This window comes from Candidatus Skiveiella danica, assembly GCF_022705245.1.
Classification (GTDB): domain Bacteria; phylum Pseudomonadota; class Gammaproteobacteria; order Burkholderiales; family Burkholderiaceae_C; genus Skiveiella; species Skiveiella danica.
In genome coordinates this window covers 1-80,812 of sequence record NZ_JAKJEW010000009.1, presented here as the reverse complement: position 1 = coordinate 80,812, position 80,812 = coordinate 1, and the positions used below count along the sequence as shown (strand labels likewise).

The window sequence follows — 80,812 nt, the reverse complement described above, 5'->3', positions numbered from 1 at the left end:
CGACATTCCGTATCGTGGATGACTGCATTTTCAGGATGCCAGTAATCGCGTTCAGAGAGCGTGGATTCTATCCAAAAAAGTAACGGGCATAGAAAATGAGTTAGTAACCACAAACTTTCCCGTCACGGTTCGCGCCAGGGAAATCTGAGTTCGTGCGCGAAGAAACTAGGGAACGCGCTCTCAAGAAATCCCGGTTCCCGTGCCCGGTATGTGGTTTTCCGGGCGACAAGAACAGTGTTTCAAGCCTTCAACGGACCGGGCGAATCAGCGCGTACTGCGCCCATTCCCCGCGCCTGAAAAGGATGCTGACCGGCTTGCCCTTTTCGAGGCGAGCCACGACCGCATCAAAATCCTTCACCGAAAGGACTTCCTGATTGGCGACCTGGGTGATCACATCGCCTTCGCGAAGACCCGCGCGCGCAGCACCTTCGGTGGCCGCATCCACCTTGACCCCGCCCCTGATCTTCAGCTCCTTCTTCTGCGCCTCAGCGAGTTCGCTCACGCTCAGGCCCAGCAACTGGACCGACGCACTTGGCTTGGCCTTGTCCTCGCGGTCCGTCGGCTTGCGGGCAACGGCTTTTTCGGGCTCGGGCTCGCCGATGACGACGCTCAACTCCTTGTTCGCGCCGCGGCGAAACACGGTGAAGGTGGTCCGGGTGCCCGGCTTGATGCTGCCCACAAAACGCGGCAGGTCAGACGCTTTCTCGATGGTCTTGCCGTCAAACCGGGTGATGATGTCGCCCGCCTCCACGCCGGCCTTCTCGGCCGGTGAACCGCTCTCCACCCCGCGCACCAGTGCGCCAAGAGGTTTGCCCAGTCCCAGCGACTCGGCCACCTCCTTGGTCACCTGATCGATCTGCACCCCGATCCGCCCCCGAGTCACGCGGCCGCTGGCGCGCAGCTGGTCACTGACCCGAACGGCTTCGTCCATGGGAATCGCAAACGAGATGCCCATGTAGCCGCCCGAGCGCGAATAGATCTGGCTGTTGACACCCACCACCTCACCGCGCATGTTGATCAGTGGCCCGCCCGAATTGCCCGGATTGATCGCCACATCGGTCTGGATGAAAGGCAGGTAGTCACCGGTATCGCGCTGCTTCGCACTGACGATGCCCGCGGTGACCGAGTTCTCGAGGCCGAACGGCGACCCGATGGCCATCACCCACTCGCCCACCTTCAGGCGGCTGACGTCGCCCACTTTCACTGCGGGCAAGCCGCTGGCTTCGATCTTGACCACGGCCACATCGGTTCGCTTGTCGGCACCGATCAGCCTGGCCTTGAATTCGCGCTTGTCGGTCAGGGTCACGATGACTTCATCGGCCCCGTCCACAACATGCGCATTCGTCATGATGAACCCGTCACCGGTCAGAATGAAACCCGAACCGACGCCACGCGGCTGCTCATCCTCCTGCGGCCGATTCGGGCGCGGCCCCTGGCGCGGCATGTTGGGCATGGGCACGCCGAAAAAGCGCCGGAAAAACTCCTGCATGTCTTCGTCGCCCGGGCTGCCCGCATTTCCGTTGCCGCGGCTTTTCTCCAGGGTTCGGATATTGACCACCGACGGCCCGACCTGCTCCACCAGATCGGTGAAGTCAGGCAGCCCTCGCACGGCACCTGGCCCCTGCGCCAGAGCCGGCGCCCCGGGAACCAGCGCCGCCATCGCCCCAACAAAAAAGGCCCCGGCCAATACATGCAGGCGCAAACGCCTCAGTTCCAATTGCAACATCGTCTACCTTTCAACTATCAAATGACGGCATGCCGTCGCTACCGAGCTGTGTCGCGGGCAATCAGTGTCCGCAGATGGGGGCTCATTTGCGCCGCTCAAGGCCTTGAGCAAATGCCTGCAGGGTCTGCGCCGGCACTTCGCCCACCACCGTCAGCCACCAATCGCCCTCGCTTCGGTCCGCCAGATGCTTCGTCAATGACTGGGTGGCGCCCAGGGCGCTTATCCCTTCGCGGCGATGGCGTTGCGGATCAAACCCTTCGACGAACAATGAGACCGAAGCCAGTCCGTCGGAGAACACCCATTGCAGCATCCCGGGCCCCGCCTGCCCCGGCGAGATCTGGCGCTTCAGACACGTCGTCGGCAGAAATCCCGGCACCGCGTTGCGGATGGACCACCCTTCGGCGCCTGCGGTGGTCGTGACCACCTCGGCCTTCTCGACCCGGTACCCGCTGGTGCCGGCCATCATCCGTGCCAGCTGATCCATCTTGACCGGTGCATTAAGCTGAAGTTCAGAGAAGGCCGACTGCTCCAGAACCCGCCCCGCGCCGTCGATCGTCTGCAACTTGACGACCAGCCCCGTCTTTTTCTCGCTCCAGACCCGATAGCCGTAGCGCAAGGCGTCCCTGGGCACCAGTTGCACCACATCGGCATCGTGCCCGGCAACCCGCTCGCTACCGGCCGCTTGCAAGGTGTAAAACTCGGCAATGACCTTGTCGCCCACGATCTGCCGGTTCGGAAACAAGCCTGGCGCTTCGCGTTTTTCGGCCACCACGGTTTTCTCGTCCGCGCGAAAAGTAAGGACTTCGTCATTGCGCCGAAACGTCGATCTCGGCGCGCCCGTCAATGCCTCGATACGCTCCATCTGCTGAGAGCCATCGCACACATGCCAGATGCGCGCGCTGGATAGGGCACCCGCCGAAGAGGACACCACGTAAGTACCGGCATACGCGCGCCGGCGCGGCGCTTCCTGCATGCGCTTCAGCCAGGCGCCCATGTCCTTGTCGACAGGCAAAGCTGGCGCATGCGCGGCCACTCGGGCCGGCTCTGAGCCCGCGGTTTGGGCCAGCACCGCGCTTGCGCCGGCGGCCGTGCACAGGACCAACAATAGATGGATCGAATGTCGAACGTGCATAACCCGCGTCGCGCGCATCACTGCCCTGAACCGCGCGAGAGCGGCATGTCAAATGTGGCGTTGCGCAGAAAACCCGAAGAATTCTGAAGCGCCGACGGGCCGCCAAACTGCCGATGGGCGGCCATGAGGGCGTCCAGATGCGGATCGCGCAGCATGACCGCCACACCGGAGCCGCTCGCGGACGCGACGGTCGCAGGGGACGAAACCGTGCCTTGCGCCAGCTGAGTCTCGCGCGCATGGCCCCCCAGGCCACTCCAGCCCAGCGCCGCGGCCGCCACCACAGTCGCCAATCCAGCCAGCATTTTCCAGCGATAAGCCCCGTCATTCGCCGCATGACGGAAATCATTGCTTTCCTGGCTCTTCCCCAGCGCGGACGGGCCGTTTTCAGCTATTCTTTCGGGAGCATCCAACGCGGGCACGGACATCCGTGGCGCGACGGTCTCGGCCTCGATTCGGGTCCTCAGGCGTGCAAGGAATGCCCGGTCATGCATGCAGGCCCCCGCCTCACCCGATCGCAAGACATCCCCGATCAGGTGATACATCTGCCAACTGTCCCGGGCCTCTTCGTCACCACCGACTTTCCCGACGACCGCGGCAAAGCGCTCGCCCTCCAGTTGCCCGTCGGCCAGCGCGGATATCTGCTCCCGAAGCATGAGTCGTTCCTCAGTCATCATTTCGTCAATCGCCTGTCCTCTGAACCATCGTCCTTCACCACCGTTTGCCACTCTGGTGTTCCAGCATGGGCCGAACCCGGGCCGAAATCGCCTCGCGCGCCCGGAAAATCCGCGAACGGACCGTGCCAATCGGGCAAGCCATGACTTCGGCGATCTCCTCATAGCTCAACCCGTCGATCTCGCGCAAGGTCACCGCCTGCCGTAGATCGTCCGGTAAAGCCTCCATGGCTGCATTCACCGCCTGAGCGATCTCGCGGGCCGCCAATTCCGTTTCTGGTGTCTCTTCGGTTGTTTGTTCGTTTTCGCGACGGTAAGTTTCATCTTCGTCGTCGCCGGAGGACGAAGCCCCGCCGGAGGCCGTCGGATGGCGCTTCAGGTCCATCAAGGCCTTCTTTGCCGTGTTCACCGCAATGCGGTACAGCCACGTGTAGAACTGGGCATCTCCCCTGAACTGATGCAAGGCGCGCCAGGCGCGAATGAAGGTTTCCTGGGCGATGTCCTCGACCAGGTCCACGTCGCGCACCATGCGGGCGATCAGTCGTTCGATGCGCCGCTGGTACTTGATGACCAGCAGCTCAAAAGCGCGTTGATCACCTGCGACCGCACGTTCCACCAGCATCAGGTCGCTGTTCGCGGGGGCCGGTTCCGTGTCGGGAAGCCCGGCTTCACTCATGGATGAGTTCAGAGGGTTGAGGATCCGGCACCACCGGGCGCGCGTACAAAGCGCGACGCAGGTCGGCCCAGTGCAGGCGGTCCGTGGCCGCCTCAAGCCAGAGCCAGTCACCGGCGTGATCTGCGCCCTGCAGTTGCACCAGCATCCAGCGTTGGCAATCCAGCCGCACGATAGGCGCTCCATCCAACTCCTGCGCGTTCGGGCTGCGCCAAACGCGACCGTCCCAGCTCAACGCACCCATGGGCATGCGGATCCAGAATTGCGCGCCCCCGGCGGCGCCAAGTAGAAGCACCGCTGCAGCAAGGCCCCAACGCCAACCGGGTTGCGGCCAAGCCCAGGCCAGCGCCAGAAAGCCAGCCAGCCAGACGAGAAGCAGCAGCCGCGCCAAAAAGTGCGAACGCCCCACCGGAAAACGAACCGATGGGGCGCCTGGCATGGGTTGATGCACCGGGAACGGAGGCGCAGCCAGGGTGTTGATCTGGCGGCCGCCGTCAGACGCGCTTGAACACCAGCGAACCGTTGGTCCCGCCGAAGCCGAAGTTGTTCTTCAGCGCGTAGTCCATCTTCACGTCCCTTGCCACATTGGCGCAGTAATCCAGGTCGCAGTCCGGATCCTGGTTGAAGATGTTGGTCGTCGGCGGGCTCACCTGATGGTACAAGGCCAGCACCGTGACCATGCTTTCGAAGCCGCCCGCCCCACCCAGCAGATGACCGGTCATGGACTTGGTCGAATTGACCACGAGCTTCCTGGCGTGATCACCCAGCGCCGCCTTGATGGCATTGGTTTCGTTCACATCGCCCAGGGGCGTGGAAGTGCCGTGCGCGTTCAGGTAATCGATCTGTTCCGGGTTGACGCCTGCATTCGCCATGGCATTGATCATGGCGCGACGGGGGCCGTCCATGTTCGGCGCCGTGATGTGGCCCGCATCGGCACTCATCCCGAAGCCAGCCAGTTCGGCATAGATCCGCGCGCCACGCGCCATGGCATGCTCGTAGGATTCAAGCACCATCACACCCGCGCCTTCGCCCAGCACGAAACCGTCCCGATCCTTGTCCCAGGGACGGGATGCCGTGTGGGGATCATCGTTGCGGGTGGACAGTGCACGCATCGCAGCAAATCCGCCGACACCCAGCGGCGACACCGTGGCTTCGGAGCCGCCGGCGATCACGACGTCGGCATCACCGTATTCAATCATCCGACCGGCCTGTCCGATGCAATGCAAGCCCGTGGTGCACGCCGTGACGATGGCCAGATTCGGGCCCTTGAAGCCAAAGCGCATGGACACATGACCGGAGATCATGTTGATGATGGACGCCGGAACGAAAAACGGCGTGATCCTGCGCGGACCACGGTTCATCAGTTCGGCGTGGGTCTCCTCGATCAGGGGCAGGCCGCCGATCCCGGCGCCGATGACGCAACCGATGCGCGTCGCCTGCTCCTCACCCAGCGCATCGCCCGTGGTCAACCCGGCGTCCGCCACGGCCTGCGCCGCAGCGGCGATACCGTAATGGACGAACGCGTCCATCGTCCGCGCTTCCTTCGCCGACATGTAGTCTTCCACGTTGAAGCCCTTGACTTCGCCCGCGATCCGGCAGGAAAAGTTCGTGGCGTCGAACCGGGTGATCATGTCGATGCCGGACTTCCCGGCAAGCAGGTTGGCCCAAGCGTCTGCAACCGTGTTGCCCACGGGGCTGACGCATCCCAATCCCGTGACTACAACGCGGCGACGGGTCATCTCCAATCAGGCCTTCTTGGAGACGGCGTAATCGATCGCCGACTGAACGGTCGTGATCTTCTCTGCGTCCTCATCGGGAATCTCGATGCCGAATTCATCTTCCAGCGCCATCACCAGTTCCACGGTGTCGAGCGAGTCTGCGCCCAGATCGGCCACAAAGGCTTTTTCATTGGTGACTTGTGACTCTTCCACGCCGAGTTGCTCGGCAATGATTTTCTTGACACGTGCTTCGATATCGCTCATATGTCCCTCTGAGGGTTGTGAAAAAAACGGATTTTACCTGTCCTTCGGGCCAGGGCGGCACATGCACTTCGCAGGACTTACGGAAATGACGAGTGCCGCCTGCGGTGCGCAGGCGTCAGGCCATGAACATGCCGCCATTGACGTGCAACTCCTGGCCGGTCACATAGGCAGCCTGCGGACTGGCCAGATAGGCCACGGCGTGTGCAATGTCAGCTGGTTTGCCGAGGTGCCCCAGCGGAATCTGGCCCAACAAGGCCTTCTGCTGCTCTTCGGGCAAGGCAGCGGTCATGTCGGTTTCGATGAATCCCGGGGCCACGCAGTTGACCGTGATGTTGCGACTGCCGAGTTCACGGGCCAGTGCGCGCGTCATCCCGGCCACGCCTGCCTTGGCCGCTGCATAGTTGGCCTGCCCTGGGTTGCCGGATGCCCCCACCACGCTGGTGATGCTGATGATGCGACCGTAGCGCTGCTTCATCATGGGGCGAATCACGGCCCGGCTCATGCGGAAAACGGCTTTCAGATTGGTATCGAGAACCGCATCCCAATCTTCGTCCTTCAGGCGCATCGCGAGCATGTCGCGGGTGATGCCCGCGTTGTTCACCAGCACCTGAAGGCTCCCATGCTCTTTCACAATGGCATCAATCAGCGCTTCGGCGGCGGCAGCGTCGTTGACGTTCAGGGTGGCGCCGCGGCAGCCCGGGAAGGCCGAGAGGGCCGCAGTGATCCGCGCGGCGCCTTCGTCGGAGGTCGCCGTGCCGACGACCTTCAGTCCACGGGTGGCGAGTTCCAGGGCAATGGCGGCGCCAATGCCACGGGTGGCGCCGGTGACCAGGGCGACCTGCCCCTCAAACTTGGTTTCACTCATGACAGCAGACCTTTCACTTCATTCAGTGTGGCGGGATCGAAGAGCGCGGCGCCGGTCATCTCGGCATCGATCCGCTTGACCATGCCCGCGAGCACCTTGCCGGGTCCACATTCGATCACCGTGGTGACGCCCTGCGACTTGATGGCACGAATACATTCCACCCACCGCACGGGGCCGAAGGCCTGCCGGTACAGGGCATCGCGAATGCCATCGGCCGTGTGCTCCACCTTCACGTCGATGTTGTTGATGACGGGAATGACGGGCGTCAGCAGTTCAATGCCGGCGAGTTTCTCGCGCAGTTTCTCCGCCGCCGGCTTCATCAGGCTGGAGTGAAACGGGGCCGAAACCGCCAGCGGCAAGGCCCGCTTGGCGCCGCGCGCCTTCAAGACTTCACAGGCCTTGTCCACCGCCGCCTTGCTGCCAGCAATCACGGTCTGCGCACTGTCGTTGAAATTGGCGGCCTCAACCACTTCGGCACTGCCGGCGCCAAAACTGGCCTGCGCCTCGGCGCAACCCGCGATCACGCCAGCCGCATCCAGGCCCAGGATGGCCGCCATCGCGCCGGCACCGACCGGAACGGCTTCCTGCATCGCCGCAGCCCGAAAGCGGACCAGGGGCGCCGCCTGTGCCAACGTCAACACGCCTGAGGCCACCAGCGCGGCGTACTCACCCAGGGAGTGCCCCGCCACCACGGCCGGTTCAGCCCCCCCCTCGGCACGCCAGACGCGGTAGGCGGCAACACCCGCCACCAGCATGACGGGCTGGGTGTTGGTGGTCAGCGCCAGCGCCTCGCGCGGCCCCTCGTGGATCAGGCGGCCGATGTCCTCGCCCAAGGCGTCAGATGCCTCCCGAAGCGTCTCCAGAACGGCCGGATGATCGCCCCAGGGGTCGAGCATGCCCACCGACTGCGAACCCTGCCCGGGAAAGACAAAAGCAAAAGACTTCATGGCGAAATTCGATAATTTGATTGAAATGCGGTCGCCTCCAGCGTCCTATAGCCGATTGCAGCTACAAATCCAGAAGCACGGCACCCCAGGTGAAGCCGCCGCCAACGCCTTCGAGCATGACCGTATCGCCCGCCTTCACCCGGCCGGCGCGCACCGCGCTGTCCAGCGCCAACGGTATCGAAGCCGCAGAGGTGTTGCCGTGTTCGTCGACGGTGACCACAACCTTGTTCATGGGCAGCTTCAGCTTCTTTGCCGTGCCCTGCATGATGCGGATATTGGCCTGATGCGGCACCAGCCAGTCGATGTCATCCTCGGAACGCCCGGCCTTTTCCAGAACGGCCCGCGCGGCGCTTTCCAGCACCCCCACAGCGAGCTTGAACACCGCCTGCCCGTCCATCTGGAGCAAAGGGTTGCCGAGCACCTGCCCACCGGACACATGACCCGGAACGCACAGAATGCCGGAATGCTTGCCGTCGGCATGGAGATCGCTCGCCAGAATGCCGGGGCTGCTGGAAGCCTGCAGCACCACGGCACCGGCGCCATCACCAAACAGCACACAGGTGGTGCGATCGTTGAAGTCAAGCAGCCGGCTGAACACCTCTGCGCCAATGACCAGGGCCTTGCTGGCTGTACCGGTGCGGATCATGGCGTCGGCCACGACCAGCGCATAGACAAAACCACTGCACACCGCCTGGACGTCGAACGCCGGGCAACCGGCAACCCCGAGTTTGTGCTGCAGGATCGTCGCGGTGGAGGGGAACACCATGTCCGGCGTCGATGTAGCGACAATGATGAGGTCGATCTCGTCAGGTCTCACACCGGCAGCCGACAAGGCGTTGCGCGCCGCCTCCACCCCAAGGTCGCTGGCGTAGACCCCCTGCTCGGCAAAATGCCGCGCCCGGATCCCGGTGCGCTCCCGGATCCAGTGGTCCGAAGACTCGATTCCCTGCTGGGCCAGTCTCGCCACCAGTTCAGCATTCGTCACCCGGCGCGGGGGCAGATAACTCCCTGTGCCGGTGATGCGGGAAAAGCGTTTCATTTATTGCACTGAAGCGACCGCTGCCGCCTCCGGGACCCTCCCGGCGGCAAGTACCGGAGCGGCGTGGGCAATCCGTGCCTGAACACGCTCCAACAGCTGGTTCCGGGCCGCATCATACGCCCGGCTCAGAGCATTGGCGAACGCCAGCTCATCGGCAGACCCATGACTCTTGAACACGAGGCCACGCAGGCCCAGCAAAGCAGCGCCGTTGTATCTGCGATGATCAACACGACTTTTAAACGCAATTAGAACCGGATAGGCAACAATTGCCGCCAATTTGGTAAATATGTTGCGAGAAAATTCGGCCTTGAGGAATCCGCCAATCATCGTCGCGAGACCTTCGGTGGTCTTGAGCAGCACGTTCCCGACGAAACCGTCACACACCACGATGTCGGTCGTACCCTTGAAAATATCGTTGCCCTCGATATTTCCGTAGAAATTCAAATCACCGTTGTTGGCCGCTGATCGAAGCAGTTCGCCCGATCTTTTGATGACTTCGCTGCCTTTTATGGCCTCTTCGCCAATATTCAGCAGGCCGACCGAGGGATTGTTGTCATCGTTGAGCACCGACACCAGGGCCGAGCCCATGACCGCAAACTGCAATAGATGTTCCGCCGTGCAGTCCACGTTGGCCCCCAGATCCAGCACCGTGGTGGCACCCCCCTTTGCATTGGGTATCTGGGTTGCGATGGCTGGGCGATCAATGCCGTCGAGAGTCTTCAACAAGTAACGGGCGACTGCCATTAGCGCACCGGTATTGCCGGCAGAGACCGCCGCCTGCGCGGCACCGTCCTTGACCTGCTGGATGGCCACGCGCATTGAAGAATCCTTCTTGCGGCGCAGTGCCACTTCGATCGGATCCTCCATGCCGACGACTTCGCTGGCCGCCACGACCCGACAACGGGCATGGCTCAGACTGGCCAGCGCGTCGGGCAGGCCCACCAATAGCAAGGCGGCGTCCGGATGCTCATCCAGAAAGCGCCGACAGGCGGGCAGCGTGACCGACGGGCCATGGTCTCCACCCATACAGTCAACAGCCAGTGTGATCATGACCAGAGCAGGCGCCAAAGCGCCCGAAGAGAAAAAACGAGTTGCATAAATGACAAAGGCCCGATGCTACTGTGACGTAGCGCCGGGCCCGCTTGGTCCAGACGGATCAGGCTTCGGATTTGTTCTTCAGCACCTGACGGCCACGGTAAAAACCGTTGGGGCTGACATGGTGACGCAGGTGCGTTTCGCCGGTAGTGGGCTCCACGGCGATGCCGGGCACCGTCAAGGCGTTGTGCGAGCGGTGCATCCCGCGCTTGGAGGGAGACTTTTTGTTCTGTTGGACGGCCATGATGGCTCCTTGATAGCAAGTGACGCCGCGCGGTTGGGGCTGGCGCAGCCTCTGGTTGAAATGGTAATGGGCAATCAAAAGCGAGGGATTTCCCGCGCGAAGCCGCTGATTATAGCCCAACTGAAAAAACTATCCCGACTTGTCCACCCGAAGGCTGGCCAACTTGGCGAAAGGGCTGGGCTTGGCCTCTGGCGCCTCAAAGTCCGGGTCCGCCACAGCCAGCTTGACATCGACCGGACAACGCTCGTGGAGCGGCACCATGGGCAGGGACATCAGCAACTCGTCTTCGACCAGTTCGTGCAGATCGAAGGTGCCACTGAGCACCAGCACATCTTCCTCCGATGCCTCATCCAGCACAGCGGCTGTCGCCTCATCGGGCGCGAAGCGAAACCAGCGGTCGGACACAACCTGCGTATCCACGGGAGCCATGCATCGCTGGCAGACCAGCGGCAGCCGGGTCTGCGCCAGGACGTGGAGCCAGACCTCGTCCGGCCCTCCATCGACCGGGCGCATCTCGCCGTGGGCACTCCACGTGACCGTGAGGGCCTCCAAAGGGCCTTGCGCCTCCTGCTTCAACCGCTTGAAGGCCGAAAGTGGCTCCTGCCCCGTCAACACACCGTCTGTCCTGGCAAAAACCAGAACATCGAGATGACGGGCCGAAAATTCCTTTTTCATAGGCCCAGTGTAAGAGAATCGGCTCATGATTGCCGTTGCCCCACCTGCTGAACGCCCTGGTCGCACATTGGTGCTGGGCTCCACCTCACGCTACCGCCGCGAACTGCTGGAGCGCCTGCACATCCCGTTTGACGTCGAATCACCCGAAGTCGACGAAACCCCCCACAGCGGCGAGTCGCCCCGTGCGCTGGCCCTGCGTCTGGCGTTGGCCAAGGCCCGCGCGGTTGCACAGCGACATCCGCAGGCCGTGGTCATTGGCTCCGACCAGGTCGCAGACCTTCACGGCGACCCCCTGGGCAAACCCGGCACGCATGAACGCGCCGTCGAGCAGTTGCGCCGTATGCGGGGCCAGACCGTTGTTTTTCAGACCGCCATCGCCGTCGTCTGTGCGGCCACTGGCTTTGAACAGGTCGACCTGGCTGCCGTCAGCGTCCAGTTCCGCAGCTTGGACGACGGGCTGGACGACAACGAGATTGAACACTACTTGCGCACCGAACAACCCTATGACTGTGCCGGTGCAGCCAAAAGCGAAGGCCTGGGCATTGCATTGCTGCGGCAGATCGACAACGATGATCCGACCGCGCTGGTCGGCCTGCCCCTGATCCGCACCTGCCGCATGATCCGGGCCGCTGGCGTGAGACTGCTATGACTGCGCCTGGCATCGCACCCGCCGGAAGGTCGCAACCCGGACGGCTCTACCTGGTGCCGGCGCCGCTGGACTTCGGCTGCACGCCCCAGGTGCCTCTAAGCGATGTCATGCCCCAAGCCACCATCGTCACGGCCGCTCGACTGACGCACTGGATCTGCGAGAACGCCAAGTCGGCACGCGCTTACCTGAAACGCATCGACGCCCTGACACCGCTGGCGCTGCCCCTGCAGGCCCAGCAGATCTCGGAGTTGCCCCGAGAGGTGCACAAGAAGGGGGACCATGCCGGCTCTGGCGGCGTCGGGTTTGACGCAAGACCGCTGCTCACCCCCGCCTTGAACGGGCATGACATCGGTTTGATGAGCGAGGCCGGCATGCCCGCGGTGGCCGATCCGGGCAGTTCCGTGGTCCGTGCAGCCCATGACCTTGGACTGGAAGTGATCGCGCTCATCGGACCCGTTTCGCTGTTGCTGGCGCTGGCCGCAAGCGGCCTCAACGGCCAGAGCTTTGCCTTCGTCGGCTACCTGCCGCAGGATGCCACAGAGCGGGCGAAGCGCATGCGGGAACTGGAGTCCATCGCGCTGCGGACGGGGCAGACCCAGTTGTTCATCGAGACGCCATATCGCAATGAAGCCGTGCTGCAGGCCCTGTTGCAGCACCTTCAGCCCAGCACGCGCCTGTCGGTCAGCAGTGGGCTCACGTTGCCGCACGCGCAGACTCGCAGCCGACTGGTCAAGGTATGGCGCCAGCAAGCAGATGGGCCTGACAACAGCACTCCGGCAGTGTTCGCGATCGGGCGTTAGAAGAAAAGGGCGCGCGAACGCGCCCGGCCGCCATCAGCGAAGCGGTGGTGCGCTGCGAAGCGCCTGTACTGCGCCTGCACCGACGGCCGCACCAAAGCGCTTGGCCAGCCGCTCCGCGACGTTTTCGCGGCGCGTGTAGTCAATGATGTCCTCGGCTTTGACGACCTCACGGGCGACCTGATCCAGGGTTCCGAAACCATCGGCCAGACCCATTTCCACGGCCTGTTGCCCCGTCCAGAACAGGCCGCTGAACATTTCCGGCGTCTCTTTCAGGCGCGTGCCGCGTCCCTTCTTGACCACTGCGATGAACTGCTGGTGGATCTGGTTCAACATGGTCTGTGCGTAGGCGCGCTGGGCCTCACTCTGGGGACTGAACGGATCGAGAAAGCCCTTGTTGGAGCCCGCAGTCATCAGACGCCGCTCCACACCGATCTTCTCCATGAGACCGGTGAAGCCAAAACCATCCATCAACACGCCAATGCTGCCGACAATGCTGGCCTTGTCCACGTAAATCCGGTCGGCCGCCGCGGCAATGTAATAGGCGGCCGAGGCGCAGGTATCCTCCACCACCACGTAAACCGGCTTCTTGTGCAGCGCCCTGAGGCGCACGATCTCGTCATTGATGATCCCGGCCTGCACCGGGCTTCCTCCAGGAGAGTTGATCAGCAACACCAGCGCCTGCGAGCCCTTGTCCTCCAGTGCGCCCCGCATCGCCAGAACCACTGTTTCGGCACTGGATTCACGCCCGGCGTCGATTTCGCCCCGGATTTCGACAACCGCCGTATGGGGCGCGCTCGGGTCGCTGCTTGGCGCACTGCGGCTGAAGATGGTCCAGCCGAGAACGACGAAAGCCAGCAACCAGGCCAGCCGGACGAAATTGCGCCAGCGCCGCGCGGAGCGCTGTTCCTCCAGCGAGGCAAACGCCAGCCGCTCCAGCGTCGCACGTTCCCAGCCGGGCGTTCCGAACGGGGCACCAGTCGCTTCCTTTTCAATAGCAGGCTTTGACCTTTCGACGCTGGGTTCTGGTCTTTTTTCTTCCGAAGACGGGATTTCAGGCAGATTCGGGTCGGTCATGATGGGAAATCAAGGGGTTGCGTGTTGCGATCAGTATGCCAGTGGACCACGCCATCCTTCTCCGACAGGGCTATGCGGATCAGGCCGCCGTTGCAGGGTCCGCCGGCGCAGGCCCCGGTGTCGGGCCGATAGAGCGCGCCGTGCGTGGCACAGATCAGCCACTGGCCCGTGGTGTCAAAAAAACGGTTGGGCCGGAAGTCCATTTCCATTGCCACATGGCTGCAGCGGTTGAGGTAAGCCTGCACCTGGCCCTGGAACCGGACGGCAAAAGCCCGGCAGGTTCGCCCGTCGTAGACGACGTCGAACGCGACGGCCTCACCGCCATCCACCAGATCGCCGCTGTTGCACAACTCAATCATGACATTCCCCTGGACGCTCAGCCGTTGGCCAGCAGTCAGTCATGCAGTTCGCGCACCGTGTGTCCCACGAAGCGCGGCTTCAGCGCATGAAACCCGTCCGGCTCGTGCGCACCATAGCTGACGCCCACACTGGCACACCCGGCGTTCAGCGCCATCTGCAGGTCGTGCGTGGTGTCGCCGATCATCAGGGTCCGCTCGGGTGGCACGTCAAACTCGCGCATCAGTTCCTGCAACATCAGCGGATCCGGCTTGCCGGCGGTCTCATCGGCCGTGCGCGAACCGTCAAAGGTGCCGCGCAGTTCAGCGGCCCGCAGCGCCTCGTTGAGGCCGCCTCGGCTCTTGCCCGTCGCCACGGCAAGCAGATGGTTGCGCCGGCGCAGATCGTCCAGCAAAGGCAGCACCCCATCAAAAAGGCTGATGTCGTTCTGATGCAGCCCATAGTGGTGGCGGTAGCGGGCACCCAGTTCCGGATATCTTTCCTTCGGCACATCGGGTGCGGCATGGGCCAGGGCCTGCATCAGTCCCATGCCGATCACAAACGACGCATCGCGGTCGCTGGGCGGCGAACCCCCGACGTCCTGGACGGCGCGCTGGATGCTGCGGGTGATGAGGGCGGTGGAGTCGAACAGGGTGCCATCCCAGTCGAAGGCAATCAGGTCAAACTGTCGGGGGCGGACGGACATGGTGGAGAAAGGATTCGAGCTCGGGTGGCAGGGGCGCCAGCAACTCCAGACGCTCGCCAGTCGATGGGTGATTGAACTGTAACCGCCAGGCGTGCAGGAACATGCGGCGCAACCCCTGCTTCTGCAGGGCCTTGTTGCGTTCGAAATCGCCGTACTTGTCGTCCCCGGCAATGGGGTGACCCTGCGACGCTAGGTGAACCCGGATCTGGTGGGTGCGGCCCGTCTTGATGGTGACCTCCAGCAAGGTGAAACCCGTCAGACGCTGGCGCACCTGGACCAGCGTCACCGACTTCATGCCATCCGGATCGTCCTTGCCCACCACCTTCACCCGACGCTCACCGTCGGCGAGCAGGTACTTGTGCAGAGGGGCGTCGATCACTTTGCGGCTGGCGGGCCAATCACCGACGACCAGCGCCAGATAGGTTTTCCCGGTTTCGCGCTCACGGAACTGGTCCTGCAGATGCTTCAGTGCGCTGCGCTTGCGCGCCACCAGCAGGATGCCGCTGGTTTCCCGGTCCAGCCGGTGCACCAGTTCAAGAAAGCGTGCCTGGGGTCGGGCCTGTCGCAACTGCTCGATGACCCCGAAGCTCACACCCGAGCCCCCGTGGACCGCCACGCCGGCCGGCTTGTCGATCGCGAGCAGGGATTCGTCTTCCATCAGCAGCGGAAACTCGCGGCCCGGCGCCGGCATCTCCACCTTCTGAGCCGCCTTCTCCGACGTCCGCACCGGCGGCACGCGCACCACATCGCCCGCCACCACACGGGTGTCCGCGCCCGCGCGCCCTTTGTTCACGCGCACTTCACCGCTGCGGATGATCCGGTAAACGTGGGTTTTGGGCACCCCCTTCAGGTGCCGGATCAGAAAATTGTCCAGCCGCTGTCCCGCGGACTCCTCATCGACCACGACGCTGCGAACTTGGGGTTGACCCTGAGCGCTTGCGGGGGCGAGGTTGCCCCCTATAATCTTGTTCACTAGCGTCTAGCTGTAAGTGGTTGATTTGAATGGAAGTTGCTTTCCGATTGGGGAGTTTAGTCCAGCCTTCACACCCAGCGGCGCTGGAAGGTCGATGCCACTTGCGCGCATTGCCTGCAGACTGGAGGCCCCCGCCGACAGTGGCACGCACGCTCGCAAGCCGATCCGACGCCATGAAACCCCGATACGGAATACAGGTTCGGGAGCGCCCTGCTCTCGAACGGATTGAAGCGAGATCTTTGTGTTGATATTGTCAATTCTTACCTTCTGGCGATGGCTGACAGCCTCGCCTGCGGGCGTGAATTCGACCCCACCAGGCGTCCGTTGGACGACTGCCGCTGTCTCCCTGACAGCGGATCAACACCCACCTCCTCTCGCCCTCTTCCACGCGCCCACGCCCCGGCTGCTGAGATAAGTCTCGACCCAGCCACAGGCTCCTCCGGCAATTCCTTTCGTTTCAGAGCGTCAGTTCAGGCATCGTTGGCCCCACGAGGGCAGGTACTATGTTTTGAAAAAAAGGTTCCGCTATGAAACGGATGCTGATCAACGCGACGCAGGCTGAGGAGCGCCGGCTCGCGATCGTGGACGGGCAGAAGCTGCTCGACTACGAAATTGAGATCGAGGGGCGCGAACAGCGCAAAGGCAACATCTACAAGGCGGTGGTGACCCGGGTCGAACCCAGCCTGGAAGCCTGCTTCGTCGACTACGGCGAAGACCGCCACGGCTTCCTGCCGTTCAAGGAAATTTCCCGCCAGTATTTCGCGCAGGGCGTGTCGGTGAGCCAGGCCCGCATCCAGGACGTGATCCGCGAAGGTGACGAACTGCTGGTGCAGGTGGAAAAGGAAGAACGCGGCAACAAGGGCGCCGCGCTGACCACCTTCATCTCGCTGGCCGGACGCTATGTGGTGCTGATGCCGAACAACCCGCGCGGCGGCGGTGTGAGCCGGCGCATCGAGGGTGACGACCGGGCCGAGCTCAAGGAGGCCATGGACCAGCTCGAATACCCGAACGGCATGTCCATCATCGCGCGCACCGCCGGCATCGGCCGCTCGGCGCCGGAACTGCAGTGGGACCTGAACTACCTGCTCAAACTGTGGACGGCCATCGACGGCGCCGCCAAGGGCGCCAAGGGCGCCTTCCTGATCTACCAGGAATCGAGCCTGGTGATCCGCGCCATCCGCGACTACTTCAACAGCGACATCGGCGACATCCTCATCGACACCGACGACATCTACGAGCAGGCGCAGCAGTTCATGAGCCACGTCATGCCCGAGCATGCCGCCCGGGTCAAGCGCTACCGCGACGACGCGCCCCTGTTCAGCCGCTTCCAGATCGAGCACCAGATCGAGTCAGCCTACGCCCGCACGGTGCAGTTGCCCTCCGGGGGCGCCATCGTGATCGACCATACCGAAGCGCTGGTTTCCGTGGACGTCAACTCCGCCCGCGCCATCAAAGGCGGCGACATCGAGGAAACCGCCACCCGCACCAACCTGGAAGCCGCCGACGAAGTGGCCCGCCAGATGCGCCTGCGCGACCTCGGCGGCCTCATCGTCATCGATTTCATCGACATGGAAGAGTCCAAGAACCGCCGCGAGGTGGAAAGCCGCCTGCGCGACGCGCTGCGCCAGGACCGGGCGCGCGTCCAGTTCGGCTCCATCAGCAAGTTCGGCCTGATGGAGATGAGCCGCCAGCGGCTGAAGCCGGCCCTGAGCGAAGGCTCCTCCATCCCCTGCCCGCGCTGCGGCGGCTCGGGCCATATCCGCGACACCGAAAGCTCGGCCCTGCAGATCCTGCGCATCATCCAGGAAGAGTCCATGAAGGACAACACCGCCTCGGTGATGTGCCAGGTGCCGGTGGACGTGGCCTCGTTCCTGTTGAACGAGAAGCGCCCGGAAATTGCCAAGATCGAGCTGAAGCAGCGCATCAACGTGCTGATGGTGCCCAACAAGACGCTGGAAACCCCCAACTACCGTCTCGAGCGACTGAAGCACGACGATCCGCGGCTGGACAACATCGAGGCCAGCTACAAGATGGCCGACGAGGTCGAAGACCCCACCGCCGTGACCCGTCGCTCCCAGGAACCCACCAACAAGCAGACGCCGGTCATCAAGGGTGTTCTGCCGGATGCGCCCGCGCCGGTCGCGCAGCCGCGTCCGGAAGCCGTGAAAGCAGCCCCGGCGGCCCCCGCGCCGACAGCGCCCCCTGCACCGGCACCCGCCGCCAAGGGCTTCATGGGCTGGATCAAGAGTCTGTTCGGCGCAGCGCCGCAGCCGCAACCGGTCCCGGCTGTTGCGCCGGCATCGGCTGCACCGGCCGCGCGCAAAGAAGAGAAACGCGAAGGACGCGGCGGCCGCGACAGCGAACGCCGTGACGGCCGTCGTGGTGAGGGACGTGGCGACGGCCGACGCAGTGACGAGCGCCGTGGCGGCCGTGACGGCCGGCGCGACAGCCGCAGCGAAGGCCGTGGCGAGCCGCGCCCGGAAACCCGCGAGGGCGAGCAGCGCCCGCCGCGCAGCGAGCGTGGCGAGCGCAACGGTGCCCGCGATCGCCGTGAAGGGTCGTCCGCAATGGCGGCCAACGGAGTACCTGCCGATGCAGGCGTGGCCGTGACCCTGGACAACGGCGAACCCCGTCAGGAACGCGCCGGACGGGGTGAACGCGGTGAAGGCCGTCGTGAACGCGGCGAACGAGGTGAAGGCCGCCGGGAGCGCGGCGAACGCCCTGAAGGCCGCAGTGGCGGCGGTGCGCGAGCCGAAGACGGTTCCGACCGCCAGACTGCCGCGGCGAATGCCGACACGCCCGACCTGGTCGCTGCAGCCGCTCTGGATGCCGGCGCCACCGATGGAGCAGGCCAGAACGCACGCCCCGAGGGTGAGGAACGGCGCGAACGCCGCTCGCGCGACCGTTACGGCCGCGACCGCCGGGAACGCAACGGCGAGCGAGCCGGCGATCGTGAACGGGCCCCTAGAGAAGAAGCGACCGAGCAGGATTCCGCCATGGACACCGGCGAGGCACGCGAACCCGTCGCGCGCTCCTATTTCGACCGCCCGACCTCGTCGGCCACGGCCGAGGCATCGGCCATGCTAGAAACCAGCGCCAACGTCGCGCCGCACCACGCACCGGTTGCGGCGCCTGCCGAAACGCCCAGGCCGACGCCTCCAGTGCCCGCCATCGCCGCAGCCAGCGTGCCGTCCATGCCCGCCGTGACCCTCTTCACCCTGCCAATGGATGAGTTGAGCCAGATCGCCGAGCGGTCGGGCCTGCAATGGGTGAACTCCGATGCGGACAAGGTTGCCGCTGTGCAGGCGGCAATCGCCGCCGAACCGGCGCCGATCCATGTGCCGCGGGAACGCCCGCCCTTGGTCATTTCCGACGAAGGTCCGCTGGTCCTGGTTGAAACCCGCAAGGATCTGCGCAACCTGAACCTGCCCTTCTAGAAAGGCGTGGCGGCCGATTCGACCGCCCCACGAAAGTGCATCTAGCCGGATGGGCAGCCATCCGGCTTTTTTATTTCAGGACGAGCGCTGCAGCCTTCCACGCCTGTGCGGCTCCGTCGGCGTCGCCGCGCTGTTCGGCCAGCTCAGCCAGCGCACGCCAGGCACGCGCTCGCAGTTCCGGATCCTGCAAGCCTGCTGCCGCCTGGGCCAACAACTGCTGAGCTTTGCCCCACAGCTGGCGATTCATGCAGGCCTTGCCTGCCAGGTATTGCAAGCCCGTGTCGCGGGGATGGCGCTGCTGCGCGAGTTCGATGCGCGCCAGCCAGCCCCGCTCGGCGCTGGTGTCAGCCGCCAGCCCATCTTCAAGCGTCCGCACCAGACGGACCCGTTGGACATCGTTCAACGCGCCGGGCTGCTCCATCGCGGCCTCCCAGACCGGAAGCAGCCAGGCGCAGGCCAATGCTCCGTCACCATTGACCTCCAGCAAACGCCGGGCGGCCTGGATGGCGATATCGGGCATCAAACGCTCGGACGCGTCCAGGCCGTTCCAGACGCGCTGCAACTGGGCCAGATCGTGCGCGCCCTGGATCAGGTCGCCCATCAACCCCCGGACCAGGCTCTGCGCGGCCTCAGGAGAAAATGCCCGATGCTTGGCCAAGAGGCGTGCGGTCTCCAGCGCAATCGACGTCTGCCGGGCCAGGCGCGCGGCCTTCAGGCGGATGCGCAGGGCCACGGTGCGGCGCTGCGCACCGCCCGGCAGCGCTTCGAGCCAGCCCAGCGAAGCCTGCACATCACGCTCGTCGAGTGCCCAGCGCGCAGCACGCAACTGGGCGCCTTCCCGGATTTCCTGCAGGGCCGCGCCGGATCGGCCCTGGGTCAGCTCCAGCGCCCGCTGCAGGTGCCCATCACGGCTGGCCCGGTCCTGCAGCGCCTGCGCGCTTTCGGCGGCCACGAGATGGGCGATCGTGCGCAACTGCGCCGCATGGGACAAGCGCTCGCCGGCCGTGTCCAGCGCCTTCTCGCGCGCCAATGCAGCCATCGCCGCTTTTCGCGCCCGGATGAAGCGCCCCGACAGAAGATGCCCCAGCGCGTCCAGCAACGCGGTGTGGGCGGCACGCTCCTTCTGCTGCGCGCGCCATCGGCGCGCCTGGACTGGCATTTCGAACAGCGCCGACAAGGCGCGCAGCGCCAGATGCAGCACAACAAAAGCCGCCACCAGGGCCATCAGCACCAGATTGAGCGACAGGTCGATCCGATGGGGCGGCCAGAACAGCGTCAGCGTGCTCTGGTTATTGCCGGCAAACAGGGCTGTCGCCACCGCCACGGCAAACAGGGCCAGGAGCCAGAGGGCCGCGCGCATTCAGAGCCCGCCCGCAACGCTGGAATGGAGGAATCCTGCCGCCAGCATGCTCATCTCCCCGCCGCCGCCGTGGCGAGCGCAGCAAGCGTGTCGTCAAGCCGGGGCAGATCAGTGGCGCGCATCTGGCCCTGCACCTGCAACAGCAGGCTGGCGGCGGTCTGGGTCTTGCGCGAGGCGGGATCAAAGTACTTGCTCAAGGCAGTCGACGCCGCTACGAGATCGGCCCGGGCCGACTCCAGTTGGCGTGCCAGCAAGGCGAGCTTCGCGTTCAGCAGTTTGAGCTTGAGGTTCTCGCGCAGCAAGAAGGACTGCTCGGGCGAGAGCAGGGCCGCCTCGGGCTGCTCGATGCGACTGACGCGCACGAGACCCCGAATCTCCTGACCAATCACGGCCAGGCCGCGCTGCCACCAGGCCTGTGGCTCGGCGCGGACGTCGACTGCCGCGCGCCCACCTGCAGGCAAGGCACCGACCGCATTGGCCACCGGCAGATCGTCCACCAGGCGCACCAGTTCATCGAGCTTGACCAGCAGGGCCGGCAGGTCAGCCAGTGTGGCGGACTTGATGCGGTCGATATCACGGCCGATGGCGCGTTGCAGTGGCGTCAGGCGGGGCTGGCCGGCGCGGCGGATGCGTTGGTCGGCACTGCGCAGCGCCGCCAGCAGCGGATCCACACTGCCCGTCAGTTGGGCCTGCTGCTGGGCCAGGCGCAATGCGGACTCGATGTCGACCACCAGGTTTTCGTCCCGCGAGCGCGACAGGCTTTGCATCAGTTCTTCAAGCTGGGTGCGCTGCAGGGACACTTCACTGAGTCTGGCTTCAGTCAGCGCCTGGCGGGCCGCCGTTTCGCGGGTCTGCTCCATGGCCTGGCGCGCCATGGCCCGCGCCTCGACCGAAGCCGCACCGGCGTCAGCGCTCTGGCGTGCCAGTTGCTCCTGCATCCCGGAGACCTTCTGCCAGATGAAGCCGCTGGCTGCCAGTGCCACTGTCGCGACGGCGCCAATCGCCCATACCATGCCGCGCGCGAGGCCTGTTGGGCCAGCCACGGGCGGCGCCAGCGCCGAACCCGCTTCACCGCCGACGGGCTCGACAGCAGGTTCTGGGATGGACGCCGGATTCATCCGGACGATTTTATCGACGACATCACGGCCTCCAGGGTCGGGCGTGACTCGCAAACAACACCAAAGCCGGCCCGCCGCGCGCTGGCTGCGATGCGTGGATGCGTCGCCACTGCCCGCGCTGCGCTCCAGTCCCGTTCCCGCAAGCGATCCAACAGGTTGGCGATGGCCTCGGAACTGCTGAACAGCCAGACCGTGCCATCGTTGACGGCTGCACCCGCCCGTGCAAGCTGCGCGTCGCTCCAGACCGGAACACCGCGCTGGTAGGCCAGCACCCGGTCAACCTGCACACCCGCACGCTGCAGTTGCTCGCCCAGCCAGTCCCGCCCGGCTTCCATTCCCTGCGCGTCGGCGCCTCGCACGATCAGCACGCGCTGGCCGGGCCGGACCTGGGCGCCGACGCGCAACCACAGCGCTTCCGAATCGAACTGGGGCGCATCCGCGCCCGGCATCTCGATCTGCTGAGGCGCAAGCCCGGCCAGAAGCAAGGCACGGCCGGTTCCAGGGCCCGTCGCCCATGCTACCGTATTGATAGCATTTTGGGACCATTGAACGCTGGGAAGATGTGGTTTTTGCTCAAAGAACTGCTCGACCGCGTGCGCGCTGACGAACATGACCGCCGCGTAGCTCCCAAGAAGCGCCCAGGCCTGCCGCACCGGCTGTGAATCCACGGGCGGGATGATTTCGATCAGCGGCAAGGCCTCGGCCTCGATGCCACCGGCGCACAGTTGATCGGCCCAGCGTCGCGCTTCGGGTTCGGGCCGCGTGACCAGGGCCCGCGGCGGCACCGGCGAGCCCGCTGAGCTTGCGCGTCCAGACGTCATGGCAGATCAGGACCGCGGACGGGCATGCGGGTGGATGCGTCGTCTGGCACCCGCTCAACGCGCGCCACTGGCACGCAGTCGCCCCGCGACCTGGTCGCCCAGGGCAGCGGCGCCGATCAGGTCCAGCGTCGGCGTGGAGCCCTCGGCCGTCACCAGCGTGGTGCTGCCTTCGGGGTCACCCCACGCCGCCTTCAGGTGGATGCCCTTTTCATCCAGCACGGCGTAGGCTGCCAGCGGCATCGAGCAGCTACCGCCCATCGCCCGACTGACGGCCCGCTCAGCCGCCACGGCGCGCCAGGTCTCGAAATGCGCCAGGGGCGCAAGCGCCGCCGCGAGGTCGGCCCGGTCGGAGCGGATTTCGATGCCCAGTGCCCCCTGCCCGGCCGCGGGCAACATTTCTTCGGGCGCAAAGATATGGCGGATGCGCGCCTCCAGACCCAGCCGCTTCAGGCCCGCCGCCGCCAGCACGATCCCTGCATACTGCCCCTCGTCCAGCTTTCGCAGCCGGGTGTCCAGGTTGCCTCGCAGCGGTTCGATCCGCAGGTCGGGCCGCAAGGCCCGCAACAGAACGGTGCGCCGCAGGCTGGATGTGCCCACCACCGCGCCCGGTGGCAGTTCGCCCAGCGTGGCATGGTGCGGCGAGACCCAGGCGTCGCGCGGGTCCTCGCGCTGCATCACGCAACCCAGCGCAAAGCCGTCCGGCAGTTCCATCGGCACATCCTTGAGCGAGTGCACGGCGATGTCGGCGCGCCCCTCTTCCAGCGCCACCTCAAGCTCCTTGACAAAAAGACCCTTGCCACCGACCTTGCTGAGCGAGCGGTCCAGGATCTGGTCGCCCAGCGTGGTCATGCCCAGCAGGGTGACGCGGTGGCCACGCGCCTGCAGCAGCGCCTTCACGTGTTCGGCCTGCCACAAGGCCAGGCGGCTTTCCCGAGTGGCGATGGTGATGGGAATGGGAGAGGTACTCAAGGTCGTGGCCCAGTGGTGGTCGCGGGTGAACGGCGATGCTAGCATGGCTCTTGCTTGCATCCAGCCGCGACCGCCCCGTTCCACCGAAGGTATCCACCCATGAAACCAGCCGCCACCGCCAGCAGCCCCGTGCACCCGGATTCCGCTGGCACGCCCCCGCGCCGGCCCGGCGCCCGTCCCCGCGAGAACGAGCGCCCGCTGGTGGACGACATCCGCCTGCTCGGGCGCATCCTGGGGGACGTGATCCGGGAACAGGAGGGCGCCGCCGCCTTTGAATTGATCGAGCAGATCCGCAAGCTGTCAGTGGCCTTTCGCCGCGACGCCGACCATGAGGCTGACCGCGCCCTCAAGAAGCTGCTCAAGGGCTTGTCAGGCGATCAGGCGGTGAGCGTGATCCGCGCCTTCACCTACTTCAGCCACCTGGCCAACCTGGCCGAGGACCGGCATCACATCCGACGCCGGGCCATCCACGAGCGTGCCGGCAACACGCAAGAAGGCAGCATCGAAGTTGCGCTGCAGCGCCTGCGCTGGGCCGGCATCACGCCGCGGACCGTGGCCGCCACGCTGGCGCACAGCTTTGTCTCGCCCGTGCTCACAGCGCACCCCACAGAGGTGCAGCGCAAGAGCATCCTGGACGCCGAACGCAACATCGCCAACCTGCTGACCGAGCGCGACGAAATCCGCGCCCGCGCCGCCGCGGCGGCCATCAGCGCGGCCAAGGACGCACTCACCCCGCGCGAGCTCGCCGCCAACGAGGCGCAGCTGCGTGCCCGCGTCATGCAGCTGTGGCAGACGCGCCTGCTGCGCTTCACCAAGCTCACCGTCGCCGACGAGATCGAGAACGCCCTGAGCTACTACGAATCCACCTTCCTGCGCGAAATTCCCAAGCTTTACGCCGAACTGGAACACGAACTGTCGGGCCACCGGGTGGCCAGTTTCCTGCGCATGGGTCAGTGGATCGGTGGCGACCGCGACGGCAACCCCAACGTCACCGCCGACACGCTGGCCTATGCGCTGCGCCGCCAGGCCGATGTGGCGCTGCGGCATTACCTGACCGAGGTGCATTACCTGGGCGGCGAGTTGTCGCTGTCGGTGATGCTGATCGACGTCTCGGCCGACATGCAGGCGCTGGCCGAGCGGTCACCCGACACCAATGCCCACCGCCAGGACGAGCCCTACCGGCGCGCGCTGACCGGCATCTACGCGCGCCTAGCCGCCACATTGAAGGCACTGACCGGCGGGGACGCGGCGCGCCACGCCGTCGCACCCCAGAATCCCTACCCCAGCCCGGAAGCCTTCCTGGCCGATCTGCAGGTGATTGAAGCCTCGCTGCAGACCCACCACGGCGCAGCCCTGGCCACCCAGCGCCTGCACCCGCTGATCCGCGCGGTGGAAGTGTTCGGTTTTCACCTGGCGACAGTCGATCTGCGCCAGAGTTCCGACAAGCACGAAGCGGTCGTGGCTGAACTGCTCGCCACGGCCCGCATCGAGCCCGCCTATGCCCGTCTGGACGAAGACGCCAAGCGCAATGTGCTGATGCGTCTGCTTGACGATGCGCGACCGTTACGTGTGATGGGCGCGACCTACGGCGACCTGACCCGCGACGAACTCGCGATCTTCGAGACGGCCAAGGTCATGCTGGAGCGCTACGGCCGACAGGCCATCCGCCACTACATCATCAGCCACACCGAGTCGGTGAGCGACCTGCTCGAGGTGCTGCTGCTGCAGAAGGAAGTGGGCCTGATGAAGGGCACGCTGGGCGAAGAACGCGGCGCCGACCAGGGTGCCATCTGCGACCTCATCGTCGTGCCGCTGTTTGAAACCATCGAAGACCTGCGCAACGCGGCGCACATCATGCGCGCCTTTTACGCACTGCCCGGCGTCGCGCGGCTGGTGCAGCGTTCGGGTGCCGAGCAGGACATCATGCTGGGCTACTCGGACAGCAACAAGGACGGCGGCATCTTCACCAGCAACTGGGAGTTGTACCGCGCCGAGATCGCACTCGTGGAACTGTTCGACGAACTGGCCGCGCGCCACCGCATCCAGCTGCGCATGTTCCACGGCCGGGGCGGCACCGTCGGGCGTGGCGGGGGCCCCAGCTACCAGGCCATTCTGGCCCAACCGCCGGGCACGGTGCGCGGGCAGATCCGCCTCACCGAGCAGGGCGAGGTGATCGGCTCCAAGTACGCCAATCCGGAAATCGGCCGGCGCAACCTGGAGACCCTCGTCGCCGCCACACTGGAAGCCACCCTGCTGCAACCCACCAAGCCCGCGCCGCCTGCCTTCCTGGACGCGGCCATGACGCTGTCTGCGGCCAGCATGGCGGCCTACCGGGCGCTCGTCTACGAAACGCCGGGCTTCACCGACTATTTCTTCGGCGCCACGCCGATCCGCGAGATCGCCGAGCTGAACATCGGCTCGCGCCCGGCATCGCGCAAAGCATCGCAGCGCATCGAGGACCTGCGCGCGATCCCCTGGGGCTTCAGCTGGGGCCAGTGTCGGCTGACGCTGCCGGGCTGGTATGGCTTCGGCTCGGCGGTGGAAGCCTTTCTGAAGCAGCCCACACCGGCAGCGCGAAAGGAAGCGCTGGCCCTGCTGCAGAAGATGTACCGACAGTGGCCGTTTTTCCGTGCCCTGCTGTCCAACATGGACATGGTGCTGGCCAAGAGCGACCTGGCGCTGGCTTCGCGCTACAGCGAACTGGTCACCGATACGCGCCTGCGCAAGCGGGTATTTGCCGCTATCGAGGCCGAGTGGCACCGCACCGCAGAGGCCCTGGGCCAGATCACCGGTGAAAAGCACCGCCTGGCCAGCAACGCGGCGCTGGCGCGCTCCATGCGCCACCGCTTCCCCTACATCGACCCGCTGCACCATCTGCAGGTGGAGCTGGTGCGGCGCTACCGGGAAGGCAAGGCCGACGAGCGCGTGCGTCGCGGCATCCACATTTCCATCAACGGCATCGCCGCCGGCTTGCGCAACACAGGCTGAGGGGTCGCGCCGCGCGGTATGCTCGGCACCCATGAGCACCGTTCAGAAAATCCATACCGCCGTTTTCCCTGTTGCCGGCCTCGGCACCCGGTTTCTGCCTGCCACCAAGGCCGCTCCCAAGGAGATGCTGCCGGTGGTGGACAAGCCGCTGATCCAGTACGCGGTCGAGGAAGCCTACGCCGCTGGCGTGCGCCACATGGTCTTTGTCACCGGGCGCAGCAAACGCGCGATCGAAGACCACTTCGACACCGCCTACGAACTGGAAAATGAGCTGTCCACCGCGCACAAGGACGAACTGCTGGCGCTGGTGCGCTCGGTGCAGCCGGCCGACATGGTCTGCAGCTACGTGCGCCAGGCCCGATCGCTGGGCCTGGGCCACGCGGTGCTGTGCGCCGAGCGCCTGGTGGGCAACGAGCCCTTTGCCGTGCTGCTGGCCGACGACCTGATGACCGGCCCGCCGGGCGGCAGCGGCGTCCTGAGCCAGATGGTGGCGGCGTTCGAAAAGATGGGGCGTTCCATGCTGGCCGTCCAGGAAGTCCCCGCCGACCAGGTGCGCCGCTACGGCATCGTGGCGGGCGAGCCGGCCGGGCGCAACCTGATCCGGCTGGAAAAGATCGTCGAGAAGCCGGCGCCGGAGGAGGCCCCCTCCCGCATGGGCGTCGCCGGCCGCTACATCCTGACGCCTCGCATCTTCCAGGAAATCCGCAACCAGCCGACCGGTGTGGGTGGCGAGATCCAGTTGACCGACGCCATCAGCCGCCTGCTGGCCCATGAGGCCGTCTATGCGTTCCAGTACGAAGGCAAGCGCTACGATTGCGGCAGCAAGGAAGGATTTCTTGAAGCGACCGTGGAGCTGGCCTTGCAACACCCGCAAGTGGGCGCCCATTTCCGCGACTACCTGCGCTCGCTGACGCTCTGAATCAACGAGTCAGGCCGTGCTCCGCCCGGACGCGCGCCGGCCTGCCTTGCGCCTCAGCGCCGGCGCAGCACGTGGATGAACTCGCTGCCGACCTCCTGCTGCTCGACCAGTTCGTTGCCGGTCTGCCGCGCAAAGGCCTTGAAATCGCGCATCGAACCGCCATCGGTCGCTACGATTTTCAGCAGCTGGCCGCTTTCCATTTCGGACAATGCCTTCTTGGCCTTCAGAATGGGCAGCGGGCAGTTCAGGCCTCGGGTGTCGATTTCCTTGTCGATGTGCATGGGGTCTCCTGTGTGGCGCGCATTCTAGACATTCAGGCCTTGAACGGATCGATGAATCGCGGCTCATGGCCGCGCGCACGAAGCCAGTCGGCCAGCGCATAGCCGGTGCCGGCGGGCCAGCACCGCACCGCGTCCGGCGCGTAGAGCCGGTACTCCGCCAATTCCGGCGACAGCCGCACTTCACCGGTGGCGACCGCGTGGTAGGCGATGATGACCTGGTTCATGCGCTGGAAGTCGTAGACGCCGATCAGGTTGAGCGCGTTCGTCGTGAGATGGGTTTCCTCATGAATCTCCCGCGTGATGCCCTCTTGTGGCGTCTCGCCCGCCTCCATGAAGCCCGTGATCAGCGCAAACATGCGTCCCGGCCAGGCGGCATTGCGTGCCAGCAGGATCTGTCCGTCGTATTCGATCACCGCCGCCAGCACGGGCGTCGGATTGTTCCAGTGCGTGAAATCGCAGGCCGGGCAACGCAGCCGGGCTTTCTCGCCGCCGTCCTCCATCTGCGCCACCACCGACAAGGGCGTGGCGCAGCGCGGGCAGAAGCGGTACTCGTGCGTCATGAAAGCAGCCAGATACTACTGATGTGATAGCAGCCAGTGACCCATTGGCGCTGGGAAGGCATGGTTTTTTATCATGTTTTCCGGCTTTCAGGCCGGAAACACGCCGGTGGACAGGTAGCGGTCGCCCCGGTCGCAGACGACAAACGCAATGGTGGCGTTCTCGACCTGCGCAGCGATGGACTGCGCGACCCAGCAGGCCCCTGCGGCCGAAATGCCGGCAAAGATGCCTTCCTCGCGCGCCAGGCGCCGGCACATGTCCTCGGCATCCTCCTGGCTCACAAGCACCAGTTCGTCCACGGCGCTCGGGTCGTAGATCTTGGGCAGGTATTCCTGCGGCCACTTGCGGATGCCGGGGATGCGCGAGCCCTCGCTGGGCTGCGCGCCAATGACGCGGATCGCCGGGTTCTTCTCCTTCAGGAATCGCGAAACTCCCGTGATGGTGCCCGTGGTGCCCATGGCAGAGACGAAGTGCGTGATGCGCCCGCCGGTCTGCTCCCACAATTCAGGGCCGGTGGTCTCGTAGTGGATGCGCGGGTTGTCGGCGTTGGCGAACTGGTCCAGTACCCGGCCCTTGCCCGTCTTCTGCATGGTCTCGGCCAGATCACGCGCGAGCTCCATGCCCCCGCTTTTGGGAGTCAGGATCAATTCGGCACCAAAGGCCTTCATCGTCTGCGCCCGTTCGATCGACAAATCCTCCGGCATGATCAGCACCATGCGGTAGCCCTTGATGGCGGCCGCCATCGCCAGCGCAATGCCGGTGTTGCCGGAGGTCGCTTCAATCAGGGTGTCGCCCGGCTGGATTTCGCCGCGCTCCTCGGCGCGCCGGATCATCGACAGCGCCGGCCGATCTTTAACCGAGCCCGCAGGGTTGTTGCCTTCCAGTTTGCCCAGGACCACGTTGCCACGCGCCAGGTTCGTCGCCGCGCCAATACGTTGCAGCGCCACCAGGGGCGTCCTGCCAATCGCATCCTCGATCGTCGGATAGTTCATCCTTCGCACTGTGCCATAATTTCGCTCGACCTTCCCGAGGCCCGGGTGGTGAAATTGGTAGACGCGCCGGACTCAAAATCCGGTTCCGAAAGGAGTGTCGGTTCGATTCCGACCCCGGGCACCATCTATAAAGCCGACACGTTCCATAAACGTCCGGCTTTTTTCTTTTCCCCTATGAAAACATGATTCCTGTCGTGCGAGAGCGTCCGGCAGAGTGTGACACATTCCGGGGGCACTCGGGGGCATCTTTGGGGGCAGGATTTTGAAAATTGGGGGCATCCGCTGTTTTCTGCCCCCGCCAGGCGGGGCATCTTTTGGGGCATGGCCTTTCACCCCAGGCAGCGGGCGTTCGGCCCCGTACACCCCCTCCGAAACCCGGGCACATGAAAAATGTTGAACCGGTCGGTTTCCGCGATTGGCGTCTAGCCTTTTCCACCCCGAGCAGGCCCGCCCCTCTCTTAACCCCCTTGCGACTTGCAGCGAAACCGCCCTTTCCAAAGTTGCGATTCAGCAACACCTACCCATTACAACCCCCCTAGGTAGTGCCAGAAACTAGCCCGAAAGCGTCGGCCAATTCACCCTCGCGGCTTGACCCCAGGGAGTACCTTCGGCAACCCGGCGGGCCATTGGTCAACGGTTCGGGCGACGGGCAGTAGATCGCCAGGCGCCGGGCGCCAGCGGGTCGGCTTCCGGCTCCCGCTTCAATTTGTAGGGAACACCGGGAACAAATCGAAAAAGCGACGTAACCCCTTGTCACCATTGAGGAAAGTTGTTCCCTACAGGACCGGGAACAAACGCGGATCGGACGGGAACACCGGGAACAAAATAGTCCGCCGCAGTCCACCGAGGAACAAGGCGCCCGACACTAGGACGCACAGCACCCGAATCCCCTTGCTTGGTGCGCCGGGTGTTGATATCCACGGCGCGGAAGGAACTCGCCGCCAGCCGCCTACAGGCGGCCCGTTGGCCCTACGGCGGCTTGATGGTCGGGCGGTCGTTGGTGGACAACTCCGGGGACACCGAATCACGCCCCTGCGGCATTACGGCGCCAAGTCATGGCGCAGTCGGGGCGGGGCACGGCTGGTGCCTGGTCACACCACGGTCAAGGTCGGGCACGGCTGGTGCCTGCTCAGGCCACGGTCAAGGTCGGGCACGGCTGGTGCCTGCTCAGGCCACAGTCGGGGCGGGCACGGCTGGTGCCTGGTCACACCACGGTCAAGGTCGGGCACGGCTGGTGCCTGCTCAGGCCACAGTCGGGGCGGGGCACGGCCGCAAAGAACAAAGCCCGGACACTGCCGGGCCGTTCCGCCTTTGCTTCACCACGCCCAAATACAGCAAGGGCTTCCCCGGTTTAATGGCTGCCCCGTGGCCAGGCAGGTCGCGGCCTTGCGGCCGGTCGTAACCCATCGGGTCTAGCTGAAGGAATCCGCCTACCGAATGACGGGCGCCCGCCACCCCAGGTTGACCGGGCGTGCAACCCCCGCATGCCACAGGCGCAGCGCCTCGAATGCGCTGGCCTGAAACACCAAGCCCGCTTCTACGGTGACGCCGTTCGCCTCAAACGTCGAGGTCGCACGCAATGTGACTGTGCCGGGTTGCCCGTGCCGTGGTCGTGCTGTCGCTATGGTTGGGTTCGTCATGATTCTTTCCTCACGCGGGCCGCCACTCGCCGCGCTCGATCAGGCAATGTGCGATCTGCGTCACCCGCTGCCAATGCCCGGCCAGGACGTGCAGCGCAACCAATTGCGCGTAGGCGTGGGCTCCGCTCGAATGGCAGCCGAACACAGGCGACAAAAATGCTTCCGCCCTTTGGTGGTCATCGGTTGAGGGTCGAAAGATTGGCCCCACCCACTCAACGCCAGCATGTAGCAGCTCTGCCATGACGCCAGCGTGAAACACCGCTGCGCCTGCGGCCGTCAGTTCGCCCGTTGGGTCAGGCACCGCAGGCGCTTCGGTCGGCATGGCGGGCAAGTGGGTAAACCCCCCGGAAGGTGTCGCCGTCGCTGACGCCGCCCCGATGCCCAGCCACTGCAACAGGCAAACATGCCCCGCCTCGTGGTGCGCCACACGGCCCAGGTCAGGGCCGTGCGCCAGGTGGTGCCCCTGCCAGCCCCAGGCGCGTTTCAGCACGGCGGGGCGCGGGTAGTCAAAAGGGTTGACCGATTCACAGCGACTGGAGTGGGTCGCGTCCGCCATCGGTCGTGTCTGTTCGGTCAGCCGCCCGTCAGACGCGGTGCCCGCTTGGGCTTTGAAATCCATGTTCAAGCGCCGCCGCGAACGATGCCGCTGCGCCGCAGCAGGCACGCGCCAAGATCGGCCGTCACCTTGACGCATGCGCCGTCGACGTGCAAGGGGCGTTTGGCCTGCTCAACGCGAACCGGGTTCTTGGCGCCTGCCAGGCGCAACACGCCCACCACAGGGCAAACCATCGGATCGGCCAGCACATACCATCGGCCGGTCGGCAGATTCGCCAGCGACAAAACCTTGATGTCAAGGCCCGCATTGGTCACTTCGTTCTGCGCAGGCAGCTCCAGTTCAGGCGCGACGACAAGGAATTTCGCCTTCAGGTCGGCACGCTGCCCGGCCTGCGTCAACTGGGTGCGAAGCAAGGTTGTCGCCGAAATAAGCGCCGCCCAGCCGAAGGCTTCAGCCACCACGTTCGAGTAGGCTGCGTCAAAGGTGACAGCCCCATCATCAAGCACCGGATTCGCTTCGAGTGCATCGGCCATCAAGCGGGCTTCGATGCGCCCGGCACTGGCTCCCAGCTCGGCAAAGACGCGGCCAATTGCCCCCTGGTTGTCGTTGATGATGTCCTCGCGGGCAATCGTGATCGCACGGGCGAAGGTGGTCAGCGTCACATCCTGAGCGCCAGCCGCCATCATTACCAAGCCTTGTTTGATTTCGGCATTCTCAGCCAGCGGCTCAAGTGCAGGCGCAGAATCCAGCGCGGGAATCTGACTTGGGTAGAAGTTCGGCGCATCAAAAAGCGATGCGATGGCAAGGTGTTCGGACTGCCCTCGATAGGACTGGATCGTGACCGACGACACGCCATCAGCAAACAGGCGGGCGAACTCAGGGGAGCCCATGCCCGATGCGGCTATCGACATTTCAGTGTCATACGGTTGCGGCTTGCGCAGGCTTCGGCCGCAGGCGTAGGCGATTTTTCGCAGTGTCAATTCACTGGCCAGCGGGTGCGGCCGGTTGACGCTGGCGCCGGTGCCCATTGCAATCGCATCGGGGGCCGCGCTCATGACTTCGCGGGAATTGAATTCGGTGTAGTTCATGGTGAATGCCTTTCAAGAAGAGGGGTTAAATGGTCGGCCTTTGCCACTGAAATTTCGCGTTCAAAACGTCAGCAGGTCGTACAACCTTCGTTGCGTTCTCGGGATGCGCTCGCCGCTCAAAAAGGCGCGGTGAAGGGCCATGTCACACGGCCCAAGATCGCACGGCATACCGGCCCGCAGGCGCGGCCACACGCGACCGTCGAATCGCTTGATCGCGGACTCCAGGCGTTCGGCCACGGTCCACGGTCCGGGATCGTCAGCGGCCAACACACGGGCGCATTCCAGGAGCGCCGCGTCACGGGCCTTGCGCCTTGCCACCCGGTCGAGGCGTTGCACGTCGGCCCGGTCAATGGCCTGGTAAAGGACGCTCAAGGCGTCCGCTTGCGTCACCGGCTCGCCGCACGCCAGGCGCAATAGCAGCTCAATGCCGCTGGTCATACGTCAAGCCCAAAGATGGCGGGCGGGATGCGGTAGCAACGCACCAGCCCCAAGCCCGGCAGGCGTTCCGTGACGTTGAATCGGCCGGGCTCTTTCGTGACCAGACACTTATGCTCCAGAAGCACGCGGCACACGGCGGCCGGGTCGAAGCCCTGACAGACTTCGGCCTTGAATGTCTCGGCCAGGATGAAGTATTCAAAGCTCACGCCTTCACCCAGCGCAGCGGGCATGCGGTCGCCGTACTCTGTGCCGTGTTGGCTGTTCGTCTTGATCGGATCGCCGTCTGCATTCAGCATGCGCCGCACCCCGGCCCGCATCAGGGTTTTCGGGGCGTGGTCATCTGCGGATCGGTGCCACATGCTGAAGCGGCCGTCGCCGTGGGTTTCAAGGAAGCGCCGCACCTGTCGCAGCATGGCTGTCACCTCGCTACTGCCGGACCCGCCCCGCGATTGAATCCACGCCTCGAAACAAGCACGGGCGGCCCGCGTGGCTTCACCCGCTGGCCATCCGGTCAAGCCCGCTTCGGTGGCCAGCTCGCCCGCCACCGCCGCCAATGCGAAGCGCCGCCCGCCGCGTTGGACTTGCCCGGCCGCACTCTCGGGCACGATTTGCGCCTCTACCGTGTTCATGCGCTCGCGCAGCGTCGCCGCCAGTCCTTCGGTGTGGCTCACCAGATATTCAAGCCAGCCCCTGCCCGCTGTGCCGTAGCACCGCGCCGCGTGTTGCTTCACCCAGCCGGACAGCTCATGCCCGCCCTCAAACTCATGATTGGTTTCGGCCGCAGAGCCCGGCAACACTTCGGCCGGGATCGGGATCAGCCGGACTTCCTGCCCGCCCTTCATGACCTTGCCCGCCGTGCGCATGTGTTGCTCTAGCGAAACCTCGCCGCTACTGAGAAACAGCGTTCGCCAGGTCGGTTTCTGCCGCAGTCCGCCGCCTGCCTTTGCTCGGGATTTGCCCGCACCATCGGCCAGCATGTAACTAACAAGCCCCGCCTCTACCGCGTCAATCTGTCCCATTTCATCAAGGATCAGCGTCGCGTCATTGTGTTGCTCTCCCAAGAACTCAAATCCGTTTGACGTGCCGCGCCATTTTTGAATGTAGCTCTCGGGGTCGTTTTCTGTGCCCTTGCCCCACACGGACGCGGCAATCAAAAAGCTGGTGGTCTTGCCGATGCTGGTCGGGCCGGTCAACTGAAATCCGCCGCCCGTGGTGCCCGCTGCCCAGGCCAGCAACGGCCCGGCAAAGGCGGTCGCCGTGGCAAAGCAAAACCGGCTATTTCCGATGCACAGACGGGCCAGGTCTTGCCGCCACCTTTCCAGCGTGCCGCGTTGACTGAAGCGGGCTTCAATGCCTGCCTCGCTGTGAAAAATCACACGCTCGCCGCTCGGGTTCGTGCCTAGCGTTTCCTCGGGCAACACGTAGCAGCGGCCATGCCAGCCGACACGGGGCACATGCCGCACCAGCTCGGCAGGGGCGCGGCTTTGCAGGTATTCGGTCAACCATCCCCGCCGCTTCGCATCGGTCGGGGTCATGAATCCTTGACTCAGCAGCGCGGATCGAAACGCGGCCCCATCGCCCGCCAGCATGGAAAGCGGCATCAACCAGCGCCGCCCGGCCCGGTAAGGTGTATCAAACTCCAACAGCAACGCCGCCTGGTTATCGCTGCCATCGCGGGCCAGGCCCGTGACGCGCAGCGGCCCGCACACCTTGCGCGGCATCCCGCCATCATCGCCGGGCGGGGTGAACCATACGCCTTCATCGTCAACGTGGAAACGGTCAAAGGCCCGACCGGTGTCGTGCCCATCGTCGCCGCCTTGGGGCGCATGGCGCGGGCCGTGGCTATGGTTGCCCTGCCGGTCGGCTTGCGCCGCGTGGGCGGCCGATGCGCTGGCCTGGTGCGCCTCGATTGCGCCCTCGATACAGGCCCGCACCGCGTCAAGCCCTGCGGCCTGGTGCAGATCGTTGAAATCAGATCCATTTTCAGGAAGGGGCTCGGGGAACACGGCCAGGCCATGCACCGCACGCGCCGCCGCTTCGGCCTTCAGGCGGCCGGGGTTCGATCCGGTGCGGGCTTCGGTGGCGCGGTCATCATCGCCAGCAATCACGATCAGGACGCCCGGGTATTTCTTGCGCAAGGCTCTCGCCACGTGCGGCAAGTTTCCTGCGTCAAAGGCCACCGCCACCGGCAGGCCAGCGCCTTGAAACACGCTGGCGCCCGTGCCGAATCCCTCGCACACGGCCAGCGCGGGCGCGTCCTTGGGTTTGCCGATCCAATGCCAAAGCCCGGTTTTGCGTCCGCCACTGACGCCGGGCGGGCCATAGAACTTGTCTGTTCCCGTGGCTGGCTTTTCGGGTGCGATGCGCTGCACATTCCACAGCTTTTCCGATGCGTCGCGCATGGGAACCAGCGTCCAGGCGTCAGGGGTAAAGCGCACCCCGTGGGCTCCAACGCCCTTGCGGGCTGGATACCCGACAGGCGGGCTCTCTGGATCGGGGTCGCTGCACTGCTCCCACAGGGCCGCCGCTTCAGCCGCTGCGCGGGCGTGGGCGGCTTCGGTGCGGGCTTGTTCACGCCGTTGGCTTTCGGCTCGGTCGCGTTCGCGTTGCGCCAGGGCTTCGGGGCTGGGTGCGGCCGGCTCCTGGTCGGGTTTGGGCAGGGTGAAGCCGTGTTCTTTGGCCAGGTGCAACAGCGTGCCAATGCTCACGGCGCCGGTGCCCTTCACGCTGCGCCAGGTTGCCGCCGTGGCTTTGGGGTCGAAAGTGTCCGCCGTGGCGCTCCAGTCTGTGAACAGGTCGCGCCCCGTGCTGTCGGGATATTCGGACTTGATCGCCATTGCCACCCGTGCCCAGGTTTCGCGGCCACAGGTCGCCGATATGTGCGCCAGGGCTGCGCGGATCAGCTCGGGCGTGATGTTTGTTTTCATGGGACTTGGAATAGATCGCGCTGCGAAGACACAGCCGCCAGCGCGTAATAGGTGACGTGCCGAAACTTGCCCCGTGAATCAGGTTCAAGTACCTTGGACTTTTCAATGGGTTCGCCCTTGCGAATCAGTTCGCTCATCCGTGTCGTGACGCTGCGAACATCGCAATGCCGCTCCAGGTCGGCGCAGCTCGTGCGGCCGTGCTGTCGCAGGTAGGCCAACAGGATGTCGTGCTGATTCACTGCGCCGCCCCGGCCGCGTCGGCATGTGGCACGTCGGCGGTCTTGCGTTTGCGGCTCACCGCGTATGCACTCATGACGACATGCGCCGTGATATCGAGTCCGCAACGTGGCGAACCATCAGCGGCAACCCAGGCGGTCATCTTGGCTTCGCCGGCCAGCGACAGGGCGTCGCCATCCTCAAGCCGCTTCAAGGCCTCAATCGCCCCACGGTTGAAAGCAATGCAGGACAGCACGCGGCTTTCACCATCTTTGTCGGCTGCCAGGATTTTGAAAGTGGCGTAGGGCTTGCCGTTGACCGACTCCCGCATGGTTGGGGCACCGCGAAGCCGGCCGGCCGTCAGGACGTCGATCATTCATGCCCCCTCGCCGTGGTACGTGAGGCAATCCATTCATCGACGTCCTGCTCTTTCCAGGCGACAGCGCGGGCGCTCAAACGCACCGGGGCTGGAAAAGTCCGGTTCTTGACGCCAGCGTAAATGCTCGATTTGCCAAGGCCGGTTCGATCCTCCACCAGCGGCAAGCGGATCAGTTTTCCGGGGCGGGCGGGGGTGACGGTCGGTTGGCCGTCATTGCCCTGCGCGGCTGCGCCGTGCGCAGTTTCGGGACGTTCGTTAAGACTCATTTGGCACCTCATAAAGTTACTAAGGTGCCGATGATTTCCGGCTTCCGTCCTACGCTGGGAGGGAGATATTCAGGGGGGGTTATGCACTTTCAGGGACTGAAGCCCTTTTGCAACAGCGTCACGAACGGCCCTTCGCTGCGCCTCTGGAATCTGCGCCCAAACACTTTGCAAACGCTCCCGTGAATCGAAGCCGGGGATGGCTTGGCGCGTCGATCTCGGTATCGTTGCCTTTTGAACTTTGCGGGACAACCTGCGCAGCTCGTCGCGGGGGTCGCCCTTCACACCTATCTCTGCCGCGATCATTCGCAAGCCTTCTACAAGGCGGGATCGCTCGCTTGTTCTTAGAGGCAAACCAAAATGCAGGAACAAGGGCGAAAGCATTTCAACCAGCTCCAGAAGGCCGCAGGCCGTTCGCTTTCCACGCTGCGCCTTAACGCCGCTCCTTTTCAGCTCCCGCGAAAGCGCCTTGCGCATTGCAGCCTGCTCGGGAAAATTGCCGAAATCTCCAAGGCGCGTCGCAACTTCAATTACTTGAACAGCCTCCCTGCTTTTCAGCAACTCAAATAGTTCGCTGCGTAAGCCATTCGAAAATCGAGGGACATGGCACTCGTCCGCAATCCGCCCGATCTTGTCAAGGCGCCGCCTGAACCACGCAACCATTTCGGGGCTTTCTGGTTCAATCACCGCCACCCTCGTCATTCAGATCAGGCCCCGCTCTGCCATGCTCAACGCCGCGCCGCGTGCCACGATCACGTGATCCAGCATCCGCACTTCCACCAATTCAAGCGCGGCCTTCATGGTTTGCGTCAGTGCCTCGTCGTTCCGGCTTGGTTGCACGTTGCCGCTCGGGTGGTTGTGGGCAAGCACAACACCGGACGCACGATGCGCCAGCGCAGCCATCACGATTTCACGCGGATGCACAGTGACACTTTTCACACTGCCGGTGAAGTGGGTTTCGTAGGCGATTGCCCGGTTTTGGGAGTCGAGATACAGGGCGCCGAAAGTCTCGAACCGCTCCCCGGCCATGCGCAATTGCAGGTAGCCTTTCACCAAGTCGGGTGAACCAAAAACCTCGCGCTCTCGCAACTCCCGCCAAAGGATGGCCAGGGCACGTTCAATGGTCGCCCGCTCTTTGGCTTTCAGCCCACTGTAAAACGACAGTGCGCCGTTGGGCGTACCGTAGGCTGGCGCCGGTTCACGCGCCTTGACGCCGCGCCCGGCTGCCGGTCGCCTTGCCTTTGTTGTAGATTTCAAGGTAGCCATGATTTCGGCCCTCCTGTGGCCGTGATTGTGGTCAGGCGGGGCCGGTGTTCTCAGCATCGGCCCCGCCGCCTTTGTGCCCGGCTCAGTCCGCCGCCGGGCGTGGCGGTTTCACTCAAATTGCGGGCATCCGGCCAATTTCGCGGCCCGGTGAAGGGCTCCAAGGGAAGCCCTCTTTGCGCTCGTTTCCACAATCGTGCAAAGCTGGCCGGCACAGTCCACGGCGGGCCAGTGCGGGGCGGTCGGGGCGGGAATAGTCGGGGATTGAATGACTGAATGAATTTTCATCATATAAAAGTGTTCCCTATTTGTTCCCGGTCTGTTCCCTGTTTGTTCCCTGTGCCCTATCGTCCGCAAACCCGCATGGTTGCTGGGTTTCGCCAGTTTGTTCCCGGTGTTACCGGTGTTTTCCAGCGATAGCAGGCGGGGGAAGCGTTGACTTGCCATTTCACGCGGCCCGCTGGGGCATCTTCACCACGTTGCCCGCCTTGCGGCCGTCCAGGTAGTCCGCCCACCACTGCATCAGCTTTTCGCGGTCCTGCATGTAGGTTGATCGGTGATAGGCGGCCCGGATTTCGTTTTGTTCCTTGTGGGCGAGCTGGCGCTCGATCACGTCAGGATTCCAGCCGCATTCATTGGCCACCGTGGAAAACAGCGCACGGAAGCCGTGGGCGGTCGCCTCGTTTTTGTAGCCCATGCGTGCAAGGGCTGAATTGAAGGTGTTTTCGCTCAGGGGCTTGCTGGGATAGACAGGACTGGGGAAAACCAGCTCACGGCCGCCGCTCAGGGTCTGCATGGTGCGCAGCACTTCCACGGCTTGCCGGGACAGGGGCACCCGATGTTCAACCCGCATCTTCATGCGCTCGGGCGGGATCTTCCACAGCGCCGCGTCCAGGTCGAATTCCGCCCACCGTGCGCCACGTGTTTCGCCCGGCCTGGTGGCGCTCAGGATCAGCAGCCGCAGGGCTTGCGCCGTGGTGAAGTCGCCTTCGTAGGCGGCCAGCTTGCCCAGGAACTCGGGAAGGTCACGATCCGCCAGCGCGGCCCGGTGTTGCACTTCGCGGGGCTTGAGGATTTCAGACGGCACCAGATCAAGCATGGGGTTCGATTCGATCCGCTCATGGGTGACAGCCCAGCGGTAAACCGCCTTCACCCGTTGCAGCACCCGGCCCGCCTGGTCGGCTGCGCCCCGGGCCTCTACCTTTTTCACAGCCGCCATGATTTCGCCGGGCTTGATGCTGGCCAGGGGCCGGGCTCCCAGCGTCTTGAACAGGTCCGCTTCAAGGGATGCCCGGATGCGTTCAAGGGTCACAGGCTCCCAGCGGGCCGCCTGGTGCGCCAGCCAATCGCGGGCGACAGCCTCCAGGGTGTTGACGGCTTCATGGGCGGCCTTGGCCTTTTCGGCTTTGCGCAACAGGCCCGGATCGTCGCCTGCCTCCAGCACCTTGCGGGCGTCGGCGGCCCGTTCGCGGGCAGTCTTTAGGCTCACGGCCGGATAGACGCCAAAGGCCAGGCGCTTTTCCTTGCCGCCGTGGCGGTATTTCATCCGCCAGTAACGGCCACCGGTCGGGGTCAGTTCCAGGTAAAGCCCGCCGCCGTCAAAGTGTTTGCCGGGTTCGGTCAGGTTGCGCAGGGTGGCATCGGTCAGTTTCATGGGGGTATCCTTTGGCCTTTGGGGGCACATTTGGGGGCATTTTCGGCCCTCCCCACGACAACATCAAGGATTCATGCGGGTTTCAAGGGTGAGTGTGGGTGTGACCCCGGGCACCATCGGATGGGGTCATCTCGACCTGAACCCGCACGCCACCCAGGCCCTGCGGGTTTTTTGTTGTGCGTGCGGCAACGTTGTGCGAGGGACCGTCACGCACGATCGGCTCAGTCGTCGAGACTCTCGCTCCGGAGCATGGAAGCCTGCCGCATCAACACCGTGACCAGCACCGCCGCAACTGCCGAGCCTGTCATCCAGGGGGAAGCCGCAATCACCTGGGCCACGCCGGCCACGGCCTCGACACTGACCTGTTGCACGTGATCGACCAGAGCCCCCAGATCGCTGGCCCGCACGTTCTGCACATCGTCGAACTGCACCTGCACATCCTGCCAATGGCTGCGCAGCCGGATCTTGGCAAATATCCCGCCGGCGACCGCAGCCAGTGACAGCAGGCCGAGCGGACGCACCAGCCGCTCCAGCAGATGCCGGCGCCCCGCCGGCGACGCCGATTGAAAGGCGACCACCACCAGCTGCGAGAGCATGCGCTGGCGTACGACCGGGGAAGCCCTTTCAAAGGCCTGGAGCACTCTTTGCGCCAAGGGACCGGCCGGCCGCCCGGGCTGGACTAAAACGGTGTCGGGGGATGCGGCTGAAAAATCGTCCGGATGGGTCATGTCGCTCCTTCCACGGGGTCTGGCCGCCAGGGTGCCCAGCAGGCCTTCGGTGAGGGGTTGCACGCCGCAGTGCCGCGGCGGCCCTGGCAACCGGATGGTGTCCGGCCTGACAGGGAACGCGAAGCCTAATCCCATTGTGCAAAGGTCCGGTTGATTTTCTGTGACAGGATGTCAACAGGGGTCAAGGCGAGCCTTTTCAGGCACCGCCTCTGCCGGCCAGGTACGCCGCTCGGCAAGGCTCGAAGCCTTAATACCCGGATGAAATTGATGGGTTATTAATACCCGGGCATAATTCGCCCTACTCATTTTTATCCGGGTATTTTTTATGCGCACACCAGACACCCTCTGCGCCGCCTTCCAGGGTGGCCGCTGCCTCGCGAAGGGGCCCTTGGCCGAGGTAGCCCTGGCGGCCAAGGCCGCATTGGACGCCTCGGCACACGACCCGTCCGCCCCGTCGGTGCTGGTGTTCGACCACGCCACCGCCGAGGTCATCGAAATGGACTGGCGCGGCACGCCCGAGGAATTACTGGCGCGTCTGCTGGCGCAGGCCCAAGGCACGCCCACAGCCAATCCTGACCTTGCAGTGCATGATGATCGGAGCGAAGCCGACACCTCAGCCCTGCCCGAGCCGGCGCGGGGCCCGGGCCGACCCAAACTCGGGGTGGTGGCGCGCGAGGTCACGCTGCTGCCGCGCCACTGGGAATGGCTGGCCAGCCAACCGGGTGGCGCCTCGGTGGCGCTGCGCAAGCTGGTGGAGGTGGCGCGGCGCTCCTCCGAGGTCAAGGACCGGGTGCGCCAGGCCGGTGCCGTGGCCTACCGGTTCATGTCGACCATGGCCGGCCACGAGCCGGGTTTCGAGGAAGCCAGCCGCGCGCTCTTCGCCGGCGACCAGGCCGGGTTCGAGGCGCTCATTGCCGCCTGGCCCGTGGATGTGCAGAACCACCTGAAGGCGCTCGCCACCGACGCCTTCTGGGCATGAAAGACCCCGCATGACCGCCTCCACCTCGACCGGCGCCCACCCGCCCGCGGCGCCCAAACCCCTGTGGAGGAGCTACCTGGCCTTCCTCGGGCCGATGATTTTCAGCAACTTCCTGCAATCCGTCTCCGGCACCGTCAACAACATCTATCTGGGGCAGATGCTCGGTGTGAAGGCCATGGCAGCGGTGTCGGCCTTCTTCCCGGTGCTGTTTTTCCTGATCGCCTTCATGATCGGTCTCGGTTCCGGGGCGTCGGTCCTGATCGGGCAGGCTTGGGGAGCGCGAGAGCTGGATCGGGTCAAGGCCATTGCCGGCACGACGCTCATGACCGGCCTGATCGCCGGTCTGGTCGTGGCCGTTTTCGGCGGCAGCTTTGCCGACATGATGCTGGTGGCACTGGGCACGCCGGCCGACATCCTGCCCGGCGCCACCGCCTATGCCCGCATCATGCTGATCGCAGCACCCGGCGTGTTCACCTTTCTGCTCGTGACCTCCATGTTGCGCGGCGTGGGCGACACCCGCACCCCCCTGCTGACCTTGCTGATCTCCACCGCCGTCGGCCTCCTGCTCACACCGGCGCTGATCCGCGGCTGGCTCGGGCTGCCGATGATGGGCGTGACCAGCGGTGCCTGGGCGGCCGTGGCGTCGTACCTGATCGCGCTGGCCTGGACCGCACGCCAACTGCTGCGCCAGGGTCACGCGCTGGCCCCCGACGCGGGCTTCCGCCGCCACCTGCGCATCGACCGGGCGCTACTGGCCAAGGTGTTGCGCATCGGCCTGCCCACCGGGCTGTCGATGATGACGATCGCGATCGCGGAGATCTCGGTGCTGTTCCTGGTCAACCGCTTTGGCTCCCAGGCCACGGCCGCCTATGGCGCTGTGAACCAGATCGTGTCCTATGTGCAATTTCCGGCGATCTCGATTGCCATCACCGCCTCCATCCTGGGCGCGCATGCCATCGGCGCAGGCCGCACCCACACCCTGGGCGCGATTGCCCGCACCGGGCTGCTGCTGAACCTGGTGCTGACCGGCTCCTTCGTGATCGCCGGGTACCTGTTCTCGCGATCCGTGATCGGTCTGTTCATCACCGACCCAGCAGTGGTGGACTTGGCCCAGACGCTGCTCCACATCATGTTGTGGAGCAGCGTGATCATGGGCATGTCCATGGTGCTGTCGGGCCTGATGCGCGCCAGCGGCACGGTGCTGGTGCCCACGGCCCTGTCGATGCTGGCCATCGGTGGCATCCAGGTGCCGGTGGCCTGGGTGCTCAGCGGCATCTACGGCCTGAACGGCATCTGGGCCGCCTACCCGGTGGCCTTCCTGTGCATGCTGGCCATGCAGACGGCGTACTACCGGTTGGTCTGGCGCAAGCGCCCGATCCGCCGGCTGTGAGCGGGCTCAGCCCAGGTCGCTGACGGCGTCTGGCGGCATCCAGCGGTTCAGGTGCAGCACGTTGGCGCCCAGATGCGTCTTGGTGCGCGCCAGCTCGTGGCGCGCCACGGTGCGCAGGTGAACCTCGTCGGGGCCGTCGAGAAAACGCAGCGCACGACCCCAACTCCACAGCGCAGCCAACGGGGTGTCGGGCGTCAGGCCGATGGCGCCGAAGATCTGCATGGCACGGTCCAGCACGCGCGTCTGCAGCTGCGCGGCCACCAGCTTGATGGCCGACACATCCACGCGCGCGGCGGCGTTGCCCTGCTGGTCCATCAGCCAGGCCGCACGCAGCACCAGCAGGCGCGCCTGGTCGATCTCCACCCGGCTGTGGCCGATCCAGTCCTGCACGTTGGCGAAGTCCGACAAGTGCCGCCCGAAGGCCATGCGCTCCAGCGCGCGTTCGCACATGAGTTCCAGCGCCAGCTCGCACTGGCCGATGGTACGCATGCAGTGGTGCACCCGACCCGGCCCCAGGCGCGCCTGCGCCAGCGCAAAGCCGCCACCCTCTGTGCCCAGAAGGTGGGCCGCCGGCACACGCACGTTTTTGAACACCATTTCGCAATGGCCGTCGATGGCCAGGTGCGCCATCACCGGCATGTTGCGCACGATCTCGACGCCCGGCGCATCCATGGGCACCAGGATCATGCTGTGGCGCTGGTGCGCCGGCGCATCGGGGGCGTCGTTCGACACGCCCATCACAATGGCCAGCCGGCAGGCCGGGTGCAGCGCGCCGGTGATGAACCACTTGCGACCGTTGATGACATAGTCATCGCCGTCGCGCTGGATGCGGGTGCAGATATTGGTGGCGTCGGACGAGGCCACGTCGGGCTCCGACATCGCAAAGCACGAGCGGATCGCGCCTTCGAGCAGCGGCGCCATCCACTGGCGCGCCTGCTCGGGTGTGGCGGCCAGGTGCAGCAGTTCAATGTTGCCGGTGTCGGGCGCGCTGCAGTTGAACACCTCGGACGCCCAGGGCACGCGGCCCATGATCTCTGCGAGCGGCGCGTATTCCATGTTGCTCAGGCGCATGCCGGGCTCGTCGTCGCGCAGGTCGGGTAGGAACAGGTTCCACAGGCCGGCGGCGCGCGCCTGCGCCTTCAGCGGCTCGACCACGTCGCTGGGGTAGTAACCGGCGTCGGCATAACGTTGCCAGTCGCGGTTGGACGGCAGCACCAGGTCGTCCATGAAGCGCTGCACCTGTGCCTGCAGGTCCTGGACGCGGGGAGAAAAGGCAAAGTCCATGGTCGGGCTCCGTGGGGCCCTCACGGCGCGCCGGCCCTTGCTGGCGCGTCACGGGGTTCATGAGCTGGACTGTAAGCCCGCCTCACCCGAAACGGCTTCCGCGCCAGTAACCTGCAGGACAGACCCGCTCGCGACAGGCGCCAGCACGACCCACAACGCGCTTCGACAGCGTTTCACCGGAAAATATTGAAGAAAACCCGACTTTCCCAGCGCTGTATGGTCTTTATCAGCTATCCTTTTTGAACCAATCCATCGAACACCTGCGGGTATTGAAGGCGCAGCCGCAGTTCCCGCTTCAGGCGGGTGTTGTCCATCCGCCGTGACTCGCTCATGAAGCTCAGGAGCATCAGCGGCAGCGTGGCCTGTGCCGTATACCTGGGCACGCGCGGCGGGCGCGGCAGGCCGTAAAGGTCGGCGGCCTGATCGAAGTAGTCGCCCATCTTGAGTGCCGAGTCGTCGTTGACATTGACCACGCGTTGCGGCTTGCCGCGCCACAGGGCGGCGATGCAGGCCCGCGCCAGGTCGTCGGCGTGAATGTGGTTGGTATAGACGTCGTCGGCTTCGTCCAGCACCGGCGTGCCCTTGAGCAGACGACCGCGCGGCGTGCCGCCGTCGCGATCGGGCGCGTAGATGCCGGGAATGCGCAGGATGCTGGCGCGAACACCGGCGGCGCGACCCAGGTGCCGCACCAGCCGCTCGGCATCGACGCGGCGCTGCGCGCGCGGGGTGCGCGGCGCCAGCGTCCGGCTTTCCACCACCCAGTTCCCGCCACAGTCACCATACACCCCACTGGTGGAGCCGTAGACAAGCGAGCGCGGCGGTGTGCGCTGGCGCAGGACGCGCAGCAGGGTGCGTGTGCGCGGATCGATCCACCACCGCGTGTGGCCCTCCCCCGGCGGGGGCGCGAGGTGCACGACGCGGGTGGCCAGCGCGGCCAGCCGGCGCAGGCTCGCGGGGTCGTCCAGGTTGCCGGCCAGTGGCAGGATGCCCTGCGCCCGCAATGCCGGCAACCGCGCCGGGGTCGAGGTCAGCGCCAGCAGCCGCACGCGCGGCCCGAGGTCGCGCGCCACACGCGTACCGACGTCGCCGCAGCCCACGATAAGCACGCGCTCACGGCGAAAACGGAATGGCAGGGCGCCGAGGGAAGCTTGGTTTGAGGGCAAAACAGGGATTAAGGATCAAGGGATGATCCCCACAGGATACCGAAACCATGACCTGCACCCTCCGGTCACGGATCAATGGGCGCAGCTCCACGCCCGCCAGCTCATCAGGTTCATCGCAGCGGCAGGCTCACCCGCTCTCAGAATGGCTGCAACCAGGTCCGGGCCCACTGCGTCGCGGCCTCCAGGTTCTCCAAAGCCGAAGCGCTGGGGGGTTCACCCAGCTCAAAGCGCTCACCGCGGATGGCCAGCAGCGTGCAAGGCGGGGGCGCCACACCCTGCAAATCGACAAAGACCTGCATCAAGGCCTGGGGTGACAGGGCGTGCGTGGTGAAACTGGCGTCCTGCGCGGCCATCAAGGGCGTCACTTCAAATGGCCCGGTGCAACTCAGACTGGCATCCACGAAGAGAATCCGCGTGCGGCCGACCAGATCCAGCGCGTGCTCGACCTGCAACTGGTAGTCATCCAGAAACTCGACACCGGCACTGGCCGTCCATTCTGCTCGCAGCTGTTCGACACACAGCGGACCCAGCGCATCGTCCCCCCGGCTCAGATTGCCCCATCCGAACACCAGCAGAGGAAGCACTGGCTCCGGGGTCATGCCCCCGATCCGCCGGCGCCACTGACGTCATGCACGAATTCGCCCTGGGACCTGAACACGCGGTCGATCAGCGTTCCATCGGGCCCCACCAGAGCGATGTCCAGCGGCATTTGCCCGAGCGCATGGGTGGCACACGAAAGGCAGGGGTCATAGGCACGGATGGCCACTTCGATGTGGTTGAGCAGGCCTTCGGTCAACTCGTGTCCATCCAGATAGTCGCGCGCCACGGCGCGCACCGCTTCGTTCATGGCCTGGTTGTTGTGGGTGGTGGAGACGATCAGGTTGCACCGGGTGACCAGATCGTCGTCGCCCACATCGTAGTCGTGGATGAGGGTACCGCGGGGCGCCTCGATGACGCCCACGCCGCTGCGCTGGCGCGCGCCGGTGCTGACGAGGTCGCCCGACAGCAGGACGGGGTCGTCCAGCAACTCGGCAATGACCTCCACCGCGTGCAGCATCTCGATCATGCGCGCCCAGTGGTAGGCCAGCGAGGCATGCACCAGTTCGCCCCGGCCCCAGGCCACAAAGGCCTGGCGCTCGGATTCGGCGCGCGGTGTGGGAATGAAGTCGCAGTTTTGCACCCGCGCCAAGGGGCCCACCCGGTACCAGCCCTGCTCGCGCCCCAGGCTGCGCAGGTGGGGGAACTTCATGTAGCTCCAGGAGCGCACTTCTTCCTCGATCCGCTCCAGATAGCGCTGGTCGCTCACCCCATCGAACAGGATCTTTCCGTCGGCATCGCGCGCGCGCAGCACGCCCTCGTAAAAATCCATGGCGCCATCGGGGCGCACCAGGGAGAGCAGGTTGGAGCGAAAGCTGCCGAACCGGTTGTACAGCGCTGGATTCTGCGCATGGAGCTGTTTGGCCATGTCGACCGCATCCTGCGCCCAGGCCAGCATGTGGGGCAACTCGCGCTTCAGGCTGTCCCGCTCCTCGGCCGTCACCAGCTTGTTCACGCCGCCGGGCACCGCACCCGTGCCATGCACCCGCTTGCCCGCAGTGATGCGAATGACTTCCTGGCCGAACTTGCGCAGGAAGATACCCTTCCTGGCAATCTCGGGGTGGGCTTGCGCCACCCCCACGATGTTGCGTCTGGCCACCTCCGAGTCAAAGCCGAACAGCAGGTCCGGCGAGGACAGGTGGAAAAAGTGCAGCGCATGCGATTGCAGCATTTGCCCGTAGTGCATCAAGCGGCGCACGGCCAGCGCGCTGGCGGGTACCGGGATGGCGCCGATCACGCGGTCAAAAGCCTTGGACGCCGCCAGGTGGTGTGAAACCGGGCAGATGCCGCACAGCCGCTGCACCATGACCGGCACCTCCCAGTAGGGGCGCCCCTCAATGAACTTCTCGAACCCCCGGAACTCGACGATGTGCAGGCGCGCCTGCTGCACATGGTTGTGCTCATCCAGAAGCAGGGTGACCTTGCCATGGCCCTCCACGCGGGAAACCGGGTCGATCGCGACCCGCCGCAAGTTCTCGGGATGGGGTGCCGTTTCAAGTGCAAAACTCATCAGCAATCCTCCTCGCTAGTCATAGTGCATCAGTCCGTGTCCCAGATGGGGCGTGCGGCCGGCGATCAGGTCGTTGAAGAAGGCCCAGATCGCGTCCGCCGAGGGCGGGCAACCGGGCAGGAAGTAATCCACGTGCACCACCTCATGGATCGGATGCACCTGGTTCAGGGGCAGGGGCAGCTCCGGATCGTTGGGAATCTGGCTGTTGGCACTGATGCCGGTCTGGGTGCAATAGACATCCCGCAGAATCTTGCCGACATCGAGCTGGTTGCGCTGCGCCGGCAAGCCCCCGTTGATGGCGCAGGCGCCCACGGCCACGAGGGTCTTGCATTGGGCCCTGAACTCGCGCAGCACATGCACGTTCTCCGCATTGCACAGCCCCCCTTCGATGAGTCCGATATCGCAGCGGCCGAGGGTCTTGATGTCGGTCAGCGGGGAGCGGTCAAACTCCACGACTTCCAGAAGCTGCAGCAAGCGCTCGTCGATGTCCAGAAAAGACATGTGGCAGCCAAAGCAGCCCGCCAGCGAGACGGTGGCCATCTTGTACTTGCGCGGGGCGTGCAGCAGCGGCGCGCCTTCAGGTTCCCTCGTCATGTTGCATCCTTTTCAACCTGCTGGGAAACCGGGCTGATGTCAAAGCGGCGCTGCCCGATGGGTGTCGCAAAGCCCCTGCGTTTGGGCAAGAGGGCACCCACCGGGCAGATATGGGCCGCGCAGTCGTCGACTTGCAAGGCGCTGTCGCCCAGCAGCCCGCTGGGGCTGTTGACGATCAGGCGGGTCGCGATGCCGTGGCCGTCAATGGCAAACACGTTCTTGCCATCCACCATGGCGCTGGCGCGCACGCACAGGCCGCACAGGATGCAACGGTTCAGGTCCAGCAGCACATCGGCATGGCTGGCATCCACTGGTCGGTTGGGGTAGAGCTCCTCGAAATGGGGCCCGGTCATGCCCACCTCGTACGCCGTGGCCTGCAGAAGGCAATCCCCGCTTTTTTCGCACGAGGGACAGAAATGGTTGCCTTCGACGAACAGCATCTGCAACAGGGTCTTGCGCTGGGCGTTGAGTTCATCGGTATTGCTTTGCACTTCCTGACCGGCGCCGGCCATCACGGTGCACGCGGCGCCCGTGCGGCCATTGACCTTGACCGTGCACACGCGGCAGGAGCCATGGGGGCCGTATTCAGGCTTCCAGCACAGATGGGGAATGTAGTGGCCCGCCCGCGTGGCCGCCCGCAGGATGGTGTCGCCGGGCGCGAACTCCACGTCCCGCCCATCGAGCTCGAAGGTGCCCGGACTGAGGGCGTCAATGCGCTGATCGGTCATTCCTTGTTCTCCAGGTGGGCGGCGCTGTCGTCGCGGGCGGTAGCGAGCCGCGCCTGGGACAACTCGGCGTCCAAGTCAAATCCGGGCACGAAATGCAGCGACTGCAGATGGCGCTCATAGGCCGGTCGGAATCTGGCAATGGTGTCCCGCAGCGGGTTGCAGGCGGCGGCGCCGAGGCCGCAATGGGTGGTGCCGTGCATCAGCTTGTCCAGCTCGAACAGCACCTGCACGTCCGCAGCGGAACCGTCGCCGCGCTGGAGCTTTTCCATGCGGCGCACCACCAGTTTTGTGCCGACCCGGCACGGCGTGCAGAAGCCGCAGCTCTCGTGGGCAAAGAAGTGCGCGAAGTTGCGGGCCACGGAGAACATGTCGCGCGAGCGGTTGAACACCATGAAGGCTCCAGCGGTGGGCACATCTTCAAAGCCAATGCGGCGATTGAATTCGAATGCCGACAGGCACACCCCGGAGGGCCCTCCGACCTGCACCGCCTGCGTGTCGCGGGCGCCGCAGTCCTCCAGAATGCGGCCGATGCGGGTGCCAAACGGGTATTCATAGATGCCTGGGCGCTCACAGTCTCCGGAGACCGAGTGGATCTTGGTTCCCGTCGACTGAGGAGTCCCGATGCGCGACCACCATTCGCCGCCGTGCAGCGCAATATGGGTGACGGCGCTGAAGGTCTCGACGTTGTTGACGGTGGTGGGCTGCCCCAGATAGCCGCTTTCCACCGGAAACGGGGGGCGGATGCGCGGCGTGCCACGCTTGCCCTCAAGCGACTCGATCAGCGCGGACTCTTCGCCGCACACGTAGGCGCCCGCGCCGATGTGGATCCCGATGTCGAAATCAAAACCCACCCGACCCTGGATCGCCTCGCCCAGCAGGCGCTGCTCACGCCGCCGCTGCAACACCGCTTGCAGGCGCTCCAGCAGGTAGCGGTACTCGCCGCGCAGGTAGATCAGCCCGCGCCGCGCCCCCACGACCCAGGCGCCGATGGTCATGCCCTCGATCACGCCATCGGCATAACTCGTCAGCAACACCCGGTCCTTGAACGTGCCCGGCTCGCCCTCGTCGGCGTTGCAGACCACATAGCGGGTCTGGCCCGGGGCGTTGCGGCAGAGCTGCCACTTGGTCGCCGTGGCATAGCCGGCGCCGCCGCGCCCGCGCAGTTTGGAGCGCTTGAGATCGTCGAGCGTGCCCTGTGGCCCACGGGCGATGGCCGCAGCCAGTGCCTCTCCGGGTGCAGGCTGGGTGCCCAGCTTGACATCGGTCAGTCGGATCTGGTCGTCCACACGCGACCATTCGGGCGGCCACTGCGCTGGCGGAACCTGCGCCTCGATCAGCGCCGCAATATGTTCGATGCGCCCCGGATTCAATCGGGTCACGATCTGGTGGTGGTTGACCAGCAGCGCCGGCCCCTGATCGCACAAACCGGTGCAGGAGGCCAGCTCGATGCTGATCCGCCCATCCGCTCGAACCTGCCCGCGCGTGACGCCCAGACGCTCGCACAGATCGCGCATCAGGGCCTCATTGCCCAGCATGCGGTCGGTGATGTTGTTGCTGAACAGGACCCGATAGGTGCCGACGGGTCGGGTGTGGAGGAACCGGTAGAAACCGGCGACACCCTGCACATGGGCCAGCGCAAGGCCTAGCGCGCCGGCAATCTCGACCAGGTATTCCCTCGGCAGCCACCCCTGCAGCGTCTGCGCCTCCCGCAAAATCTGCACCAGGGCATGGGGCGATGCCTGATGGCGGGCGATCAGGCTCTGCAAAGATTCAGAAGACATGGTGTCCATCCGAGTGGGCGTGGAGTCCATGCTAACAAAACCCGGCGCGTACACCCCGCGGCAGCGGCCCATGCAGCGTGCCGGGTCGGTGAAACCTTGTTTGAGGGCAAAATCAGGAACTCTGGATCGGGTGACGATCCCCACAGGACAGCGAATCAATGACCTTCACCATCACCGTGCGGCCCAGCGGACGCAGTTTCACCACCGAACCCGAAGAATCCATCCTCACCGCGGGCATCCGTTCCGGGATAGGCCTGCCTTACGGCTGCAAGGACGGCGCCTGTGGTTCCTGCAAGTGCAAGAAGATCGAGGGCACCGTGGTGCATGGACCGCATCAGGCCAAGGCCCTGTCGGCTGACGAGGAAGCCGCCGGCTACGTGCTGACCTGCTGCGGCGTGCCGCACAGTGATGTGGTGCTTGAGTCGCGTCAGGTGACCGATGCCGGCGCTTTCCCAATCCGCAAGATGCCGGTGCGCGTGGCCAGGCTCGAGCGGCTGTCGCACGACGTCATGGGTATCACGCTGCAGTTGCCGGCCAACGACGTGATCCAGTTCCACGCCGGCCAGTACGTCGAGTTCATCCTGCGCGACGGCGCGCGCCGCTCCTACAGCATGGCCAACGCGCCGCACACCCTGATGCGCACCGTCCCCGGCGGCACGACGAGCGCGCCGATGATGGAACTGCACATCCGTCACATGCCCGGCGGCCTCTTCACCGACCAGGTGTTCAGCACGATGAAGGAGCGCGACATCCTGCGCATCGAAGGCCCCTACGGCAGCTTCTTCCTGCGCGAGGACTCCGCCAAGCCGGTCATCCTGCTGGCCTCCGGCACAGGCTTTGCGCCGATCAAGGCCGTGATCGAGCACATGCAGTTCATGGGCATCACCCGCCCCGCCACGCTGTACTGGGGCGGCCGGCGTCCGGAAGATCTCTACCTCGATGCCTGGGTCAAGGCGCAGGTCACCGCCATGCCCAACCTGCGCTACGTGCCGGTGGTGTCCGACGCCCTGCCCGAAGACGCCTGGAGCGGACGCACTGGCTTCGTGCACCGAGCGGTGCTGCAGGATTTTCCCGACCTCAGCGGCCACCAGGTCTACGCCTGCGGCGCACCGATAGTGGTTGACTCCGCCCGCAAGGACTACACGTCACTGGGCGGCCTGCCGGAAGACGACTTTTTTGCAGACTCCTTCACCAGCGAAGCGGACAAACACCCATGAAACGCAGAACCCTCCTCCTCACCACGCTGGCCGTCACGGCCGCCCTCAACGCCCCCGCCGCGCTCGCGCAGGGCAAGCCCATCCGCATCATCGTGCCCTATGCGCCCGGAGGACCCATCGACGTCACCGCGCGCCAGCTGGCCGAACGGGTGAAGGATTCGCTGGGCGTCGTGATCATCGAGAACCGCCCCGGCGGCGGCGGCAACATCGGCGCCGACGCGGTGGCCAAAGCCGCGCCGGACGGACTGACCATCGGCATTGCCGCCGTGGCCACGCACGCCATCAACCCCTGGCTGTTCAGCAAGATGCCCTACAACGCGGCCACCGACTTCGCGCCGATCACCCAGATGCTGCGCGTGCCCAACGTCCTCGTGATGAACGCCGACACGGCCGCCCGACTGAAGATCAACACGCTGGCCGACCTCATCGCCTATGCCAAGGCGAATCCGGCCAAGCTCAACTACGGCAGCGGCGGCAAAGGCAGCGCCGGCCACCTGGCGGGCGAGATGTTCAAGCGCGACGCCGGGATCTTCGCGGTGCACATCCCCTACAACGGCGGCAACCCGGCGCAGCTGGCGCTGCTGTCGGGCCAGGTCGATTTCAACTTCGACAACCTGGCCACCGCCGCGCCCAACATCAAGAGCGGCAAGCTCAAGGCGCTGGCCGTGACCACGGCCAAACGCAGCCCCGCTTTGCCCGAAGTGCCACCGGTGGCCGACACGCTCAAGGGCTTCGAGATCGACACCTGGTGGGGGCTGGTGGCGCCGGCCGGCACGCCGAAGGACGTAATCGCCCGGTACAACCAGGCCTTCGTGGCCGCGCTGAACTCGCCCGAGACCAGAACCCGCTACGCCGCGCTGATGGCCGAGCCCGCACCCGACACGCCCGAGGCCTTTGGCGCTTTCATGAAGCGCGAGTTGGCCAAGTACGAGCGCGTGGTGAAGGCCTCCGGAGCCAAGGTGGACTGAATTTCAGACTCTTCCGGCACTTCCCCAGCGTCGGATGGTCGTATTCAGCTACAAAAAATACAGTAACTTCGCCTTTGTGCGCCGGCCAGGCGCGCCGCACGGGGTTCAGCTGCCCTCAAGCCGCGCCAATGGCCTCGCGCACGGCCGGCAGTTGGCGGCGCGAGACGGCCAGCAGCTCGTCCAGCCCCTGCAGTCGCAGCGCCCAGCCATCGCCTTCTTCCGGGTCGTGGTGCTTCTCCAGCGCGCGCACCGCATGCCGCGCGACCAGCGCGTTGCGATGCACGCGCAGGAAACGCGACCCGAAGCGATCCTCCAGCTCGTTGAGGGATCCATCCAGGATGTAGCTGCGCGCCGCGGTGCGTACCGTCAGGTACTTCAGTTCGGCCTTGACGTACAACACCTCGACCAGCGGCACGCGCTCGGTGCGCCCGCGCTCCTGGATGACCAGCGCCTCATCCGGTGCCTCAGGCGCCGGCCGCAGGGGCAGCAGGCGCTGCACCTTCTGCAAGGCGGCCTGCAGCCGATCCAGCCGCACCGGCTTGGTCAGGTAATCCACCGCCTCCACCTCGAAGGCCTGCAGCGCGTGCTGCGCATGCGCCGTCACGAACACCACCCGCGGCGCGTCGGGCAGGCTGCGCAGCACCTGCGCCAGCTTCAGGCCGTCGGCACCAGGCATGTGGATGTCGAGCAGGGCCAGGTCGAAGCGCTCGCGGCCCAGCCACTGCAGCGCGTCGGTGGCGTTGGCGGCCTCGCCAACCACCTCGGCGGCCGGCGCGGTGCACTCGCCCAGCAGCCGGCGCAGGCGCGACCGGGCCAGCGCCTCGTCGTCCACGATCAGCACCCGCAAGCTCATGGCGCCCCCCCCTCGTGCGGCAGCGGCACCTCGATCCGCACCTGGTACAGGCCATCGACCAGCGCGGTGCGGAAGGTGCCCTGCAGGTCGTGCAGCAGGCCCAGGCGCTCGCGCACATTGGCCAGCGCCAGCCCGTGCCCGCGCGGCCCCTGGCCGGCAGGCACCGTGTTGGTTACCTTGATCACCGCCATCGTGCCTCGGCGCTCGGTGGAAATCCGGATCTCCGCGCCAGTGTCACTGGGCTCCACGCCGTGCTTGACGGCGTTTTCCACCAGCGGCTGCAGCAGCAGCGGCGGCAAGGTGGCGCTGCCCGCCGCGTCGTCGAGCTGCCACTGCACGCGCAGGCGCTCGCCGAAGCGCGCCTGCTCGATCTGCAGATAGTGCCGCGCCAGCGCGATCTCCTGCGTCAGCGTGGCCGATGCGCCCTGCTCCGCCAGCGCATGGCGAAACAGCTCGGCCAGATCTTCCAGAATGGACTCGGCGCGTTCGGGCTCTTCGCGCACCAGCGCAATCGCGGTGTTCAGCGTATTGAACAGGAAATGCGGCCGGATGCGCGATTGCAGCTCGGTCAGGCGCGCCATGGTGGCAGCCGGGGTGCGCCCCTTCACGCGCCAGACCAGCGCCGCCACCAGCATCCCGGCCAGCAGTGCACCGGCGCTGGCGCTGGCCAGCCAGGGCGCTGGATCGGCGAAACCGGCCAGGGCCAGCAGGCCGCAGCCATACAGGCCGGCCAGCGCGCCCAGCCCCACGCCAGCGGCGACCTGCACCCCCAGGCGCTGGCGCGCCAGCGGCTTCTTGAGGCTGCACCCTGCAATCAGCCAGGCCAGCGTGGCCGGCAGCGCGCCGCCGGTCACGATCGAAGTCCGGGCCAGCCAGTCGAGCAGACTGGCGGTGCCGAACATCGCGCCCACGGCCACCACCGCCACCACAAACAGCACCGCGCGCAGAATCACGCCGACATGGCAGGCGTCGAACACCAGCGCGTGCTCGCCCCGCCCCGACGCGGGCTGCGGGGGCAGATCCTGGAAGGTCGATAAAATTTGCGAGTCGTTCATCCGGTAACGGGGCTGATGCCGCATTATTGGTGATCCCCCGCCGCAACCCAAATGCCGACCCCGTCCAGGGGCTCCCGCCCCCACCGCCATGACCCAAAACCAATTCGACAAGAAATCTGAAGCCTGGTCCGCCCTGTTCTCCGAGCCCATGAGCGAACTGGTCAAGCGCTACACCGCCAGCGTGTTCTTCGACAAGCGCCTGTGGCTGGCCGACATCACCGGCAGCCTGGCGCACGCGGAGATGCTGGCCGCGCAGGGCATCATCGGCGCGCAGGACTACGCCGATATCCAGCGCGGCATGGCGCAGATCCGCGCGGAGATCGAGTCCGGCGCCTTCGAATGGAAGCTGGACCTGGAAGACGTGCACCTGAACATCGAGGCCCGCCTGACGCAGCTCGTGGGTGACGCCGGCAAGCGCCTGCACACCGGGCGCAGCCGCAACGACCAGGTAGCCACCGACGTGCGCCTGTGGCTGGTCGCGGAGATCGACCTCATCAACGGCCTGCTGACCGACCTGCAACGCGCGCTGGTGGACGTGGCCGCGCAGAACGTGGACGTCATCCTGCCCGGCTTCACCCACCTGCAGGTGGCCCAGCCGGTGAGCTTTGCCCACCACCTGCTGGCCTATGTGGAGATGTTCAGCCGCGATGCCGAGCGCATGGCGGATGTGCGCCGGCGCGCCAACCGCCTGCCGTTGGGCTCTGCAGCGCTGGCCGGCACCACCTATCCGCTGGACCGCGAGCGCGTGGCCCGCACCCTGGGCATGGTCGACGCGCAGGGCCATCCGCAGGTCTGCCAGAACAGCCTGGACGGCGTGAGCGACCGCGACTTCGCGATCGAGTTCACCGCCGCCGCAAGCCTGTGCATGGTGCACATCAGCCGTTTCAGCGAGGAGCTGATCCTGTGGATGAGCCAGAACTTCGGCTTCATCAAAATCGCCGACCGGTTCACCACCGGCTCGTCGATCATGCCGCAGAAGAAAAACCCCGACGTGCCCGAACTCGCGCGCGGCAAGACCGGCCGCGTGGTCGGCCACCTGATGGGCCTGATCACCCTCATGAAGGGCCAGCCGCTGGCCTACAACAAGGACAACCAGGAAGACAAGGAGCCGCTGTTCGACACCGTGGACACGCTCAAGGACACGCTGCGCATCTTTGTCGAGATGGTCGGCGGCCAGCTGAACCCCGCCACGGGCCGGAAGGAAGGCGGCATCACCGTCAACCCCGTCGCCATGGAAGACGCCGCCAAGAAGGGCTACGCCACGGCCACCGACCTGGCGGACTACCTGGTGAAAAAAGGCCTGCCCTTCCGCGACGCGCACGAAACGGTGGCCCATGCGGTGAAGGCCGCGCAGAGCCACGCCTGCGACCTGTCGGAGCTGCCGCTGGCCGTGCTGCAGGGCTTCAATGCGTCGATCGAGAAAGACGTGTACGACTGCCTGAGCCTGCGCGGCAGCCTCAACGCCCGCAACACGCTGGGCGGCACCGCGCCCGCGCAGGTGCAGGCCCAGATCGAACGGCACCGGGCGCGGCTGGGCTGATCAGGGCTACCTGGACACCGACGACGCTGTCACGCACGCCATGGGCCAACCCGACTCGCGCCCCCTCGACATTCGCGTCGACCGCACATTCACCGACCCACGGGTCATCGACCTGCTGCGCGAGCATCTGGCCGGCATGCATGCCCATTCACCGGCCGAGAGCGTGCATGCGCTCGACCTGGACGGCCTGCGCCGGCCCGAGATCACCTTCCTGACTGCCTGGCGGGATGATCAGCTGCTCGCCTGCGGTGCGATCAATGAGCTGCTGGCCAGCAGCCCTGGCCAGGCCGGGCATGGCGAAATCAAGTCCATGCGCACCACGGCGCGCCATCTGCGCCAGGGTGCGGCCCGCGCCCTGCTCACCGAATTGCTGGCGCTCGCGCGCCAACGCGGCTATGCACGGGTCAGCCTGGAAACGGGCAGTGCGCCGGCTTTCGAGCCGGCGCTGGCGATGTACCGCCAGTTCGGTTTCGTGGACTGCGGGCCCTTTGCGGACTACCGAGCAGACCCGTTCAGCCGGTTCATGACCCTGGCGCTCGTTGGCACCTGAGCGGTTTTTGTGGAGGGCCGCCGTCGCTCAGGCTTTGTCCGCGGGTTGCCCTTCCATGAACAGCTCCGCCACCAGCACCCGCAGCCACTGGTTCGCCGCATCCCCGTGAAAGCGCTCGTGCCAGCACTGGCGCACCACGAAGGCCGGCACCTCGATCGGTGAGGGCAACTGGCCCAGGGAGTGGTTCACGGCCAGCGTCAGGGCGGCGCTGCGAGGCACCAGCGCGATCAGGTCGGTTCCGGTGACGATGGCCGGCAACACCAGAAAATTCTGCACCCGCAGCACGATGCGCGAGGCCAGGCCACGGTCCACCAGCGCCTGCTCCACGGCGCTGTGCCCGGTGCCGTGAGGCACCACCACCGCGTGGTGAGCGACGGCAAATCGCTCGGCATTCATGGCACCGCCCAGCAGCGGGTGGTCGGGTCGCGTGATGGCCACGTAATGCTCGCGAAACAGCCGCTGCTGGTAGAAGCCGGGCGCCATGTCGGGCAGGTTGCCGATGGCCAGGTCCACCTCGCCGCGCTCCAGGGCGGCCTGGGGGTTCAGGTCGGGCATGGGCAAGGTGGTCAGCGTTACACCCGGCGCCGCATCGCGCAGGCGCGCCAGCAGCCGGGGCAGGAAGAAGGCTTCGCCCAGGTCGGTGAGGAACAGGGTGAAGTGCCGCCGGTCGTGCGCCGGGTCGAACTGCGAGCGCGCCTGCAGCGTGCCGCGCAACATGGCCAGGGCCTCGCGCAGCGGCGCGGCCAGGCGCTCGGCATGCGGCGTGGGCTCCATGCCGCGGCCGGTGCGCACGAACAGCGCATCGCCGGTCAGGCGGCGCAGCCGACCCAGCGCGTTGCTCACCGTGGGCTGGGCCAGGCCCAGGCGCTGGGCGGCGCGCGAGATCTGGCGCTCGGCATACACCGCCTCGAACACCAGCAGCAGGCTCAGATCGGCGCCGGAGGGTGCCGCATCATTCTTCAAAGGAATAAAAGTATTTGTCGCCATTCGTTGCAAGGATTGTTTGGCGATCCTACAGTCCAACCCCATAAACACAAGAGGAGACATGACGATGCTGGACGGATTCACGCCCTGGCCGCCGGAGTTGGCGCAACGCTTCCGCGCCGGCGGCTACTGGGAAGGCCTGACGCTCTGGGGCATGGTGGCGCGCACCGTGGCCCGCCTGCCCGACAAGGTGGCGCTGGTGGCCGGCGAACGCCGCGAAACCTACGGCGATCTGGACCGAACCAGCGCCCGCCTGGGCGCCGCGCTGCTGCGCCAGGGCATCCGCCCGCTGGACCGCGTGGTGCTGCAGCTGCCCAACGTCCCGGAGTTCGTACACTGGTACCTGGCGCTGGTGCGCATCGGCGCGATTCCGGTGCTGGCACTGCGCGCGCACCGCCACACCGAGGTGCGGCACTTCATCCGTGCCTCGGGCGCGGTGGCCTATGTGGTGCCCGATGTGGCGCACCATTTCGATTACCGGCCCATGGCCACGCAGATGCAGGGCGAATTCGCCGGCCTGCGGGTGTTTGTGGTGGGCGAAGCCGGCGCCGGGCAGACGTCGCACGCCGCGCTGCTGCAGGGCCTGACGGACGACGAGGGGACTGCAGAAATCCGCGCCGCCGAGGCGGCCGTGGACCCCGCCGACGTGGCCACCATGCTGCTGTCGGGCGGCACCACCTCGCTGTCCAAGCTGATCCCGCGCACCCATGAGGACTACGTGCTCAACGCCCGCCTGTGCGGCCGGGCCGGTGGCTTTGACGAGCAGACGGTGTTCATGGCCATCCTGCCGCTGGGGCACAACTACAACCTGGCCTCGCCGGGCATCCTGGGCGCCTTCTACACCGGCGGCACCGTGGTGTTGGCGCCGGGCACGGACACGGCCGAGATCTTCCGCCTGGTCGAACAGGAGCGCGTGACCGTGATTGCGGCCGTGGTGCCGCTGATCAGTGCCTGGCTGGCCTCGGACGAGCCGAAGCGCTTCGACCATTCGTCACTCAAGGTGGTGCAGAACGGCGGCGCGCGCCTGGCCCCCGAGCTGCGCCAGCGCCTGATCAGCGAGCTGGCCTGCACGCCGCAGGAAATCTACGGCACCGCCGAGGGCCTGATCAACATGACCCGGCTGGACGACCCGTTGGAGCTGATCCTGCACAGCTCGGGCCGGCCGGTGTGCGAGGACGACGAGATCGCGGTGGTGGACGACGACGGCCGGGAAGTGCCCGATGGCGAGGCCGGCGAGCTCATCACGCGCGGGCCCTACACCATCCGCGGCTACTACCGGGCGCCGGAGAAGAACAGCGAGGCTTTCACTTCGGATGGCTTCTACCGCATGGGCGACATCGTGCGCAAATGGGGTCGCAACATCCAGGCCGAGGGCCGGCGCAAGGACCTGATCAACCGCGGCGGCGAGAAGATCAGCTGCGAAGAGGTCGAGAACTTCATCCACCGCCACCCGGCGGTCAAGTCCGCCTGCCTGGTGGCCATGCCCGACCCGGTGTTCGGCGAGAAGGCCTGCGCCTTCGTCATCCTGCGCGAGGGTGAAAGCCTCACGTTCGAAGCGCTCATTGCCTTCCTGCGCAGTTTGCAGATCGCCAGCTACAAGCTGCCCGAGCGGCTGGAGGTGGTGTCGCAGTTCCCGCTCAGCCCCGTGGGCAAGATCCTCAAGCGCGAACTGCGCGACACCATTGCCGCCCGGCTCGATGCCGAAGCCGGCGTGTGAAGTGAAACAACCCCCTGAGGCGCTTCGCGCCTTCCCCCTTCTCTCGCCTCGCTGCGCGATGCGGGAAGGGGGACGCCGCCAGCGCGGCGGGGCGGCCCTTGCGCGGCGGCCCTGGCCGGGGTCGCGCAATGTTCTTGCGCCTCGGGTACCGCGAAGGCGGAATGAAAGACAGATCAATATGTTTCCAGGAGACACCCCATGAAAATCGCGATCATCGGCGCCGGCCCGGCCGGCCTGACCTTTGCTGCGCTGATGAAGCGTCAGGATCCGCGCCACGAGATCACCCTGTACGAGCGCGGCCCGCGCCACGCCACCTGGGGCTTCGGCGTGGTGTTTTCCGACCGCGCGCTGGAGTTCCTGCGCGCCGACGACGAGGAGCTCTACCAGACCGTCACGCCGCACATGGAGACCTGGCCGCACCTGACCATCCAGGTCAACGACACGCGCATCCCCATCACCGGCAACGGTTTTTCCGCCACCGGCCGGCTGGAGCTGCTGACCCTGCTCTACGCCTATGTGGAGCGCCTGGGCGTGCGCATCGAGTTCGAGCACGACATCGCATCCCTGGACGAGGTGCAGGACGCCGACCTGATCGTCGGCGCCAACGGGGCGTTCTCCTGGGTGCGCACGGAAAACGAAGACCAGTTCGGCACCACCACCGACTGGCGGCCGAACCGCTTTATCTGGTACGGCACCAGCCAGGTGTTCGACAGCCTGTCACTGACGTTCCGCGACACACCGCAGGGCGTGTTCTGCGCCCACCACTACCGCTACAGCCCCACCATGAGCACCTTCCTGGTGGAGGTGGAAGACGCCACCTGGCAGCGCGCCGGCTTCGAGACGATGAGCCCTGAGGACACCATCCGCCACTGCGAGCAGGTGTTCGCCCAGGACCTGGGCGGCCACCCCATCCTGTCGAACAATTCCTACTGGCGCCAGTTCCCCGCGATCTGGAATCAACGCTGGAGCGTCGGCAAGGTCGTGCTGATGGGTGATGCGCTGCGCACCGCGCATTTCTCCATCGGCTCTGGCACCCGCCTGGCCATGGAAGACGCGGTGGCGCTGGCCAAGGCCTTCCGTGAACACGGCAGCGACGTGCCGGCGGCGCTGGCCGCCTACCAGGCGCTGCGCCTGCCGCCGATGAAGAAGATCTGGGACGCCGCCAACGTCAGCCTGCGCTGGTACGAGCACATGGACGAGCGCATGAAAGCGCTCACGCCCGTGGAATTTGCCTACGACTACATGACCCGAACCGGCCGCGTCAGCCACGCGGAGATGAAGCGGCGCGACCCGGGCCTGGCCGAAGCCTATGAGCAGCTGCATCCCGAGGTGCTGACGGGTTGAAGGGCATTGCCGGGCGTACATCGCGCTGAAGGGGCCGAAAAGGTGCCCACAACCGCCTTCAAGCGCCAATTCTTCAATGTTTTCGGCCTCCCCCCATCGCCGGCCGGCCACAAGGCGCTCCTGATTCAGGAGTGATTTTTCGACCACCGGCAGCACCAGGTTGGCCGGCTCGCGCTATCCTGCGGCCGATTGCCCCCCAAGCTTCTGATCATGACGCCCAACAGTCTCCTGCGCCGGCTCGCTCCCCTGGCCCTGGCCGCACTGCTGGCTGCGTGCGGCACACGCCCCGTTGCACCGCCCACGCCAGCACCGGTCGTCTCGCGGGTCAGCGAGGAACAGGCGCAGCACGTCACCATCACCGCGCTAGGGCTGGTGGGCACACCCTACCGGTATGGCGGCAACACGCCGCAGGGTGGCTTCGACTGCAGCGGGCTGATCGCCTGGGTGTACCGCACCGAGGCCGGCCTGCAGGCACCGCGCACCGTGGCCGCACTGCAAGGCTGGGGGCAGCCCCTGCCAGCCGACCAACTGCGCTCGGGTGACCTGGTGCTGTTCGGCAACGGCGGGCCGCCCACGCACGCGGGCATCTATGTGGGCGAAGGCCGCTTCGTCCATGCCCCCTCCACCGGCGGCCAGGTGCGCATGGACCGGCTTGACGCCAGACACTGGGCCCGCCAGAAACTGAGCTACCGGCGGCCCTGAGGCCCTGCGCAGGGCCCGAATTAGGTCCACAGCCCTAATATTTGCTGCAGTGCAACATTTCTTGAGCACATCCTCGGGTTTTCCCTTATCATTCGTCTCATGTTGCACTGCAGCATAAATAGCGGGACGCAGCTTTATCTGAGCAGGCACCCGATCCGCCCCATCACTTAAGGAACTTGAAATGAAAAACACCGCTGAACAATTCGCCGCCACCAACAAAGCCAACCTGCAAGCCCTGCAAGGTTTCACCGCCCAGGCCTTTTCCGGCCTCGAGAAGCTGGTCGAGCTGAACCTCGCCGCCTCGAAGGCTGTGATGGAAGAGTCCTTCGGCCACGCCCAGGCTGTCTTGGCCGCCAAGGACGCCAAGGAGCTGCTGGCCCTGCAAACCGGCCTGGTCAAGCCCATGGCTGACAAGTCCACCGCCTACGCCCAGCACGTTCAGGCCATCATGACCGGCAGCACCGCCGACTTCACCAAGGCCATGGAAGCCAAGGCAGCGGAAGCCCAGAAAGCCTTCACCGGCGCGCTGGACAACCTGACCAAGAACGCGCCTGCCGGCAGCGAGAGCGCCGTGGCCGCCTTCAAGAACGCGCTGACCGCCAGCCAGACCGCTCTGGAAACGGCCCAGGTGCAAGCCAAGAAGGCCATGGAAACCGCGCAGACGAGCTTCAATGCCGCCGCCACCCAAGCCGCCGACGCCATCAAGAAGGCGACGACGGTCTGAAGACGGTCAGGCGGCCTTCGGGCCGACTGAAAGGAAACGGCACCCTTGGGTGCCGTTTTTTTTGACCACGCACCGCCCGCATTTGCTACCCTCGGCGAAACAACGACTCCCGGGGGACGCATGAATTTGCGCAGCATCCTTTCTGCCGCCGGCGTGCTCGGCGCGGCATTCGGCGCGCAGGCGCTCTCCATCACCAGCCTGACGCCTCAGGGCGAGGTGGCGCAGGTGCGCCAGGTGGTGGCGAAGTTCGATGCTTCGGCGGTCAACTTCGGAGATCCGAAGGCCCCCGCACCCTTCAGCCTGAGCTGCAGCGATGCCCAGGCCACCGCCGGCAATGGCCGCTGGATCAGCGACCGGGAGTGGGCCTTCCAGTTCGCCCAGGACCTGCCGCCCGGCGTGCGCTGCACGCTGCAGCCGCGCGCCGACTTCAAGTCGCCCAAGGGCGAGCCCCTGAGTGCCGCGGCCACCTACACATTCAATACCGGCGGGCCCTTTGTGCAACACATCCGTCCGGGCACCTATCAGCGCATCGAGGAGGAGCAGCACTTCCTGCTGCAACTCAACGGGGCGGCCACGCCGCAGAGCGTGATGGCCAACGTCTGGTGCGCGCTGGACGGCCTGGGCGAGCGCGTGCCGGTGCGCCTCATCGACGGCGCGGCGCGCACCGCGTTGCTGGCGTCTCAGGGGCTGGAGAAGGCGGCGGCCAAAGACTCGTTGCGTTACGTTGCACTCGCATGCGCCCGGCGCTTCACGCCCGCCTCGAAGGTGCAACTGGTCTTTGGAAAGGGCGTGGCGACGCCCGGCGGCGTGCCCAATTCGGTGGAAAAGCGCTTTACCTTCACGGTGCGCGAGCCGTTTTCGGTGAGTTTCAACTGCGAGCGCGAGAACGCGCAGGCCGCCTGCCTGCCGATCCGTCCGATGCGTCTGGCCTTCAACGCCCCGGTGGCGCGCAAGCTGGCCGAGGCGATTCGCCTGAAGTCGGCCAGTGAGAGCTTCAAGCCGACCTTCGACCGCGACGATGCCGAGGGCGACGCATTGGTCAGCGGGGTGAGCTTCAAAGGGGTGCTACCGGAGAAGTCCGCCTTCACCGTCGAACTGCCGCCCGGCTTCCAGGACGCCAGCGGGCGCGCTGCGGCCAACGCAGCCAGCTTCCCGCTGAAGGTGGCGACCGGCGTGATGCCGCCGCTGGCCAAGTTCGCTGCCGCACCTTTTGGCATCGTGGAACGCTTTGCCGAGCCGGACGCCAAAGGCGACACCCCGGCGCTGCTGCCGGTGACGCTGCGCAACGTCGAGCCGGCGCTGAAGATCAGCGGTTTGACGCCCGGCGGCAAGGTCAGCGACCTGCAGCCGAAGACCGACGCCGACATCATGGCCTGGTTCCGCAAGGTGCAGCGCTACAACGACTTCACGGTGCCGCGCAGCCAGGCCGCCGCCGACGTCAAGGGCCCGCTGCCGCGCGCGCTGGACCCGAACGAAAGCGACCAGGTGCAGTCGCGCATGGTGTCGCTGCTGGCCGGCCAGGCCGGCGTGAAGACGCTGGACCTGCCGAAGCCGGCGGGCAGCGACCCTCGCCCGCTTGAGGTGATTGGCATTCCGCTGGCCGCAGGCTTTCACGTGGTCGAGATCGCTTCGCCGATGCTGGGTGCCGCGCTGCTCGACGAGCGCCACGGCAGCCCGCGCACGATGGTCGTGCGCACCTCGGCGCTGGTCACCAACCTGGGCGTGCATTTCAAGCTGGGCCGCGAAAACGCGATGGCCTGGGTGACGACGCTGGACAAGGGCCAGCCGGTGGCGGGCGCTACGGTGCGGGTGTCGGACTGCAACGGCAAGCTGCTGGCCAGCGCCACGACCAGCGCGCAGGGCATCGCCGAATTCAAGGGTCTGTCGCCCCAACCGCCCGCGTGCGCAGGTTCGGACGAGCAGACCAACGCCTATTTCGTCAGCGCCAGGGCCAGCGTGAGCGCACCGGGCAGCGCAGCGCGCGTGGACGACCTGGCCTTCACCTGGAGCCACTGGCAGCGCGGCATCGAGCCCTGGCGCTTCAACGTGCCCACCAGCCAGGACCCCGCGCCCGACCAGCGCGCCCACACCGTGATGGACCGTACGCTGCTGCGCGCCGGCGAGACGGTGTCGATGAAGCACCTGCTGCGACTGGAGACCTCGCGCGGCTTTGGCATCCCCGAGCGCCCTGAGGCCTGGCCGGCCACGCTGGTCATCACCCACCAGGGCAGCGGCCAGCAAACCACGCAGCCCCTGAGTTGGCGCAAGACCGCCACCGGGGGTTTGAGCGCGGCCAGCAGCTTTCAGGTGCCGCCAGCGGCGCGCCTGGGCGTGTACGACGTGGAACTGCGCGCCGCGGGCGATCAGGGCCGCAGCTTTTCCAGTGGCCAGTTCCGCGTCGAGGAATTCCGCCTGCCGGTGTTCGAGGGCCGTGTCACGCCCAGCGGCAAGGCCGCGCTGGTGAACGTGAAAACCGTACCGGCGGACGTGCAGGTGAACTACGTAGCCGGCGGGCCGGCCGCCAACCTGCCGGTGCGGGTGTCGGCGCTGGTGCGCGGCAAGGCGCTGAGCTTCCCGGACTTCGAGGCCTTCAGCTTCCAGCCGCCGCGCGGCAACCGGGAGACCGGCAGCGAAGGCGAGGAAGAAGCCAGCGCGATGCAGGACACCCGCGTGATCGCCGACAAGCTGCCCCTCACGCTGGACCGCAACGGCGCCGGCAAGCTCACCATCGAGCCCGTGCCGCCCGCGACCCAGCCGCGCGAGCTGTTGCTGGAGGCCACCTACGCCGACCCGAATGGCGAGGTGCAGACGCTGCGCAGCACCTCCACCCTGTGGCCGGCTGGCGTGATCGCCGGCATCAAGACCGAGGGCTGGGTGTCCAGCGGGCAGCAGATCCGCTTCCAGGCGCTGGCGCTGGACCTGACCGGCAAGCCGCAGGCTGGTGTGGCGCTCGATGTGAAGGCCGTGGCGCGCATCACCACCACCAGTCGCAAGCGTCTCGTCGGCGGCTTCTACACCTACGACAACAAGACCGACACCAAAGACCTGGGCAGCGTCTGCAGCGGAAAGAGCGACGACCGCGGCCTGCTGCTGTGCGACACCAGGCTCGGCGAGCCGGGCGAGGTGGAACTGGTCGTGACCGCGAAAGACGCCCAGGGCAACAGCATCCAGGCGGCCAGCTCGGTCTACATCACGCGCCAGGGCGAACTGTGGTTCGGTGGCGAAAACCACGACCGCATGGACCTGCTGCCCGAGAAGAAGAGCTACCAGCCCGGCGAGACCGCCAAGTTCCAGGTGCGCATGCCGTTCCGCTTTGCGACCGCGCTGGTGGCGGTAGAGCGCGAAGGCATCCTCTCGACCCAGGTGGTGCAACTCAACGGCCAGGACCCGACGGTCCAGCTCAAGGTGCAGGAAGGCTGGGGCCCGAACGTCTTTGTCAGCGTGCTGGCCCTGCGCGGGCGGCTGCGCGAGGTGCCGTGGTACAGCTTCTTCACCTGGGGCTTCAAGGCGCCGCGTGAATGGTGGACCGCCTTCTGGTACGAGGGGCGGGAGTATGTGGCCCCCACCGCGCTGGTGGACCTGAGCAAGCCCGCCTTCCGACTCGGCCTGGCGGAAATCCGAGTGGGCACCCAGGCACACCAGATCAACGTGAGCGTCGCCGCCGACAAGCCAACCTACCCCGTGCGCGGCACGGCCAAAGTCACCATCACCGGGAAGTTGCCCAACGGACAGCCCGCAGCCGGCGCCGAGGTGGCGGTGGCCGCGGTGGACCAGGCGCTGCTGGAGCTGATGCCCAACACCAGCTGGAACCTGCTCGACGCCATGCTGCAGCGCCGCAGCTGGGGCGTGGAGACCTCCACCGCCCAGATGGAAATCATCGGCCGGCGGCACTACGGCCGCAAGGCCGTTCCAGCAGGCGGCGGTGGCGGCAAGAGCGGCGCGCGCGAGCTGCTCGACACCCTGCTGTTGTGGAACCCGGCCGTGGTGCTGGACGTCAACGGCCAGGCCGTGGTGAACGTGCCACTCAATGACGCGCTGACCACCTTCCGCATCGTCGCCGTCGCCGACGCCGCCGCCGGCCTGTTCGGCACCGGGCAGACCACGATCCAGACCACGCAGGACCTGCAGCTCATCAGCGGGCTGCCGCCGCTGGTGCGCGAGGGCGACGCCTTCCGAGCCCAGTTCACGCTGCGCAACACCACCAAACAGGCGATGAAGGTGGTGGTGACGCCGCGTGCCACGCTGCTGGAACTGCCCATTCAGAACGTCGAGATTCCCGCCGGTGAAGCCCGCGAAGTTGCCTGGAACGTCACCGCGCCCGCACAACTGGCCTTCACGCGGGCTGAGGCCCTGCTGTGGGAGGTCGAGGCGAAAGACAGCGTGAGCGGCGCACGCGACGCACTCAAGGCGCACCAGCGGCTGATCCCCGCCGTGCCGCTGACCGTGCAGCAGGCCACACTGGTGCAGATCGACGGCCCGTTCAGCCTGCCCGTGGCGCCGCCGGCCGATGGTCTGGCCACGAACGGCACCATCCGGGGCGGCCTCAAGCTCGCCCTGCAACCCAAACTGGCCGAGGGCCTGCCCGGCGTGCGCGACTGGTTTGCCCGCTACCCCTTCGCCTGCCTGGAGCAGAAGACCAGCAAGTCCATCGGGCTGCGCGACGGCAAGCTGTGGCAGGGCGTGCTCGCGCAGATTCCGACCTACCTCGATGCCGACGGCCTGGCCAGCTACTTCCCGCCGCGCGAGGGCGAGGGCGCGCGCGGCAGCGACATCCTCACGGCCTACCTGCTGGCCGCCACGCATGAAGCCGCCAGCCTGAACCCGGCCTTCGCCCTGAGCGACGAGGTGCGCGCCCCGATGGAGCGCGGCCTGACCGCGTTTGTCGAAGGCCGCATCCAGCGCAACTTCTGGTCGCCGCAGAAAGACCTCGACGTGCGCAAGCTCGCCGCCATCGAGGCGCTGTCGCGCTACGGCAAGGCGCAGGGGCGGCTGCTGGGCAGCCTCACCCTCGCGCCCAACCAGTGGCCCACCAGCGCGGTGATCGACTGGATCAACATCCTCAAGCGCGTGAGCGACGTGCCGCAGCGCGAGCAGCGGCTGGCAGAGGCCACGCAGATCCTGAAGTCGCGCCTGAGCTGGCAGGGCACCAAAGTGACCTTCAGCACCGAGCAGAGCGACCACTGGTGGTGGCTGATGACCAACGGCGACGTCAACACCGCCCGCCTGATGCTCGCCGTGATGGACGACCCGGCCTGGAAGGACGACATGGGCCGCCTGGCCAACGGTTTCATCGCGCGCCAGCAGCGCGGCGCCTGGCACACCACCACGGCCAACCTCTGGGGCGGCCTCGCACTGGAGAAGTTCTCCGCCAAATTTGAGGCCACCCCGGTGGCGGGCGTCACCCGCGCTACCCTGGCCGCGGCCACCGCCAGTGTCGATTGGGCGAAGGTGGAGCGGATCAAGACCACCGATGCCAGCGGCGCTCCGAACCAGACCACGGCGTTCGGCGCGCCCGCCTCACCCGGCACCCTGCGCGGCAACACGATGTGGCTGCCCTGGGGCAAGACGCCACCTGAGACCCTCAGTGTCACGCACCAGGGCACCGGCAAGCCCTGGCTCACGCTGCAGTCGCTGGCCGCCGTCGAGCTGAAGGCGCCCTTCAACGCCGGCTACCAGATCACCCGCAGCGTCACGCCCGTCGAGCAGGCCGTGCCCGGCAAGCTCACGCGCGGCGACGTGCTGCGCGTGACGCTGGAGGTCAACGCCAGCGCCGACATGACCTGGGTCGTCATCACCGACCCGGTGCCCGGCGGCGCCACCATCCTGGGCAGCGGCCTGGGCCGCGACTCGCAGATCGCCACCCAGGGCGAAAAGCGCGAAGGCTGGGCCTGGCCCGCCTTCGAAGAGCGCAGCTTCGAGGCCTTCCGCAGCTACTACGAAGTCCTGCCCAAAGGCGTGGTGAAGATGCAGTACACCGTGCGCCTGAACAACGTCGGCGACTTCGCCCTGCCGCCGACGCGCGTGGAGGCGATGTACGCCCCCGAGATGTTCGGCGAGGCGCCGAATGCGCGGGTGAAGGTCGAGGCGGCGAAGTGACCCAGCCTGCCCGGCACACGTTGGTTGCTCTGCTCTTGATAGCAGGCTATGACCATTCTGCGCTGGGAATGCCCACTTTTGACGAGGTAAAGGCCGATTTCCGGCCCTCGGACACGCTGATTCTCGACCGCCACGGCGAGGTGGTGCAGCGCGTGCGCACCGACCCCCATGTGCGCCGGGGCCCCTGGGTGGCGCTGGCGGAAGTGTCGCCGGCCCTGCGCACGGCGCTGGTGCTCAGCGAGGACCAGCGGTTTTACGAGCACAGCGGGGTGGACTGGCGGGCGGTGTCCAGTGCGGCCTGGGGCAACCTGTGGAACACGCGCACGCGCGGCGCCTCCACCCTGACGATGCAGCTGGCCGGGCTGCTCGATGCGCCCGACGCCGCCTTCAGCCTGCGCGCCGGGCCCGGCGGTCGCAGCGTGGCGCAGAAGCTCGGCCAGGCCGTCACAGCGACCCAGCTGGAGACCCGCTGGCGCAAGGACCAGATCCTGGAAAGCTACCTGAACCTGGTGCCGTTTCGCGGCGAGATCGTCGGCATCGACGCGCTCAGCCGCACGCTCTTTGGCAAGGCCGCGCACGGGCTGGACGAGCGCGAGGCGGCCGTGGCGGCGGCCCTGGTGCGCGCGCCCAACGCGGCACCCGCCCGCGTGGCGCAGCGGGCCTGTGGCGTGCTGCAGGCGATGAATCCCGCACCCGCCACGCCGCCCGCGAACACAACCAAAAAGGCGGCCCCGCCGGTGTCGGCCCCGCCCGCGCGCCCGCCCGCCGCCGATTGCGACGGGCTGGACCTGTTCGTCACCGGCGCGCTGCAGCGGCGCGCCTGGCCGGCCAGCGAAGGCATCGCGCCGCATCTGGCGCGCCGCCTGCTGGCCACCGGCGGGCCCGCGCCGCCCACGCGCGTGAACGCCACCGTGAACGCCACCGTGGACGCCACCCTGCAGCGTTTCGCCCTGCAGATCCTGCAGCGCCACCTGCGCGAACTGCGCGGGCGCAACGTGGAAGACGGCGCCGTCGTGGTGCTGGACAACGCCAGCGGCGAGGTGCTGGCCTGGGTGGGCTCCTCCGGCGAGCTGTCCGATGCGGCCGAGGTGGACGGCGTGCTGGCGCCGCGCCAGCCGGGCTCCACGCTCAAGCCATTTCTCTACGCGCAGGCCATCGCCGAGCTGCGCCTGACTGCCGCCTCGCTGCTGGACGACGCGCCCACGCAGATCCCCACCGCCGGTGGCCTGTACATCCCGCAGAACTACGACCGCCAGTTCAAGGGCTGGGTGTCGGTGCGCACCGCGCTGGGCGCCTCGCTCAACGTACCGGCGGTGCGCACGCTGGTGATGGTCTCGCCCGAGGCCTTCGCGCGCCAGCTGCGCGCCGTGGGCCTGCCCCTGCGCGAGACCGGCGAATACTACGGCTACAGCCTGGCCTTGGGCAGCGCCGAGCTGCCGCTGCTGGCGCTGACCAACGCCTACCGCACGCTGGCCAACGGCGGGCGCTTCAGCGAGGTGGCCATCCGCCCGCCGCCCAGCCCTGCCAAAGGCCCGGCTGCCGCGCCCGCCAGGCCGGCGCTGGACCCGCGCGCGGCCTTCATCGTCGGCGACATCCTGTCGGACCCCAACGCGCGCGCGCGCACCTTCGGCACCGACAGCGTGCTCGCCACGCGCTTCTGGACAGCGGTGAAAACCGGCACCAGCAAGGACATGCGCGACAACTGGGCGCTGGGTTGGTCGCAGCGCTACACCGTGGGCGTGTGGGTGGGCAACGCCAGCGGCGCGGCCATGCATGATGTCAGCGGCACCAGCGGCGCCGCGCCGATCTGGGCCGCGGTGATGCAGCAGCTGCACGCCCGCACGCCCAGCCGCGCGCCGCTGCCGCCACCCGGCCTCACCACGCAGCGCGTGCGCTTCGGCGCGCAGCTCGAAGCCGCGCGCAGCGAGTGGTTCCTGCCGGGCACGGCACAGGAAAGCTTCGCTATCAACTCCATAGCTGACAATGACCCATCGACGCTGGGAAGAGGCCAAAAAAGCTTGAAAACTGTGAAAACCGGTCCTGCGCAGGCCACCCGGATCACCGCACCGGCCGATGGCACCATCCTGGCGCTGGACCCGGACATTCCCCCGACCCGTCAGCGCGTGCGCTTCACGGCCGATGCCCCGGGCGCGCGCTGGCTGATGGACGGCCAACCGCTGGGCTCGGGCGCCACGGTGCCCTGGATGCCCTGGCCGGGACGCCACCGCGTGACGCTGGTCAATGCCGCCGGCCAGCAGCTGGACGAGATCCGGCTGGAGGTGCGTGGCGCGGGCGTGCGCGCCGTCGCCTACAAATAATTTCAAACCGCCGCCGCGCGCTTTCATGCCGCTTGCAGCGGCGTGCCGCTACCATGCGGTCAGCGCCTAAGACGCCAAGAAACCATCCGCAGGAGACCCCTCATGACCGTCATCACCAACATCGAAGACCTGCGCGTGCTCGCGCACAAGCGCGTGCCGCGCATGTTCTACGACTATGTCGACACCGGCTCCTGGACCGAGGGCACGTACCGGGCGAACGAAGACGACTTCCAGAAGATCAAGTTCCGACAGCGAGTGGCCATCAACATGGACAACCGCACCACCCGCACCCAGCTGGTGGGCCAGGACGTGGCCATGCCGGTGGCGCTGGCACCCGTGGGCTCGACCGGCATGCAATGGGCCGACGGCGAGATCCTGGCGGCGCGCGCGGCCGGCAAGTTCGGCGTACCGTTCACCCTGTCGACGATGAGCATCTGCTCGATCGAGGACGTGGCGGCCAACAGCCCCTACCCGTTCTGGTTCCAGCTCTACGTGATGCGCGACCGCGCCTTCATCGAGCGCCTGATCGAGCGGGCCAAGGCCGCCAAGTGTTCGGCGCTGGTGCTGACACTGGACCTGCAGATCCTGGCGCAGCGCCACAAGGACCTGAAGAACGGCCTGTCGGTGCCGGTCAAGCCCACGCTGGCGTCGATCGCCAACCTGCTGACCAAGCCGAGCTGGTGCCTGGCCATGGCGGGCACCAAGCGCCGGCAGTTCGGCAACATCGTGGGTCACGTCAAAGGCGTGGACAACATGGGCTCGCTGTCGGAGTGGACGAGCCGCCAGTTCGACCCCACGCTGAACTGGGCTGACGTGGAGTGGATCAAGAAGCTCTGGGGCGGCAAGCTCATCCTCAAGGGCATCCAGGACGTGGAAGACGCCCGACTGGCCGTGGCCTCCGGCGCGGACGCGCTGATCGTGTCCAACCACGGCGGGCGCCAGCTCGACGGCGCGGAGAGCAGCATCCGCGCGCTGCCAGCCGTCGTGGACGCGGTGGGCTCGCAGATCGAGGTGCACATGGACGGCGGCGTGCGAAGCGGGCAGGATGTGCTGAAGGCCCGCGCGCTCGGCGCCAAGGGCGTCTATATCGGCCGGTCCTTCATCTATGGCCTGGGGGCGATGGGCGAGGCCGGCGTGACCAAGGCGCTGGAGATCATCCACAAGGAGCTGGATCTCAGCATGGCGTTGTGCGGGCGCACCGACATCAACACCATCGACAAGAGCATCCTGCTGCCAGGTACCCTGCCAGTCTGAACCGGATCGGGCCGTCACCGCGTCGGCGGAGACGCGCGGTCCCCGCCGCTCAGTGCCCGCCCGCCGCGCGCGGGGGCAGGGTCTTCAGGAAGGCATACAGGGCCGGCAGATCCACGTCGTCCATCTTCGAGAGGGATTCGAACGGCATGACCTGGATCGCTGTGCCGTCGGGCCGTTTGCCGGTGCGCATCATCGCGACAAACTGGGCTTCATCCTTGTAGCGCACCATCGCGCTGCCCTCGCCCGGCGTCAGGTTGGCAGCGGCGGGCCAGTCGGGCGGACCACCTGGAATCTTGCCGCCCGACAGGTGCTCGCCATGGCAACCGATGCACATGTTGGCGACGTAGGCGCCGTGCGCCGCCGTGACGCCCGCCGCCACGGGCTGGGCCGGCGCCAAGGTGTGGTTGATGCGCTGCGCGGCGTCGGGGATCACATCGAAGCCATACAGCACCCAGGCCGGCAGCGGAAGTTCGACCACCGCCTTGACCCCGCCCTTGACGGGCGCGAAGCCGCGCACATGGGCGACCAGAGCGGCCAGGTCAGCGTCGGTGAAGCGGTTGTAGTCTTCGCTGGGCATGATCATGGCGGGCCGGCCGTCGGGCTTGATGCCATGGCGCAGGGTGCGCACCCAGTCCACCGGCTGGTAGCGGGCCACCACACCGGCCGGGGTGATGTTGGGGCCGGCAATGTGCGTGCCCTTGCCATCGTTCAGGAAGGTTCGGCCGGTGCCGTCCAGACCGTGGCAATCCACGCAGCCACGCGACTCGTACAGGTATTTGCCACGCGCCAGCGCCTGCGCACCTTCTGCGTAGGGCACGGCCGTGACCGGCACGCTGATCACGCGCTGGCGCTTGCGTTCGGCCATTTGCTGGCCCACCACCGCGGCGCCCACGGCGGCGAGCGCCAGCACCACAACGGTACCCGAAGTCCATTTGATCCAGCGTTTCATGGCGTGTACTCCTCCGTCAAATGCCTCACACCCGCCAAAAAAAGGCGTTCCCAGCCGGACCCCGTCGGCCCCCACCAAGGCTAGCCGGCCGCGACCTCGATGTAATAACAACCCCAAGGGCACCCCGCAAACCGGTCCGGCAGCGGTTTCGCAGCCATGTCGGGAAAGCGGTCCGGCTCGTAGACCGCCCACAGAGGCCCGACGCCGCCCAGACTCATCGGTGCGCCATCGAGATGGGTGGCCATGATGAAGCCGTACTTGCGCGCGTCGGCCAGCGTCAGGGGGGCCACATAGCCATCAATGGCACGCATCATCAGGCGGGTGCCCTCGCCGGCGCGCGCGCCGCTGGCCTTGATCACGTCGGCGAGCAGCGGCCCCTTCAGGGAGTGGGGCTTGCCGTCATATTCCAGCGTGGGCTTGATGGTGACCGCCGGCAGCGCCGCGAGCGTCGCAAAGTCGAACACCTGGGCCTTTTCGAACGCGACCTTCTGCTTCACCATGAGCTGGTCCAGCGCCGGATTGACCGGCCCGCGGTTGCCCGTCCCGATCGCGCCCCCGATGGTCAGCAGCACAGGTCCGCGCGTGGCCTTGCCGCTTGTCTGGGCCTGGCTGGCGCCGGGCAGCGCCAAACCGGCCAGTGCGGCGGCGGACAGAAATTCACGTTTTTTCATTGGCAGGCTCCAGGGAAGAAAAGGGACATTGCGGTGCAGGGACGTGCCATTCTGGGGACGCAGGCTGGCCGCCGCTTCGGGGTTAACCCGCGGATCAGCCCGCGCCGGTGGTGCGTTCGGGCGCTGCGACGGGGACCGCGATGAGCGCAGCCAGCCGCGCGGCCCAGGCGGCATAGACCGATGGACCGGGATGAAACCCGTCTTGCGCCATGTGCGCCGGGTCCGCCGCGAGATCCAGCGATACCCAGGTGCAGCCTTCGGTGGCTGCGGCAAAGGCCTGCAGCGCCACGTTGTAGCGCCGTGCCTGCGCCCCCAGGTACGCCCGCAGCGGCTGTGGCAGCGCCGGGAAAAGATGCATCGGCGGCAAGGCCGACATCAGGATGCGCGGCGCGCCAAAGTCACGGCGCAGCACAGCGACCAGACGCGCCTGCTCCTCGATCCAGCGCTTCGGACTGCGCCCGCTGGTGACGTCGTTGACACCCAGTGAGGTCACCACCACATCAAAACGTTCTGCCGGCATTGACGCCAGTGTCTGCAAGGTGTCCGGCGTGGTCGCGCCAGTCTGCGCCACCAGCGTCCAGTCCAGCTCAAAGCACCGGCCCAGGCGAGCGCACAGCTGGCCGGACAGGGCATCGGCCTGCTCCGGCGCGCCCACGCCCGCCGCCGCGGAGTCGCCCAGGATCAGCAGCCGAAGGGGCGAGCCGGCGCCGTGTCGCCCCTCGCGCGGCCCCGGCGGCTCAGACAGGACCGGTGTGACCCGCCGCACATGCCGCCCCTGCAGCAACAGCAGCGGGCCCAGCAGGATCGTCGCGGCCAGGTGCTTCATGGTGGGGGTGGTCTCACTCGGATCTCATCTGAATCGATAGCGAACTAAGGCCTTCCGACGCTGGGAATGGCCTTCTTTCGCGACTATTTTCGCCGCTGCAGCGCCCTTGCGGTCCTGTGCCCCTTTGTCCATGCCCGAGACCGCTTCACCAGGCCACCCCTTTCGGCACCCGCGCCGGCGGGGCGCACAGGGATGAAATATGACATGCCTCAAGTGTTTGCACGAAAACCCGGCAAGGACACGCCAATATGACGATTTTGTTACATGATGGCGTATCGAGGCGCAGAGACCGGGTACGCGTCGCAGGCGAGTCGTTCGGTTCCATGCGCCCCTCAAACCCAGACCCGCAAACCCAGCGAAGGATTTCCCCATGTTCAGCAGTCTCATGCCGCAGCGCAAGGAGTTTTACGAACTGCTTGCCGCCCACTCGGACCGCGTGGTCGCCGGCGCCAATGCGACCTTGCGCCTGGTCAACAGCCTGGGTCTGGGTTCGCAAGACACGGCCGCGCTGGTCAGCGAGGTCAACACGAACGAAAAAAGCGCCGACAAGATCAAGGCCGAACTGATCACCCTGCTGCACAAGTCGTTCACCACGCCGATCAACCGCGACCAGATCCATACCCTGACGATCGAGCTCGACAACGTGGTCAACGCCCTGCAGGACGTGGCCAATGCGGTGGGCATGTACAGCATCAAGGAGTCCACGCCGGAGGCGCGTGAGCTGGCTTCATTGGGAGCGGACGCCTGCATGCGACTGAACCGCGCCGTGATGGCCCTGCCGCACAAGAACCGCAACGACGAAACCATCAACCTGTGCAAGGAGATCGACGCGATCGAATCGCAGGCCGACCGGGTGCAGCGCAAGGCCATCGGCCAGCTGTTCGAAGGCGCGTGCACGATCTGGTGGGCGATGAAGATGCGCGAGTTCTACTCCCTGCAGGAGGATGTGCTGGACCGCTGCGAGGACGCGGCCAAGACGATCGAAGAGATCCTCATCGAAAACACCTGACAGGACCGCCGCATGGAACACATCACCATCAGCCTCTGGTCCCTGGCGCTGCTGATCGCGGTGGCCCTGGCCTTCGACTTCATGAACGGCTTTCATGACGGTGCCAACTCGATCTCGACCATCGTCGCCACCGGTGCGCTGACGCCCAAGCAGGCCGTGCTGTTTGCCGCTTTCTTCAACTTCGCGGCGCTGTGGGTGTTCGAGCTCAAGGTGGCCGCGACCATCGGAAAGGGCACGGTGGACCCCGCGCTGGTGGACCACTTCGTGATCTTCGGCGCACTCATGGGCGCGCTGGCCTGGAACATCATCACCTGGTACTACGGCATCCCGTCCTCGTCGTCGCATGCGCTGGTCGGTGGCCTGGTGGGGGCCACTGTCGTCAAGGCCGGCGGCCTGACGCCGATCGTCTGGAGCGGCTTTGGCAAGATTCTGATCTTCATCATCATCTCGCCGCTGGTCGGTTTCCTGATCGGCGGCCTGCTGATGGTCGGGGTGGCCTGGGTGTTCCGCAACCGCTCGCCCTACCAGGCCGGCAAATGGTTCAAGAGTGGACAGCTCTTCGCCGCGGCCGCCTACAGCCTGGGCCACGGCGGCAACGACGCGCAGAAGACCATCGGCATCATCTGGCTGCTGCTGATCACGGCCGGTGCGTCCACCACCGACCTGAAGACCCTGCCCATGTGGGTGGTCTACGCCTGCTATGGCGCCATCGCCTGGGGCACCTACCTGGGCGGCTGGCGCATCGTCAAGACCATGGGCACGAAGATCACCCGGCTCAACTCGGTCAGCGGCTCCTGCGCGTCCATGGGCGGCGCGATCAGCCTGGGCCTGGCCACGCTGGGCGGCATTCCGGTGTCCACGACACACACCATCACCGGCGCCATTGTCGGCGTGGGTGCCGCGCAGGATGTGAAGGCGGTGCGCTGGGCCATCACCTTCAACCTGGTCGTGGCCTGGGTGCTGACGATTCCCGCCTCGGGCCTGATCGCCGCAATCTTCTGGTATGTCGGGCGCAGCTTCCTGTAGCCTTGGCATGCCAACGGTCGCCGAACGAACACCGCCCCACAGGAGACCCCGCCATGCTCAACAACGTGATGCCGCAGCGCGGCGCCTTCTTCAGCCTGCTGATTGCCCACACCGACCGGCTGGTGGCCGCCGCCAACGCCACCCTGCGCCTGATCACCGGCCTGGGCAACCCGCATGTGGACATTGCGGCCCTGATCGACGAGGTCAACCTGAACGAGACCAGCGCCGACGACCTCAAGGACCAGCTGATCCACCTGCTGTACGAATCGTTCACCACCCCGATCAACCGCGACCAGATCCACACCCTGACCATGGACCTGGACCGCGTGGTCGATTCGATCCAGAGCGTGGCCAACTCGATTGCCACGCACCACATCGCCGACTCCACCCCCCCAGGCCCGCGAGATGGCCTCGCTCGGCGCCGATGCCTGCATCCGGCTGCACCACGCCGTGCTGGCGCTGGAGGGGCGCGAGCGGGTACAGGAAATCGTGCGCCAGTGCCGGGAAGTCGATGACATCGAGTCGCGCGCGGCCGAGGTGATGCGCCAGGCCATCACGCAGCTGTTCGAAAAGGAGGGCGACGAAACCGCGGCCTGGCATGCGATGAAGATGCGCGGCTTCTACTTCATGCAGGAGGCGGTGCTGGACCACTGCAAACGCGCCGCCCGCACCCTGGAAGAGATTCTGCTGGAAAACGCCTGATGGACCGGATGGCCTGGCTGCCAGGGCTCGCCACGCTGCTGGACTACCGGCGCAGCTGGTTGGCCAATGACCTGGTGGCGGGTCTGGTGCTCACGGCGATCCTGGTGCCGGTCGGCATGGGCTATGCCGAGGCTTCGGGCCTGCCGGCGATCAACGGGCTGTACGCCACCATCCTTCCCCTCGTGGCCTACGCCGTGTTCGGACCCAGCCGCATCATGGTGCTGGGGCCGGACTCCACGATGGCGGCGGTGATTGCCGCGCTGATCGTGCCCCTGTCGGCGGGCGATCCGGCCCACGCCGTCGCCCTGGCCGGCGCGCTGGCGTTGCTCTCGGGGGCCTGCTCGCTGCTGATCGGCTTCGCCCGCCTGGGCCTGGTGGCCGACCTGCTGTCCAAGCCGATCCGCATCGGCTTCCTGAACGCCATCGCCCTCACGGTGCTGACCGGGCAGCTGCCCAAGGTGTTCGGTTTCTCCGTCAAGGGTGACGCCCTGCCCGACAAGGCCGTCGGACTGATCGAGGGCATTGCCGCCGGGCACACCCACCGCGTCGCGCTGGCCATCGGCGCCGGCAGCCTGGCGTTCATCCTGTTGCTCAAGCGCCACCGGCCCCGCTGGCCCGGCATCCTGCTGGCGGTGGTGCTGGCCACGCTGGTGTCCGGCCTGTTCGACCTCTCGGGGCGCACCGGCCTGCCGGTCCTCGGCGCCTTGCCGCAGGGCTTGCCCGAATTCCGCGTGCCGGTGGTCAGCATGGCGGAAATCCTGCGCCTGCTGCCCGGCGCACTCATCATTTCGCTGCTGTCCTTCGCCGACACCAGCGTGCTGTCGCGCGCCCTCGCGCAGCGAGGCGGCTATGCGGTCAGCCAGAACCAGGAAATGATTGCCCTGGGCGCGGCCAACATCGCCTCCGGCCTGTTCCAGGGTTTTTCGATCAGCGGCAGCGCCTCACGCACCCCGGTGGCCGAAGCCGCCGGCGCGCGCACGCAGCTGACCGGCCTGATTGGTGCCCTCGCCATCGCCCTGCTGCTGGTGTTGGCGCCGACCCTGCTGCAAAGCCTGCCCAGTGCCGTGCTGGGGGCCGTGGTGATCGCGGCCTGCCTGTCGTTTGCCGACCTGCGCGGCATGGCCGAGCTGTACCGGCTGCGCCGCGTGGAGTTCGGCCTGTCGCTGATCAGCTTTCTCGGCGTGGCCTTCGTCGGCGTGATCGAGGGCATCTTCATCGCCATCGCGCTGGCGCTGCTGGTGCTGGTCTGGAACACCTGGCACCCGCATTCGGCCATCCTGGCGCGGGTGGACGGTGCCAAGGGCTACCACGACATCAGCCGCCACCCGGAAGGCCGACAGGTGCCGGGCCTGGTGCTGTTCCGCTGGGACGCGCCCCTGTTCTTCGCCAACGCCGAGCTGTTTCGCGAACAGATCCTTGGTGCCGTCTCGGCGGCGCCCACCCCGACGCGGTGGGTGGTGGTGGCCGCCGACGCCATCACCGATGTCGACATCACGGGTGCCGACGTCCTGGTCAGGCTGCAGGGGGAGCTGGACGAACGCGGCATGGCGCTGCATTTCGCCGGCCTGAAGGGTCCGGTGAAGGACCGGCTGCGCCACTATGGCACGCTCGACCGCATCGGCCAGGACATCTTCAGCCCGACGGTGGGCAGCGCAGTGCACCTGTATCGGTCCCGCCACAACGTGGACTGGAAAGACTGGGACGAGGTCTGAGACCTGTCGCTCGGCGCGGGTCGGAAGGTCTGATTTTTATAGCAAACAATGACCATTTCACGCCGGGATCAGCCTGAAAAAGCTGAAATCCGGCGTTGGGGACCACTATTTGCCCGTCACCGCCGTGGCGAAAGCAGTCTGGGGCGGCACCATCCAGCCACCACCCATGGCCTTGTACAGATTGATCATGGCCTGCAGCAAGGACTCCTGGGATTGGGTCAGCGTCAGCTGGGCGTTGAACAGGCTGCGCTCGGCATCCACCACCTCCAGGTAGCTCGTGTAGCCGTTGTCGTAGCGCAGCCGGGCGGTGTCGGCATAAACTTTCAGCGACTCCACCTGCTGGCGCTGCGCGGCCAGCTGGGCCCGCGTGCGGTCCTGGCCGATCAGCGCATCATTGACGCTGCGGAAGGCGTCCTGGATGGCCTTCTGGTACCCGTACAGCGCCTGCTTCTGTTGCGCCTCGGCCACCTGGACCTGCCCGGCGAGCTGGCCTGCGGTGAACACGGGTGCATTGAGTGAAGCCCCGTATTGCCAGATCTTGGACGCGCCGCTGAACAGTTCGCTCAGGTTCCCGCTGGCCACGCCAAAGGCACCGGTCAGTGAGATGCTCGGGTAGTAGGCGGCCCTGGCCACCCCGATCTGGGCATTGGCCGCGATCAGCCGTTGCTCGGCCTCACGGAGATCGGGTCGGCGCTCCAGCAGGCTGGAAGGCAGGCCCGCCGGAACGACCGGCAGGACGAGCTGGTCGATGTTCTTGCCCCGGGTGATGGGGCCAGGGTCGCGCCCCACGAGCACGCTCAACGCGTTTTCCTGCTGCGCAATCTCTTTCTCGACCTTGGGGATGACAGCCAAGGCTTCATCGTACTGGGACTTGTTCTGGCTGAGTTCCAGCAGCGAGATGATGCCGCCGGCATACCGGTCCTGGAAGATCTTGTAGGACTCGCCGCGCGACTTGGCGGTGGCCTTGGCAATTTCCAGCTGCCGGTCGAGCCCGCGCAGGTTGCTGTAGCCCGCCGCGACGGCGGCCACCAGCGTCAGCACGACGCCTTGTTGGGCGTCCTTGCTGGCCATGAGCTGGGCCCGGGCCGCCTCGTTCTGGCGACGGATCTTTCCCCAGAGGTCGATTTCCCAGTTCACGCCCAGGACGGCATCGTAGGTGCTGTACGTTCGCTTGAACACATCGGCCCCCGACGGGCTGCCCAGTTGCCGGTTGCCATCGGCGCCCAATCCGACCTGCGGAAACAGCTGGGAGCGGCTGATACCCAGATAGCCTGCGTACTCCTCGATCCGGGCCGTGGCGATCAGGAGGTCCTTGTTGTCGCGCAGCGCGGTGGTGATCAACTCGTTGAGCACCGGGTCGTTGAACTGCTCCCACCAGCTGACGTTGGCCAGATCCCGCGCGCCCTGGTCGCTGATGCGCCAGGCCGTGGGCGTGTCGACCGGCGGGCGGACGTAGTCGGGGCCGGTCATGCACCCGCCCAACACCAGGAGTGCGGCCCCGGCGACCAGGGCATTCAGGGCGTTCTTACGCATGATCACCTCCCGAGGCCACACCCGGGGCGGCCGGCTTGTCGGCTGCCTTCTTGCCGCTGATCTTTTCCACGACATAAAAGGTCACCGGGATCATGAAGATCGCAATGCCCGTTGCCGCCAGCATCCCGCCGATGACGGCACCGCCCATGACCTGCCGCGAGATGGCGCCGGCGCCACTGGCCAGGGCGAGTGGCACACAGCCGAGGATGAAGGCGAAGGAGGTCATCAGAATCGGCCGCAGGCGCAGCTGCGCGCCCTTGAGCGTGGCCTCCGCCAGGGACAACTCGCCCTTTTCATACTCCATCTTGGCGAACTCGACGATCAGGATCGCGTTCTTGGCCGCCAGGCCGATCAGCATCACGAGCCCGATCTGCGCATAGACATTGAGCTCCTGCCCGCGCAACAGCAGCGCCGCAAACGCCCCGGCCACGGCAATCGGTGTGCCCAGCAGCACCGAGAAGGGCAAGGACCAGCTCTCGTACTGGGCGGCGAGGATCAGGAAGACGCACAAGAGCGAGAACGCAAAGATGGCCACCGGCGAGACGCCCTGGGCCGCCTTCTGTTCCTGGAAGGACATGCCCGAGTAGTCAAAGCCCATTTCGCTGGGCATGGTCTCGTGGAAGACCTCTTCCAGCGCGCGCATGACCTGGGCCGAACTGAAGCCCGGCGCCGCTGACGCATTGATCTGCGCACTGCGGTACAGGTTGAAGCGCATCGTGAACTCGGGGCCGGCAATGTTGCGGACCGACGTCAGCGCCGACAGCGGCACCGGCTGGCCGTCCTTGTTGCGCACGTAGAACTGGCCCACGTTCTGGATGTCAGTGCGGAACTCCCCTTCCGCCTGGATGTAGACC

Annotated in this window: 73 protein-coding genes, 1 tRNA gene and 1 pseudogene; 24 read left to right on the top strand and 51 right to left on the bottom strand. The window is 66.2% G+C overall.

Translation table 11 applies throughout. From position 1 onward, the window contains the following. Positions 1-247: 247 nt before the first annotated feature. The 13 genes from ACMUOY_RS07250 to ACMUOY_RS07190 all read right to left on the bottom strand — a co-directional run bounded on the left by ACMUOY_RS07250 (position 248) and on the right by ACMUOY_RS07190 (position 11,049). Positions 248-1,726 carry a DegQ family serine endoprotease gene (locus tag ACMUOY_RS07250; RefSeq protein ID WP_413892029.1) on the bottom strand — a complete coding sequence of 493 codons (1,479 nt, stop codon included), beginning with the start codon at positions 1,724-1,726 and terminating at the stop codon, positions 248-250. An 82-nt stretch (positions 1,727-1,808) separates the two neighbouring features. Next, a complete protein-coding gene (locus ACMUOY_RS07245; RefSeq protein WP_413892028.1) occupies positions 1,809-2,876 on the bottom strand; it encodes a MucB/RseB C-terminal domain-containing protein in 1,068 nt (355 codons plus the stop codon). Then, on the bottom strand, positions 2,876-3,511 hold the full coding sequence (locus ACMUOY_RS07240) for a sigma-E factor negative regulatory protein (protein ID WP_413892027.1): 636 nt from the start codon (positions 3,509-3,511) through the stop codon (positions 2,876-2,878). Before ACMUOY_RS07240 ends, ACMUOY_RS07245 begins: the two co-directional genes overlap by 1 nt. Before the next feature lie 55 nt (positions 3,512-3,566). Next, a complete protein-coding gene (gene rpoE / locus ACMUOY_RS07235) occupies positions 3,567-4,205 on the bottom strand; it encodes an RNA polymerase sigma factor RpoE (RefSeq protein WP_413892026.1) in 639 nt (212 codons plus the stop codon). Further along, positions 4,198-4,641, bottom strand: a complete 444-nt coding sequence (locus tag ACMUOY_RS07230) for a hypothetical protein (RefSeq protein WP_413892025.1) — start codon at positions 4,639-4,641, stop codon at positions 4,198-4,200. The genes rpoE and ACMUOY_RS07230 overlap by 8 nt, the downstream gene beginning before the upstream one ends. 55 nt (positions 4,642-4,696) lie before the next feature. Further along, positions 4,697-5,941, bottom strand: coding sequence for a beta-ketoacyl-ACP synthase II (gene fabF, locus ACMUOY_RS07225; protein WP_413892024.1), 1,245 nt, complete (start codon positions 5,939-5,941; stop codon positions 4,697-4,699). A 6-nt stretch (positions 5,942-5,947) separates the two neighbouring features. Then, positions 5,948-6,184: an acyl carrier protein gene (gene acpP / locus ACMUOY_RS07220; RefSeq protein WP_413892023.1), complete on the bottom strand. Its 237-nt coding sequence runs from the start codon at positions 6,182-6,184 to the stop codon at positions 5,948-5,950. A gap of 115 nt (positions 6,185-6,299) precedes the next feature. Beyond that, positions 6,300-7,049, bottom strand: a complete 750-nt coding sequence (fabG, locus tag ACMUOY_RS07215; RefSeq protein ID WP_413892022.1) for a 3-oxoacyl-ACP reductase FabG — start codon at positions 7,047-7,049, stop codon at positions 6,300-6,302. After that, positions 7,046-7,996: an ACP S-malonyltransferase gene (fabD, locus tag ACMUOY_RS07210; RefSeq protein WP_413892021.1), complete on the bottom strand. Its 951-nt coding sequence runs from the start codon at positions 7,994-7,996 to the stop codon at positions 7,046-7,048. Before fabD ends, fabG begins: the two co-directional genes overlap by 4 nt. Before the next feature lie 61 nt (positions 7,997-8,057). Next, entirely contained in the window at positions 8,058-9,035 is a 978-nt protein-coding gene (locus ACMUOY_RS07205; protein ID WP_413892020.1) for a beta-ketoacyl-ACP synthase III, read from the bottom strand. Continuing rightward, positions 9,036-10,085: a phosphate acyltransferase gene (gene plsX / locus ACMUOY_RS07200; RefSeq protein ID WP_413892019.1), complete on the bottom strand. Its 1,050-nt coding sequence runs from the start codon at positions 10,083-10,085 to the stop codon at positions 9,036-9,038. Positions 10,086-10,191: 106 nt separating this feature from the next. Further along, entirely contained in the window at positions 10,192-10,374 is a 183-nt protein-coding gene (gene rpmF, locus ACMUOY_RS07195) for a large ribosomal subunit protein bL32 (RefSeq protein ID WP_413892018.1), read from the bottom strand. 129 nt (positions 10,375-10,503) lie between these two features. Continuing rightward, positions 10,504-11,049: a YceD family protein gene (locus ACMUOY_RS07190; protein WP_413892017.1), complete on the bottom strand. Its 546-nt coding sequence runs from the start codon at positions 11,047-11,049 to the stop codon at positions 10,504-10,506. Positions 11,050-11,074: 25 nt separating this feature from the next. Here ACMUOY_RS07190 and ACMUOY_RS07185 point away from each other — a divergent pair, with 25 nt between their 5' ends. After that, on the top strand, positions 11,075-11,698 hold the full coding sequence (locus ACMUOY_RS07185; protein ID WP_413892016.1) for a Maf family nucleotide pyrophosphatase: 624 nt from the start codon (positions 11,075-11,077) through the stop codon (positions 11,696-11,698). Then, on the top strand, positions 11,695-12,498 hold the full coding sequence (locus ACMUOY_RS07180; protein ID WP_413892015.1) for an SAM-dependent methyltransferase: 804 nt from the start codon (positions 11,695-11,697) through the stop codon (positions 12,496-12,498). Before ACMUOY_RS07185 ends, ACMUOY_RS07180 begins: the two co-directional genes overlap by 4 nt. 33 nt (positions 12,499-12,531) lie before the next feature. On the opposite strand, the gene ACMUOY_RS07175 is transcribed toward ACMUOY_RS07180, so the two are convergent. Genes ACMUOY_RS07175 through ACMUOY_RS07160 form a run of 4 tightly spaced genes read right to left on the bottom strand, consistent with a single transcriptional unit; the run spans position 12,532 to position 15,587 of the window. Next, entirely contained in the window at positions 12,532-13,572 is a 1,041-nt protein-coding gene (locus ACMUOY_RS07175; protein WP_413892014.1) for a S49 family peptidase, read from the bottom strand. Beyond that, entirely contained in the window at positions 13,569-13,931 is a 363-nt protein-coding gene (locus ACMUOY_RS07170) for a Rieske (2Fe-2S) protein (protein WP_413892013.1), read from the bottom strand. The genes ACMUOY_RS07175 and ACMUOY_RS07170 overlap by 4 nt, the downstream gene beginning before the upstream one ends. Before the next feature lie 35 nt (positions 13,932-13,966). Continuing rightward, positions 13,967-14,614 (bottom strand): HAD family hydrolase, encoded by a 648-nt coding sequence (locus ACMUOY_RS07165; protein WP_413892012.1) that lies wholly within the window; start codon positions 14,612-14,614, stop codon positions 13,967-13,969. Then, positions 14,589-15,587, bottom strand: a complete 999-nt coding sequence (locus ACMUOY_RS07160; RefSeq protein ID WP_413892011.1) for an RluA family pseudouridine synthase — start codon at positions 15,585-15,587, stop codon at positions 14,589-14,591. The genes ACMUOY_RS07165 and ACMUOY_RS07160 overlap by 26 nt, the downstream gene beginning before the upstream one ends. Before the next feature lie 527 nt (positions 15,588-16,114). Here ACMUOY_RS07160 and ACMUOY_RS07155 point away from each other — a divergent pair. Next, positions 16,115-19,024, top strand: a complete 2,910-nt coding sequence (locus ACMUOY_RS07155) for an Rne/Rng family ribonuclease (RefSeq protein WP_413892010.1) — start codon at positions 16,115-16,117, stop codon at positions 19,022-19,024. Between the two features lie 70 nt (positions 19,025-19,094). On the opposite strand, the gene ACMUOY_RS07150 is transcribed toward ACMUOY_RS07155, so the two are convergent. Genes ACMUOY_RS07150 through hemC form a run of 4 tightly spaced genes read right to left on the bottom strand, consistent with a single transcriptional unit; the run spans position 19,095 to position 23,337 of the window. Further along, complete coding sequence (locus ACMUOY_RS07150) at positions 19,095-20,384, bottom strand: heme biosynthesis HemY N-terminal domain-containing protein (protein ID WP_413892009.1); 1,290 nt, start codon at positions 20,382-20,384, stop codon at positions 19,095-19,097. 50 nt (positions 20,385-20,434) lie between these two features. After that, positions 20,435-21,502: a uroporphyrinogen-III C-methyltransferase gene (locus ACMUOY_RS07145; protein ID WP_413892008.1), complete on the bottom strand. Its 1,068-nt coding sequence runs from the start codon at positions 21,500-21,502 to the stop codon at positions 20,435-20,437. Next, positions 21,499-22,323 (bottom strand): uroporphyrinogen-III synthase, encoded by an 825-nt coding sequence (locus ACMUOY_RS07140; RefSeq protein WP_413892007.1) that lies wholly within the window; start codon positions 22,321-22,323, stop codon positions 21,499-21,501. The genes ACMUOY_RS07145 and ACMUOY_RS07140 overlap by 4 nt, the downstream gene beginning before the upstream one ends. Positions 22,324-22,377: 54 nt before the next feature. Next, entirely contained in the window at positions 22,378-23,337 is a 960-nt protein-coding gene (gene hemC, locus ACMUOY_RS07135; RefSeq protein ID WP_413892006.1) for a hydroxymethylbilane synthase, read from the bottom strand. 54 nt (positions 23,338-23,391) lie between these two features. Here hemC and ppc point away from each other — a divergent pair, with 54 nt between their 5' ends. Then, a complete protein-coding gene (gene ppc / locus ACMUOY_RS07130; protein WP_413892005.1) occupies positions 23,392-26,280 on the top strand; it encodes a phosphoenolpyruvate carboxylase in 2,889 nt (962 codons plus the stop codon). Positions 26,281-26,311: 31 nt separating this feature from the next. Then, entirely contained in the window at positions 26,312-27,199 is an 888-nt protein-coding gene (galU, locus tag ACMUOY_RS07125) for a UTP--glucose-1-phosphate uridylyltransferase (protein ID WP_413892004.1), read from the top strand. A gap of 53 nt (positions 27,200-27,252) precedes the next feature. Here the strand turns inward: galU and ACMUOY_RS07120 are convergent, their stop codons facing one another. The 3 genes from ACMUOY_RS07120 to cysM all read right to left on the bottom strand — a co-directional run bounded on the left by ACMUOY_RS07120 (position 27,253) and on the right by cysM (position 29,030). Then, a complete protein-coding gene (locus ACMUOY_RS07120) occupies positions 27,253-27,480 on the bottom strand; it encodes a sulfurtransferase TusA family protein (RefSeq protein ID WP_413892003.1) in 228 nt (75 codons plus the stop codon). A gap of 32 nt (positions 27,481-27,512) precedes the next feature. Then, positions 27,513-28,040 (bottom strand): NUDIX domain-containing protein, encoded by a 528-nt coding sequence (locus ACMUOY_RS07115; RefSeq protein WP_413892002.1) that lies wholly within the window; start codon positions 28,038-28,040, stop codon positions 27,513-27,515. 87 nt (positions 28,041-28,127) lie between these two features. Next, the gene (cysM, locus tag ACMUOY_RS07110; RefSeq protein WP_413892001.1) at positions 28,128-29,030 is read right to left on the bottom strand and encodes a cysteine synthase CysM; all 903 of its coding nucleotides are present in this window, start codon (positions 29,028-29,030) and stop codon (positions 28,128-28,130) included. 39 nt (positions 29,031-29,069) lie between these two features. Here cysM and ACMUOY_RS07105 point away from each other — a divergent pair. Continuing rightward, positions 29,070-29,154: transfer RNA gene (locus tag ACMUOY_RS07105), tRNA-Leu, on the top strand. Positions 29,155-30,460: 1,306 nt separating this feature from the next. Here the strand turns inward: ACMUOY_RS07105 and ACMUOY_RS07100 are convergent. From ACMUOY_RS07100 to ACMUOY_RS07045, 12 genes and pseudogenes are all read right to left on the bottom strand, one after another. Continuing rightward, positions 30,461-30,670: a hypothetical protein gene (locus ACMUOY_RS07100; RefSeq protein WP_413892000.1), complete on the bottom strand. Its 210-nt coding sequence runs from the start codon at positions 30,668-30,670 to the stop codon at positions 30,461-30,463. A 10-nt stretch (positions 30,671-30,680) separates the two neighbouring features. After that, a complete protein-coding gene (locus tag ACMUOY_RS07095; RefSeq protein WP_413891999.1) occupies positions 30,681-31,289 on the bottom strand; it encodes a hypothetical protein in 609 nt (202 codons plus the stop codon). Positions 31,290-31,291: 2 nt separating this feature from the next. Further along, entirely contained in the window at positions 31,292-32,314 is a 1,023-nt protein-coding gene (locus ACMUOY_RS07090; protein ID WP_413891998.1) for a hypothetical protein, read from the bottom strand. A gap of 60 nt (positions 32,315-32,374) precedes the next feature. Next, on the bottom strand, positions 32,375-32,752 hold the full coding sequence (locus tag ACMUOY_RS07085; RefSeq protein WP_413891997.1) for a hypothetical protein: 378 nt from the start codon (positions 32,750-32,752) through the stop codon (positions 32,375-32,377). Continuing rightward, the gene (locus ACMUOY_RS07080; RefSeq protein WP_413891996.1) at positions 32,749-35,679 is read right to left on the bottom strand and encodes a DUF927 domain-containing protein; all 2,931 of its coding nucleotides are present in this window, start codon (positions 35,677-35,679) and stop codon (positions 32,749-32,751) included. The genes ACMUOY_RS07085 and ACMUOY_RS07080 overlap by 4 nt, the downstream gene beginning before the upstream one ends. Further along, positions 35,676-35,918 (bottom strand): helix-turn-helix domain-containing protein, encoded by a 243-nt coding sequence (locus tag ACMUOY_RS07075; RefSeq protein ID WP_413891995.1) that lies wholly within the window; start codon positions 35,916-35,918, stop codon positions 35,676-35,678. The genes ACMUOY_RS07080 and ACMUOY_RS07075 overlap by 4 nt, the downstream gene beginning before the upstream one ends. Next, the gene (locus ACMUOY_RS07070) at positions 35,915-36,271 is read right to left on the bottom strand and encodes a single-stranded DNA-binding protein (RefSeq protein ID WP_413891994.1); all 357 of its coding nucleotides are present in this window, start codon (positions 36,269-36,271) and stop codon (positions 35,915-35,917) included. Before ACMUOY_RS07070 ends, ACMUOY_RS07075 begins: the two co-directional genes overlap by 4 nt. Beyond that, positions 36,268-36,540 carry a helix-turn-helix transcriptional regulator gene (locus tag ACMUOY_RS07065; RefSeq protein ID WP_413891993.1) on the bottom strand — a complete coding sequence of 91 codons (273 nt, stop codon included), beginning with the start codon at positions 36,538-36,540 and terminating at the stop codon, positions 36,268-36,270. Before ACMUOY_RS07065 ends, ACMUOY_RS07070 begins: the two co-directional genes overlap by 4 nt. 69 nt (positions 36,541-36,609) lie before the next feature. Beyond that, on the bottom strand, positions 36,610-37,224 hold the full coding sequence (locus ACMUOY_RS07060; RefSeq protein WP_413891992.1) for a hypothetical protein: 615 nt from the start codon (positions 37,222-37,224) through the stop codon (positions 36,610-36,612). 15 nt (positions 37,225-37,239) lie between these two features. Next, positions 37,240-37,680: pseudogene (locus tag ACMUOY_RS07055) on the bottom strand (JAB domain-containing protein); the annotation flags it as partial. A gap of 568 nt (positions 37,681-38,248) precedes the next feature. Next, a complete protein-coding gene (locus ACMUOY_RS07050) occupies positions 38,249-39,454 on the bottom strand; it encodes a tyrosine-type recombinase/integrase (RefSeq protein WP_413891991.1) in 1,206 nt (401 codons plus the stop codon). A gap of 221 nt (positions 39,455-39,675) precedes the next feature. Further along, positions 39,676-40,182, bottom strand: coding sequence for a hypothetical protein (locus tag ACMUOY_RS07045; protein WP_413891990.1), 507 nt, complete (start codon positions 40,180-40,182; stop codon positions 39,676-39,678). A 325-nt stretch (positions 40,183-40,507) separates the two neighbouring features. Here ACMUOY_RS07045 and ACMUOY_RS07040 point away from each other — a divergent pair, with 325 nt between their 5' ends. Next, positions 40,508-41,161, top strand: coding sequence for a DUF2239 family protein (locus tag ACMUOY_RS07040; RefSeq protein ID WP_413891989.1), 654 nt, complete (start codon positions 40,508-40,510; stop codon positions 41,159-41,161). Positions 41,162-41,171: 10 nt separating this feature from the next. Next, complete coding sequence (locus ACMUOY_RS07035) at positions 41,172-42,551, top strand: MATE family efflux transporter (RefSeq protein ID WP_413891988.1); 1,380 nt, start codon at positions 41,172-41,174, stop codon at positions 42,549-42,551. A 6-nt stretch (positions 42,552-42,557) separates the two neighbouring features. Here the strand turns inward: ACMUOY_RS07035 and ACMUOY_RS07030 are convergent, their stop codons facing one another. From ACMUOY_RS07030 to ACMUOY_RS07000, 7 genes are all read right to left on the bottom strand, one after another. Continuing rightward, complete coding sequence (locus tag ACMUOY_RS07030) at positions 42,558-43,835, bottom strand: acyl-CoA dehydrogenase family protein (RefSeq protein ID WP_413891987.1); 1,278 nt, start codon at positions 43,833-43,835, stop codon at positions 42,558-42,560. Positions 43,836-44,065: 230 nt separating this feature from the next. Then, on the bottom strand, positions 44,066-44,998 hold the full coding sequence (locus ACMUOY_RS07025; RefSeq protein WP_413891986.1) for an SDR family oxidoreductase: 933 nt from the start codon (positions 44,996-44,998) through the stop codon (positions 44,066-44,068). Between the two features lie 137 nt (positions 44,999-45,135). Continuing rightward, positions 45,136-45,597 (bottom strand): hydrogenase maturation protease, encoded by a 462-nt coding sequence (locus ACMUOY_RS07020; RefSeq protein WP_413891985.1) that lies wholly within the window; start codon positions 45,595-45,597, stop codon positions 45,136-45,138. Next, positions 45,594-47,105 carry a Ni/Fe hydrogenase subunit alpha gene (locus tag ACMUOY_RS07015; protein ID WP_413891984.1) on the bottom strand — a complete coding sequence of 504 codons (1,512 nt, stop codon included), beginning with the start codon at positions 47,103-47,105 and terminating at the stop codon, positions 45,594-45,596. The genes ACMUOY_RS07020 and ACMUOY_RS07015 overlap by 4 nt, the downstream gene beginning before the upstream one ends. Positions 47,106-47,120: 15 nt before the next feature. Then, positions 47,121-47,699: an NADP oxidoreductase gene (locus ACMUOY_RS07010; protein ID WP_413891983.1), complete on the bottom strand. Its 579-nt coding sequence runs from the start codon at positions 47,697-47,699 to the stop codon at positions 47,121-47,123. Continuing rightward, positions 47,696-48,427, bottom strand: a complete 732-nt coding sequence (locus ACMUOY_RS07005; protein WP_413891982.1) for a 2Fe-2S iron-sulfur cluster-binding protein — start codon at positions 48,425-48,427, stop codon at positions 47,696-47,698. The genes ACMUOY_RS07010 and ACMUOY_RS07005 overlap by 4 nt, the downstream gene beginning before the upstream one ends. After that, complete coding sequence (locus ACMUOY_RS07000) at positions 48,424-50,208, bottom strand: NAD(P)H-dependent oxidoreductase subunit E (RefSeq protein ID WP_413891981.1); 1,785 nt, start codon at positions 50,206-50,208, stop codon at positions 48,424-48,426. Before ACMUOY_RS07000 ends, ACMUOY_RS07005 begins: the two co-directional genes overlap by 4 nt. A gap of 158 nt (positions 50,209-50,366) precedes the next feature. Between ACMUOY_RS07000 and ACMUOY_RS06995 the strand changes: the two genes are divergently transcribed. Both ACMUOY_RS06995 and ACMUOY_RS06990 read left to right on the top strand, forming a co-directional pair. Then, positions 50,367-51,425: a CDP-6-deoxy-delta-3,4-glucoseen reductase gene (locus ACMUOY_RS06995; RefSeq protein ID WP_413891980.1), complete on the top strand. Its 1,059-nt coding sequence runs from the start codon at positions 50,367-50,369 to the stop codon at positions 51,423-51,425. Next, positions 51,422-52,393 (top strand): Bug family tripartite tricarboxylate transporter substrate binding protein, encoded by a 972-nt coding sequence (locus tag ACMUOY_RS06990; RefSeq protein ID WP_413891979.1) that lies wholly within the window; start codon positions 51,422-51,424, stop codon positions 52,391-52,393. The genes ACMUOY_RS06995 and ACMUOY_RS06990 overlap by 4 nt, the downstream gene beginning before the upstream one ends. Positions 52,394-52,508: 115 nt before the next feature. On the opposite strand, the gene ACMUOY_RS06985 is transcribed toward ACMUOY_RS06990, so the two are convergent. Both ACMUOY_RS06985 and ACMUOY_RS06980 read right to left on the bottom strand, forming a co-directional pair. Then, positions 52,509-53,246 carry a LytR/AlgR family response regulator transcription factor gene (locus tag ACMUOY_RS06985; protein ID WP_413891978.1) on the bottom strand — a complete coding sequence of 246 codons (738 nt, stop codon included), beginning with the start codon at positions 53,244-53,246 and terminating at the stop codon, positions 52,509-52,511. Next, positions 53,243-54,301 (bottom strand): sensor histidine kinase, encoded by a 1,059-nt coding sequence (locus ACMUOY_RS06980; protein ID WP_413891977.1) that lies wholly within the window; start codon positions 54,299-54,301, stop codon positions 53,243-53,245. Before ACMUOY_RS06980 ends, ACMUOY_RS06985 begins: the two co-directional genes overlap by 4 nt. A gap of 88 nt (positions 54,302-54,389) precedes the next feature. Here ACMUOY_RS06980 and argH point away from each other — a divergent pair, with 88 nt between their 5' ends. Together argH and ACMUOY_RS06970 are read left to right on the top strand one after the other, a co-directional pair. Next, positions 54,390-55,841, top strand: a complete 1,452-nt coding sequence (gene argH, locus ACMUOY_RS06975) for an argininosuccinate lyase (protein WP_413891976.1) — start codon at positions 54,390-54,392, stop codon at positions 55,839-55,841. A 40-nt stretch (positions 55,842-55,881) separates the two neighbouring features. After that, a complete protein-coding gene (locus ACMUOY_RS06970; RefSeq protein ID WP_413891975.1) occupies positions 55,882-56,391 on the top strand; it encodes a GNAT family N-acetyltransferase in 510 nt (169 codons plus the stop codon). A 27-nt stretch (positions 56,392-56,418) separates the two neighbouring features. On the opposite strand, the gene ACMUOY_RS06965 is transcribed toward ACMUOY_RS06970, so the two are convergent. Then, on the bottom strand, positions 56,419-57,378 hold the full coding sequence (locus ACMUOY_RS06965) for a LysR family transcriptional regulator (RefSeq protein ID WP_413891974.1): 960 nt from the start codon (positions 57,376-57,378) through the stop codon (positions 56,419-56,421). A gap of 58 nt (positions 57,379-57,436) precedes the next feature. Here ACMUOY_RS06965 and ACMUOY_RS06960 point away from each other — a divergent pair, with 58 nt between their 5' ends. The 7 genes from ACMUOY_RS06960 (at position 57,437) to ACMUOY_RS06930 (ending at position 71,530) form a co-directional block, all read left to right on the top strand. Then, complete coding sequence (locus ACMUOY_RS06960; RefSeq protein ID WP_413891973.1) at positions 57,437-59,092, top strand: (2,3-dihydroxybenzoyl)adenylate synthase; 1,656 nt, start codon at positions 57,437-57,439, stop codon at positions 59,090-59,092. A 198-nt stretch (positions 59,093-59,290) separates the two neighbouring features. Then, positions 59,291-60,436: an FAD-dependent monooxygenase gene (locus tag ACMUOY_RS06955; RefSeq protein WP_413891972.1), complete on the top strand. Its 1,146-nt coding sequence runs from the start codon at positions 59,291-59,293 to the stop codon at positions 60,434-60,436. A gap of 210 nt (positions 60,437-60,646) precedes the next feature. Beyond that, positions 60,647-61,138, top strand: coding sequence for a C40 family peptidase (locus ACMUOY_RS06950; protein WP_413891971.1), 492 nt, complete (start codon positions 60,647-60,649; stop codon positions 61,136-61,138). A 181-nt stretch (positions 61,139-61,319) separates the two neighbouring features. Then, positions 61,320-61,862, top strand: coding sequence for a phasin family protein (locus ACMUOY_RS06945; protein WP_413891970.1), 543 nt, complete (start codon positions 61,320-61,322; stop codon positions 61,860-61,862). Between the two features lie 120 nt (positions 61,863-61,982). After that, positions 61,983-67,958, top strand: coding sequence for an alpha-2-macroglobulin family protein (locus ACMUOY_RS06940; protein ID WP_413891969.1), 5,976 nt, complete (start codon positions 61,983-61,985; stop codon positions 67,956-67,958). Positions 67,959-68,026: 68 nt separating this feature from the next. Further along, complete coding sequence (locus ACMUOY_RS06935) at positions 68,027-70,276, top strand: transglycosylase domain-containing protein (RefSeq protein WP_413891968.1); 2,250 nt, start codon at positions 68,027-68,029, stop codon at positions 70,274-70,276. Positions 70,277-70,378: 102 nt separating this feature from the next. Continuing rightward, a complete protein-coding gene (locus ACMUOY_RS06930; RefSeq protein ID WP_413891967.1) occupies positions 70,379-71,530 on the top strand; it encodes an L-lactate dehydrogenase in 1,152 nt (383 codons plus the stop codon). A 49-nt stretch (positions 71,531-71,579) separates the two neighbouring features. Here ACMUOY_RS06930 and ACMUOY_RS06925 read toward each other — a convergent pair whose 3' ends face one another. The 3 genes from ACMUOY_RS06925 to ACMUOY_RS06915 all read right to left on the bottom strand — a co-directional run bounded on the left by ACMUOY_RS06925 (position 71,580) and on the right by ACMUOY_RS06915 (position 73,976). Continuing rightward, complete coding sequence (locus tag ACMUOY_RS06925; RefSeq protein ID WP_413891966.1) at positions 71,580-72,479, bottom strand: c-type cytochrome; 900 nt, start codon at positions 72,477-72,479, stop codon at positions 71,580-71,582. Between the two features lie 80 nt (positions 72,480-72,559). Continuing rightward, on the bottom strand, positions 72,560-73,150 hold the full coding sequence (locus ACMUOY_RS06920; RefSeq protein WP_413891965.1) for a molybdopterin-dependent oxidoreductase: 591 nt from the start codon (positions 73,148-73,150) through the stop codon (positions 72,560-72,562). Positions 73,151-73,244: 94 nt separating this feature from the next. Continuing rightward, entirely contained in the window at positions 73,245-73,976 is a 732-nt protein-coding gene (locus ACMUOY_RS06915) for an SGNH/GDSL hydrolase family protein (protein WP_413891964.1), read from the bottom strand. Between the two features lie 370 nt (positions 73,977-74,346). Between ACMUOY_RS06915 and ACMUOY_RS06910 the strand changes: the two genes are divergently transcribed. Genes ACMUOY_RS06910 through ACMUOY_RS06890 form a run of 5 tightly spaced genes read left to right on the top strand, consistent with a single transcriptional unit; the run spans position 74,347 to position 78,425 of the window. Next, positions 74,347-74,985: a DUF47 domain-containing protein gene (locus ACMUOY_RS06910; protein ID WP_413891963.1), complete on the top strand. Its 639-nt coding sequence runs from the start codon at positions 74,347-74,349 to the stop codon at positions 74,983-74,985. A gap of 12 nt (positions 74,986-74,997) precedes the next feature. Beyond that, positions 74,998-76,011, top strand: coding sequence for an anion permease (locus ACMUOY_RS06905; RefSeq protein ID WP_413891962.1), 1,014 nt, complete (start codon positions 74,998-75,000; stop codon positions 76,009-76,011). A 53-nt stretch (positions 76,012-76,064) separates the two neighbouring features. Continuing rightward, positions 76,065-76,526 (top strand): DUF47 domain-containing protein, encoded by a 462-nt coding sequence (locus ACMUOY_RS06900; protein ID WP_413891961.1) that lies wholly within the window; start codon positions 76,065-76,067, stop codon positions 76,524-76,526. Then, a complete protein-coding gene (locus tag ACMUOY_RS06895) occupies positions 76,462-76,713 on the top strand; it encodes a hypothetical protein (RefSeq protein WP_413891960.1) in 252 nt (83 codons plus the stop codon). The genes ACMUOY_RS06900 and ACMUOY_RS06895 overlap by 65 nt, the downstream gene beginning before the upstream one ends. Beyond that, entirely contained in the window at positions 76,713-78,425 is a 1,713-nt protein-coding gene (locus ACMUOY_RS06890; RefSeq protein ID WP_413891959.1) for a SulP family inorganic anion transporter, read from the top strand. Before ACMUOY_RS06895 ends, ACMUOY_RS06890 begins: the two co-directional genes overlap by 1 nt. A 105-nt stretch (positions 78,426-78,530) precedes the next feature. Here ACMUOY_RS06890 and ACMUOY_RS06885 read toward each other — a convergent pair whose 3' ends face one another. Both ACMUOY_RS06885 and ACMUOY_RS06880 read right to left on the bottom strand, forming a co-directional pair. Beyond that, complete coding sequence (locus tag ACMUOY_RS06885; RefSeq protein WP_413891958.1) at positions 78,531-79,958, bottom strand: efflux transporter outer membrane subunit; 1,428 nt, start codon at positions 79,956-79,958, stop codon at positions 78,531-78,533. Next, on the bottom strand, positions 79,951-80,812 hold an 862-nt coding region (locus tag ACMUOY_RS06880; RefSeq protein WP_413891957.1), incomplete at its 5' end, for an efflux RND transporter permease subunit. The genes ACMUOY_RS06885 and ACMUOY_RS06880, both read right to left, overlap by 8 nt.

Excerpts from the sequence above, each read along its gene's own strand:
- ACMUOY_RS07250 (WP_413892029.1), bottom strand. The coding sequence starts at position 1,726 with ATGTTGCAATTGGAACTGAGGCGTTTGCGCCTGCATGTATTGGCCGGG.
- ACMUOY_RS07245 (WP_413892028.1), bottom strand. The coding sequence starts at position 2,876 with ATGCGCGCGACGCGGGTTATGCACGTTCGACATTCGATCCATCTATTG.
- ACMUOY_RS07240 (WP_413892027.1), bottom strand. The coding sequence starts at position 3,511 with ATGCTTCGGGAGCAGATATCCGCGCTGGCCGACGGGCAACTGGAGGGC.
- rpoE (WP_413892026.1), bottom strand. The coding sequence starts at position 4,205 with ATGAGTGAAGCCGGGCTTCCCGACACGGAACCGGCCCCCGCGAACAGC.
- ACMUOY_RS07230 (WP_413892025.1), bottom strand. The coding sequence starts at position 4,641 with ATGCCAGGCGCCCCATCGGTTCGTTTTCCGGTGGGGCGTTCGCACTTT.
- fabF (WP_413892024.1), bottom strand. The coding sequence starts at position 5,941 with ATGACCCGTCGCCGCGTTGTAGTCACGGGATTGGGATGCGTCAGCCCC.
- acpP (WP_413892023.1), bottom strand. The coding sequence starts at position 6,184 with ATGAGCGATATCGAAGCACGTGTCAAGAAAATCATTGCCGAGCAACTC.
- fabG (WP_413892022.1), bottom strand. The coding sequence starts at position 7,049 with ATGAGTGAAACCAAGTTTGAGGGGCAGGTCGCCCTGGTCACCGGCGCC.
- fabD (WP_413892021.1), bottom strand. The coding sequence starts at position 7,996 with ATGAAGTCTTTTGCTTTTGTCTTTCCCGGGCAGGGTTCGCAGTCGGTG.
- ACMUOY_RS07205 (WP_413892020.1), bottom strand. The coding sequence starts at position 9,035 with ATGAAACGCTTTTCCCGCATCACCGGCACAGGGAGTTATCTGCCCCCG.
- plsX (WP_413892019.1), bottom strand. The coding sequence starts at position 10,085 with ATGATCACACTGGCTGTTGACTGTATGGGTGGAGACCATGGCCCGTCG.
- rpmF (WP_413892018.1), bottom strand. The coding sequence starts at position 10,374 with ATGGCCGTCCAACAGAACAAAAAGTCTCCCTCCAAGCGCGGGATGCAC.
- ACMUOY_RS07190 (WP_413892017.1), bottom strand. The coding sequence starts at position 11,049 with ATGAAAAAGGAATTTTCGGCCCGTCATCTCGATGTTCTGGTTTTTGCC.
- ACMUOY_RS07185 (WP_413892016.1), top strand. The coding sequence starts at position 11,075 with ATGATTGCCGTTGCCCCACCTGCTGAACGCCCTGGTCGCACATTGGTG.
- ACMUOY_RS07180 (WP_413892015.1), top strand. The coding sequence starts at position 11,695 with ATGACTGCGCCTGGCATCGCACCCGCCGGAAGGTCGCAACCCGGACGG.
- ACMUOY_RS07175 (WP_413892014.1), bottom strand. The coding sequence starts at position 13,572 with ATGACCGACCCGAATCTGCCTGAAATCCCGTCTTCGGAAGAAAAAAGA.
- ACMUOY_RS07170 (WP_413892013.1), bottom strand. The coding sequence starts at position 13,931 with ATGATTGAGTTGTGCAACAGCGGCGATCTGGTGGATGGCGGTGAGGCC.
- ACMUOY_RS07165 (WP_413892012.1), bottom strand. The coding sequence starts at position 14,614 with ATGTCCGTCCGCCCCCGACAGTTTGACCTGATTGCCTTCGACTGGGAT.
- ACMUOY_RS07155 (WP_413892010.1), top strand. The coding sequence starts at position 16,115 with ATGAAACGGATGCTGATCAACGCGACGCAGGCTGAGGAGCGCCGGCTC.
- ACMUOY_RS07150 (WP_413892009.1), bottom strand. The coding sequence starts at position 20,384 with ATGCGCGCGGCCCTCTGGCTCCTGGCCCTGTTTGCCGTGGCGGTGGCG.
- ACMUOY_RS07145 (WP_413892008.1), bottom strand. The coding sequence starts at position 21,502 with ATGAATCCGGCGTCCATCCCAGAACCTGCTGTCGAGCCCGTCGGCGGT.
- ACMUOY_RS07140 (WP_413892007.1), bottom strand. The coding sequence starts at position 22,323 with ATGACGTCTGGACGCGCAAGCTCAGCGGGCTCGCCGGTGCCGCCGCGG.
- hemC (WP_413892006.1), bottom strand. The coding sequence starts at position 23,337 with ATGCTAGCATCGCCGTTCACCCGCGACCACCACTGGGCCACGACCTTG.
- ppc (WP_413892005.1), top strand. The coding sequence starts at position 23,392 with ATGAAACCAGCCGCCACCGCCAGCAGCCCCGTGCACCCGGATTCCGCT.
- galU (WP_413892004.1), top strand. The coding sequence starts at position 26,312 with ATGAGCACCGTTCAGAAAATCCATACCGCCGTTTTCCCTGTTGCCGGC.
- ACMUOY_RS07120 (WP_413892003.1), bottom strand. The coding sequence starts at position 27,480 with ATGCACATCGACAAGGAAATCGACACCCGAGGCCTGAACTGCCCGCTG.
- ACMUOY_RS07115 (WP_413892002.1), bottom strand. The coding sequence starts at position 28,040 with ATGACGCACGAGTACCGCTTCTGCCCGCGCTGCGCCACGCCCTTGTCG.
- cysM (WP_413892001.1), bottom strand. The coding sequence starts at position 29,030 with ATGAACTATCCGACGATCGAGGATGCGATTGGCAGGACGCCCCTGGTG.
- ACMUOY_RS07100 (WP_413892000.1), bottom strand. The coding sequence starts at position 30,670 with ATGACGAACCCAACCATAGCGACAGCACGACCACGGCACGGGCAACCC.
- ACMUOY_RS07095 (WP_413891999.1), bottom strand. The coding sequence starts at position 31,289 with ATGGATTTCAAAGCCCAAGCGGGCACCGCGTCTGACGGGCGGCTGACC.
- ACMUOY_RS07090 (WP_413891998.1), bottom strand. The coding sequence starts at position 32,314 with ATGAACTACACCGAATTCAATTCCCGCGAAGTCATGAGCGCGGCCCCC.
- ACMUOY_RS07085 (WP_413891997.1), bottom strand. The coding sequence starts at position 32,752 with ATGACCAGCGGCATTGAGCTGCTATTGCGCCTGGCGTGCGGCGAGCCG.
- ACMUOY_RS07080 (WP_413891996.1), bottom strand. The coding sequence starts at position 35,679 with ATGAAAACAAACATCACGCCCGAGCTGATCCGCGCAGCCCTGGCGCAC.
- ACMUOY_RS07070 (WP_413891994.1), bottom strand. The coding sequence starts at position 36,271 with ATGATCGACGTCCTGACGGCCGGCCGGCTTCGCGGTGCCCCAACCATG.
- ACMUOY_RS07065 (WP_413891993.1), bottom strand. The coding sequence starts at position 36,540 with ATGAGTCTTAACGAACGTCCCGAAACTGCGCACGGCGCAGCCGCGCAG.
- ACMUOY_RS07050 (WP_413891991.1), bottom strand. The coding sequence starts at position 39,454 with ATGAAACTGACCGATGCCACCCTGCGCAACCTGACCGAACCCGGCAAA.
- ACMUOY_RS07045 (WP_413891990.1), bottom strand. The coding sequence starts at position 40,182 with ATGACCCATCCGGACGATTTTTCAGCCGCATCCCCCGACACCGTTTTA.
- ACMUOY_RS07040 (WP_413891989.1), top strand. The coding sequence starts at position 40,508 with ATGCGCACACCAGACACCCTCTGCGCCGCCTTCCAGGGTGGCCGCTGC.
- ACMUOY_RS07035 (WP_413891988.1), top strand. The coding sequence starts at position 41,172 with ATGACCGCCTCCACCTCGACCGGCGCCCACCCGCCCGCGGCGCCCAAA.
- ACMUOY_RS07030 (WP_413891987.1), bottom strand. The coding sequence starts at position 43,835 with ATGGACTTTGCCTTTTCTCCCCGCGTCCAGGACCTGCAGGCACAGGTG.
- ACMUOY_RS07020 (WP_413891985.1), bottom strand. The coding sequence starts at position 45,597 with ATGACCCCGGAGCCAGTGCTTCCTCTGCTGGTGTTCGGATGGGGCAAT.
- ACMUOY_RS07015 (WP_413891984.1), bottom strand. The coding sequence starts at position 47,105 with ATGAGTTTTGCACTTGAAACGGCACCCCATCCCGAGAACTTGCGGCGG.
- ACMUOY_RS07010 (WP_413891983.1), bottom strand. The coding sequence starts at position 47,699 with ATGACGAGGGAACCTGAAGGCGCGCCGCTGCTGCACGCCCCGCGCAAG.
- ACMUOY_RS07005 (WP_413891982.1), bottom strand. The coding sequence starts at position 48,427 with ATGACCGATCAGCGCATTGACGCCCTCAGTCCGGGCACCTTCGAGCTC.
- ACMUOY_RS07000 (WP_413891981.1), bottom strand. The coding sequence starts at position 50,208 with ATGTCTTCTGAATCTTTGCAGAGCCTGATCGCCCGCCATCAGGCATCG.
- ACMUOY_RS06995 (WP_413891980.1), top strand. The coding sequence starts at position 50,367 with ATGACCTTCACCATCACCGTGCGGCCCAGCGGACGCAGTTTCACCACC.
- ACMUOY_RS06990 (WP_413891979.1), top strand. The coding sequence starts at position 51,422 with ATGAAACGCAGAACCCTCCTCCTCACCACGCTGGCCGTCACGGCCGCC.
- ACMUOY_RS06985 (WP_413891978.1), bottom strand. The coding sequence starts at position 53,246 with ATGAGCTTGCGGGTGCTGATCGTGGACGACGAGGCGCTGGCCCGGTCG.
- ACMUOY_RS06980 (WP_413891977.1), bottom strand. The coding sequence starts at position 54,301 with ATGAACGACTCGCAAATTTTATCGACCTTCCAGGATCTGCCCCCGCAG.
- argH (WP_413891976.1), top strand. The coding sequence starts at position 54,390 with ATGACCCAAAACCAATTCGACAAGAAATCTGAAGCCTGGTCCGCCCTG.
- ACMUOY_RS06970 (WP_413891975.1), top strand. The coding sequence starts at position 55,882 with ATGGGCCAACCCGACTCGCGCCCCCTCGACATTCGCGTCGACCGCACA.
- ACMUOY_RS06965 (WP_413891974.1), bottom strand. The coding sequence starts at position 57,378 with ATGGCGACAAATACTTTTATTCCTTTGAAGAATGATGCGGCACCCTCC.
- ACMUOY_RS06960 (WP_413891973.1), top strand. The coding sequence starts at position 57,437 with ATGACGATGCTGGACGGATTCACGCCCTGGCCGCCGGAGTTGGCGCAA.
- ACMUOY_RS06955 (WP_413891972.1), top strand. The coding sequence starts at position 59,291 with ATGAAAATCGCGATCATCGGCGCCGGCCCGGCCGGCCTGACCTTTGCT.
- ACMUOY_RS06950 (WP_413891971.1), top strand. The coding sequence starts at position 60,647 with ATGACGCCCAACAGTCTCCTGCGCCGGCTCGCTCCCCTGGCCCTGGCC.
- ACMUOY_RS06945 (WP_413891970.1), top strand. The coding sequence starts at position 61,320 with ATGAAAAACACCGCTGAACAATTCGCCGCCACCAACAAAGCCAACCTG.
- ACMUOY_RS06940 (WP_413891969.1), top strand. The coding sequence starts at position 61,983 with ATGAATTTGCGCAGCATCCTTTCTGCCGCCGGCGTGCTCGGCGCGGCA.
- ACMUOY_RS06935 (WP_413891968.1), top strand. The coding sequence starts at position 68,027 with ATGCCCACTTTTGACGAGGTAAAGGCCGATTTCCGGCCCTCGGACACG.
- ACMUOY_RS06930 (WP_413891967.1), top strand. The coding sequence starts at position 70,379 with ATGACCGTCATCACCAACATCGAAGACCTGCGCGTGCTCGCGCACAAG.
- ACMUOY_RS06925 (WP_413891966.1), bottom strand. The coding sequence starts at position 72,479 with ATGAAACGCTGGATCAAATGGACTTCGGGTACCGTTGTGGTGCTGGCG.
- ACMUOY_RS06920 (WP_413891965.1), bottom strand. The coding sequence starts at position 73,150 with ATGAAAAAACGTGAATTTCTGTCCGCCGCCGCACTGGCCGGTTTGGCG.
- ACMUOY_RS06915 (WP_413891964.1), bottom strand. The coding sequence starts at position 73,976 with ATGAAGCACCTGGCCGCGACGATCCTGCTGGGCCCGCTGCTGTTGCTG.
- ACMUOY_RS06910 (WP_413891963.1), top strand. The coding sequence starts at position 74,347 with ATGTTCAGCAGTCTCATGCCGCAGCGCAAGGAGTTTTACGAACTGCTT.
- ACMUOY_RS06905 (WP_413891962.1), top strand. The coding sequence starts at position 74,998 with ATGGAACACATCACCATCAGCCTCTGGTCCCTGGCGCTGCTGATCGCG.
- ACMUOY_RS06900 (WP_413891961.1), top strand. The coding sequence starts at position 76,065 with ATGCTCAACAACGTGATGCCGCAGCGCGGCGCCTTCTTCAGCCTGCTG.
- ACMUOY_RS06890 (WP_413891959.1), top strand. The coding sequence starts at position 76,713 with ATGGACCGGATGGCCTGGCTGCCAGGGCTCGCCACGCTGCTGGACTAC.
- ACMUOY_RS06885 (WP_413891958.1), bottom strand. The coding sequence starts at position 79,958 with ATGCGTAAGAACGCCCTGAATGCCCTGGTCGCCGGGGCCGCACTCCTG.